The following is a 115,343-nucleotide window of genomic DNA, read 5'->3' as shown; positions in this document are numbered from 1 at the left end:
GGTAGTGGGTGCGGTCTTTGTCGGCGTGCTGCTTAACGGCCTGACGATGCTGAACGCGCCGTACTACATGCAGGACTTCATCAAGGGCGTGTTGCTGGTGCTGGCGCTCGCATTCACGTTCAGCGTTGGTGGACGACCGGATTCGCGCGTCTGAGCCGAACCCGTCATGGCTATGCGGCGCGGCCCTGTTTTCATCAGGTTCGCACTGCCGTGCTTATCGTTGAATGGAAAATTGATCCGCTGGGAAGTCGTTTGCCATCCGAAGGAATATAGATTGCCGAATCGTTCAGTTTGCCCATGGGGTACCCGCTGATAGATTGTGCGAACAGAAATTTGAGCGGAGGCTTCCATGCCAGAGTTTGACGAAGCGACTTCATTGCAGACAACCGCGACGGATCGCGAAGCGGTTCGCGTCATCACCAACGACGCAGAGGCCGTTGCAGTCGCGCGCGAGCTTGCGAACCGTCTCGCGCAAGAGGCGGCCCAGCGCGACCGTGAGCGCCGTCTGCCACATGAGGAGATCGAGTGGTTTTCGCAATCCGGCCTGTGGGCGATTACGGTACCGAAGACCTATGGCGGGGCAGGTGTTTCGTTCGTGACATTGACGGAAGTCATCAAGATTATTGCTGCAGCGGATCCTTCTCTTGGGCAGCTCCCGCAGAATCACTTCGGTCTCGTCGACGTGATTTCGCTGACAGGCACCGAAGCGCAGAAGCAGCACTTTTTTGCCGAGGTATTGAATGGCAAGCGCTTCGGCAACGGTTTTTCAGAAAAGGGCACCAAACATGTGCTCGATCTGAAGACGCGTGTGCGGCCGGACGGCGACCAGTATGTGATCGACGGCACCAAGTTCTATTCGACCGGCGCCTTGTTTGCGCATTTCGTGCCGGTGCTCGGTCTCGATGAAGACCGCAAGGGCTGGCTCGCCTACATTCCGAAGGGGACGGCTGGACTCACCGTGATCGACGACTGGTCAGGTTTCGGTCAGCGCACGACGGCGAGCGGCACCGTCGTACTGGAGAACGTGCGCGTGCCGGCTTCGCACGTGTTCCCGGCGCATCGTGTATCCGATTTTCCGACGCTCAACGGGCCGATCTCGCAGATCATTCAGGCTGCGATCGACGCCGGAATTGGCAGGGCGGCGCTCGACGACACCCTTACCTTCGTGCGCGCACGCTCGCGGCCATGGATCGATAGCGGCGTCGAGCGCGCGAGCGACGATCCGCTGACTGTGCGGGAGATCGGTCACCTGCACATTCAGTTGCATGCCGCGGAAGCCTTGCTCGAACGCGCCGCGCGCGTACTCGACGAAATCGCGGCACAAGGCGATCCCACTGAAGATGACGTCGCGCGTGCCTCGGTCGCAGTCGGCGAAGCAAAGGTGCTGACGACTGAAATTGCCTTGCTCGCCAGCGAAAAGCTGTTCGAACTCGCCGGCACCCAGGCGACACTCGCCGAACACGGCTTCGACCGCCACTGGCGCAACGCGCGCACGCATACGCTCCATGATCCCGTGCGCTGGAAGTACCACCTCGTCGGCAACTACTATCTGAACGGCGTCAAACCGGCCCGTCATCCCTGGAACTGATCATGGCCAGACAGATTCGCCTCAACGCCTTCGACATGAACTGCGTGGGGCACCAGTCGCCAGGGTTGTGGGCGCACCCGCGCGACCGATCGTGGCGCTACAAGCATCTCGATTACTGGACCGACCTCGCGAAGCTGCTGGAGCGCGGCAAGTTCGACGGTCTCTTCATCGCCGATGTGCTCGGTCTCTATGACGTCTTCAACGGTAACGGCGATGCGGCGATCCGGCAGGCGGCCCAGGTGCCTGTCAATGACCCGATCCTGCTCGTGTCGGCAATGGCGAACGTCACCGAGCATCTCGGTTTCGGCGTGACCTGCTCGCTGTCATACGAACACCCTTATCCGTTCGCGCGGCGCATGTCGACGCTCGATCATCTGACGAACGGCCGTGTCGGCTGGAACATCGTCACCTCGTATCTCGACAGTGCGGCGCGTAACGTCGGTTTGCCGGCGCAGGCGAACCATGATGAACGGTATGCGCTTGCCGAAGAATATCTGGACGTCTGCTACAAGCTGTGGGAATCGTCGTGGGAAGACGATGCCGTGGTGCGTGACGCCGCGCGAGGGGTGTTCACCGAACCTTCGAAGGTGCATCCGATCGATCACCACGGCCGCTATTTCGACGTGCCTGGCATTCATCTATGCGAGCCGTCGCCGCAGCGCACGCCAGTGCTGTATCAGGCGGGCGCGTCGAAACGCGGGAAAGATTTCGCCGCGCAGCACGCCGAGTGCATCTTCATCGCGGCGCCCTCGCGCACGATCCTCAAGAACTTTGTCGCCGATATCCGCGCGCGCGTGAAGTCGTTCGGCCGCGATCCGTACGACGTGCTCATTTTCAATCTGCACACGGTGATAACGGGCAAGACGTCGGCCGAGGCGCACGCGAAGCACGCGGACTATCGCCGCTATGCCAGCGACGAGGGCGCGCTCGCACTGATGTCGGGCTGGACCGGTATCGACCTGTCGAAGTACGACCTCGACGAGCCGCTGCGCCACGTCGAAAGCAATGCGGTGCAGTCAGCGGTGGAGGCGCTCTCGAGCGCGGACCCGACGCGCGTGTGGACGGTGCGCGAGATCGCGAAGTGGGGCGGGATTGGCGGGCTCGGGCCGCTCTCGGTCGGCAGCCCGCAGGAAATCGCCGACGAGTTGCAGTCGTGGGTTGAAGAGACGGATGTCGATGGATTCAACCTCGCGTACGCGTTGACGCACGAAACCTTTGCCGATTTTGTCGACCTCGTCGTGCCGGAACTTCAACGGCGCGGCGTGTACAAGACCGATTACGCCGACGGCGCACTGCGCGAAAAGCTGCATGGCCATGGCGCGCGGCTGGCCGGGAATCACCCTGGGGCGCGTTATCGGGCGCGCCATGCGGTGCATGCCGAATAAATCTTCCTTGCTGCACTCATCACCACATCATTCATCGGCTGGGGCTTACACATGAGATCGCTTCTTCGTCACACGTCTGCCGCGACCCGCATCGTCGGTGCGCTGGCATTGCTGTCCGCCACGGTACTGGCGGCCTTAAGTGCATACGCCGCGCCGCTCAAAGGGGCGCCTGCGCCGTTCGATAAGGGGGGCGTAAAGGTTGCGCTCGTCAACTATCTGTCGACGGGCGATTTCTTCCAGGCCTATGAAGCCGGTGCGCAGAAACAGGCAAAAGCGCTCGGCATCGATCTGCGGATTTACGAAGGGCGTCAGGATGCAGCCGAGCAGCGCGAGCAGATCCAACAGGCCATCAGCCTGGGCGTGTCCGCGATCATCGTCAATCACGGCTTGCCGGAGTCGTTGAAGGACGTCGTGCAGCGCGCGCTGGACAAAGGCATCAAGGTTGTCGCATTCGATGTCGATCTGGGTAATCCGAAGATTCCGCAGATCGAACAGAGCGACCACGATCTGGCCGCCTTGCTCCTCGATCAGGCGGTGAAGGATAACGGCGATGCGTTTTCGGCGGGCTATGTGTACGTGGCGGGCTTCGCGCCGCTCGACCGGCGCGACGCGGTATGGCGGGACTTCAAGAACGCCCATCCGAAAGTCCAGGAGAAGGCGCGCTGGGGCACGGTGGACAATCCGATTGCGCAATCGGTGGCGAACCAGGCAGCGGCCGCGTATCGCGCGCACCCCGACATTCGCGTGGTATTCGCGCCGTATGACGAGTTCGCGCGCGGCGCAAAACTTGCAGCGGACGAGGCGAAGCTGTCGTCGAAGATCCGCATTTATAGCGCCGACATCTCGACGGCCGATATCGAAGCGATCCGCGCCCCGAACAGCCCATGGGTGGCGACGGCGGCGACCAACCCCGCGGTTGTCGGCGCGGTGTCCGTGCGCTCCGCGGCTTTCCTGGTGGCCGGGCAGGATCCGGGGCACCGGATCGTCGTCAAGCCCACCCTGATCACGCGCGACGATCTCGTGAACAACAACATCAGGACAATTGCCGAACTCGGCGCGAAGTTCCCCGCTTTCCGGGCGAGCGACGCAGCCACGGCGAGCTGGATTCCGACGCTCGATTGATTCGACGCTCGCGGCGCACGCCGCGTCGTCAGGACACAGCTTTCTCACTTTAGGGAGAACCGGCCATGGCGGACAACTTTGGGAAAAACGGGCGACCTCCCGTGACGGCGGCGGACGGCGGGGTGCGGCACGATGCCGACGTGCTCGTGATCGGCGGCGGTCCGGCCGGCACGTGGGCGGCGATCAGCGCCGCCGCCAGCGGCGCCCGAGTGATCCTGGCAGACAAAGGCTTTTGCGGGACCTCCGGCGCGACTGCGCCTGCCGGCACTGGAGTGTGGCACGTGCCGCGCGATGAGGAAGCACGAGGCCGCGCGAAAGCGAGCCGTTTCAAGTTGGGCGGCGAGCTTGCCGAACAGACCTGGATGGATCGCGTACTCGAACAGACCTGGATCAATGCGCAGCAACTGGCCGAGTGGGGCTACCCATTTCCGGTCGATGAGTCCGGCGAAGAGCGGCGCACTTCGTTGCAAGGTCCCGACTATATGAGGCTGATGCGCAAACGCTTCAAGGAAGCCCATGTGCGCATACTCGACCACAGTCCGGCGCTCGAATTGCTCGTGGATGAGCAGGGCGCGGTGGCCGGAGCGGCGGGCGTCGATCGTCAGGCGGATGACACATGGATCGTGCGCGCGGGCGCGGTGGTCATCGCGACCGGCGGTTGCGCGTTTCTCAGCAACGCGCTCGGTTGCAATGTCCTGACCGGTGACGGCCAGTTGATGGCCGCCGAAGCGGGGGCTGCGCTTTCAGGTATGGAGTTCTCGAACGCCTATGGCCTGGGTCCAGCGTTTTCCTCGGTGACGAAATCGCTGTTCTATACATGGGCGACGTTCTACTACCAGGACGGATCGGTGATTCCCGGCGCAGGGTCGGCGCACGGCCGTGGTGTGATCGCGCAAACCTTGCAGACGCAGCCCGTATTTGCCTGCCTCGATCGCGCCGACGAACAGATTCGCGCATGGATGCGCACTGCGCAGCCGAATTTCTTTTTGCCGTTCGACCGGCTCGGGATCGATCCTTTCAGACAGCATTTCCCGGTCACCCTGCGCCTCGAGGGAACGGTGCGGGGAACCGGCGGCCTGCATCTGGTCGACCAGACCTGCGCCACCTCAGTCGAGGGACTGTATGCGGCAGGCGATGCGGCGACGCGTGAACTGATCTGCGGCGGCTTTACCGGAGGCGGCAGCCACAACGCGGCGTGGGCGATGTCGTCGGGATTCTGGGCCGGTGCGGGTGCCTCGGATTACGCGCGATCACGAGGCCTCGCGGCCCGTCAGGGCAGGGCGGTGCGTACCGGAGGAGCAGGGCTTCGCGACGGCGGCGGCACGGCGCCTTACGACAGCGCCGAAGTGATTCGTGGCGTACAGCAGGAGGTGTTCCCCACGCAGCGTAATTGGACGCGCCAGGGTGCGTTACTCGACGACTCGCTGTCGCGACTCGACACGCTGTGGCAGCGTGTTCGCCGTGCGGCTCCGGCGCGCAGCGCGTTGGACGCCGTGCGCGCGCGTGAAGCGGCGGCCATGCTTGCCACTTCGCGTTGGATGTATCGCAGCGCGCAGCAACGCACCGAGACGCGCGGTATGCATCGGCGGCTCGAGCATGCCGCACTGGATCCGTCGCAGGGACATCGCCTGTTGAGTGGGGGGCTGGACGAAGTGTGGATCGAGAGGTTGGCGGTGCCTCAGGTTGCCGCGCATACGAAAGGAGTGACGGCATGATCGAGATCGTCGACGCCGCGCGCTGCACGGGCTGTAACATCTGCGTGCGTGCTTGCCCGACCAACGTGTTCGACATGGTGCGCGACGCTCCACCACGCATCGCGCGTCAAGGCGACTGTCAGACCTGCTTCATGTGCGAACTGTATTGCCCCGAAGATGCGCTCTTCGTCGCACCGCAAGTCGAACCGACGTCGCTCGCCAGCGTCGATGGACCCGTCCTGGGAAACTATCGGCGCGCGATCGGCTGGGGGCGCGAAAGACAATCGGCCGCGAGTCAGGATGCGAGCTACGAGTTGCTGATTCGCGCGCATTGAAAAACTTGAGCGCCAGGGGCCGAGCGCAATTCTGTGTGACCCGCCTGTGCTCCGTTAGTGCCCGCCGGCATGCTGTGAAAAGCATGCCGGCGGGCATGACCTGCTATGTGCTATGGCGCTGACGCTCAGAAATCCAGTCCCGGCCCACCTGCGCTCGGACCGCCCGGCTGACCCGCTGCCGGTGCATCCTTCGGTGCCTCGTGCACGGTGGCATCGGTGGTCAACAGCAGACCCGCAACCGACGCTGCATTTTGCAGTGCCGTACGCGTGACCTTGGTCGGATCGAGCACGCCCGATTCGACGAGATCGCCGTATTCGCCGGTCTGTGCGTTGTAGCCGAAGTTGCCCGTACCCTCGGCCACTTTCGCGACCACCACGCTGGCTTCTTCACCGGCGTTCGTTACGATCTGACGCAGCGGCTCTTCGAGCGCGCGCAGCACGATCTTGATGCCCGCGTCCTGATCGGCGTTCAGGCCTTTGAGCCCGCTGATCGCCTGCTTCACGCGAATCAGCGCGACGCCACCGCCCGGCACAATGCCTTCTTCGACAGCGGCACGCGTGGCATGCAGCGCGTCGTCGACACGGTCTTTCTTTTCCTTGACTTCGATCTCGGTCGCGCCGCCAACCTTGATGACAGCGACACCACCCGCCAGCTTCGCCACACGTTCCTGCAGTTTTTCGCGGTCGTAGTCGGAGGTCGCTTCCTCGATCTGGGTGCGGATCTGCTTCACACGCGCTTCGATGTTCTTGCTGTCGCCGGCGCCGTCGATGACCGTGGTGTTCTCCTTGCCCACCTCGATGCGCTTGGCCTGGCCGAGTTCCGCGAGCGTCGCTTTTTCGAGCGACAGTCCGGTTTCTTCAGCGATCACCTGGCCGCCGGTCAGAATCGCGATATCTTCGAGCAGTGCCTTGCGGCGGTCGCCGAAACCCGGCGCCTTGACCGCGACCGTCTTCAGAATGCCGCGAATGTTGTTCACCACCAGCGTAGCCAGCGCTTCGCCTTCGACGTCCTCCGCGATGATCAGAAGCGGGCGGCCGGCTTTGGCGACCTGTTCCAGGATCGGCAGCAGATCACGGATGTTCGACACCTTCTTGTCGTGCAGCAGCACGAACGGGTTGTCGAGCACGGCAACCTGTTTGTCCTGATCGTTGATGAAATACGGCGACAGGTAGCCACGGTCGAATTGCAGACCTTCGACTACATCGAGTTCATCATCGAGCGACTTGCCGTCTTCGACGGTAATGACGCCTTCCTTACCGACCCGGTCGATCGCTTCGGCAATGCGTTGGCCGATCGACTCTTCGCCGTTGGCCGAAATCGTAGCGACCTGGGCGATCTCCTTGCTGGTCGTGGTCGGCTTGCTGATCTTCTTCAGCTCGTCGATGGCTGCAATCACGGCTTTATCGATGCCGCGTTTCAGGTCCAGCGGATTGAGGCCAGCCGCGACGTATTTCTGACCTTCACGCACAATGGCTTGGGCGAGCACGGTCGCGGTGGTGGTGCCGTCACCGGCGGCGTCGCTGGTGCGCGAGGCGACTTCCTTCACGAGTTGCGCACCGATGTTCTGTACGCGGTCCGACAATTCGATTTCCTTGGCCACCGAGACGCCGTCTTTCGTCACGATCGGCGAGCCGAAGCTGCGCTCCAGAACGACATTGCGTCCCTTCGGACCGAGCGTGACCTTGACCGCGTTGGCGAGGATGTTGACGCCTTCGACCAGTTTCGAGCGGGCGACGTCGCTAAAAATAATTTCTTTTGCTGCCATGTTGTAACGCTCCGTTCGTTATTGAGTGACGACTGCGACGACGTCTTCTTCGCGCAGTACGAGCAATTCGTTGCCGTCTACTTTGACCGACTGACCGGCGTACTTACCAAACAAAACACGCTCACCGACTTTCAGGTCGGGCTCGATGCGTTTGCCGTCGCTATCGCGCTTGCCCGGTCCAATGGCGATCACTTCGCCCTGGTCGGGTTTTTCCGCGGCGCTCTCAGGAATGACGATGCCTGAAGCAGTTTTGGTTTCCTGGTCGAGACGCTTGACGATCAAGCGGTCATGCAAGGGACGTAGGCTCATGGTTCGACTTCCGCGGTTGAAATTTGGCACTCGTCGTTGGTGAGTGCTGACCGGAATCGAGTATAGAAATATGTTGCGCGACGCTCCAATAACGGATTCATCGATCCTTATCGGCGATTGGTATTTCAGAAACGCGCATATTCATAGCTTGAATCGCTGGTTTTGCGCGGCGTGCCGCGTCCCTATACTGATCCGTCGCATCGGCGCGTCCCCTATGGATTCCGATGCACGCTCCTAGGGCAAACAGCCGGATCAAGCCAGATCCGTGCGCATTTACAAGGAATGAAGGCATGCAGGTCTCTCAGGACACCGCAGCGGGTGCGCGGCTTCAGACGGCACTCGCCGCGTTGCCGGCACTGGCTAAAGCGATCGGCGAAGATGCCGCTCAACGTGAAGTGCGACGCGAGTTGCCGTTCGACCGCTTCGCGTTGTTTCGCGAATCCGGTCTTGGCGTGCTCCGTTTTCCGGTCGAGTGGGGCGGCCTCGGTGGTTCGCTGGAAGATCTCTTTCACGTGATTGCCACGCTGGCTGCGGAAGAGTCGAATGTCGCGCACGCATTACGGATTCATTTCGATCTGACCGAGCAGTTGCTGTTGTCGCCGCGCTCCGCCTTCAACGATACGCAGATCGAGCGTGTACGGGCGGGGGCGATCTTCGGTGGTGCGTCGACGGAACTCGGCACCTCGAGGCCAGGGGAAATCGTCACTAAGCTGGTGCGCGACGGTGAGCACTTTCGCGTCACAGGCAAGAAATACTATTCGACTGGCACGGCGTTCTCCGACTATGCGCGTATCAATGTGCAAGATGAGAACGACGAGAAGGTGTCGATCGTTATCCCGGTCTCCCGTGAAGGCCTCAAGGTACTCGATGACTGGGACGGAATGGGGCAACGCATGACGGCGAGCGGCAGCCTCGTGCTCGACAATGTGCAGGTATTTGCCCATGAAATCGCAACCCGCGGTTATACGAGTCTCGCAGGCCGACATGGCAGCGCGGTGCGGCAGTTGCATCTGGTAACGGTCGCGGCAGGTATCGTGCGCAACATTCTTGCGGACGCGCGACGCTACGTGACGCAATACGGGCGTCCGGTGCTGCATAGCCCGGCACCCTCGGCACGCGAGGACGGTTTTGTGCAGCAGGTGGTAGGCGATCTCGCGGCGCACAGTCTGTCGATCGACGCGCTGGTGCAGCAAAACGCGCGCACGCTGGACCGCTCGGCGAACGCGATCCGCAGCGGCGCAGCCAATGCGGAAGAGCGGGTGCTGGAAGGGGCGCTGGCCACGGCCAAAACGCAGCTGGTTGTCAGCAAACTGGCGCTGTATGCCGGCGAGCGGCTGTTCGAGGTCGGCGGGGCCTCGGCCACTGGGCGAGGGCACAATTTCGACCGTCACTGGCGCAATTTGCGCACCATCTTCAGCCACAACCCACTCCTGCATAAGGCGCGGGTGATCGGCGACTACGAGTTGAACGGCGTGACCACGCACCTGACCGAAGGGCGCGTCTTCTGATGAAGACGTCATTGTTAATCACACATCATTCATTCAATCACTGAACGCTATGAGCCGAGATTTGCTATTGCTGTTGGAGCCGGGCTTTACCGATCCGAACCACCCCGGTGAGCGTTTTATCTGCCCGGATGGCGCGCCTATCGAAGGTTTGCTGGCGAGCGACCCGGCGCTCAACTCACGCCTGGATATTCGCCGCTTGCCGTTCCCGCGTCCGCGCGCCGCGGTCGTCGAGGTGCTCGACGCTGAGCACCAGAGTCTGCCCGTGCTGATTCTCGGCGACGAACAGCCCGCACCTGCCGATGCACAGACGCTGGGCGAGAAGCGCTTTGTGACGGATACGCGCCGCATACTCGACCTGCTCGCAGCGCGGCACGGTTTCCCGAAGGTGCATTGACGAAGTCGCCGTAAGCAAGGTGCACACCGTTTCCTTATTGCGTCGTGATGCGGCGCAGATTCGAAGGGAGTGCGCATGAGCCATCGCAGGGGATTTAACTCCGAACGCCAAGTGACGCTCTACAACAGGCGTGTGCATAACCATACGGCGACCGCGGACGGTTTGGGAGGCAATCTGGCCGATGTGTTTATTGCGTGAGGTGACGACCCGGAACAGTGCATCGCCTTTCCGCAGCGTGCTTTGCATATGCATAACGATTGGTTCGTTTGCTGCCGCAGCGGCTTTATCGTGAGCGCTGCGGCAGCAGCATTGCTGAAAGAATCATGACGACATCTCACTCGGCCGCGACAGGCCGAAGTATCGGCAAAAGGATCGGGATCATATGGCAGGGCTGAATCGACGCGGTTTTCTGATTTCATCGGGCGCAGCACTCGCGGCGGCTGGCATGCCCGCGCTGGCGTTCGCACAAGGTGACACGGCGGTGCCGAAGCGGGGCGGCACGCTCAACATGCTGATCAATCCGGAACCGCCGGTGCTCGTGTCGATCTTTCAGACCACAGGCCCGGCGCTCGTGGCGAGTTCCAAGGTACTCGAAGGCTTGCTCGCTTACGACTTCGACCTGCGCCCCAAGCCGCAATTGGCAACCGCGTGGGCGGTCAGCCCGGACGGCTTGAAGTACACGTTCACGCTGCGCCAGAACGTCAAATGGCACGACGGGCAGCCGTTCACTTCAGCCGATGTCGCGTTCTCGATCGATTTGCTCAAGGCGGTGCATCCGCGCGGCCGCAGCACGTTCGCCAATGTGACGGGTGTCGCCACACCGGACGCCCGCACCGCGGTGATCGAATTGTCGAAGCCGGCGCCGTATCTGCTGAAGGCGTTGTCCGCCGGCGAATCGCCGATCGTTCCCAAACACCTGTACGCATCCGGCGACCCGCTGTCCAATCCGCACAATAATGCGCCGATCGGCACGGGGCCGTTCCGCTTCAAATCGTGGACACGTGGCGCGAATATCGTCTACGAACGCAATCCGGACTATTGGGACGCGGGCAAACCGTATATCGACGGCCTGGTGTTCAAGGTCATTCCCGACGCTGCCGCCCGTTCCGCGGCATTCGAAACCGGCGCGCTCGATCTGGGCGGCGAGAATCCGGTGCCGCTCACCGATCTGCCGCGGCTCACGCAATTGCCGCAACTGGCCGTCGAAACGCGCGGCTATCGCTTTCTGGAGCCGCTCGCTGAGATTGACTTCAATCTCGAGCACCCGATTCTCAAAGACCTGCGCGTGCGCCAGGCGATCGCGCACGCCATCAATCCACAGGTCGTACAGCGCACGGTGGCGTATGGCTATGCCGATCTGTCACCCACGCCGATCACGCCGGGGTCTCCCTATCACGACGCCAAGCTCACGCCGTATGCTTTCGATATCGGCAACGCGGAGAAACTGCTCGATGCAGCGGGTTTTCCGCGTAAGGACGGCGGCGTGCGCTTCGGTCTGACGCACGATTTTCTGCCATATGGCGACATGTACCGCCGCCAGGCGGACTACGTGAAGTCGGCGCTGGGGAAGGTGGGGATCGACGTCACGGTGCGCTCGCAGGATTTGCCGGCGTTCCTGAAGCGTGTGTACGCGGATCGTCAGTTCGATTTCACCAGTATCGGTGTCAACACGCTGTTCGATCCGAGCGTGGGGGTTCAGCGCCTCTACTGGTCGAAGAATATCCGTCCAGGTGTGCCGTTTTCGAACGCGCCGCACTACAGCAACCCTGAAGTCGACAGGCTGCTGGAAAGTGCGTCGGTCGAAACCGACGAAAGCAAACGCGTCGAGCTGTACCAGCAGTTCCAGCAGATCGTCTATCGCGACCTGCCGATTCTCAATCTGGTCGCGCCACGAATGGTCACGCTCGCGAACCGTCGCGTTCACAACCATACGGTTTCCGCACAGGGCCTCGAAGGCAATCTCGCGGATGTCTATCTGAGCGCATGACAGGAGAGACACGATGAGTCGACGTTTGCATTTCGGTGCGATTCTCCGGCGTACCGCGTGGCAGGCGCTGCCGACGGTGATCGGCATTGTGATCCTGAATTTCTTCCTGCTGAAGCTGATGCCGGGCGACGCAGCCGACGTGCTCGCCGGCGAATCCGGCTCCGCCACGGCAGAGACGATGCAGGTGCTGCGCGCGAAGTTCGGGCTCGACCAGCCGGTGCTGCATCAGTTGTGGTCGTACCTCGCGCATCTGTCGCATTTCAGCCTGGGTTATTCACCGCGTTACGACATGCCGGTGATGCAGCTGATCCTGTCGCGCCTGCCCAATACGCTATTGCTGATGGGTGTTGCGTTGTCGTTCGCGATCGTCGCGGGCGTGGTGCTCGGCGCGGTGATGGCGCATTGGGCCGGCAAGTGGCCGGACCGTGTGCTGTCCGTGCTGGCCTTGCTGTTCTATTCGACGCCCGGTTTCTGGATCGGCCTGCTGGCGATCGTATTGTTCTCGGTGCATCTGGGCTGGCTGCCGAGCGGCGGCAATATCACGCTCGGCGTGCAGCTCCACGGGTTCGCCTATTTTGCCGATGCAGCTAAACACGTGCTGCTGCCAGCGGCGACGCTGGCGACATTCTTCGTCGCGATCTATGCGCGGCTTACGCGGGCCGCGATGCTGGAGGTGCAACGCCAGGACTTCGTGCGGACCGCGCAGGCCAAGGGCCTGCATCCGTGGCGCGTGACCGTGCGGCATGTATTGCGCAACGCCCTGATGCCGCTCACGACCATCATCGGCATTCACTTCGGCACCTTGCTGGGTGGGGCTGCTGTGACCGAGACGGTGTTCAGCTGGCCAGGCCTTGGGCGTCTCGCGCTCGACGCCGTGATGGCGCGCGATTTCAGCGTCCTGCTCGGCGTTCTGCTGCTGTCGTCGCTGCTCGTGATCATCGCCAATGTTCTGGTCGATCTGTTGCAGGCATGGCTCGACCCCCGCGTGGCGCGATAGCACGCTTACGCTGACCTGTTTTTCCGCAGAGGGATGAAATGGCTTCCGACTCTTCCAACCTGATTGCTACGCCGCCTGAGCCCCCGACGTCGCCGTGGCGGCGCCAATTGGCCGGCACGCTGTTCGGTCAGCGGCGGGCCAACACCGCGGACGCATCCGGTTCCCGAGGAGCGGGGCGAGGCGTTTGGCGTGCACTGCTGCGCAATCCGTCGGCGCTCGCCGGGCTCCTGTTGCTCGCGGCCTTTATCGTGCTAGCGCTCAGCGCGGGGCATCTGTTTCCGGGCGATCCGCTCGATATGGTGGCGGCACCCTTCGAATGGCCGGGCGCCGACCCGCAATACTGGCTCGGCACCGATTCGCTTGGACGCGATGTGGCCGCGGGCATCGCACACGGCACGCGCGTGTCGCTGCTGATCGGCGCGGCGTCGGCGGGGATCGGTCTCGTCATCGGGACCCTGGTCGGTGCGACAGGCGGCTTCTTCGGCGGCGTGGTCGACGATCTGCTGGTGCGCGTGACTGAACTGTTCCAAACCGTACCGTCGTTTCTGCTGGTGATCGTGATTGTGGCGATCGGCCGGCCGAGCGTGACGATTATTGCGCTGGCGATCGGCATCGCCTCGTGGCCGACCGTCGCGCGGATCGTGCGCGCTGAATTCCGCACGCTGCGCCAGTCTGACTTCGTGCTTGCTGCGCGCAGCCAGGGGTTCAGCAACGCACGCATTATCTTTGGCGAGATCTTGCCGAACGCGTTGCCGCCGGTGATCGTGACCGCGTCGGTGATGGTGGCGAGCGCGATTCTGATTGAGTCGTCGCTGTCGTTTCTCGGCATGGGCGATCCGAACGTGGTCAGTTGGGGCGGCATGATCGGCGCCGGTCGCGATTCGCTGCGCACCGCATGGTATCTGACCGCCATTCCCGGGGCGGCGATCGTGCTGGCGGTACTCGCGTTGAACCTGCTCGGCGACGGCTTGAACGACGCGCTCAATCCGCGCCTGCGCGAACGGGTTTGACAACACTTCGCTTTACTACCCGACCGACAACGCGGCTGACAAAGTATCCGAGGATGCACAGTGGCAAACCTGCTTGAAGTACGCGACTTGCGCGTCAATTTCGGCGCGCACGAAGCCGTGCGCGGCCTGAGTTTCGATATCGCGCAAGGTGAGACGCTGGCGCTGGTCGGCGAATCGGGTTGCGGCAAATCGGCGACGGCGCTTTCGTTGATGCGCCTCGTGCCCACGCCGGGACGCGTAACGGGAAGCCTGCGCTTCGACGGCCGTGAACTGCTCGATCTGCCGGCGCGCGAGATTCGGGAGATTCGCGGCCGGCAGATTTCGATGATTTTTCAGGAGCCGATGACGTCGCTCAATCCTGTGCTATCGATCGGCGCGCAGATCGTCGAGACGTTGCGGCAGCATGAGCGTCTGTCCAAAGCGGCGGCATGGACGCGTGTGGTCGAACTGCTCGAACTGGTGCAGATTCCCGAACCGCAGCGGCGCGTGTTCGATTTTCCGCATGAGCTTTCCGGCGGCCAGCGGCAGCGCGTGATGATCGCGATGGCCGTGGCCTGCCGACCGCGTCTGCTGATCGCGGATGAGCCGACCACGGCGCTCGACGTCACGATTCAGGCGCGCATTCTCGAACTGCTCGACGGTTTGCGCCGCGAGTTGTCGATGTCCTTGCTGCTGATCACGCACGACCTTGGCATCGTCGCCAAGCACGCGGATCGTGTCGCGGTCATGCTCGCGGGCGAGAAAGTGGAGGAGGCGCCGGTTGCGCGACTCTTCACGCAACCACAACATCCGTACACACGTGGCCTGCTCGGCGCATCGCTCAATCTTGCGGACGATTTGCACTATCGCGGCTGGAAACTGCCGGAAATTCGCCACGGTATTGGCGAGGATGGGAAACCGAGCTTCGCCGTGGTGCCGCGTTCGGTGCGCACCGGGCAATACGTTGCGGATGCGGATCCCGCACAGCGTGTCGCGGCGGCCAGCGAAGCGCCGTTGCTCGAACTGCGGGACGTGCGGATCGACTATGCGCAACGCCATGGCAAAACCACGCTGCATGCCGTCGATGGCGTGTCGCTGCAGATTGCCCGCGGCGAGACGGTCGGTCTCGTCGGCGAATCCGGTTGCGGGAAATCGACGCTCTCCAAAGCGATCCTGCGGCTCGTGCCGACAGCTAGTGGAGCCATCCGTTTGCGTGGCACCGATCTCGTGCCGCTGGGCGAGCGCGAACTGCGGCCGTTACGCCGACACGTGCAGATGGTGTTCCAGGACCCGTATGCGTCGCTCAATCCGCGCCGCACGGTGGCGGAGATTCTCGATACGGTGCTGGTAGTAAACGGTATTGGCAACGCGCAGCAGCGCCGCTCACGTATCGCCAGCATGCTCGATCGGGTCGGTCTGCCGAGCTCGGCGCTCGACCGCTTTCCACACGAGTTCTCGGGCGGCCAACGGCAACGCATTGGCATTGCGCGGGCGCTGGTGCTCGAACCCGACCTGCTGATCTGCGATGAACCGGTTTCCGCACTCGACGTGTCGATTCAGGCGCAGATCCTGAATCTGCTGGTCGATCTGAAGCGCGATCTGGGGCTCGCGTATCTGTTCATCTCGCACGACCTCTCGGTGGTGCGCTATATCGCCGATCGCGTGCATGTGATGCAGGCCGGGCGCATTGTCGAGAGCGGACACCATCGGGATATCTGGCGCGCGCCGCAGCATCCGTACACGCGTACGTTGCTCGACGCAATTCCCGGCAAAACCTTCGACGCGCAGGCCGCGTAGTCCACTCAGGCGGTATCGAGCTGGGCGGCGCGAAAGCGGGGTTGCCTATGCTGGTGACAAGTCCCGCCACATCGAGCAGCCAGTGTGCCAGCGGAGAGAAAGGCCAGTGAGGTCTGCAGGAAGTTGCGCCGGTCGAATGTCATGGCTATCCCTGCTGAACGGCCGCGAGCGCATCATTGGATGCCCCATGCCGTGCAATCCGCCCAAAGAACGGATGACCCGGATCGTTGAAACCCGGTGTCGACGGATGGCCGCTCGTGACAAGCGAATCGACGAAGGCTTCGTCTTCAGACGTCAACTGATAACGCAGCGCCGGCAGATAGTCCTGCCATTCGCTTCAGTACGTGGGCCGCCGATCGTCGAACTGATGTAGCGGCTATTGAGCACCCAGGCGAGCGCGAATTGCCCAGCAGAAAGCCCCCGCGCCTCAGCATGCTCGCGTACGCGGCGCGCCAGCTCGAGCGATTCCGGACGCCATTCGGTCTGCTGCAGGCGCCGGTCGCTGCGGCCCGCGCGCGTGTCGGAAGTGGGCGTCGCGCCCGGCTCGTACTTGCCGGTCAGCACACCGCGCGCGAGCGGACTATACGAAATCACGCCGAGCCCGTAGCGGTGCGCAGCCGTCAGTTGCTCGGCTTCGGCCTGGCGATTGGCAATGTTGTAGAGCGGCTGGCTCGCCACTGGCGCATCGAGTCCGAGCGCCTGCGCGGTATGGCTGAACTCGGCAATCTTCCACGCCCTATGGTTCGACAGTCCGTAGTAGCGTAGTTTGCCGGCCTGGATCAAATCGTTGAGTGCCCGCACCGTTTCTTCGACCGGCGTCTCGTGGTCTTCGCGGTGAATGTAGAGCAGGTCGATGTAATCGGTATTCAGGCGCTTGAGACTCGCGTCGACGGCGCGCACGATGTGCTTGCGCGATGCGCCGCGAGCGTTGACATCGCTGCTGTCGAGCGGATTGGCGAACTTGGTGGCGAGCACCCAGCGCTCGCGTTGCGCGGCGATGCTGCGGCCGACCACGCGCTCGGATTCACCTTTGCCGTAGACGTCCGCGGTATCGATCGAATTGACGCCTTGCTCGTGGGCCTGGTCGATGATGCGCGCCGAGGTCGCTTCGTCGGTCGGACCGCCGAACATCATCGTGCCGAGCGTCAGTGTCGAGACCTTGATACCGCTGCGGCCGAGTTGTCTGTATTCCATGTGAGTCGGGTTCCGTGAGATTGTGAATCGAAAGCGGATTAGCGTTGCAGCGACACGTCGGCGAAACTGGCCGAGACGCCGTCAGGCGAGGTCGCGTGGTTGTGCACCGCGCGCGAATAGACGGTCAGGTTGATGAGCGTGACGGCCCATCCAGGCGTTCCGCTGAAGAAGCGCTTGCCGCGGCGGCGCTTGCGATGTGACATATGTTTTGAATGCCATCAGTACCGCAAACCGGCTTCGCGCAATAACGGCAGGACGCGCTCACCGAAGAAATCCAGGTCGGGCTGGAAATCGTAGAAACTCAATTGCACGCCGTCGACGCCGGCCTGATGCAAACGCACGATGTAATCGGCGATCTGCTGCGGTGAGCCGACGATCGAGATGTTGCCGCCCACCGCGCGGGAGGCGGCCTGACTGCGCTGTTCAGCATTGCCGCGCCATGCATGCGCGTCGCTATCGAAGCGATGAAAACTGCCTTCGTCGCCGTGCGCCACGATCGCGTCGTGATACGCGCGTGCTTCAGCGGCTGTCTCGCGGCAGATCACCATCGGATTGATCAGCGTGCGGATCTTGCGCCCGTGTTTCGCTGCCGCGGCCTTCACGCGCGCCGTGTGAGCAGGCAAGGCGGCCAGTGCGCCCTCGATCTCGGAGCCGGCAGGGCTCGTGATGAACACGATGTCCGAGTAACGGGCCGCGAAGTCGATGCCGGCATCGGAGCCGGTTGCGTTCACGAGCAGCGGCCGCCCATAGCGCGGCTTTGGCGTCACGAACGCCTTGTCCAGTTTCCACGACGACAGCTCAGGTGCGAAGCTGAAGTTTTCCGGCTGCACCCATAGCTGCTGAACCGCGTCGAGAAACTCGGCGGCAAGTTCGTAGCGCCGGTCATGTTCGATACGGCGCCAGCCAAACATCTCATGCTCGATGGCGCGATGACCCGTTACGACGTTGATGCCCCAGCGGCCCTTCGAGATGTGGTCGAGCGTGGCGGTGAATTTGGCGAAATGCAGCGGATGCCACGGACCGTAAAGCACATGGCTGGTCGCTACCAGAATGATGCGTTCAGTGCGGGCGGTCATCGCGGCGAGTGACATGAACGAGTCGAGTGCTTCGCCATTGAATACACCGCCGTAGCCGCCTTTCGGCAGCCATTGCGACAGTGCGAAGACGAGGTCGAAACCGAATGCCTCGGCCTTTTGCACCAGCGCCAGGTTGTAATCGAATGACCAGTCGGTGCTGCGTGGGAGCGTCGACGCGCTCCAGCCCCCCGCCTGAATCGGCAGGAACAGTCCGAGCAGCAGGGGCTGCTCCAAGGCGCGCGATACCGGGCTATCCGCGAATGCGGCAGGCGAGCGAACTGGAACGAAGGGCGAGGTGTCACGCGTGGCTTCGGCGGAAGCCGTCGACACGGGCGAGGGCGCAGCGAGCGTTGAGTGAGTCACAGTGAATATCAGCGAGTATCAGTGAATAGCAGTGAATATCAGTTCAACGCGACTGCCGCGGCGGCGCTCACTGGCGAGCCTTCGATCGCCACCGACTGCGCACCGTCCGGGCCAACGGGCACGTCACCGACAAGCGTGGTGCGATACAGTTGCCGGTCGAAGTCGAGATCGAAAATATCGGTGGGCGCGAGGTGAGCCGTCGCGCGGTTGTCCCAGAAGGCGACGCTGCCGGCCTCCCATTTGAATCGCACGGTGAATTCCGGCCGCGTCACATGTTCCCAGAGCAGTTCGAGCAGCGCCTGGCTTTCGCGTGGCGTCACGCCGACGATCGACTTCAGGAAGCTCGGGCTGACATAGAGTGCGCGCTCGCCCGTTTCTGGATGCACTCTGACAAGCGGATGTTCGGTGACGAGAATGCGTTGTTCGACGGCCTTGGCAAACGCTTCGGTGCCACTCGCGCCGGCAGGCGGCGTAAAGCGATGCAGTCCGCGCAGGCCGTCGACGAATGCGCGCAGCGGCTCGGAGAGCTTCTGATAAGCAGCCACCAGGCTGGTCCACTGCGTATCGCCGCCGTAAGGCGGAATCGTCACGCCGCGTAGGATCGACGCCCAGGGCGGATTGACCGCGGCTGTCACATCCGTGTGCCAGCCGGTCCAGGGCCGCTGCAGCGCCTGTCCTTCGAAGCGCGTGGCCTTGCGATACTTGGAGATCGAATAGACCTCCGGGTGACCGTCGACATGGCCGAACACCGGATGACCCAAAGTGAGTTCGCCGAACTGTGCCGAGAAAGCGACGTGCTGCTCGTGCGTCAGAAACTGTTCGCGAAAGAATACGACGCGCCACTTCAGAAGCGCCGCGCGAATCTCCGCGATCTGGCGCGCGTCCAGCTTCTGTGTGAGATCGACACCATGAATTTCAGCGCCGATATGCGCGGAAAGCGGGGTGACCTGAATCGACTGTACTTCCTGCAATGCGGCTGCGCTCATGGGAGCTCCTTAGGTAGAGAACGTTTCGCGTCAATAACCCGCAACTGCGGGTACCTGTTTTGTCGCAGCGGCGTAACGGTTTTCGGGGCGCGGCAGGCCGAGATTCTCGCGCAGCGTGCGCCCTTCGTATTCGGTACGAAAAAGTCCACGCCGTTGCAACTCCGGCACCACCAGTTCGGCGAATTCCGTCAACCCTCCAGGCAACCACGGCGACATGATGTTGAAGCCGTCGGCGCCTTCTTCTTCGAACCACTGCTGTAGTTGGTCCGCGATGCTTTGCGGCGTGCCGACCACCTGCTGATGGCCGCGAGCGCCGGCAATGCGCAGGTACAGATCGCGAATCGTCAGGTTTTCGCGCCGCGCCAGATCGAATAGCAAGCGTTGGCGACTCTTGCCGCCGTTGGTTTCCGGCAACTCGGGCAGCGGCCCGTCGACGGGGTACTGTGACAGGTCCACGCCGCCCGACATGTTCGACAGCAGCGACAGACCGACAGTCGGATGAATCAGGTCCTGCAGCGCGGCGAACTTCGCGTCAGCCTCTTCCTGAGTGCGGCCGATAATCGGGAAAATGCCCGGCATGATCTTCAGATGGTCCGGCGCGCGTCCGTATTTCGCGAGGCGCCCTTTGACGTCGCGATAGAACGACTGCGCTTCATCGAGCGTCTGATGCGCGACGAAGATCACCTCCGCGGTTTGCGCTGCTAGTTCACGCCCCGCCTCCGACGCGCCGGCCTGCACGACGACCGGCCAGCCCTGCGGCGAGCGCGCGACGTTCAGCGGTCCGCGCACCTTGAAGTGCTTGCCTGTGTGACCGAGCACGTGCAGCTTGTCCGGGTCGAAATAGACGCCGCTTTCCTTGTCGCGGATAAACGCATCGTCTTCCCAGCTATCCCAAAGCCCGGCCACCACATCGTAGAACTCGCGCGCGCGTTCATAGCGGACCGCGTGATCCGGATGGCGTTCGAAATTGAAATTGAGTGCCTCGGATTCCGTGCTGGACGTGACGAGATTCCAGCCCGAGCGGCCGCCGCTCAAGTGATCGAGCGAGGCGAATTTACGAGCGAGGTTGTACGGTTCGTTGAAGGTGGTGGAGACCGTCGCGATCAGGCCAACGTGTTTCGTCACAACCGAAAGCGCCGACAGCAGCGTCAATGGTTCGAAATGATCGGCGCGTGCAGTGCGAGATAGCGAGGGCAGATTCGTGTCGCGCACGCTTACGCTGTCGGCGAAAAACACTGCGTCGAATTTGGCGCGCTCGGCGATTTGCGCCAGTTCCGCGTAGTGCGCGAAGTCGAGCCCGCCAGTTGCGTGCGCATCCGGATGCCGCCACGCGGCGATATGGTGACCCGTCTCCATCAGGAAAGCGCCCAATCTGATCTGCCGCTTCTGCCGATTTTCACCGCTCATCGTCCGCTCCGTGAATGATTTGTGTGCTTGAGAAATGCCGTGCGCGTCACCATGCGAGCCGCCATTCGGTAATCGGCGGGCTTGCTACCGGCGCAGCTTGAATGCGTGTGCCGCCGTGTGGCGTATCGTCCCCGGGAGGGGCGCGGTGCTCGCCGTCGTGCTCGGCGAAATCGGCCAGCACTTCGTCGCGCAAACGAATGAAGCGGGGATCGTTACGCTCGCGTGGACGCGGCAACGCGACATCGACAATTCGTTTGACGCGGCCCGGCCGTGGCGCCATCGTGACGACGCGATCGCCGAGGTAAAGCGCTTCATCGACGTCATGCGTGACGAGAATCATCGTGATGCGTTCGTGCTCCCAGATGCGTTGCAACTCGTTTTGCAGGCGGCCGCGCGTGAGCGCATCGAGCGCGCCGAACGGCTCATCAAGCAGCAGCACGCGCGGACGATTGACGAGGCCGCGCGCAATTGCCACGCGCTGCGCCATGCCGCCCGACAATTGATGTGGATACGCATGTTCAAAGCCGTTCAGTCCGACGAGCGCGATGTGCTGCGCGACCGCATCGCGCTTTTCGCGCGCCGATAGCGGGGCGTTACGCAGCGCGGCAAGAATGTTTTGCGACGCCGTGAGCCACGGAAACAGACGGTGGTCCTGAAACACGATCCCACGTTCGAGCGACGTATCGCGTACCTTTTCTCCCGCGACGACGATGTCGCCCGTGTAGTCCGTATCCAGTCCCGCGATCAGCCGCAGCAACGTTGACTTACCGCAGCCGCTGGAGCCGAGCACGCTGACAAACTCGCCGGGACGCACGCGCAGGCTGATGTCGTCGAGCACCGCGAGTGGCGTGCCATCTTGCTGTGCATAGCGCTTGCTGACATGGAGAATGTCGATGCTCTCGGAAAGCGTGGAAGACGTCATGTGCGGTCCTGTCCTTTTCGTCCGTATTCAGTGCGGATTCGGCGCATATTCGGCGCGTATTCAGTGTGTGTTTATCGTGCGGCTGCGGGAGAGCGGCGTGCAAAAATCGCACGCTCCACGGCGCGCGCCAGCGCGTTCAACGCCCAGCCGGTCAGACCGACCACGATCACGCCGAACAGCACCAGATCCATGCGGAACTGCTCGCTGCCGTCGATCAGCGTGTTACCAATGCCGCTGCCGGCTACCAGCAGATATTCGGCACCGAGCGTGGCGAGCCACGAATAGATCAGCGCGAGGTAGATGCCTGTGAAGATCGACGGCAACGCGGCCGGCAGAATGACGGCGCTGATGAGTTGCCATCGCGTGTAGCGGAAAGCGCGCGCGACTTCGATATAGGCGCGCGGCACCGCATGGATACCGTCGCACGTGTGAGCGGCGACCGGCAGCAACGCGGCCAGCGACAGGAACACGACTTTTGCTGCATCGCCGAGACCGAACCACACGGAGATCAAAGGGATCCATGCGAACAGCGAGATCTGTTTGAACGTGTCGAAGCTCGGGCCGATCATGCGTGTGGCAAGCCGCGAGAAGCCGAGCACGCTGCCGAGCAGCAAGCCGCCCAGCGTGCCGATCACGAAGCCGCTCGCTTCGCGCGCAAGCGACGCGGACAGGGCCTTGAGAAGCGCACCGCTGACGATCTGTTGCCACGCCGTGGCGAGGACCTGTGCGGGGCTGACCAGCAAGCCGCTTTTGACCACGTGCGCTTCTGAGACTGCCCACCAGATCGCAATGGCGACGATGGGCAAGACGGCGCCGCGCCAGTCGACGCGCGCGAGCAGCCGCCGGCGCGGTTGCGCGGCACGGCGGAAGGCGGCAGGCACGTTGCAGTCGCAGGACGTGTCGGTGGAGGGCTTCGATCGGTTGAAGGAGAAGAGACTCATCGTAGATTCCTCAAGGGCGACGCGTGGGAGCCGTCGGCGTTTACCCGCGAAACGCCGACGGCTGCCCGCGCCGCAAACGCGCTTCGAGTGCGTCCAGCGACCGGTTCACCACGTAGCCAATGGCACCCACCACGACCACCGACGCCATCACCAGATCGAGCTGAAACAGTTGCCGGCCGTAGACAATCAAATAGCCGAGCCCTTCGGACGACGCCACCAGTTCGACGACCACCAGCGCGAGCCAGGCTTTGGTGAACGCGAGCCGCACGCCGGTGGCGAGCGTCGGCACGGCAGCGGGCAGGACAAGATAGAAGATCCGTTGCCAGCCGTTATATTCGAACACGCGCGCGACTTCATTGAGCGAGGCGGGTGTCTGGCGGAATCCTTGCAGCGTGCTCAACGTGACTGGAACGAGCGCCGCATGCGCGATCAGGATGTATTTGAGCGGCTCGCCCACGCCGACGAGCAGAAGCAGAAACGGTAGCCAGCCGAGTACCGGAATCTGCACCAACGCGTTAAAGCTCGGCAGCACATAGGCTTCGAAGGTGCGCGACAGGCCGAGCGCCGCGCCGAGCACGAAGCCGAGCAGGGTGCCCGCGCCGAAGCCGAATAGAACGCGTTGCAGACTGATCAGCGTGTTGCTTGCGAGATCGCCGCTTTTCGCCAGCTCGACGAAGGTGTCGAACACGCGCTCGGGCGGCGGCAGAATCTGCGGCGCGATCCAGCCGCGCTCGCAACCCACTGTCCAAAAGAACAGCAGCACGGCCGGCAATACCCACGGCGCGAGCCGCCAGCCAAGTGCGCGCAGGCGCGGATTGCGATGCAGCGGGGCCTCAGGCACCTCAGGCGCCACGGCGGCGGGGCCGAGCCGGTCGCGCTCGACCGGGAATGTGGTTTCGCTCATCGTGATCGCTCCCGTTTTAGCTGAGCGGCTTGCCGGCGGCGTCGTAGGGCGTCCAGTAGTGGTCTAGCTTTTGTGCGCGTAGTGCGTTGTCGAGATATTTCGTCTCGAACCAGCTATCGACCTCGACCGGCTGACGGATCAGTTTGAGTTTCAGCGCATCCGCCGCGACGGCCTTATAGCGCGCGACGATGAACGGGTCGATCAACGGCGAATTGCGATCTTTCAGGCTTTGATTCGCGAACTCGGCCTGCCACGAGGAATAGGTCACGCCGCTCTTTGCCCACAGTTTGAAGAGCGCGTCGCGGTTCGCTTCATCGGAGGACCATTGCGCGCCTTTGACGAATACGTTGACGACGCGTTGCACGATATCCGGATGCGCGTGATCGAAGTCGTCGAGCACCAGCAGATGCGATTGACGCGTGAATTGCGGTCCATCGTTCTGCGATTCGTAGACGATTTTCACCAGACCCTGGTCGCGCAGCTTATACAAATGGTAATCGTTGACCGACGCATCGATGCCCTTGGACGCCAGCGCGGCGAGCGAGCTGGCGGTATCGAGATTGATCACGTGCAGATCCCGTTCGTCGAGATGGTTGGCGGCGAGCGCGTTGTCGGCGACCAGTTGCAGATTGGTGCCGCGAAAGATCGATACGCGTCGGCCTTTGAGGTCTTTGATCGAGCGCACGTCCGAATCCACGGGCACCGCGATCTTGATGCCGGTGCGCACGCCCGAGGCGAGCAGAAGGTGAGTTTTCAGGCCATTGGCGCGGGCCAGCACCGCGGGCAGGTCGCCCTGAAAGGCGAAGTCGAGCGATTTGTCGGCGATCGCTTCGTTGACTGCGGGGCCGGCGCCTTTGAAGAACAGCCATTCGACCTTAATGCCGTCGGCAGCGAATTCCTTTTCGAGCGACTGCTGCAATTGCACCGTAGCCGCAGGCGAGCCACCGAAAGAAGGCGGATCGCCGGTGCCCTGTTGAGCGACGCCGATGCGAATCACCGCGGGCTTGTCGGCATACGCGTGAACCGCGGCGAGCGACAGGGTCGCCACGGCGACGAAAGATTTCAGCAGACGAAAATAGCGCATGCGGCAATACCAGTCGAGGGAAGGGAACGAGATGAAAGCGCTCAGGTGGGTCGATCTCCGGCACTACACGTTAGGTTCGCGTGCCCTCGAATCCAACCAATCATTGCTGATAAGAAAATCTGCAGTAGTTCGAACCACACTACCTGCATCGCGTCGCGCGGCACTAGTCTGGTGCAAGTGCGCAATTCCCGATTTGCATAGATAAATTCGTCGTTTTGCCGACATGAATCGCATGGCTACCATGCAACGCTTCAGCCATTCATGCGAACGCGAGATCATGTCCACCGTTGCTTTTCCATCTACCGTCGCCGACCCGAAAGCGCCTACTAGTGACGCAGCGCGTCCCACCGTCATCCGTAGCGCGCAGGACGTCTCGCGCATCGTCAACGCAGGCGCTGCAAAGGGCAGTAATGCACGCGTCGTGATCGCGATTGCGCTGGGTGGAGTCTTTCTCGATGCTTACGACCTGACGTCGCTCGCTTATGGGATCAAGGACATCGCGCGCCAGTTTTCGCTATCGCCGGTTCAGGTGGGATTCGTCTCGTCGGCGATCACATTCGGTGCGATTCTCGGCGCATTGTTCGGCGGGTATCTGACCGATCGCATCGGCCGCTATCGTGTGTTCATGGCCGATATGCTGTTCTTCGTGGTCGCGGCGATCGCCGTCGGCCTCGCGCCGAACGCATGGGTGCTCGGCGGCGCACGGTTTCTGATGGGCTTCGGCGTCGGTCTCGATCTGCCGGTGGCGATGGCGTTTCTTGCGGAGTTCTCGCGGGTGGCGGGCAAGGGCAACAAGGCGGCCAGTGTCGCGGCGTGGTGCCCCGCCTGGTACGCGGCGACGAGCACCTGCTATCTGCTGATTCTCGGGCTGTACGCGATTCTGCCCGAGCATCAGCTTGGCTGGCTATGGCGTCTGACGCTCGCGTTCGGCGCGGTGCCGGCCATCGCGATCATTCTCGTACGCAGCCGCTATATTAGCGAATCGCCTGTTTGGGCAGCGAATCAAGGCGATCTCGACGAGGCCGCACGCATTCTGAAGCGCTCATACGGCGTCGACGCGGTGGTTGAACGAAGCACGACGCCCGTCAAGGCACCGCGCGCGGCATCGTGGCGCAACTATGGGGTGCTGTTCAACGCGACTTACCGGCGCCGCACGATTCTTGCCGCGGTGATCGGCAGTGCCTCTTCGTTCGGCTACAACGCGATCATCTTCGGCTTGCCGGTGATCATCACCAGCTTCTTCCACCAAGGGCCGCTCACGACGATCATCGCGGCGCTCGCGCTGAATCTGGCATTTGCGTTCGTGGGTGGGCTGATCGGCGTGCGCACCGCACCGACCGTCGGCGCATGGAAGATGACGGTGCTCGGGCACGCGCTGCAGTTCGCCTCGCTGATCGGGCTCGCGCTGATCGGCAAACCGGGCAGCGGCGCACTCGTCGTGGTCGCGATTCTGTTGCTCGGCGGCTATCTGTTCGGACAAGGCTTCGGACCCGGCTCCCATTCGATGACGTATGCGTCGCTCAGCTACCCGACCTCGTTGCGCGGAATCGGCGTGGGCTTCAATCAGACCTTGGTGCGTTCCGCGTCGACAGTTTCGCTATTTCTGTTTCCTGTTCTGTCCGCCGCATTCGGCACGAAGGTTTTCTGGCTGATCGCGATCGCGCCGCTGACTTCACTGCTCGTGCTGCTGGCGATCCGTTGGGAGCCGTCGGGTTATGACATCGACGCCGAGGACTACGAGGAGCCGCCGGTGACGGGAAAGTCGGTACGAGCGTGATGCCTGTGACGCGCCCCAAAACAAATAAGCAAAGCGAAATTTGCTGGTTTGGGTAAGCCTCTGGCGCCGCGATACTTGATCGTCCGATGGTTGCGCCATCCGATTTCGACGCATCTGTCAGCTGTTCAACTCCCTGGCCGAACCCGACACCATGACGCAATTCACTCAACCCGATCAGCATGCGCTCGACACGTTGCGGCTGATTGGCCCGGCGCCCGAAAACTGGGTCCCGCCACGCGATGGCATCGACCATAACGTGGTGATTGTCGGCGGCGGCCAGACCGGCGCGGCGTTCGCCTTCGCGCTGCGGCGCGCCGGCATCGGTCAGGTCAGCGTGATCGACGCCGCTGCCGATGAGGGCCAAGCGGGCGTCTGGTTGAATCGCGCCCGTATGAACAAATTGCGCACGCCGAAGTCATTGGCCGGTCCAGAGGCGGGCTTGCCAGGGCTAAACTTTCAGGCATGGTATGAAGCGCGCTTCGGCGCCGAATCGTACGCGGAGATCGACCGGATTCCTCGCACGCGTTGGGCCGAGTATCTCGCGTGGTACCGGCATTTCCTCGAGATTCCGATTCGCTACGGCACTCGGCTCACGCGGATTGAACCCGCAGGTGAGCATTTCCGTTTGCATCTGGAAGTACGCGACGGCACCGCGGTTCGGACCGTCGTGGAGACGGCACGCAAGATCGTCCTCGGCAACGGGGTTGCGGGCAATGGCGGACCGAACATTCCCGCTGTGCTGAAAAGCCTTCCGCCGGCACTGCTTGCGCACACCTCCGAGGCGATCGATTTCGCGGCACTGCGCGGCAAATCCGTGGCGGTGATCGGCGGCGCGGCATCCGCATTCGATGCGGCAGGAACGGCGCTCGAAGCCGGAGCAGGGCAGGTCCATCTGTTCGCACGACGTGAGCGGATTGCGTCGGTGCCGGTGACCCGCACGCGCGCCTATCCGGGTGCGTACGACAACTATTTCCATTTGCCCGACGCAATTCGCTGGTCGCAGGCGCGGCGTTTCCGCCATGCCGGTTCGACGCCGCCGGTCGACGCCGTGGAACGCGTCACACGTTTTCCGAACTTTCATCTGCATCTCGGTGCACCGTGGACCCACGCCAGCGTGAGAGATGCGCAGCAGGTCGAGACTCATGTGGCGGGTGAGTCGTTTGCATTCGATTTCGTCATTGCCGGCACGGGCTATGTCGTGGATCTCGCGCTTCGGCCGGAACTGGCGCAGATCGCCGGACATATCCGCCTGTGGCGCGATCAATATGTGCCCGCCGCAAGCGATAGCGACGACGCGCTTGGCGCGCATCCGTATCTCGGCGCCGCGCTCGAATACCTCGAGAAGGTCGAGGGCGACGCGCCCTATCTGAAGAATATCCACGTCTACAACCCGGCGGCCTTCGTCAGTTTCGGATTGCCGGTCGGCGACGTGCCGAGCATGAAGCGCGACATTGCCGCCGTGGTGCAGCGAATCAGCCGCGATCTGTTTCTCGCCGATCTGGACGCGCATGAAGCCCGTATTCATGGCGACATCGCTGCCGATTTCGACGAATCGGTCTACGCACAGAGCGTCTGGCAGCGCGACAGGGCCGACGTCGCATGAAGTTGTCCCCATGCACGCGGTCACGTTAGCTCAACAAGGCAGGAGGCTGGAACCGTTATGTCCACTCAGTTCGAATCGATCGCGACACGCGCTCCGGCCATCGGCGCGGACCCAGGCGACGTCAACCGCGCCGTAGCGCGGCGTGGGCTCTCACGCGGCGTCCTGATTGCGGCCCTCGCTGCGATAGCGTGGTTCGGCAGCGCCGCGCTGACCGAATGGTGGCCGAGTGCGGACGACTGGCCGTACACGAAAGAATTCATCGCGCTCAAGCTGCTGCTTGCGGCATTCGCTGTCGCGACGGGCGTCGCGGGATGGCGCAGTCAAGCCTCGAAGGCGCAGACGCCGACGCGTACCGATGCATGGCTTCACGCGATGCCGTGGCTGCTCGCGCTGGCACTCGGCGTGAGCGTATGGGAAGCCGTCACGGCGCAACTCGAGTGGCTGCCGCGGCCCTTCTTTGCTCCACCGCAAGCGCTGATCGGAGTCTATGCCGAAGACTACCCGCGGCTTGGGTCGAGCGTCGTGCATTCGTTTGGACTCCTCGCCTATGGCTACGTGTTGGGCGCAGCGGCGGGTTTCGTGATGGGGGTGAGTATCGGCTGGTCGCAGGCCGTGAGCTACTGGGTCCATCCAGTCCTGCGATTGATCGGACCGTTACCGGCGACCGCCTGGTTGCCGCTGGCGTTCTTCTTCTTTCCGTCGAGCTTTAGCGCGAGTGTGTTCCTGATCGCGCTGGCGACCGCCTTTCCGGTTGCCGTGCTGACCTGGTCGGGTGTGGCCGGTGTCAACTCGGCCTACTACGACATCGCGCGCACGCTCGGCGCGAGACCCGGTTTTCTGATCCTGCGCGTCGCGATTCCGGCGGCGCTGCCGTCGGTGTTCGTTGGCCTGTTCATGGGGCTTGGCGCGTCGTTTTCGGTGCTGATCGTCGCGGAAATGATGGGCGTGAAAGCGGGACTCGGCTGGTATCTGCAATGGGCACAGGGCTGGGCGGCCTATTCGAATATGTATGCCGCGCTGCTCGTGATGGCGCTGATGTGCTCCGGTCTGATCACGTTGCTGTTCCGCCTGCGTGACCGCTTGCTGGCGTGGCAAAAAGGATTGCTCAAATGGTAGCCGTACCTGAAGTGCTGAATCAGGCCGCCGCTGCGGTGCCGGTTCGTGATGGCGCGCGCATCGACGTGCGCCATGTCAGCCATCAATTCGCGCTCCACGGCGCTGCGTTGCCGGTGCTGGATGACGTCAGCTTCGCCGTCGAGCCGGGGGAGTTCGTCGCGCTGCTTGGCCCGAGCGGTTGTGGCAAGTCCACCTTGCTGCGTCTCGTGGCGGGGCTCGATACGCCGACGCAGGGCAGTGTGCAGGCCGACGGCGCCGCGATCACCGGTCCCGATCCGTCGCGCGTGGTGGTGTTCCAGGATCCGACCTTGTACCCATGGCGTACGGTGCGCGGCAACGTCGGGATCGGTCCGCAGGCGCAGCGCAAACGCTTCGCCCGGCGCAGCGGTCCACAGGAAGAACGGGTGCAGCAACGGATCGACGCCGCGCTGGAACTGGTCGGTCTCAGTGACTTCGCCGAAGCGTTTCCGCATCAATTGTCGGGCGGCATGGCGCAGCGGGTCGCGCTGGCCCGCGCGCTCGTCAACGATCCGGCGCTGCTGGTGCTGGACGAGCCGTTCGGCAAGCTCGACTCCCTCACACGTATCCGCATGCAGGGCGAACTGGCGCGGCTCTGGCAGGACGCCCGTTTTTCCGTGCTGCTGGTGACGCACGACGTCGAAGAGGCGCTGTTGCTCGCCGACCGCGTGATCGTTTTCAGCGAGCGGCCGGCGCGCGTGGTCGCCGAAGTGCGCAACGACGCGCCGTATCCGCGCCATCGCGACGATCCGAAACTGGTGGCGCTGCGCCGCGAGGTGCTCGCCCAGCTCGGACTCGACACCTGAACCCGAACGAATAAAACAATCGATTACGACCTGAGGAACAGTCAACCATGAATCCCTACGATGAATCTCCGCTGAGCCCCGGCCGCCGCGCGTGGTTGCGCAAGACGGCCTGGACTGCGGGAGCCGCGGCGCTCGGTGGTGCGTCTCTGGGTATGTCGGGCTCGCTCGCTTTTGCGCAAACGCCGCAGGCTCCGCTCAAGCCGCTCAAGCTTTCCTGGAACGCGGGCGCGATCTGCACCGCGCCTGTGGCCGTTGCAGTGAAGCAGGGCTTTTTCGAGCGGCACGGGTTGCAGGTGGAACTCGTGAATTTTTCCGGTTCGACGGACCAGTTGCTCGAGGCGATCGCGACGGGCAAGTCCGACGCAGGCGTCGGCATGGCGCTGCGCTGGCTCAAACCGCTGGAGCAGGGCTTCGATGTGAAACTGACTGCCGGGATTCACGGCGGTTGCATGCGTTTGCTGGCCACGCGTGCGTCGGGCATCGTCGATGTGGCGGGACTGAAGGGCCGCACGATCGGCGTCAGCGACATGGCAAGTCCCACCAAGAATTTCTTCGCCATCGTGTTCAAGAAGATCGGTATCGATCCGGAACGCGACGTGAACTGGCGTCAGTACCCGGCGAATCTATTGGGCGAGGCGCTGAAAAAAGGCGAAGTGCAGGCGATCGCGGATGGTGACCCGAACATCTGGACGATCCGCGAATCCGATTACCTGTATGAAGTGTCGAACAATCTGTGCGGCGAATATCAGGCGCGTTCGTGCTGCGTGCTGGGCGTGCGCGGTTCGCTGGTGCGAAAGGATCGCGCTACCGCGCAGGCATTAACGCAGGCGCTGCTCGACGCGACCGAGTGGACCGCCAATCATCCGGCCGATGCGGCGGCGATTTTCTCGGTCTACACGCCGTCCGCAGAGGTCAGCCAACTGACTGCGATGCTCAAGAGCCATACCGATCACCATCATCCGGTCGGCGACGCGTTCAAGAAGGAGATTTCGCTTTATGCCGACGACCTGAAGGCGGTTGGCGTGCTCAACAGCGGGACTGATTCGAACCGTCTGGCGGATCGGGTGTTCTCGAACGTGCTGGCGTAGCGGCGAGCAATATCCGGCTGTTATGCGGTCTACGGCGATCGATATACGAAATCATCGTTTGGCCATGACAGGAGGCATCGTTACGCTAATCGGCTCGCCTAAGATGCGCCGACGCCATGATGAATCCGCACAACTCTCCGCCGTCGCGCGGCCGCCGTCGACTGCTTGGTCGTCTGGCGGCCGGTGGCCTCGTTGTTTCCCACGCCGCGGCAGCAAGCGAATTGCTCAAGCCGATCACGGTGGCGCAATCGAGCCGCGTGCCCGGCGCGCCGATCCTCGAGCATCCGTACGGCGTGCCGTCACTGCACGAAGCGGATGTCGTGCGGCGGAGTGCGCGCGCGTGGCCGCTGCCCGGCGCGGCTTCGTCGATGACACCGCTCGCCGATCTGCACGGCACGCTTACCCCCAACGGGCTGGTCTACGAACGTCATCACGGCGGCGTGCCTGACATCGATCCCGATCAGCATCGGCTGGCGATTCACGGCCTCGTGCGTACCCCGAAACTCTTCACGATGGACGACCTGCTGCGCCTGCCGTCCGAATCGCGTATCCATTTTCTCGAATGTTCCGGTAATACCGGCAACGAATGGAATGGCCCGAGCGGCATGCCGGTGCAACTTACGCACGGTCTGCTGTCGTGCTGCGAATGGACCGGCGTGCGTTTGTCGACTTTGCTGGAGGAGGTGGGTGGCCTGTCGAACCCGATCGATCCGGCGGGTGGCTGGTTGCTGGCGGAAGGCGCGGATGCCGCAGCGATGACGCGCAGCTTGCCGCTCGAACGGATACTCGACCGCGCGCTCGTGGTCTACGCGCAAAACGGCGAACGCTTGCGTCCTGAGAACGGCTATCCGTTGCGTCTGATCGTTCCCGGCTTCGAGGGCAATACGAACGTCAAGTGGCTGCGCCGGCTGAAGGTGGTCGATGCGCCGTTGCAAACGCGAGAGGAAACCTCGAAGTACACCAGCCTGCTCGCGAACGGCACCGCGCGTCAGTTTGCGTTCGAGATGGACGCGAAGTCGGTGATTACGCGGCCGTCGCCGGGGCATCGCCTCACCACGCACGGCTATTACCCGATCACCGGTCTGGCCTGGTCCGGACGCGGCACGATCCGCAAGGTGGAAGTGTCGACCGATGGCGGTGCGACGTGGCGTCTCGCGCGTCTGGACGGTCCTATCCACGATCGCGCGCTCACGCGCTTTCAGGCGGACTGGCGCTGGGACGGCGGCGCTGCCGCGATTCTCTCGCGCGCCACCGATTCGACCGGCTACGTGCAACCCACGCGTGCCGAACTCGTCGCGGCGCGGGGCCTGAATTCGCAGTACCACTACAACGCGATCCAGCAATGGCGGGTGGATGCAAGCGGCGAGGTGCGCAATGCGTAATGGCCGTTCGATACGCACGCCGGCGCGAGTGATACTCGCCGTGCTGCTGCCGCTCGTGGCGCTGGCATCGTGTTCTTCGATCGCGCCGGGCGTACAGAACACGGAGGCGGCCTACGGTATCGGCACACCGCTCACCGATCTGGACCTCGCTGCCTGGAACATTGACGTCGCGCCGGATGGCCGTGGCCTGCCTCCGGGCAGCGGCGACGTCGCCACCGGCGCGCACGTATTTGCCGCGAAATGCGCAGCGTGCCATGGGGCGCAAGGCGAGGGCGGCCTCGGCGATCCGCTGGTAGGCGGTCAGGGCACGCTCGCGAGCGCGAAGCCGAAGCGCACCGTGGGCAGCTATTGGCCCTATGCGACGACCCTTTTCGATTACATTCGCCGCGCGATGCCTTACAACGCGCCCGAATCGCTCTCCGCTGACGAGGTGTATGCGCTCAGCGCATTCCTGCTCAACCAGAACGGCATCGTGCCGGCGAATACGCGGCTCGATGCGGCCTCGCTGCCGCGCGTGGTGATGCCCAACCGTAACGGTTTCGTGGCCGATCCGCGGCCGGGCCAACTATGAGGCGCTCGCGCTTCGGCCCCGGGGTCGAGGGGCGAAGCGAAGCAAATCGCCGGTATCTGCCGGCTCAGGTAGCCGGGGCAACTGGCGCATTCGGCGTGTACTTCCGTAATCGTTGGGGATATTGAACAGCCGCATTCGCCTGCGCGAGAGGCGGGTGGCAGCCATTCTTTGCGGCCCTGGAACTGGTATTGGCGCGGATAGATTGATGCTGGCACAATCCAAAACCAGGCTCGGCCGAAACGGGGCCTGCCCGCACCACAGGTTGCGCCAGCCAGGAATGGCGATACTCACGATTCGAGGCTTAACGATCCAATGAATCCATCGGAAAGCATTGACCAGCTGATCGCAGGCATCACGGACTGGCGCGGCAAAACGTTCGCCGGCATCCGCAAGACCATTCTTGAGGCCGACCCGGAGATCATCGAGGAATGGAAGTGGATGGGAAGCCCGGTGTGGTCTCGCGACGGAATGATCGCGGTCGCCAACGCCCACAAAGGGAAGGTGAAGCTGACCTTTGCCCACGGAGCGGGCCTCCCGGATCCTGACAAGCTCTTCAACGCGGGCCTCGAAGGCAACGCGAGACGGGCGATCGATTTCTTCGAGGGCGATAAGGTCAACGGACCGGCTTTAAAAAAACTCGTCCGTGCCGCTATCGAATACAACCAGACCAAATTGAAGAAAAATGCGCCTGCGGGTGCTCGAGCGAAAGTACACAAGAGTAAAGAGACGTGAAGCTATAGGCATTGCCTGGACGTATCCAGCGCTCGAGGGTTTTTCAGCGCGACAGCAACGAAACAGTTGCGATGCCCAGGATAGTCATCACGAGCGAAGCCGCCACGTGAATGACGATCTCGCCGGCCGCCCAGCCGAGCCGGCCGTCCTGCAAGCGCTGCACGACTTCCGCCGAGAACGTCGAGAAAGTCGACAGGCCGCCCATCAAGCCCGTGATAACGAAGAGCCGCCATTCGGGCGCGATCTGTGGCGCCCGTGCGAACCCCGCGACCGCGACGCCGATGACGTAGCCCGCGATCACGTTAGCGGCGAAGGTGCCGAGCGGCAAACCTGTGAACAGGCCGTTCAGACGGATACCGAGAAACCAGCGGAACAGCGAACCGAGCGCGCCGCCAATGCCGACCGCGAGAATGGACAAATACATGCAAAAGTACTCTGGCGAAGCCAAAAGGTCGAGAAACCGGACTGAGCGGGAGGCGTGATGCCGCGTCGCAGTCGTCCGGGCGAGGCAGGCATCATCAGCCATCAAGGGCGGCTAGTGAATAACCGGGAGAATGCCATCTGCAGCGCGCAAGTCTAGCATCGGCCAGGCATGGGGGACAGGTGAGCGCAGTCGCTGGTTTGCGGCCAGCCCATCAGCCGACGCTTTCGCGTTCCGGCGTCGCCGAAATCTTGTGGATCGACAGGTCCGCACCGTTGTATTCGTCTTCCTGGTCGAGCCGCAAGCCCACCGTCAGGCGAATGGCCCCGTACACGAGCGTGCCGCCGAGGGACGCCACCACGATGCCGCCCAGCGTGCCGACCAGTTGCGCGCCGAACGATACGCCGCCCAGGCCACCGAGCGCATGCAGACCGAAGATGCCGGCCGCGAGGCCGCCCCACGCGCCGCACAGACCATGCAGCGGCCACACGCCGAGCACGTCGTCGATGCGCCAGCGGTTCTGCACGCAGGTGAACATAGTGACGAACAGCACGCCCGCAATGCCGCCCGTCACCAGCGCGCCGAGTGGATGCATCACGTCGGAGCCCGCGCATACCGCGACCAGCCCGGCGAGCGGGCCGTTGTACGTGAAGCCGGGATCGTTGCGGCCCGCGAGCCACGCGGTCAGCGTGCCGCCGACCATCGCCATCAACGAATTGACGGCCACGAGGCCGCTGATCTTGTCGATCGTCTGCGCGCTCATCACGTTAAAGCCAAACCAGCCGACCGCCAGCACCCATGCGCCGAGCGCGAGGAACGGAATATTCGACGGCGGATGCGCGGCGATGCCACCGTCGCGGTGATAGCGGCCATGGCGCGCGCCGAGCAACAGCACGGCCGGCAACGCGACCCAGCCGCCGAAGGCATGCACCACCACTGAGCCTGCGAAGTCGTGAAACGGTACCCCGAATACCTGGGTGAGCCAGTTCTGGATGCCGAAGCGGCCGTTCCACACGATCCCTTCGAAGAACGGATAGATGAAGCCGACCAGCACAAAGGTGGCGAACAGCTGCGGATTGAATTTCGAGCGCTCGGCGATACCGCCCGACACGATCGCCGGAATCGCCGCCGCAAAGGTCAGCAGGAAGAAGAAGCGCACCAGCGCATAGCCGTTGTGCGCGGCCAGCGACTCGGCGCTGCCGAAGAACTGCACGCCATAGGCGATCGTGTAGCCGATGAAGAAATACGCGATTGTCGAGACTGAGAAGTCCACCAGAATCTTGACCAGCGCATTGACCTGATTCTTTTTGCGGACCGTGCCGAGTTCGAGAAACGCGAATCCCGCATGCATGGCCAGCACCATCGCGGCACCCAGCAAAAGGAAGAGGGTATCGGTGCCGGTTTTCAGATTTTCCATCGATGTGTCCCGCTTATGCCAAAAAAGCGGGCATTGAATGCAAGAAGCGGGCCAAATTTGTGCTGGTAAGCATCGATCAGGTGCAAATCCGCACCGGGATGGGTTTCATATCACGCGTTGCCGCTCGAGCGATGCACTATGCTTTGCACCTTGAATAACGACAAAAGCACAATATAAGTGCATTACGGTTTCATAACGGCCCCTATGATCCAAATGCGGGCAAAATATTCGATTTGATTTACGTTTAATTCAAAAGCCTGACGTTTTATACGCAATCGTTGCGTGCGGGGACGAATCTGGCGTCAGAAGCCTGTTCGGTGGCGCATCATCTTTGTCTTCCTGCTTAAACGCCGACATAATGTGCCGTCCCGTGCACGATCTGCCGGCCATCGACCTCCAATGCGTACGCATGAGACTGACCACTAAAGGCCTGTTGCTGATCGCAATTCCGGCCATCTTCGAACTGGCGCTGCTGTCCGGCCTGGTCAAGGCACAGTCCGACGCGGCGCAAGCCGAGCAGTGGGCCATCCATAGCGAAGACGTGCTGCGCCAGACCACCGCGATTCTCGATCCGGTGCTGGGTGAGTCCGTGGCGCTGCGTGGCGCGGTGCTCGCCGACGGTACCCACTTTACGACGCCGGTCACCTTGTGGATGGACGTCGACCATCGCATCGATCAATTAGCCGAACTGGTTGCCGATAACCCGGCGCAAGTCGAGCGCGTGGTGCAGGTGCGTCAGGCAGTGCAGGGGTATCGTCAATGGTCGGACCGCGTGCAGGACATGCTGCATTCGGGGCGGCGGCGCGATCTGCTCGAACGCTTTCGCGACCTGGCCCCGGCCGACGTGCTCGATCGCTTCCGTCAGCAGGTGGTGGCCTTCCAGACCGAAGAGCGGCGTCTCGACACGTTGCGCTCGAATGCCGCCGACGCCGCGCGTGAACGGCAACAGACGCTGGTCGTCGCGGCCGTCTTCGGCTCCTTGCTGTTCGTCGCGCTGGCCGTCTGGTTGTTCACGCGCGGCGTGCGCGGCCGGCTCGCGTTGCTGTCCGATAACGCCGGGCGGCTCGCGGGCAACGAGCCGCTGGCGCCGATCGGCCCGGGCCGCGACGAAATCGCCCGGCTCGATCTGACCTTGCATGAAACCAGCCGGCGCCTGCTCGAAGCTGAGCGCATCCAGGCGCGTTTCCAGTCCGATCTCGCGCGCCGCGCCGGTGAACTGGCGCGCATCAACGAGACCTTGCGGCAACAGACCCAGGAAAACGAAATGTTCATCTACAGCGTGTCGCACGACCTGCGTGCGCCGCTGGTGAATCTGCAAGGCTTCTCGAAAGAACTGACGCGCGCCTGCGACGAATTGCGCGCGGTGCTGCGCCAGTCGTCGCTCGCGGCAGAACCGCGGCAGCGCATCGAACGGGTGGTGGACGAAGATATCGGCGAGGCGCTGCACTTCCTGCAGACGGCCGTGTTGCGGGCATCTCATATCATCGACGCGCTGTTGCGACTGTCGCGTGTCGGCCGTGTCGAGTACCGGCAGCAAAAGGTCGAAGTGCGGGATATCGTGCCGCGCGTGGTCGATGCCATGCAAGGGTCGATCCGGGCGCGCCGGGCGCATGTGATCGTCGACGAATTGCCGCCGGTGTGGGGCGACCCGACGGCGCTCGAACAGGTATTCGCGAACCTGATCGGCAATGCGGTCAATTATCTGGACCCGGCGCGCGAAGGCCAGATCGAAATTGGTACGACGCCGGCGCCGCCGGGCGTGCATTCGCTACGGATTTTCTACGTGCGGGACAATGGCCTGGGCATTCCGGCGGTCGCGCTGCCGCGGCTTTTCAACGCGTTTCAAAGGCTGCACGGCAATGTGGCGGCGGGTGAGGGCATCGGGCTTGCGCTCGTGCGTCGCGTGGTGGAGCGGCACGGCGGGCGCGTGTGGGCGGAGTCGAAAGAGGGGGTGGGCACGACGTTTTATCTGTCGCTGCCCGAAGCCGGGGTGCGGACGGCGCAACAGGCTGTCGAAACGCATGCCACGTTGGTGGAGGGTGCTCACGCGGTTCGTGATGTGCGCGAAGTGCGCGCGAGCCCCGGTGATCGTGACGGCCTCGGCTTGAGCGGCGGTGCGGCAGCGCAGGCCGCCAATGCCGCGCCGGGCGTCAGTACGCGGTAAACAGCCGGCGCGGTTTGAGCAGTTTGCTGCCGCGAATCGACCAATAGCAGCCGCAGGCGATCAGGATCGCAACGCCGCTCAGCGCCTGGAGCGGCGCCGGGTGCAGGCCGGGCAGGCCGTCCAGGGCGAACAGGCCGCGCGCGACAATCAATAGCGCCGCCCACAACGAGCACGCCGCTTGCACCAGCATGCGCGTGCCCGCCAGACGTCGCGCGCGGTTTTCTCGCGACCAGTTAGCCGGCGTGCGCGCGCAGAAAAAAGCAATCGCCATCAACGTGACGGCGAGAATGACGATCCAATCAGTCAGTTCCATCGAAAAAGGCTCCCAGGTCAACCGGCGACTATAGGAAAACCTTTCGCTGCGAACTATCGGACTAGTCTCAAATGCGGGTGCGTTCAGGCGAGCGCATTGCCGCGAGGGCAAGGCGCTCGCCCTAGGATCAGAGTTCGATCCGGGTGCCGAGCAGCACGAGGAATTGACGCAGCCACTCAGGATGAGCCGGCCATGCGGGAGCGGTGACGAAATTGGCGTCGGTAATCGCCGCGTCGACCGGAATGTCGGCGTACTCGCCGCCGGCCAGCTTCACTTCGGGCGCGCAGGCCGGGTAGGCGGAAATGCGCTTGCCGCGAATCACGTCGGCGGCGGCCAACAGTTGCGCGGCGTGGCAGATCGCGGCGATCGGCTTGCCCGCTTCGGCGAACTGCCGCACGAGTTCGATCACCTTGTGATTGAGCCGCAGATATTCCGGCGCACGGCCGCCTGCGATCGCCAGCGCGTCGTATTGACGGGAATCGGCGTCGTCGAACGTTGCATTGAGCGTGAATTGATGGCCAGGCTTTTCGGTGTAGGTCTGGTCGCCTTCGAAATCATGGATCGCGGTCTTGATCTTCTCGCCCGCTTTCTTGTTCGGACAGACAGCATCGACCACGTGGCCGACCGCCTGCAATGCCTGAAACGGCACCATCGTTTCGTAATCCTCGGCGAAGTCGCCGGTCAGGAACAGAATCTTCTTTGCTGCCATTGCATGCCTCCAATTGATCAACGGAACACATCGAATGCTCAGGGAGTCTACTCCAACACGTTTGACAGAACCGCGACGGAGCACGCAATGACGCATTTCGAATGGCGCGCGCTGCAAGTGGATGACACGGCGGCGCTGGCGCAGCTGTTTCGAGCCGCGGTTGGACAGCTTGCCGCCGCTGACTACGACGCCTCGGCGCGCGCCGCATGGGTGTCGGCCGCCGACGACGAACAAGCCTTCGCGACGCGGCTCGCGCGCGGTCTTACGCTGGTGGCGTTGTGCGAGGGCCAGCCGGCAGGCTTCGCGCAACTCTATCCGGCCGATCACGTCGAGATGCTGTACGTGGCCCCTGGCTATGCCCGGCAAGGTCTGGCGGCCGGACTGCTGGCGCGTCTTGAAGCGGTGGCGCGGCTGGGCGGAGCTACTGCGCTAAGCGCCGATGTCAGCCTCAGCGCGCGCCGCAGCTTCGAGTCTGCGGGCTTCCAGATGCTCGCCGCGGAGACCGTGCGGCGCAACGGCGTATCATTGGCGCGTTTTCGCATGCGGAAGCCGCTCGATGCGGCTCACACTCAGCCATGACTTTATTTACTCGTTCACCGTTGTTGCGCCGCGTCGCTGTTGTCGCCCTCGTGTTCGGCGGCCTCGCGGCTTGTCAGAAGAATGATGCGTCGGCACAGGTCGGCGGCAAGCTCAACGATGCGGCACAAGCCGCTGGTCAGAAGCTTGATCAGGCAGCCAGCTACGTCGGCCAGCAGGTCGATGCGACCAAAGCCACCGCGGAGCAGAACCTCGAATCGGCCTCCGCGCCGTCGATCACGATCGATCCAGCCGCGCTGGCGTCGACCGCGCAAGCCAACCTGCAAGGCGCGGCGAGCGCGACGAATGCGCAACTCGGCAAGGCGGCGGCACTGACCGGCCAGGGCCTCGAGACGGCGGGGCGCAAGCTGCAGGAGTGGTCGGCGCAAAGCTCGGCCTCGTCGGCGAGCGGTTCGGCTTCCTCGTCGGCATCGGGCGATTCCAGCGATGCGCAAAAGCAGATGGACAAGTGAGATGGCGGCCCGTGCGTCCATCCGTTTGACAGTCGGATTAAATGTAATTACTATGGTTACACATTGTCGCCGTAGGGCGGGTTTGCTGTGAATACGAGTAGCCGGTTTGCGTTCGCGGTGCATGTGCTGGCGCTGTTGTCGTTGCAGGAGGGCACACCGCTCTCGTCGGAGATGATCGCGGGCAGCGTCAATACGAATCCTGCGTTGATCCGGCGTCTGTTGACCATGCTGGCCGATGCGGGCCTCACTACCTCGCAACTCGGCGCGGGCGGCGGCGCGCTGTTGGCCCGTGCGCCTGACGACATCACCTTGCTCGAGGTCTATCACGCGGTAGACGACGCGCAATTGTTCGCCATGCATCGCGAGGAGCCGAATCCGGCGTGCATGGTGGGGCGCAATATCCAGGTCGTGCTGCGCGGTATCATCGACGAAGCGCAGCAGGCCATGGAAGCATCGCTCGGCGCACGCACGCTGGCCGATGCCACTTCCGACCTGGTGCGAGCCGAGCGGGCGCGTGAACGCAAGCGGCGTCCACAGGCGACCTAGTAAAGAAGCAGTACCGAAGGGCGTGTGTTCCGCAGTCGAGACACGCGCGCCTTGGAACGGACGGGGGCCCAGGCCCCTCTTTTTTCGGCGTTATATGTAATCAATGTAGTTACATATAAGCCAATAACAGGAGTATCGAAATGAGCAAACAGTTGAAGATCGCGTTGTTCGGCGCCACTGGCACGATCGGTTCGCGGATCGCCGCGGAAGCGGCCCGCCGCGGGCATCAGGTGACGGCGCTGGCGCGCAATCCGGCGCGCGTGCCGACGGATGTGGCGAATCTGAAGGCCGCGCAGGCCGATGTGCTCGACGCCGCGAGCGTCGGCGCGGCAGTACGCGGTCACGACGTGGTGGCGAGCGCCTATGCGCCGCCGCAAGACGATCTCGCGGCGCTGACCAAGGCGACCCACGCGCTCGTCGAGGGCGTGCGCGCAGCGGGCTTGAAGCGCCTCGTGGTGGTGGGCGGCGCGGGTTCGCTCGAAGTGGTGCCGGGTAAGCAACTGGTCGACACGGACGGTTTCCCGGACGCCTACAAAGCAATCGCCCTGGCCCATCGCGATGCGTTCGATTACTACCGCGGCGTCACCGACCTCGACTGGACTTTCTTCGCGCCGGCCGCGCTGATTGCTCCGGGCGAGCGCACCGGCAAGTTCCGCACGGGCGCGAACACGCTTCTGGCCGATGCTGAGGGCAACAGCCGCATTTCGGCGGAAGACTATGCGATCGCCTTCGTCGACGAATTGGAGCAGGGCCGTTTCGTCCGTCAGATCGCGACGGTGGCTTATTGAGCCTGAACGGACCGCGCGCGGCTCGTGTCGCGCCGGCCCGTTGCGTGTGTCCCGGCGGTCGCTCGAGGGGCGAGGGCAGCCCGCCAATCCTCGAATTGGCGCAAGCGTCCTAACAATCGGTTACGCATGTTCGGTCGCTGGCGGTAAAACTGCGGCTACACTGGCGTCTCCCGTTTTCTTACGGATCGCCATGCAGTCATGCCCATTGCGGCGTGAGTCCGGGGCCGCGCCGTCTAACGGCGGGCCACTGGCGACTTACGCCGCCTTTCATTTTTCTTCCAGTCATCTCGGATGCAGCGCGCGGCGCGGCATCCGCGCTCACGTCGCGACGTGGTTCGGCGCGTGGGTGGCCGCGGTCTGCCTCGCGCTGATCCTCGGTATCGGATGGATGCCGGCTACTGCCCAGGCCGCCGGCACCGCTGGCACCGGTACGCCGGTCATTCCGGCGTTGCAGAGCCTGATTAATAGCGCGACGGTGACGCCGACGCCTGCCTCCGCCGCCTCGGGCGCCTCGGCCGCGGAAGCGGCCTCCGCGCCGTCGCCCGCGAGCCAGGCGGAACTGGCGCGCTCGCTCGACAGCGTGATCGCCACGCTCGACAACGACCGGCAGCGCACCGCGCTCGTCGCCCAGCTCAAAAAGCTGCGCGAAGTCTCACAAAACGTCACGCCACCCGCGCCCGCGCAACCGAGTCCCGGCTTGCTTGGCGCGATCGCGTCGGGCATCGCGTCGTTCGAATCCGATGTGCATCAGGGCCGCACGCCGGTGCGCTATTGGGGCGGCCGCTTCAACGCGGCCGGCAACGAGCTCTACACGATCATTTCGGGCCAGGGGCAGGAGAGCTTCGGGCGCATCGTCTTTTCGATGATTGCGATGCTGGCCGGCTGGGGCGCGTGCGCCGGCGCGCTGATCTACGTGCAACACCGGCTATACCGGCGCTTCGGCATCCTGATGGGGCTCAACCCGAATCCCACCACGCGCGAACTGCTGATCTTCGCGCTGCGCCGCGTCGGCCCGTGGATCGTCGCCTTTCTCGCGGCGTTGCTGTTCGTGCGCGCGATGCCCGATGCGCTCGGGCGCACGCTCGGCATGGTGGTCGCCTATGCGATCGTCGCGGGTGCGGTGTTTTCGGCGATCTGTCTGATCATGTTTTCGCTGTTCGGCTCGGGGCATCGGCGGGTGGCGGTGCGTCTCCTGATCGATCACGCGCGGCGCGTGCTGTTCGTGGTCGGCGTATGCGCCGCGCTCGGCGACGCGGCGGTCAACTACGACGTCGCGCATCAACTCGGATCGAATCTCGCCGCGCTGATTTCGACGGCCGCCAACATGACGGCCGCCGTGCTCACCGGCTATTTCGCGTTGGCGTTCCGCCGGCCGGTCGCGCATCTGATTCGCAACCGGCCTTACGAGCAGCGCCACGATCATAAGGCCGCGACCGACGCGTTCGACGTGCTCGCCTCGCTCTGGCACGTGCCGGTACTGGTGCTCGCCACCGCGTCGGTGGTCGCCACGCTCGGCGGCTCGGGCTCCAGCGAAAACGTGCTGCAGATTTCGGTGGTGACCGCACTCTTGCTGGTGTTCGCATTCTTCCTGTCGGCCATCGTGCTGCGCATGACGCGTCCGCGCAGCCCGCGCGCGCGGCGCCGCTCGCCTTATCTGTCGCGCTTGCTGCGTTTTTGCGGCACGCTGCTGACGCTGTTCATCTGGCTGTTCTTCTTCGAACTGGCGGCGCGTTTGTGGGGGGTGTCGCTCGCGGAAGTCGTGGAGGAAAACGTTGCGGCGCGCGGGATCGCGCATGCGGTCACCGCGATCATCGCGACGGTGTTCATTTCATGGCTGCTGTGGATTCTGGTCGACACGGCGATTACCGAAGCCCTCAATCCGGGTGGTCCGCGCAACAAGTCGCGCAATCCGAGCATGCGGGCGCGCACGATGCTGCCGCTGCTGCGCAACGTGCTGCTGGTGTCGATCATGACGATTGCCGGCATCGTCACCGCGGCGAACCTGGGCATCAATGTGACGCCGCTGCTGGCCGGCGCCGGTGTGATTGGTCTCGCGATCGGTTTCGGCGCGCAGTCGCTCGTGACCGACCTGATCACGGGCCTGTTCATCATCATCGAAGATACGATTTCGGTCGGCGACTGGATCGACGTGGACGGGGGGCATGCAGGCACCGTCGAGCATCTGTCGATCCGCACCGTCCGTTTGCGCGATGGGCAAGGTGCGATTCACGCGATTCCGTTCTCGCAGATCAAGATCGTCAAGAACCTGTCGCGTGACTTCGCCTATGCGGTGTTCGAGGTGCGGATGTCGTTCTCGACCGACGTCGACCAGATCACGCAACTGATTCGGGAAGTCGGCGCCGATCTGATGGCCGACTTCCGCTACCGGCGCGAAATGCTTGGGCCGATCGAGGTGTGGGGGCTCGACCGTTTTGATCCGAACTGGATGGTCGTGAAAGGGCAGATCAAGACGCGGCCGTTGCAGCAATGGAGCGTGGCGCGCGCCTTCAATTTGAGGCTCAAACGCAAGATGGACGAAGCCGGTATCGAGATTCCGGTGCCGCAGATGCGGGTGTACACGTCGTCGAAAGATAGCGAAGGGCAGCCTTTGCAGGACGATGAACTGCCCCAAGTCGGTCCGCGTGGGCACGCGCATGCAGAGACGCCGGCTTCGACGCGGGCCGCGCATGCTGCCGTGGCGGTGGCGCGCGATGTATCACACGAGCCGCGTCCGGCGCCGCCGCCGACCGGGCAGACCGCGCCGATTCCGCCGCAGATTCCGACGGCCGGTGAAGCGGGCGGCAAAAGCTGATTGCGCCAGATGCGGGGTGAGAGGTCCCTGGCGGTCTGTGTCTTTACGCAGGAGGTACCGGTTTCAGACGAGTGCCGGTGCGTCGGCTGCGTGCACGATGTCGTTGACATGCGTGGCGATCTGCCCAGCCGCGACACCGTAAATATGCAGCGAGACGGCTGGCGCGTCGCTGCAATTTCCCAAGCGGTGAATGCCGCCCCTGCCGCCGCGCACAAACGACACGGCTCCGGTATTGCGTGCTTGTGTACGCGTGGCGCTTGCGCAGTGCTGTGCGCCATTCCATTCGAAGACCGTTTCGCTCAGCGTGCCGTCGATCACTGCGTAGCCGCACCACGTGTGGTGCGCATGCACTGGGCTTGCCTGGCGCGGCTGCCACACCAGCGCAGCGATCGCATAGCGACCGTGCGGATCGGCGGCCAGCAGATGACGCCGGTAATTTTCAGCGGAGCCTTCGCGTTGCGCCGGTGTGAGCAACGCGGGATTCGCCGCGGCTTCGGCCAGCGCGATGCGCATGCTGCGCGCGAAGAAGGTCGAATCCGACGGTTCGGGGAATTTCGCGCAGGCTTCGAACATCGCGTCGAGCACGTCGCACAGGTGCGCGAGCGGCGCGCCGCGGTGCGTGTGCGAGGGCGTTTCACTCGCCCCGGCAAACTGCGCGGCGTGGACGGGGGAACGGGCGACGGGTGTTGAACGGAGGTCTTGGCTCATGATCGCGGCGCAGCTGCATGGCTGCTTATCGGCTATTTTTGGATAGACATATTTATACCGGTTTGCCCGGAGAAAGAGTTTCCATATAATTCCACGCGGAGTCTTAAAAGTAGAATAATTTCCTATGAGGGTGTGACGATGGGAATGGATATCATCGATCGGAAGCTCCTTGAGCTGCTGCAGGAAGACGCAACCATGCCGATCGCCGAGCTGGCGCAGCGCGTGAATCTGTCGCAAACGCCGTGCTGGAAGCGGCTGCAGCGTCTGAAAGAAACGGGCGTGATTCGCGCCCAGGTGGCGCTGTGCGACGCGCGCAAACTCGGCGTCGGCACGACCGTGTTCGTCGCGGTGCGGACGAATCAGCACACTGAGGCTTGGGCGCAGACCTTTACGCGTGCGGTGCAGGAGATTCCGGAGGTGGTGGAGGTGTACCGGATGAGCGGTGAAACCGATTACCTGCTGCGCGTGGTGGTGTCCGACATCGACGACTACGATCGCGTCTATAAACTGTTGATCGCCGCCGTGCCGCTGTATGACGTGAGTTCGAGTTTTGCGATGGAACAGATTAAATATTCGACGGCGCTGCCGGTGCGGCCTTCGGCGGTGGTGGAGGGGCGTTGACTGCAAGCCGTGTGCAAGCTCAGTGGGCGTAGAATGCCGCCTTCCCAGACACTATCCGCGACTGCCTCGCGAACCGAGCCCGCCTCATGAACAAACCGCCGCGCAAGAAGAACCCGACCTTTGGCATTGCTGTTTTCATCGTGGTCGCGGTACTGCTGGTGATCGCCACGCTCTTCTATAACGCCATCACGGAAAAGCGCGATTTCGATCGCCAGAACGAGCCGGCGGCGATTTCATCGGACGCGGCGGCTGCGGCCGCTGCGGCTACCGCAGCGAAGCCCGCAAGCGGCGCCGCGCAATAAGGCAACGTGTAATAAGGCAACGTGTAATAAGGCAACGTGCAATAAGGCAACGCGCAATAAGGCAACGCGCAATACGGCGACGCGATCGATCGTCGGTCGGCCGTCGCGCCTGATTCGGCGGCGACGCCCGGCGCAAGGCTGATAGCTGGCGTGCCGGGGAAGGCCCGCTGCGAGCGCGCCGCACAGGACGCGCCGGGCGCTTATTGCAGCCCTCGTCGTTTCACTCTTCCGGCAGGCGAATCATGCTCGCATCCTTGCGAATCTGCGCCGACGCCGTCAGCATCTGCTTGCACTGATGGGCGAGCAATTTCATGTCGTGCACGGCGTCCGCCGAGTAGTCTGGCGATTTCTCCTTCTCGACCACCATCGCATCCAACTCACGCATCAGTTGTTTGACCTGCTCGCCCTGATCGGCGGGCGACGCGCTACCCGCTTCGGCCTCGGTCAGATTGTCGCGGACCACACTCAGCGCGCGTTGCAACGGCTGTAGGGAGACGCCGTCAGCCTGCTGCGCGGAGGTGCGCAGCAACGGCGCGGCCGCCGTGATCTGCGAGGCGAGCACGTGGCTGCGCACCAGCAGGTCGTTCAATTCCGGCACGAACTTCTGCGCGGACTTCGGCTCGAGCATCATGCGCTGGAATGCCTGGCCCAGATTGGCAAACGCGACGTGGACGTTCTTGCGCGCGAGCCGGTAGCGATAATCGCGATCGAGCGCTGTTGCAGCAGCTACGGCGGCAGGGGATGCGCCGCCGACCGGCTTGGCGGTCGGGTTGCTGATCGTGGTGGTGCCGGCGCTGCTTGAGCTAGCGTTTGCACCTGCGCTGGCACCGGCTTTGGGAGCGGCGTTGCCGCTCGCATTTGTTCCGGCGTTTGCCATCGCCAGCGCCGATGTGCCGAATTCGATCGCCGGATCAGCCATTGCTGCCGCGGGCGCAAACGCACCGGCCTCGGTCACCGTGGCGACCACCGCGGCGGCCGGCTTGCCGCTCCACCACCAGCTCGCTTCCAGATACTGCCGCGTCGCGTTGATCATGTTATTGACGAGCTTGCCCATCAAGCGGTATTCCCAGTAGGGGAACAGGTGGCTTGCCGCAATTGCGATCGCGCAGCCCACCACCGTATCGATTGCGCGTTCGCCGATGATGCGCATGCTGCCCGGCGCGAGCAGATGGAACATGAGCAGCACATACGAGGACGTGAACACCACGCTCGCCGTGTAATTGAACAGCAACAGGCTGTAGCTCATCACCATCGACGCGAACATCACCACCATCAGGATGTGCGGCTCCTTGACGAAGATCATCAACGCGATGCTCGCCGCACAGCCGATCAGCGTGCCGATGATCCGCTGCCCGTTGCGCTGCTTGGTCAGCGAATAGCCGGGCTTCAGAATGATGACGGTGGTCATCACGATCCAGTATGCGTTGGTGAGCGGCAGCAAACGGCCGAGCCAGAAACCCACGGCGACCGCAATCGTTACGCGCAGCGCATGGCGAAAGCTCGGCGAGGCCATGGTCAGATTCGAGAAGATCTGCCCGAACGGCACGCGACGGCTTGATACGAAGCGGGAGAGTGCCTGGTCGAGGCGCAGTTCGGTCTCGGTCCCGCTCGCGCCCGGATCGCTCGACAGGCTTTGGTGCATCTTGTTGATCAGGCGCGTGGCGCTCCAGATACGCCGGAAGGTGGACGATATCGCCGAATAAGCCTCAGGATTTTTGGCGGGCAGGCCCTGCTTGCGCATCAGTTCGATCTCGAACTCGATGGCGCGCAATTCGGCTTTTACATTCACGCGCGTGCGCGGCGGCTGGTTTTGCAGCACCGCGAGTCCGATTTCTTCGAGATCGGCTGCGGATTTGCGAATCAGGTCGCGGTAGAACACCAGCAGGTCGGAGCCGCCAAACGTGTTGCGTACCAGCGAGTAATCGACATGCGTGCCGACAAACAGTTCGTGCAGATCGACCGTATTGATGAACAGGTTGAACAGCATCGCCCGGCGCGGCTCGAGCCGGCCGGTTTTCAGCTTCGGCAGATTGCGCAGCACGATGTCGCGCGCGGCATCCTGACGATCGACCGCAGCGATCTGTTTGTCGACCAGATTGCGATAGCACTCGTCGAGATCGTTATTGATATCGTAAAAGGCGGCGCGCGCGAGCAGATAGTCCGCACACGCGAACACGCTTTCGGCGAGCGCCTGCTGTTCGATGCGATGCATCATCCAGCGGCTCACAAAGGTCGACCAGTACGTGTACCAGAGACCGCCCACCAGAATCCACGACGCATTGACGAGCGCCTGCATCGGCGTGAAATGCTCTTCCAGCGTCATGATCATCATGAACAGCGTGGCGAAGCTGATCTGCGGCCAGCGGTTGCCATACACGACAATCAATGAGAGCACGAACGTGAGCGGCACGACCGTGCACCATAACGCCACCGGGTTGACCGTGGCGAGGCCGGTGGCGAGCGCGGACAGGAAGCCGATCACCGTGCACGCCAGCATCTCGTTGTGCTTGTACTTGAGCGGGCCCGGCATATCGACTACGCATGCGCCAAGTGCGCCGGTCGCGATCGTGAAGCCGAGGTCGCGATCGTGAAATACGATCAAACACAATATGGCCGGTAACGACACGCCGACTGCGATGCGCAGGCCGCCATAAAAGTACTGGCTGTAAAGGAATTTTCTTATTTCAACCGAGTAGCGCATTGACTGCCTGGATTCCATTCACTGAGAAAACGCGGTTGAAAAGGTCGGCCCCGGGTCGACCCAAGGCCGACCTGGGGCCGACCCGGGGCAGACCCAAACTGCCGTCGAGTCTAACTGATTTTGTGCCTGATCTGACCTCGTCCATTCAGCCAGGTTCTGCCCTGGGAGCGCGTTTGTTATGCTGTCGCTTCAATGTCTGTTGCGGCCCGGGCGTTCCGCTCGCGTCGCATGTTTCTCCGGGATCCATGCTCCAACTCTTCTACTCGAACCGCTACGAAACCCTTGTCGGCGCGCTGCTCGACGACCTGGCAGAAGCGCCGTCCGATCCCTGGACCGCGCAGCCCGTGATCGTCCCGAGCGCGGCGGTGCGGCGCCGCCTCCAGCTCGATATCGCGGCGCGTCAGGGCATCTGCGCGAATGTCAATTTTGGTTACCTCGCGCAATGGCTGTGGGCGCAAATCGGCGGCGTGATCGAAGTGCCCAGGCATTCGCCGTTCGCGCCGGACCGGCTTGTCTGGCGCTGCTACCGGCTGCTGGGAGAGGCGGATGAAGCGTTGCCCTGGAATGCCTCGCCGCGTCTGCGTACTTATCTCGATGCGGCGGATGCGTCGATGCGCTACGAACTGGCGCGCCGCGTGGCCACCGTGCTCGACCACTATCTGACCTATCGCCCGGAATGGCTGCTGCAATGGCAAAAGGGCGGGTCGATCTTCGCGAGCGGCGCAGCGGACGACAACGGTCCACGTCTCGTCGGCGCGAGCGTTGCGGCGCGTGAGGACGAGCGTTGGCAAGCGGCGTTGTGGCGCGCCGTGCTTGCCGAAGTGGCGGGCAACGCGCAAACGCCCGCGGCGGCTTTGCCGCCTGCTTATCGCTTTCTCGAAGAGATCGGCACGCTCGATCTGGAAGCCATCTCGAATGCGCAGTGGCCCGAAGCAGTCAGCGTGTTCGCACTGCCGACCATGCCGCCGCTGCACGTCGCGTTGCTGCGCGCGCTTTCGCGCTGGGTCGACGTGCGTCTGTATGTGATGAACCCGTGCCGCGAGTTCTGGTTCGACGTGGTCAGCGCGGGCCGCGTCGAAGCGCTCGACGCCGCGGGCCAGCTCGACTATCAGGAAGTGGGTCATCCGCTGCTGGCCGAGTGGGGCCGCCAGACTCAGGCGCAACTGCACATGCTGCATGAGCTGACCGAGAGCGCAGCATCCGGCGAGACCGGCGATTTCACCGAGAATCCGGAGCCGAGCTGGCTTGCGGCCGTGCAAAACGGCATCCTTGATCTGCGGGCGGAAACGGACACTGACGAATTGCCGGTCGAAAACGGCATTGAGGTCCACGTGTGCCACAGTCTGTCGCGGCAACTCGAAGTGCTGCATGACCGCCTGCTCGGGTGGTTCGACGAGTTCGACGATCTGCAGCCGTCCGACGTGCTGGTTGCCGTGTCCGATCTCGCGGCCGCCGGGCCACTGATCGATGCGGTGTTCGGCACCGCGCCGCCTGGCGACACTCGCCGCATTCCGTATCGGATCACCGGCTTGCCGCCCTCGCAGGCCAATCCGGTCGCGCGTTTGCTGCTGGACTGGCTGGCGTTGCCTGAGCGTAGCGTGGGTGCGCCGGATCTGATCGAATGGCTGCGGGTCGATGCGATCGCCGCGCGTTACGGGATCGATGCCAGCGCACTCGAAGCCGCGCAGGAATGGCTCGCCGCGGCCGGTGCGCGTCGCGGGCTTGTGCCCAGCGAGCCGGCGGGCGAGCACGTGCCTGTCGCGCGTCATACGTTCGCCGATGCGCTAACCCGGCTATACCTCGGCTACGCGATGCCGGATGGCGGCGAGCCGGTCGATGCCTGGTTGCCCGTTGAAGGCGCCGATGGATCGGACGCTGAGCTTCTCGGCCGCCTGTCGCGTTTCGTCGACGATATCGAGACTTTCGCGGAGCGCTGCTCGATTGAGCAGACACCTGCCGAATGGACGCAACTGCTGCTCGAAACGCTCGCGCAGTGTTTCGACGGCGGCGTGGAGTTTGCCGACTCGCTGGCGGCAGTGCGCGACGCCATCGACAAGATGGGCGACGCGATGCAAGCGGGCGCGCAAGACGTCGTGCTGCCCGCCGCCGTGGTCCGCGGTGCGCTCACCGAGGCGCTCGACGACCCGGCACGCGGCGGCGTGCCCTGGGGTACCGTGACGTTTTCGTCGCTGACCAGCTTGCGCGGGTTGCCGTATCGCGTCGTCTGCCTGCTCGGCATGGACGACGGCGTGTTGCCGAGTCTCGCCCGCGCCGACGAATTCGACCTGATGGCCGCGTTCGGTAAAGCAGGCGACCGGCAGCGCCGCGACGACGAGCGCAATCTGTTCCTCGATCTGCTGCTGGCCGCACGCGACCGGCTGTTTATCTCCTATACGGGCCGCAGCATTCGCGACAATGCGCCGCTGCCGCCGGCCGCGCTGGTCGACGAATTGCTCGATCACCTCGCGCAAGTGTCGGCGGGGGAAGGGGCGAGTCCTACGGAAATCGAAGCCGCACGGCATGCGTTCATCGTCGATCACCCGCTGCAGGCGTTCGCATCGGACTATTTCGCGTCGCAGCGAGGCCTCTTCACGTACGACATTGATCGCGCGGAACTGGCCAGTTTGCTGGCCGCGCCGCAGCATCCGGCTGCCGCGCCGTTCTTCGATCAGCCGTTACCTGCCGAAGACACGGCTTCCGTTGCTTTCGACGAATTCGTGCGCTTCTGGCGTCACCCGGCGCGTGCGTTGTTGCGCGACCGTCTGGGTATCGTGTTGTCGGATGCGCAGGGCGAATTGCTCGACACCGAGCCGTTCGAACTCGATTGGGGCGGTCGGGATGCTTTGGCGGAGCGGCTGCTGCCGGTACTGTTGAATGGTGATACCGAAGACGACGACAGCATGTTCGACCGCGTGCGCCGCGTCGCCGCGGCCAGTCCCGAGCTGCCAGGTGGTGCGACCGGCGCGGTATGGCGCTCGCGCGAACTCGGCGCGCTGCGCCAACTCGCCGACTGCGTGCGGCGCGAAGTCGCGTCGGGTGTCGAGCGTTTGCCATTCGTGCTCGATATCGTGCCGCGCTGGCCCGATCGTGCGGACATCGCCGATGCCCTCTTCGGGCCTCATGACGCGGCGCTCCGCAAAGCGGCCGAAGCACCGCTGCAACTGCATGGCACCTTGAATTTGCTGACCGAAACAGGACAGGTGATTTTCCGCTACGCCAAACCTACTGCACGCGACTATCTGTCGGCGTGGCTTGCGCATCTGGTCTATTGCGCAGCGCAGCCGAAGGGCCCGCGCCGCACGGTTTGGCATGGCAGTGGCGAGAGCTTTGAGCTTACGCCGGTCGCCGCGCCGCTCGATGAACTGGCGCCGCTTGCCGCATTGTTCAGAGCAGGACGCATGCTGCCGCTGCGCTTTTTCCCGAAGAGCGCGTGGGTGAAGGTCAGTGAGAGCGATTCCGCGGCGCAGGGCGTGTGGATCAATGATCGTGTGCGTGGCGAATCCGACGACCCCGCCTTGCGTATCGCGCTGCGCGGTACGCCGCTGACGCTCGACGAACCGTTCGGCAGTCTTGCCTCGATCGTCTTCAAGCCGCTCGTTCAGCATCTGCGGAGCGCATCATGAGCGGCGCCATTCACCACTCCGCGCTGGTGGCGGAAGAACTCGACGTCTTCGCCTGTTCGCTCGACGGCGTCAATCAGATCGAGGCATCGGCGGGAACCGGCAAGACCTGGAACATCTGCGCGTTGTACGTGCGGCTGCTGCTCGAGAAGAATCTGAATGCCGATCAGATTCTTGTCGTGACCTTTACGAAGGCGGCGACCGCGGAGTTGCACGAGCGCATTCGCGGGCGGCTCGCGGAACTGGATCGGGCTATCGATACGGACGACGACGGCGGCGATCCGTTTATCCGGCGTCTCTTTGAAACGACGCTCGCACCGGAGCGCGGCATCGATCGCGAGACTGCGTTGAAAGTCGTCCGCCGCGCGCTGCGCACGTTCGACCAGGCCGCGATTCACACCATTCACGCGTTCTGCCAGCGTGCCTTGCAGGAGGCGCCGTTCGCCGCGGCCATGCCGTTCGCCTTCGAAATGGAAGCCGACGACGCTGCTTTGCGTTTCGAAATGGCCGCCGATTTCTGGCGCGAGCAAGTGGAACCGGTGGCCTATGCGCATCCTGCTTTCGCTGCATGGCTGGTGGCCAAACGCGCCGGTCCCGCATCGTTCGATGAGCAACTCTCGCGGCGCTTGAAGAAGCCGTTGGCGCAGCTACGCTGGGGCAAGGTCGATGCAGGTGGAAACCATGCCGATCCGCAGGCGGATTTCGATGCGGCCTGCGCAGTCTGGCAGGCGGAGCGCGCCGCGATCGTGAGTCTGCTTGGAGAAGCGCAGGACCGTCTGAGCAAGACCTCGCATAAACCTGACCTCGTGAGCGCCGCGATCGCCGCTTGGACCGAATACTTCGCCCAGGGCGATTGCCATGCGCCGCCGCCAAAGGCAGCCTTGAAGCTGACGGCGTCGGCATTGAAAAAGGCCACCAAGGTCAAGTTCGAACCGCCCGAGCATCCGTTCTTCGAGCACGCCGAAGCGCTGGCTGCAGCCGTGGTCGCGGCCGAAGCCGCGCAACGCGCGCGCTGGCTCTCGCTCGTAGAAACCTGGCTCGACTACGCGCCTGCCGAACTGGTGGCGCGCAAACGCACGCGCAGGGTGGTGTCGTTCGACGATCTGCTGTCCAATCTGTATCGCGCGCTCGCTGCCAACCCCTGGCTTGCCGATGCGTTGCGCACGCGTTATCCGGCCGCGCTGATCGACGAGTTTCAGGATACCGATCCGTTGCAGTTCGCGATCTTCAGCCGCATCTTCGCGCCGGCCGGCCCGCTGTTTCTGGTTGGCGATCCGAAACAGGCGATCTACAGTTTCCGCGCGGCGGATCTGCATACCTATCTGGCGGCACGCGCGGCGGCTTCGGCGTGCTACACGCTCGCAGTCAACCAGCGGTCGACCGCGCCGATCGTCGAGGCCTGCAACCGGCTGTTCGAAGCCAACCCCCAGGCGTTCGTGCTCGACGGTCTCGACTATCAGCCGGTGCGGGCCGGCGAGCGGCGTCGTCCGCCTTTCTTGGAGCCCGATGCGGGCGCGGGCGATTTCCGCATCTGGACGCTGCCGCAAGGCGACGCCGCGTTGACCAAACGCGAAGCGCAGCGCGCGGCAAGCGAGGCCTGCGCTGCCGAGATCGTGCGGCTCCTGCGCGGCGCACGCGAAGGGTCGGTGACGATCGGCGACGCGCCGCTCGCGCCGGGCAATATCGCGGTGCTTGTGCAAACGCATAAGCAGGGCAGTCTGATCAAGCGTGTGCTGGCATCGTGGGGTGTGGGCAGCGTGGAACTGGCGCAAGCCTCGGTGTTCGCGACGCTCGACGCCGAGCAGATCGAACGCGTGCTGGCCGCGGTCGATACGCCGGGCGATCTGCGCCGTTTGCGCGCCGCGCTCGCCACCGATTGGCTCGGCCTCGATGCCGCCGCGCTGTGGCGCCTCGAGCAGGTCGCCGACGCGCCGGCACCGGCCGCCGATCCCGCGCATGCCGCGGACGCAATGGGTTGGGTCGAACGTTTCTCACGCTATCGCACGCTATGGCACGAGCGTGGCTTCGCCTTGATGTGGCGCACGCTGATGCGCGAGCTGCGAGTCGCACAACGGTTGGTGGCCGGGCCGGACGGCGAGCGTCGACTGACGAACGTGAATCATCTGGCCGAACTCGTGCAGGCGCGTGCCGCTACGCAACCCGGCATCGCGCCGACTTTGCGCTGGCTCGCCGCGCAACGCACGCAAGGTGGCGGCGAAGACGCGCAGTTGCGGCTCGAGTCGGATCGCAACCTCGTGCAGATCGTCACCGTCCACAAATCGAAAGGGCTGGAATATGCGGTTGTGTTCTGTCCGTTTCTGAACGACGGTTCGCTGCGCGAGCCGCCATCCTCCGGCTTGCCCGATGCGCGCGAGTATCACGACGAAACGGGCGGCGCCGTGTTGCACTACGGTTGCGATGACGAAGAGGCCGAACGCGCATCACGTTATGCGGCGCGCGAACAGGCGGCGGAACGGGCGCGGCTCGTCTATGTGGCGCTGACGCGTGCGGTGTATCGCTGCTATCTGGTCGCCGGTACTTATCTTTCGTCGCGCTCGACCAGGGAATCGCGCCGCAGCGTGCTGAACTGGCTGGTGGGTGGCAGCGGTCACAGTTTCGACGACTGGCTCACCGATCCGCCCGACGAAGCCGCCTTGTCCGAGCGATGGCGCGCGCTGGCGGACGGCCCGATCACGTTGCAGGCGTTGCCGAAAGTGGAGCGCCGTGTGCCGTTGGAAAGCCTCCAGGATAGCGGCGCGCGGATGCAGGCACGCGCCAATCGGCGACCCTTGCGCGATCAGTGGCGCATGGCGAGCTTTAGCGGCTTGATCGCTGCCGGCAGCAAAGCCGAGGAGGCGCATACGCCGGTGGAAGAGGTGCGTCCCGATCACGATGAGATCGCCGATGCACTGGCGCCTGCGCCGTTACCGGTGCCGCAAGCGCCGTCCTACGCTGAGGACGACATTCTTGCGTTTCCACGTGGTGCGGCGGCGGGCGACTGTCTGCACCGCATGTTCGAACTCGCGGATTTCACCGATCCGCAAACATGGCCGGATGCTATCCGGGGTGCGTTGCGCGAGCGCCCGGCGCCGGCTGTGCCCGAACTCGCGGCACGTTTGCCGGCCATGATGCATAAGCTGATCGCGGACGTCGTGACCACCGAGCTCGTGCCCGGCATGGCGCTCGCCAGGCTGAATTCGCGGCGGCGCCTGAACGAACTTGAATTCCTGTTTGCCGCGCCTTCGCTCGATTTTCCGGCCTTGCGCGAGCTGCTGATCGAACACGGCTATCCCGACGTTGCACTGGAACCCGGCGTGTTGCGCGGTTTCGTCAAAGGATTTATCGACATGATCGTCGAGCACGATGGACGCTTCTGGATTGTCGACTGGAAGTCGAACCATTTGGGCGACACCGCCGCCGACTACGCCGCAGCGCCGCTCGAGGCGGCCATGGCGAGCCACGCGTATCACCTGCAGGCGCTGCTCTATACGGTGGCGCTGCATCGCTATCTGAAAACGCGGGTGCGCGACTATGCATATGACACGCACATCGGTGGCTATCTCTATCTGTTCGTGCGCGGCGTTCGTCCGCAGTGGCGCGATGCCGACGGGGCGGCGGGCGTGCATAGGCGGCGGCCCGCATTCGAACTGGTGGCGCTGCTGGACGCGGCGATGATCGGAGGTGTCGCATGAGCACGTTCGAGCGGATATCTTCTGCGCCGCCGGAGCTCGATGACATCGGGGTGAATTTGCCCGCGCCGGCCGATTTCAGCACCGCGCTTGCCGAAGGGTTCGCGCGTCGCATTGCCACGCTGGCGCGGCGCGTCGGCGCGTCGGGTGAAGCGGTGAAGTGGGCGGCGCGGGCCGCCTTCGCCGCGAGCCGCGCGACTGCCGAAGGGCACGTGTGCCTGCCGCTTGCGGTGCTGGCGCGACGCTTCGATGCATCGAGTGCGGAAGTGCGTGCGGCGCTGTTCGCAAGCGGCATGGCTAGCGACGGCTCGCAAAGCGCGGCGGCGTTGCGGCCGCTGGTGATCGATGGGCAAGGGCGGCTGTATCTGGCGCGCTACTACGACTACGAGCGGCGTCTCGCTCGCTCGCTGGTTACGCATGCGGGCGGGGGGCAGGTGGAGGGTGTAAGGTCTCGTGAGTATGCGCGGGCTGCGGCGGATGCCGATGCTCGTGGGAGTGCGAGCGAAGCTCCAAATACACCGACAGGTGCCGGCGAAGGTGGCAATGCCAACGCCAGTGCGGCTTCACGCGCGGGTGCAAATGCAGGTGCCAGTGCGGGTGCAGGAGCAGGAGCAGGAGCAGGAGCAGGTGCAGGTGCAAACGCAGATGCAAACGCAGATGCAAACTCAGGCGCAAACGCGGACCCTGCCACCCAGACGCTGCACGAACGCCTGCTGCGCTACTTCGGCCCGCCGCAGGACGACGAGGTCGACTGGCAACGTGTCGCGGCAGTCACGGCGCTGTCCGGGCGCTTGACCATCGTCAGCGGCGGCCCGGGCACCGGCAAGACGACTACGGTGGTCGGCGTGCTGGCCTGTTTGCTGGATGCGCGGGCCGATCTGCGAATTGCATTGGCGGCGCCCACCGGCAAAGCGGCGCAACGGATGCAGGAAGCCTTGCTCGCGCGGGCCGGCGATTTGCCGCCCGAACTCGCTGCGCGCTTGCCGCAGACGTCGTACACCTTGCATCGGCTGCTCGGTTCCGGGCCGGGCGGGCGCTTCCGGCATCATCGCGACAACCCGCTGCCTTACGACGTCGTCGTGATCGACGAGGCGTCGATGATCGACGTCGCGATGGCGGCGCATCTGCTCGATGCCATTGCACCGCAGACACGTCTCGTGATGCTGGGCGACAAGGACCAACTCGCCGCCGTCGAGGCTGGTGCGGTGTTCGCCGAGCTCAGCGCGCGGCCCGCTTTTACGCAAAACGGACTCCAGCGGATTGCCGAGGCGCTTGGCATTGAAGCGGCGCGATTATCGCAAGCGCTGCCGGGCGCATCGAGCGGCGTTGACGAAGGACCTGACGATTTTTTTGCACATGCAAGTGCGCCGGATGATTTCGATACGCAAAACCCACTCGCCGACTGCGTCGTCTGGCTCGAGCGCAACTATCGATTCGGCCTCGAATCGCCGATCGGCCGTCTGTCGCTCGCGATTCGCAACGGCGCGGCCGGCGCGGCGCTCGAAGTCCTGCGCATCGACCCTGCCGAACCGTGCGCGGCGGCGCTGTACGAAGACACGCATGCGACGCTTGCCGATCGCACTGTCGCGCGGCTTGCCGCAGGTTTTGCGGCGTACGCGGAGGCGCTTGCTGAAACGCTAGCCGCCGATACACCGGACCCATTGCCGCTCTTCGATGCGCTGAACCGTTTTCGAATTCTGTGCGCCACGCGTTCGGGGCCGCGCGGCGTCGATCAGGTGAACGCCGCGATGGCCGCGCAGGTGAGGCGCTCGGCGGGCGTGACGCTGGCTGTGGGCGCACAGTGGTTCGCCGGACGCCCTGTCATGGTCACGCGCAACGATTACGCGCTCGGACTGTTCAACGGCGACATCGGCATCGCGCTGCCGGGTGCGGGCGGTGCGTTGCGTGTGTATTTCCGTACGGGTGACGGCGGTCTGCGAGCTGTATCGCCTGCGGCGCTGCCGCCGCACGATACGGCATTCGCGCTCACGGTTCATAAGTCGCAAGGCTCGGAGTTCCAGCATGCGGTGTTGATGCTGCCGTCGGTGTTTAGCCGCGTGTTGTCGCGCGAACTCGTCTACACGGCAATTACGCGCGCGCGTGAACGGGTGGACGTGATCGGCGCGCGCGCCGTGCTGGCGCAGGCCATTGCGACGCCGACGCAGCGTGACTCGGGCTTAGCTGCGCGAATCGCGGAGGCGTGGCGTGTCGCTTAGTGTAGAAGGGCGTGGGGCGCCGGCCGTGCTCAGCTCGCGATCCCGTCCGGCTGCACGCGCGCCTCGACCCGGCTGCGCATGGTCTTGCGGTACCAGAGGGTCCATAGCGTCAAGGCGCCGTAAATGCCATAGCCGATGAACGGCGAGACCACCAGAAAGCGCTCGATCGGCCAGGTGAGCGCCATCCATGCGCGCAGCGCCGTTTCGCCAGTCAGGCCGACGCCCCATACCAGCGTCATGAACCGCATTGCACTGACGAGAGCCGGCCGCTCGCTCCACAACGTTTCGAAGCGCGCTGCGCCGCCTTCCATCTCGCGGGCGACGGTGGCGCGCGCGAGATAGAAGATCAGCGGGCGGCGCATCGGCAACGACAGCAGAAACACCACGCCCACCGCGCCGGACACTAGCGACTCTCGCAGCAACAGCATGCGTGGGCTACCGCCCAGCGCCATTGCCGCGACCGACAGCACGATGCCCGCCACGACCATCACGCTGAGCGCGTCCACGCGTCGAAAGCGCACCAGTTCGATCAGGCTCCAGACGATCGGCGGCACGGCGGAGGCGATCAGTGCACCGGTCTCGCCCAGGTGCGGCAGCGCGAGGCGGTAAGCAAGCCACGGCAGCAGAAAGTTGACGGCCAGTTCCAGCACAAAACCCGGACGGAGCTTCATATGAATTTACGCTGTAAGCGAAAACGGCAGTATCGGTGAACTGGCCATACCGATGCAAATAGTTTTTCGCATCGGCGGCCGCGCCCGATAGTCCGTAGTCGGTAATCGGCTGCGCCCTGTGTACACTTGCGTCTCTAGCTCAATCCAGTCATGACATCCCGTTATCCGATCCCGCCGAACGAAATCGAATTGACCGCAGTGCGCGCGCAAGGAGCGGGCGGTCAGAACGTCAACAAGGTGTCGAGCGCCATTCACCTGCGTTTCGACGTGCAGGCTTCGTCGTTGCCGGAAGTGCTGAAGATGCGCCTGCTAGCCCTGTCCGATCACAGGCTTACGCGGGACGGTGTGGTGATCATCAAAGCGCAGCAGCATCGCACTCAGGAGATGAACCGCGCGGCGGCGCTGGCGCGGCTCGACGAACTGATCGAAAGCGTCAGCGTGACGCGCAAGCCGCGCGTCGCGACCCGGCCGACGCGCGCCTCGAATCGGCGTCGCCTCGACAGCAAGGCCAAACGCAGTGAGATCAAATCCGGCCGCGGGCGGGTAGAGGATTAAAGGCGGAGCCGAGGCATTCAAGCTCGGGAGAGCCATCAAAATTGCGCTCAGGGATGCCGCTGGTATGTCTCGGAGGGGCCTCAAGAGGTCTTGCCGTGGCGCTCTCAGGCTGAGCGTTTGCCCCCGCGTCCGCCAGAACGCGTATCGGCCGGCGACGTCGCCGGCACAAAGTCGACGCAAAGCACATGCGTGCCGTCACGGTCGAATGCAATTGCCGCGGTATAGCAGTCCTGGCCGTCAGCGAGCGAATAGTGCGGCCCCATCATGGCGACGCGCCCCGGCGCGGCGAGCGCATGCTTGAAATACGCCCGCCTCGACCAGTTGCTGCGCGTATCGGTGTAGAGCGGCGCGAGTCGCAGCGGAGGGGGCGGCACCGAGGCGGCCGTGACCGACGCTTGCGTCTGTTCGCCTTGGCCGTCGGTGATGAACACCCGGCGCGCTTCGCGCAGATGCCACACCTTTTGGGCTGCCTGCCGCAGGTCGCCGGTGGCTTTGAAGGCGTCGGCGGCGGCGAGCACGGCTTCGGCGAACCCTTCGAAGCCGAGCCGCTGGTGGCCGGCATGGGCGAGTTCATAAGCCGCGAACTTGGTCCATATGGACTCGATCAGCGCCGGCACCCTGGCGCACGCAGCCTGCACCGAACTCTGCGGCTGGCCGAGCCAGAAACCCTGCACAAAATCGACGTCGGCCTGCATCAGAATCATCAACTCTTCGTCGGTTTCGACGCCTTCGGCCAGCACCAGCGTCCCGGACTGATGCAGCATCGCGATCAGGTGGCTGATCATCGAATCGTCGCCCTCGCGCTTGCCGGCACGGGCGACCAGCGAGCGGTCGAGTTTCACAATGTCGGGGCGAAAGCGCCAGACACGGTCGAAGTTTGAAAAACCGGTGCCGAAGTCGTCGATCGCAATCAGGAAGTCGCGTGGCTGCGACGCCGCGAGCATGCTGGCGACGGCGGATTCATCGTCGGCGGGTTGTTCGAGGACTTCGATTACGATGCGCTCCTGCGGCAGGCCGAAGTGCGCCGAGAGCTCGTCGATGAAGGTGCGCTGCGGCCAGCCGGTTTCGAACACCTGTGGACGCGTGTTCAGAAACAGCCATCCGGTGCTGATGCCTTGTTCCATGAAATTCGCCACATGCAGGCAGCGTGCGATGCGGTCGAGTTCGCGTGCGTCGGCGGCCGAGCGTGTGCCGGAGAAAAGCACTTCCGGCGACACCGGCAAGCCAACCGGATCGAACGCGCGCAGCAGGCCCTCATACCCGACGATACGCTGATGCGTGACGGACAGCACAGGCTGGAACACGCTGTGCAGGGTCAGTGCGCGCCATGTCGCGGTCCAGCCGGACTCGTCCCGGACCAGATGCGGGAGCAGGCCGCTCAGGGTCAATTCGCTGACAGTTGGCATAAGGGCGGGCATGAGAGCGGGCATAGTGACATCGCGGCAAGCGGGTGACAGGGCGCGCGAACAGATTCAGCGCGCAATGGATGCACAGCCCAGGCGTCGGCGGGGTTTGGTGGGCACAGCCTAGGAACGCGGAGAGCAATGCCAGCCATGCTGGACTCCGGCGGAATTAGTCAAAACCAGTCTAGCAGTTCGCACTTCGCATGAATGTGCGGGTTATCACAGACGCGGAACGTGGCCGAGTGCCCGGCAAACCGGCTGTAGCGCGGTAGCCGGCCCTGGCCTCGCAGCCGTTTCGCGTGAGCTTCGCACCCGTTTGCCTCGCGCAAGATCAATCGTTTCCAACGCAATTAAGCGCGCGTATGAAGCCGAGGGTAGCAGGGCGGTGAGTGGCCGCCCGCCAAACTCCAGTCAAGGACGGTGCTCAGACGTTTTGCGCACGCGGAAGGCCTTGCATCAGGGTAATTCAGCCGTCGCCGCATGCGCTTGCCCGCTACGCGTGGCCGCCTGCAGGTTTGGCCGGTGACGGGTATGCTGCAGCTTTTCGTGAAAAAACGGAGGACAGGTATGGCGGAAATCGCGGTGGTCGCAATCTCGGTGGCAAAGCCGGGCTATGAAGAGCAACTGCGCGAAGCGCTCGAAGGCATCGTCGGACCAACGCGCAAAGAGCAGGGCGCGCTTCAATACGATCTGCATCGCGACGTGCAGCAGCCGCGCCGGTTCGTGTTTGTCGAGCGTTGGGAAAGCCAGGAAGCGCTGGCGGCGCATGCCAGATCCGCACACATTGCGGCTTATAAGAAAGCCGTGGCGGATTGGGTCGAACACTCGGAAATTCGGGTCGTGTCGAAGATCGCTTGAGCGCTCATGGGGCAAACAGCGGAGTCGAGCAACGAGGGTTGAACAACGGCGAGTGAACTGCCAGGCCGGATCCGGCCTGTGCTGCGCTCGCCGTTTATCTTTAGTGCGTGGCTTGCGGGACGTCGAGGATCAGGATGATGGTCCAGTCGGCGTCGCCGTCGTGGTGATACTGGCGCTCCGCAACGATGAACGGTTGCTGTTTGCCGTCCGGACCGAGAAACAGCACGTCGCCTTCCATCGGCAGGCATTCGACGGGCGGCAGCGCCAAGAACGCTTCCTGACCGCCGCGCGGCATCAGTTTTTCGATTTTGCGAGATGCTGCTTCAGTCCATTCGATATCTAGCTGAATGTTGCTCATGCTGTCCTCCGCACCAAGGTGCGCACAGGTTAGGGGGATTCCGGCCGGGCGACGGTCGCTGGGCGCCGGTCGGTGCGCGACTTTAGCATAACGTCAGCCGGGCGCAGCGGGCCTGCAGCAAGTTCATTAGACAACAAAAAAGCCGAAACCGGCGGTGCCGGCTTCGGCTTTTCACCTTCGCGACGAGGCCGCGGGTGATCCTGTCGATCGCGCTTACGAACTGGCGGCGTCGGCCTTGGCGGCCTTCTTATGATGGTGCGGGGCCATCTTGTGATGCTTTTCCGGCATAGGTGCGCTTTCCATTGCTTGCTGGCGGTTTTGCAAATCTTGCGCACGCTGTTCGACGTCGGCGGCCTTGGCCGGATCGGTACTCATCGTGACGCCGTTGTCCTGCGCATAGGCCGCGCCCGTTACGGCACTGAGGGAAACCAGGATCGCCAGGGACACTTTCTTCATTGTTACCTCCGCAGAGTGGTGATGGACCCGAGTATTTGCCTGTCCAATCGGAAAGACAATCCATTCTAGCCAGCAATATCCGCTCCAGCGGACGTTTTGTAACGGCAATGACAATTCGTTACATCTTGTTACGTCCAGCCCACAGTCATGCTCGATGACGATCCTCGCGTCAAGCTCGCTAACGTATCGCCGACATGAAGAATATTCGCATCTCTAAATAAATTGCCGCGTCACCGCGCGTGAGATTCAGAACCATCCGATTGCACGATAGACATGAAATTGTGCAATTCCAATCAGTTCATGTAGCGCAATCTCCGCACTCACCAAATTGTCATAGCGGGGCAGTACACCCAGGCGTGCGCGCCGCGCGCTCGAGATCAAGGGCTGCGGCGTCAGGCCGAAACGATGGAAGTCGAGCAAGGCGCGCGGCATCTGATACGCGGAGGTGACGAGTATCAGGGAGTCGTAACGTGATCGATCGAGAATAGCCGAGACGTTGCGCGCGTTTTCGTATGTTGTGCGGCTGCTGTTTTCCAGCACGATATCCGTACGCGGTACCTGTTTGCGCAGCAGGTAAGGCAGGTAGGTGTCCGCTTCGGTTGCGGCATGCCGTTGCGGATTGCCACCGCTCACGATCACCTGACATGTGGCCGCCGTACGCTTGCAGGCTGCGTAGTTGTTGGCGCTCACCACGATGCGCGCGAGCACGTCGGGCGGCGGGACGAGCACATCGTCGTCGCCATAGATGGTGCCGCCGCCGAGCAGGATGATCGCGGTGCGCGGCGCGAAACTCGCAGGCGTGTCGGTCTGCCGATGCGGCTGCGCCAATTCCAATAATGGCGCAGTGAGCCAGCCGGCGGCGAGCAGCCAGAACAGGGCGATCGTGACCATGGCAAGAGGCCGGCGGGCCCGTTTCCATAGCACGATTGCTGCAAAAAAAAGCGCTAATAAAGTGAATAGAATCAATTTAAATGGGGTAACGTATGACTTTCGGGTTAAATCTATGGGCTTGCTATCGCGCCGCAGCGGTTGCATCGTCGGCCCGTAGAGAGAACGCTAACATGCCGTTCAGACGGGGGCTTCCGAAAACGAGACCAGGCAGCACCTGGCGGAATTCGGCTGTACATCAGACAGCCAGCTTCCAGCCAAGGGCGGGTGCTACGCGCGTCACTGGTGGCGCGGTGACGTGTTGGGCATAAATGTGTCATAGCTGCACTTTAAGAAAGAAGTGAGATGACCACGTATTCCAACGAAGCGGTACTTGAAGCGCTGCGGCGGGCGCAATATCGCCAGGTCCCATGGGCCAGACGGCCGGGTGTATTTCAATATCTTCGCGCGTTAGGCCTGATGGACACTGTTCGGCAGCGTACTGTCGCTCCGGCTCCGGGTTTTCACGCGCCTGTCGATATCGCCGTGCTCACCGAGCGTGGCAGGGCCGAGTTCGCGAGACTCGCGCACGACGAACGCCTGTTGAGCTGGACCGTCCAGCGAATGAACGACTACGTCGTCGCTACAGCCGAAGCGCGGCCCACTGCCGCTCTCGAAGCCCGTCCTTAAGACGGCGGGCAGGTTGGCGCTGTTTTCCGGCCGCTTTACGCGGCTGGCGGTGATTTTATTGCTCCGCTTTAGCGCTCAGCTTATGCGCTGGGTGCAGCGCGCAGTGCCAGCCCGTTGACGCAAAAAAAAAGCCCGTATCGCAAGGATACGGGCGTACCGGAATTACTACTGCCACGCTGTGCTAATGGCGTTAAATCAGACTGGCGCAGCGCCAGGTGGTTCCCCACTTGTTCAGTTCGCCATGCAGCGCGTTGTTTCGCGGTTACGGTGAACGCCAGCAATAGCGGACACAGCAGCGGACAACAGCAGCGTAAACCGCAGCGGTCCCAATACCCACGATCTGAAGCGCCCCCAGCCACGCCCTCGCGCGTCGGCGTGCGACTAGCGCCGGTGTGTGGGATCTTCGCGCGGGGGCTCCTGCCGCGTGCGCGCATTGCTCGCGATATCGCCGCGCAAGTCGCCACGCGGCACCGGCGGCGTGAAGTCGCGGTTGCGTGGTTCGCTTTGCTGCCAGGCTTCAGCCGTGGCCGTATGATCCGGCCGCCAGTTCCAGCCTTGTGGGCGCTGCTGTGCGAGCGCCGGTGCGGCCATTGATGAAACGACAATGCCGCACAGAAGCAGTGACATTGGTTTCATGCTGGGCTCCCGTCAAGCCGATCACTCAAGGCCTGTTTGCATACACATAAGGTATGCCGAATGGCGAAAGCACGCTGTAAGCAATGGTAAATGGATGTTTCACCGGCAACCATCGGGCCGCTTCAGGCGTCTGAAGCGGCCCGATGGTGAAGTCGACGAAGCGGGAAGGGACGACTGTGCTGGGCGCGCCGACGTGCGGTGCCCATTGCAGGCCGGGCGGGCGTCGACATACGGCGCACGACGGCCCAGATACCCGCCGGGCGCCCGCAGGCGCCCGGCGGCAAAACGATTCGCGTCAGGCCATCTTGACCGGCGCGCGCCACGATTCCGGATTAGTCCAGAACGCGCCACGCAAGCGGTCGCGGCTCGGCGGTGCCGGCGGCTTCGCCGCAGTCGCGCCAATGCGTCCGCGCAGCGAAATTTCACGGCCGCTGGTGCCGAGTCGCTTAACTATTTCGGCGAGCGTACCATCGGCTTGCCATTCGTCGAAGCGACGGCGGCAAGTCGGCGGCGACGGATAGCGGCCTGGCAGTTTGGACCAGCCTTCGCCCGTCGACAGCACCCAAAGCACAGCGTTGACAACCGCGCGCGCTTCCACGCGTGGCCGACCGCGCCGTTCGCTCCGTGCGGGCTCCGCACAGAACAACGCCTCAACCAGCGCCCACTCGTTGTCTCTCAAATCGTCGAACAGCATCATGTTTCACCTCAGCGAAGCTAACTCCGGTGCGCTGCCCCGCGCCGCGCACTCTCCATGCACTCGATAGGCGAGTGCCAAGGGGGGTCGGGCTTGCCACAATCTGCTATTCAGTCAGTAGTCATGGCGCCGACCCTGTGTGCATGTAAATGCAGGAAGTGTGCCAAGTTGAGTCCAACTACCTGAAAGCCCTGTGACAGCGGGCCAGCGCGGGCGCTAGCTAGGGGCGTATAAGAATCCAAAAAACCCATCTCGCAAATCGGGACAATCACCAATCTTGTGCAATCAGGCCCGGCCAGCGTGCGTTTGCGCCTTATTGCTGCATCGCAGCGAGACCACTAAATGCAAATGTGGTGCGGCATTTCGCCATACAATGCGCATCAAATGAGGTTATTGATGAGGTCGGTAAATGAATGTAACGCTGCGTCAGCTAAGGGTTTTCATTGAGGTCGCCCGTTTGCAAAGCTTCAGCCGGGCCGGCGATGAAATCGGTCTGACGCAATCGGCGGTCAGTCGCTGCGTACGTGAACTGGAGGGGGAGATCGGTCTGAAATTGATCGACCGCACGACTCGCGAGGTGCAGCTCACGGATGTCGGCGGCAACCTGGTATCGAGCGTGTCACGCCTGCTGACGGATCTCGACGACGCGTTGCGCGAGATCCGCGAAATCGGCGAACAGCGCCGCGGACGCGTCGTGGTGGCCGCGAGCCCGACGGTCGCCTGCCGGTTGATGCCCGGCGTGGTGGCGTCGTGCGGGCGTCAGTTCCCCTACATCACGCTGGGTCTGCGCGACGACGTGCAAAGCGACGTGGTGCGTAAGGTGAAGTCGGGCGAAGTCGATTTCGGCGTGATCATCGGCCCGTTTTCCGCCGACGACCTCCTCAGCGAATCGCTCATGACGGATTCGTTTTGCGTCGTTTCGCGCGACGACCACCCCTTGGCGGCGCAGGAGCGGGTGGCATGGACGGACCTCGAAGGCCAGCAACTCGTCATGCTCGATTACGCGTCAGGCAGCCGGCCAATCATCGACGCTGTCATGCAGGAGTACGGCGTGAGCGCCACTGTGGTGCAGGAGCTGGGGCATTCGGCGACCGTTTTTGGGCTGGTCGAAGCGGGTGTCGGCGTGAGCGTGCTGCCGTGGCTGGCGCTGCCGCTGCCGGCGGGTGCCTCGCTGGTGGCGCGGCCACTCGTGCCGCGCGCCGAGCGCACGGTCGAACTGGTGCGGCGGCGCGACCGCTCGCTGTCGCCGGCGGCGGAGGCGGTCTGGGGCCTGATTCGTCAATTGCCGGCGCGTGCGGAGGACTTGAACTGATGACTCGGGCATGTGCCGTTGCTTCGGCGAGATCGGGTTTGTTGTGATCTGCGGAGCGGTCACCGCCTTGAGCCTCGCCCGTTAATCGGATTCACTGGTGCGGCCGACGTTTGATCGCGCCTCGCGTGTCAGTGACTTCGCCATCCCAAAAAGAGGCGCCGCGCTAAACTGTCGCCTCTCCCAAGCGTCAGCCTTGAGCAATTACCTCCCATTACCCGTCCATTACCGTCTGGAAGTCTCGATGAGCGAATCGGATCTGCCTGTGCCCTCCGTCCCCAACGCGCGCGATGCCGTGCGCGCACTGCGTCCTTCGCAGATCCGTGAAGTCGCGAATGCCGGTTTCGGTGTCGCAGACGTGTTGCCGTTCTGGTTCGGCGAGTCCGACCGGGTAACCCCGGCCTTCATCCGCGACGCCGCCAGCGCCGCGTTGACCGCCGGCGCTACCTTCTATACGCATAACCTGGGCATTGCACCGCTGCGTGCGGCGCTCGCCGGCTACGTCAGCGGGTTGCACGGGACGACATCGCCCGATCACATTGCGGTGACGAGCGCCGGTGTCAACGCGTTGATGCTGGCCGCGCAGTTGGTAGTGGGCGCGGGTGACCGAGTCGTCGCGGTAACGCCGCTGTGGCCGAATCTGGTCGAGATTCCCAAGATTCTGGGCGCGCATGTGGAAACCGTCGCACTGGGCTACGGTGAACGAGGCTGGCAACTCGATGTCGAGCAGCTGCTGGCGGCGTTGACGCCGGATACGAAGATGCTCCTGATCAACTCGCCGAACAATCCGACCGGCTGGGTGATGAGCCGCGACGAGCAGCGCGCCGTGCTGGCGCATTGCCGTCGCCACGGCATCTGGATCGTCGCCGACGAAGTCTACGAGCGTCTTTATTACGCGGACGCCGATTCCGGCACGCGCGGTGCCCATTCGCGCACGGCGCCGTCGTTTCTCGATCTGGCCTCGCGCGACGAGCGCGTGATCTGCGTGAACTCGTTTTCCAAGGCGTGGCTGATGACCGGCTGGCGGCTTGGCTGGATCGTCGCGCCGGCCTCGCTGATGGACGATCTGGGCAAGCTGGTCGAATACAACACGTCGTGCGCACCGGCTTTCGTCCAGCAGGCGGGCATCGCAGCCGTCCAGCAGGGCGAGCGCTTCACGCAGGAGCTGGTGCTCGACCTGAAGGCGTCGCGTGACCATCTGGTGCGGGCGCTATCCGCCGTGCCGGGTGTTGACGTGAAGACGCCGCCCGGGGCGATGTATCTGTTTTTCTCGATGCCGGGTGCGTCGCGCAGCCTCGAGCTCTGCAAGGCCATGGTGCGCGAAGTGGGCTTGGGCGTGGCGCCCGGCAGCGCATTCGGCCCCGAAGGCGAGGGCTTCGTGCGCTGGTGCTACGCCTGCGATACGGTCCGGCTCGACGCGGGTGTTGAGCGTCTGAAGCGGTTCCTGGCGCAACATGGCGCGCATTGAGCCGCGGCGGAGTGGGCAGGCGGGCCGGCGGCTTATGGGTCTTCCGGGTCGATTGCGGGCCGATTGCAGGCCTCTTGCGGTCCGATTCCTGTTCATTTCCGCCAGCTTTTCCTGTTTCGCGGGCAAGTTGAGGCATGGCTGAAAAATGCGCCGGGGATTTCGTCTTTACGCACTGATTGTTTTTGCGTAATATGGCGCTCAGTCACGCGATTCCTTTCAGGAATATCGCTGCTCCGTCCGGCTGGGTTTGGCTCGATTGCCTGTTTCGCCTCCCCCCGGTGCGTGCTCCCATCAATATGACCGATCAGAATCGGGCGAGCGCGTCTTCAGTTCCACATCGTCTGTTTGATCCGGTTCTTTGACCACAGGGTCTGACCTAGCTGCATGAATACCCAAGAGGCGAAGATCGTCCTCGAGACTGCCTTGATCTGCGCACAGGAGCCGTTAAAGCTCGGCGATCTGCGCAAGCTCTTTGCCGACGGCGTGTCGGCAGACACTGTCCGGAATTTGCTCGAAGACCTCAAGCAGGATTGGTCTGGGCGCGGTGTGGAGCTGGTCGGGCTGGCGTCGGGCTGGCGATTTCAAAGCAAGCCCGCGATGCGTTCGTACCTGGATCGTTTGCATCCTGAGAAGCCGCCGAAATATTCGCGCGCGGTGCTCGAGACGCTCGCGATCATTGCGTACAGGCAACCGGTCACGCGCGGCGATATCGAAGAGATTCGCGGCGTCACCGTGAATACGCAGGTCGTCAAGCAACTCGAGGATCGCGGCTGGATCGAAGTGATCGGCCATCGTGATGTGCCAGGCCGTCCGGCGCTGTACGCGACCACGCGGCAGTTTCTCGACGACCTCGGCCTGAAGGCGCTCGACGAATTGCCGCCGCTCGCCGATCCGTCGGCGCAGCTGAACGCGGATCTGCTCGGTCAGCATGCGATCGAATTTTCCGAGATCGAGGCCGCACAGGCATTGGCATCTGGAGAAGAGGGCGTGCTCGCCGAGCAGGTGGACTCCGCCACAGGCGAGACAGCGGCTGAAGTGGGCGGATCGCCCGGCGAGGGTGCCGATAGCGGTCACGTCGAAGAAGCAGGCGAGGCAGCGGGAACGGAAATCGCTGGCGAAAACGCTGGAGAGCATCAAGCGCCAGTCGATGAGACGCAGCACGCGGAGTTGACTGAGGCAAGCGGGGTGGACGAAGCAAACGAGGCAGTTGAACCTGTCGAAGCAACGCATGGCGAGGCGAATGTCGCGCCGGCACCCGAGTCGCATCAGGATGCTGCCGCCGCCCCGGCCGAGCAAGAACATGCCGAAGCGGCAAGCGTTGAGCTACAGGTTGAACCGCAGGCCGGCGCTGCCGAGCCCGCACTGAATCACGATCCGGTCTCCCTGGCCGATCCGGCAATACCCGCGCACGACTCGGGCGTACTCCGCGATACGGAGCACGCCGCCGAGCCGAACCCGACCACGGCGGCGCACGGCGATCCTGAGGGTCGTCGCGATGCGGCGCAGGACGCAGGCATTCTGACCGACGACGAACCCGAGTCGCGCAGCGCCTGACGTAACCGAACTTTTTTTTGCCGCGCCCGCAACGGGCGTGCGCGACCTGACATTTTGAGGTTGTTTTGACACATACCCACGACACCGATTCGTCCGAATCCGAGCGCGCCGTGCCGTCGGCACGCGCCGACGAAGCGCGCACCACGCAAGCGTCGGCAGGCGAGGGCGAGCGCCCGGCGCAGACCACGGAAGCAGACGGCGAAGACCGTCCGCGCCGCGGCCTGCGTCGCGGACCGCGCAGCCTGATCGCGCGGCGCCGCGCCGGAGCGAAGACGAAGGGCGCCGAAGGCGCGCCCGCGCAAGACGCGCCGGTCGTCACCGAAGCGCCGCCGGACGGCGAGGTGGTCGCGCAGGTGCGCATGCCGCGCAAGGATGCAGGCGCCAAGGGCCAGGGCCCGCGCCGCAATGCGGGCGGCGCGAAGCGCGAGGGTGGTCAACGTGAAGGTGCGCCCCGCGAGGGCGGACCTCGCGAAGGTCAACGTGAAGGGCAGCGTGAAGGTGGACCGCGTGAGCGTCAGCCGCGCGAAGGCGGTCAGCGTCAGAATCGCCGTGCCGGCGAAGCACCGGTGGCAGTCGCAACCGAAGCGAGCCCGGACGACCTGTTCTCGTACGTCACGTCGCCCGCATTCGATGCGGACAACAGCACCACCGGCGGCGTGCGCGCCCCGATGCTGCGCCGTGGCAAGCCGGCCGCGCCCAAGCGTGTTCTGGCAGCGGACGACGACGCGCCGAAGCTGCACAAAGTGCTGGCCGAAGCCGGCATGGGTTCGCGCCGCGATATGGAAGAACTGATCGTCGCCGGCCGTGTGTCGGTGAACGGTGAGCCGGCCCACATCGGCCAACGCATCATGCCGACCGACCAGGTCCGCATCAACGGCAAGCCGGTCAAGCGCAAGCTGGCCAACAAGCCGCCGCGCGTGCTGCTGTATCACAAACCGACTGGCGAAATCGTCAGCCACGCCGATCCGGAAGGCCGCCCGTCGGTGTTCGACAAGCTGCCGCCGATGAAGACCGCCAAGTGGCTCGCGGTCGGCCGCCTCGACTTCAACACCGAAGGCCTGCTGATGCTGACCACCTCGGGCGATCTGGCCAACCGTTTCATGCATCCGCGTTACAGCGTCGAGCGTGAATATGCGGTGCGCGTGGTCGGCGAGCTGGCTGAGGGCATGCGTCAGAAGCTGTTGCACGGCGTCGAGCTCGAAGACGGCCCGGCGAATTTCCTGCGCATCCGCGACGGCGGCGGCGAGGGCACCAATCATTGGTATCACGTCGCGCTCGCCGAAGGGCGTAATCGCGAAGTGCGTCGTATGTTCGAAGCGGCCGGCCTGATGGTCAGCCGCCTGATCCGCACGCGTCATGGCCCGATTTCGCTGCCGAAAGGCTTGAAGCGCGGTCGCTGGGAAGAGCTGGAAGACAATCAGGTGCGCGCGCTGATGGCGTCAGTCGGCCTGAAGGCGCCGTCGGAAGAAAAGGGCAGCCGCAGAGAGGCGCCGGAGCGTAAGCAGCCGGATCCGATGCAAACGTCGATGGGCTTCATCAGCCGCGAACCGGTGCTGATGTCGCATGGCCGTTTCGACCAACAGCAGCCGCGCGGTCAAGGCCGTCGCGGTGCGGCGGGTGGTGGCTTCGGTGGCGGTACGGGCGGCGCGGGTGGTGGTTTTGGCGGCGGTGGCGGCTACGGCAACCGCGGCGCTGGGCGCAGTGCTGGCGGTTTTAGCGGCCCGATGAGCGGCGGTGGCGGCAGTACGGGTGGCCCGCGTGGCGGCCGTGGTGACGTCGACGGCAATCGCGCGCCGTCAGGTAATGGCAATCGTGCGACGGGCGGTGGTAAGCGCGCTGGCGGCCCCGGTGGCAATCCGGGCAGCGGCGGCGTTAGCCGCGGGCCGGGCGGCAGCCGTGGCGGTAACGCCAACCGCGCTGGTGGCGGCAACGCCAGCGCGGGCGGCGCCAATCGCGGTGGCGGCGCGCCGCGCGGTCGTACGCGAGGCCGTTAAGCTGCAAGTGATGTAGGCATGACGATTGGCCGCTGATCGTTCATCAACGATTTACGCTTTGCCACCGTCAGAATCGATCGACGAGCGCCGCGGGTTTCAGGTAACGCATAAAACCACGGCGTGCGCAAAAGTGGGGGCAGAGTTTCTTGCCCCTGCTTGTCCGGCGCGGGCCTGAGGCGGCGCAAGCCGCCTTGCAAAAGGCCCGCAGCGCCGCCATATCGTTGAAAGATTCCCATGAAATCAAGCGGAAATGCGCTTCGCGCGGCGTTCTGCGGTTTGCGTTTGTCCCGAAAAATGGCTACAATCGCGGAGTCGCTGGGCGTGCGGCTTTTCATGTGCGGCTCAGGTGCGACCACCGGTAATAAGATGATGGGCGTTTAGCCCATTTTTTTTTGCCGCTCAGTTCTAAGTGGTTCGGCATCTCGGGTAGCACGAACGTGCGCCGGCTTGGCGCGCGGCCCGCATTGGTGTTTGCAGACAAACCCGGCAGGTCTCGCCGCGCGAACATCTTAGAGGGCACTGTGCAACTGACGGAACTGATTGAAACCACGGTCGTGGGACTCGGCTACGAGCTCGTCGATCTCGAGCGCACCGGGCGCGGCATGTTGTGTATTTATATCGACCAGCCGGCCGGCATCGCGATCGAAGACTGCGAGAAAGTCACGCGTCAGCTCCAGCACGTTCTGACGGTCGAAAATATCGAATACGAGCGGCTTGAAGTGTCGTCGCCGGGTCTCGACCGCCCGCTGAAAAAACTGGCGGATTTCGAACGCTTCGCAGGCAGCGAAGTGGTAATCACATTGAAAAAGCCATTGGACGGACGGAAATCGTACCGGGGCATCCTGCATGCTCCGCAAGGCGAGACGATCGGTCTGGAATTTGAAGGGAAGGAAGGCGCCGCGATGCTCGATTTCACCGTCGCGGATATCGATAAGGCACGCCTCGTTCCGAAAGTTGACTTTAGGAGCCGCAAACAATGAGTCGCGAAGTGTTGATGCTGGTGGATGCGCTGGCACGCGAGAAGAACGTCGATAAAGACGTGGTATTTGCCGCGCTCGAGGCGGCCCTCGCTTCGGCCTCCAAGAAACTCTTCGAAGAAGACGCGGACATCCGCGTCCAGATCGACCGTGAAAGCGGCGAACACGAAACGTTTCGCCGCTGGAAAGTGGTGCCGGACGAAGCCGGTTTGCAGGAGCCGGATCAGGAAATTCTGCTGTTCGAAGCACGCGAGCAGAAGCCCGAGATTCAACTCGATGAGTTCATCGAAGAACCGGTGCCGTCGATCGAATTCGGCCGGATCGGCGCGCAGGCTGCCAAGCAGGTGATCCTGCAGAAGGTGCGCGACGCTGAACGCGAGCAGATCCTGAACGACTTCCTGGAGCGCGGCGAGCACATCATGACCGGCTCGGTGAAGCGCCTGGATAAGGGCAATTTCATCGTCGAAACCGGCCGTGTCGAAGCGCTGCTGCGCCGCGACCAGCTGATTCCGAAGGAAAATCTGCGCGTGGGCGACCGCGTGCGCGCCTACATCGCGAAGGTCGATCGCACCGCTCGCGGTCCGCAGATCGAGCTGTCGCGTACGGCGCCCGAATTCCTGATGAAGCTGTTCGAAATGGAAGTGCCGGAAATCGAACAGGGCCTGCTGGAAATCAAGGCGGCGGCCCGCGATCCGGGCGTGCGCGCCAAGATCGGCGTGGTCGCTTACGACAAGCGCATCGATCCGATCGGCACCTGCGTTGGTATCCGCGGTTCGCGTGTACAGGCAGTGCGTAACGAGCTTGGTGGCGAAAACGTCGACATCGTGCTATGGTCGGAAGATCCCGCACAGTTTGTGATCGGCGCGCTCGCGCCGGCAGCCGTCCAGTCGATCGTCGTCGATGAAGAAAAGCATTCGATGGACGTCGTCGTAGACGAAAACGAACTGGCGGTCGCGATCGGCCGCAGCGGCCAGAACGTGCGTCTTGCCAGCGAACTCACCGGCTGGCAGATCAACATCATGACGCCGGACGAATCTGCGCAAAAGCAGAATCAGGAGCGCGGCGTACTGCGTGACCTGTTCATGGCGCGTCTCGATGTCGACGAAGAAGTTGCCGACATCCTGATCGACGAAGGCTTCACGAGCCTCGAAGAGATCGCTTATGTGCCGCTCAACGAGATGCTCGAAATCGAAGCATTCGACGAAGACACCGTTCACGAACTGCGTAATCGCTCGCGCGATGCGTTGTTGACGTTGGCGATCGCGAATGAAGAAAAGGTGGAGAATGTTGCACTCGACCTGAAGAGCCTGGACGGCATGGATGCCGACCTGCTCGCCAAGCTTGCCGAACATCAGATCCAGACGCGCGACGAACTCGCCGAGCTGGCTGTGGATGAACTGGTCGAGATGACCGGAATGGAAGAGGATGCCGCTAAGGCGTTGATCATGAAAGCACGTGAACATTGGTTCCAGTGAGAAATGACCATGGCGCACTAAATTGAAGCGGCCGTCAGGCTGCATGACAAGATGCTAACCGCAAGGAATCGGTCCTTGCATTAAGAGGAATGAATGGCGAGTAACAACGTAGCCCAATTTGCCGCGGAACTGAAAATGCCAGCAGGCGTGCTCCTTGAGCAACTGCAGGCAGCAGGCGTCACCAAAGCGAGCGAAGACGACAGCTTGTCCGAAACGGACAAGGCGCGTCTGCTCGACCACTTGCGCAAGTCTCACGGCTCGACTGATGCGGACAAGCGCAAGATCACGCTGACCAAGCGGCATACGTCGGAGATCAAGCAATCCGACGCGACGGGTAAAGCTCGCACCATTCAGGTCGAGGTGCGTAAGAAGCGCACTTTCGTCCGCCGCGACGAATCCGCCGCTGAAGGCGGCGATGCATCGAATCATGTGGCCGAGGCCGACGTCGACGATCTGGAACTCCAGCGCCGTGAAGAGGAAGCTCGTCACGAAGCCGAGCTGCTCGAAAAGCAGGCTCAGGAGTTGAAGGCGCGTCAGGAGCAGCTCGAACGCGAAGAAGCCGAACGTCAGGCGCGCGAGCAGGCTGCCGAAGCCGAGCGCCGTCGTGCGGAAGAAGAAGCGGCGAAGAAGCGCGCGGCGGCTGCGGCCGAAGCGGCTGCTCGCGAGCAGGCCCAGGCGGCGAAGCCGGCGCAGGCTGTCCAGCCGGCGGCGGCGAAAGCTGAACAGGTTGCAGCCAAGGCTGCGGAACCGGCGGTTGCCAAGGAAAGCGAGCAGGACGACGAGCGTGCTGCGGCAGAACGCGCGGCACAACGCGAAGCGGCGAAGAAAGCGGAAGACGCAGCGCGTCAGGCCGCCGAGAAAACGCGCGCCGAGCAGGAAGAAATCAGCAAGCGCCGTGCGGCGGCAGAAGCCGAAGCGCGTGCGATTCGCGAAATGATGAACACGCCGCGTAAGGCGCAGGTCAAGGCGCCGGAACCGGCACCGAAGCCCGCTGAGCCGGTCAAAGCTGCGGAAGCCAAGGGCACGCTGCACAAGCCGGCGCGTCCCGAAGGCGCAGCACCGGCACGTCCGGCAGCCAAGAAGCCGGCTGCTGCGGCTCCGGCTGCAACGACCACGCCGTCGGCTGGCGACAAGAAGAAGCCGGGCGGTGGCAAGGGCGGCTGGCAGGACGACGCAGCGAAGCGCCGCGGTATCAAGACGCGTGGCGATTCGAGCGGCGGTGTCGATCGCGGCTGGCGCGGTGGCCCGAAGGGTCGCGGCAAGCATCAGGATCAGAACACCACGTTCCAGGCACCGACCGAACCGATCGTGCGTGAAGTGCACGTGCCGGAAACCATCACGGTCGCCGATCTGGCGCACAAGATGGCGGTGAAGGCCTCGGAAGTCATCAAGTCGATGATGAAACTCGGCCAGATGGTCACGATCAACCAGATGCTGGACCAGGAAACGGCGATGATCATCGTCGAGGAACTGGGCCACCACGCGGTTGCGGCCAAGCTGGACGATCCGGAAGCAATGCTGGTCGAAGGCGAAATCACGGACGCAGAAGCACTGCCGCGTCCGCCGGTCGTCACGGTCATGGGCCACGTCGACCACGGTAAGACTTCGCTGCTCGACTACATCCGCCGCGCCAAGGTTGCAGCGGGTGAAGCGGGCGGGATTACGCAGCACATCGGCGCCTATCACGTCGAAACGCCGCGCGGCGTCATCACGTTCCTCGATACGCCGGGCCACGAAGCATTTACGGCCATGCGTGCTCGCGGTGCGAAGGCAACCGACATCGTGATTCTGGTGGTTGCAGCCGACGACGGCGTGATGCCGCAAACGAAGGAAGCAATTGCCCACGCGAAGGCTGGCGGCGTGCCGCTCGTCGTCGCGATCAACAAGATCGACAAGCCGGATGCGAATCCGGATCGCGTCAAGCAGGAACTCGTCGCGGAAGGTGTCGTGCCGGAAGAATACGGTGGCGATTCGCCGTTCGTGTCGGTGTCGGCGAAAACCGGCGCGGGTATCGACGAGTTGCTGGAAAACGTGCTGCTGCAAGCCGAAGTGCTGGAACTGAAGGCACCGGTCGAAGCGCCGGCTAAGGGTCTGGTCATCGAAGCGAAGCTCGATAAGGGTAAGGGTCCGGTTGCAACGATCCTGGTCCAGTCGGGTACGCTGAACCGCGGCGACGTGGTGCTGGCAGGTAGCGCTTACGGTCGCGTGCGAGCCATGCTGGACGAAACCGGCAAGCCGACCAAGTCGGCAGGCCCGTCGATCCCGGTTGAGATTCAAGGTCTGTCGGAAGTGCCGCAAGCAGGCGAAGAAGTCATCGTCATGCCGGACGACCGCAAGGCGCGTGAAGTCGCGCTGTTCCGTCAAGGCAAGTTCCGCGACGTCAAGCTGGCCAAGCAACAGGCCGCGAAGCTCGAGAACATGCTGGAACAGATGGGCGAAGGCGAAGTGGCGTACATGCCGCTTATCGTCAAGGCCGACGTGCAAGGTTCGCAGGAAGCTTTGGTGCAGTCGCTGCTCAAGCTGTCGACCGACGAAGTTCGCGTGCAGATCGTGCACGGCGCCGTGGGTGGCATCAGCGAGTCGGACGTCAACCTGGCTACGGCTTCGAAGGCGGTCATCATCGGCTTCAACACCCGTGCGGATGCACAGGCGCGCAAGCTTGCGGAATCCAACGGCGTCGATATTCGCTACTACAACATCATCTATGACGCAGTAGATGAAGTGAAGGCTGCGATGTCGGGCATGCTGGCACCGGAGAAGCGCGAAGTCGTGACGGGTACGGTCGAAGTGCGTCAGGTCTTCAAGGTACCGAAGATTGGCGCGGTGGCCGGCTGTATGGTCACGGACGGTTTCGTCAAGCGCTCGTCGTCGGTGCGCGTGCTGCGCAACAACGTTGTCATCTTCACGGGCGAACTCGATTCGCTCAAGCGCTTCAAGGACGACGTGAAGGAAGTCCGTCAGGGCTTCGAGTGCGGTATGTCGATCAAGAACTTCAACGATATCGTCGAAGGCGATCAGTTCGAAGTCTTCGAGGTTACCGAAGTCGCGCGTACGCTGTAATTCACGCGGCATTGGCTCAACGGGGCGGAGCGGGCTTAAGCGCCCGCTCCGCCCCGTTGTTTTTGGGCCAGCGCATTTATGCGTATTGCGCTCCGCGGTGAATTGCAGTCGCTATCAAGCCGCTTCATAGCCGTCCGGGCAACAACCGCCACGGCGCGCGCGAACAACTTTTTTGCATCCGTCAGAACGGATCACACAAACATCATGCCTAAAAAACGTTCTTCTCCCAATCGCAACGTCCAGATCGCCGATCAGATCCAGCGCGACCTGTCCGAGCTGCTGCGCGAGGTCAAGGATCCGCGCATTGGCCTCGTCACGATTCAAAGCGTCGAGCTGACGCCAGACTACGCGCACGCGAAGGTTTACTTCACGACGCTGACCGGCGATCCGCAACAGACGCTCGAAGCGCTCCAGCACGCGGCCGGCCATCTGCACAATCAGCTGTTCAAGCGCCTGCATATCCATACCGTGCCGACGCTGCATTTCCATTACGATCAGACGATCGAACGGGCCGTTGAAATGTCCCGTCTGATCGACGAGGCGAACGCCAATCGCGCGAAAGAAGACTGAGCGCGCCGTTTCCGCGCTCCTGGCTGCAATGCCTCCGTTGCAGTTCCTTTAGCGCTGTTTCCGACCACTTCGAAGACCCTGTCTTTCTGACATGACCGCACCTCAACGCCCCCGCGTGCCGCGTCGCGCGCTCGACGGCGTGTTGCTGCTCGACAAGCCGCTCGGCCTGTCGAGCAACGACGCGCTGATTCGTGCGAAGCGTCTCTACCTGGCCAAGAAGGCGGGCCACACCGGCACGCTCGATCCACTTGCCACGGGCCTCTTGCCGCTGTGCTTCGGCGAAGCGACCAAGTTTTCGCAAGATCTGCTTGAAGCCGACAAGACCTATGAGGCGACCATGCGCCTCGGTATCCGAACGACCACGGGCGACGCCGAAGGCGAGCCGATCGACACGCGCGACGTGACCTGCGATCAGGCCGCGGTCCAGGCGGCGATGCAGAAATTTCTCGGCGACATCATCCAGGTCCCGCCGATGTACTCGGCGCTCAAGCGCGACGGCAAGCCGCTCTACGAATACGCGCGCGCCGGCCAGACGGTCGAGCGGGAAGGGCGTCAGGTGACGATTCACTCGCTCGACATGCTGGCCTGCGCGTTGCCCGACGTGACGTTTCGCGTGACGTGCAGCAAAGGCACGTACGTGCGCACGCTTGCTGAGGATATCGGCGAAGCGCTCGATTGCGGTGCGCATCTGGTCGCGCTGCGGCGTACGGGCGTCGGCGCGCTGACGCTGGAGAATTCGGTAACGCTCGACGCGTTGTCCGATGCGATGGAGAGCGAGCGTGATACGTGGCTGCAGCCGGTCGATGCATTGCTCTCCACATTTCCGCTCGTCACACTGGACGAAGACGCGACTCGTCGCTTCCTGCACGGTCAACGGTTGAAGCTCTCCGAATTGACCATCGCTGGCGAGTCGGTGAATGCGCCGCGCGTGCGCGTTTATGCAGCGGACGGGCGTTTGCTTGGCGTCGCGAAGCAAGGCGAGGGTGTGCTGGCGCCGGAGCGGCTCGTGGTCACGGCCGCGAGCTAACGAGGAAGTTCGGCATCGTCGCGGCGCGCTTGAGTGTGGAAGTTCAGCATCGTCACGGCAGAGAGCCTCGGCGAAGGATCGGCATCGTGGCTCGCCACGCGCGATATCTGAATCGAGTTAGTCGCAAGCTGGGCGAGTGTCGAAGCTGACACAAGTAGTAAGCCAACCCGAACCGTCAGTAGCTGCAACAAAAAAGGCGGGACCGCCCGACACAGCGGTCCCGCCTTTTTCTACATCTAAATACAGCCCGCGTCGCGGACTCAAGCTAAACCCTCAATGCGCTGCCGCAGCCGCCGCACCGGCGTCACCACCGGCGCGTTCCGGCCTTGCCATCCAGATCAGCGCAATCAACGCGACAAAGATCCCCGCCGAGACGAAGAACAGATCGTTCACGCCCAACTGCGCGGCTTGCTGCGTGGCCATCGTGTTGAAGAGGCCATAAGCCTGCGGCTGACTGAAGCCCGCTGCGCCCATCTGCCGGATCGACTGATCGAACACCGGGTTGTATGCATTCGCCTGCTCCGCCAGTTGCGCGTGATGCATGATGGTGCGGTGATCCCACGCGGTCTGGAAAATCGACGTGCCAATACCGCCGCACATGATCCGCACGAAATTCGACAAGCCCGACGCAGCCGGAATCCGGTTGCCCGGCAAGCCCGACAGCGTGATCGACACCAGCGGGATAAAGAACCCGGCCATGCCGATTCCCTGAATCAACGTGGGTACCAGCAGCGAATAAGTGTCGACGCCGGTCGTATAACGTGAGCGCATCCAGAAACACAGAGCGAACACGAGGAACGACAAGGTCGCGATATAGCGTGGATCGGTACGCGGCAACACCTTGCCGGTGATCGGCGACAGCAGCACGGCGAACAGGCCGACCGGCGCCATCACGAGACCCGCTTCGGTGGCGGTGTAGCCGATATCGGTTTGCAGCCACAACGGCAACAACACGAGGTTGCCGAAGTAGAGCCCGTAGCCGATCGACAACGCAATCGTGCCGCTCGTGAAATTGCGCCGACTGAAGAGCGACAGATCGACCACCGGATGCTCGGCCGTCAATTCCCACACAATGAAGAAGGCGAGCGAAATCACCGCGACCAGCGCCAGCACGACAATGGTGGTCGACGAGAACCAGTCGAGGTCCTTGCCCTTATCGAGCATCACCTGCAACGAGCCCACCCAGAGGATCAGCAGGCCGAGGCCGACGCCATCGATCGGCGCTTTTCTGATGACCGAATCGCGGTTGCGGAAGATCGTCCACGTTGCTACGGCAGCGATCGCCCCAACCGGAATGTTGACGTAGAAAATCCACGGCCACGAGATGTTGTCCGAGATCCAGCCGCCGAGAATCGGGCCGGCCACCGGCGCGATCAGCGTGGTCATCGCCCACATCGACAAAGCCATCGGCGCCTTGGCGCGTGGATAGCTGGCGAGCAGCAGCGTTTGCGACAGCGGAATCATCGGGCCGGCCACGGCGCCTTGCAGCACGCGCGAGGCAAGCAGGAACGGCAGGGTGGGCGCGAGGCCGCACAGCCACGACGAGATCACGAACAGAATGATCGACGCCATGAACAGGCGCACCTGGCCGATACGGTCGGTGAGCCAGCCGGTCAGCGGCACGGAAATCGCGTTCGCCACCGCGAACGAGGTGATCACCCATGTGCCTTGGTCGGACGACACACCGAGGTCGCCCGAAATGGACGGGATCGACACGTTCGCAATCGACGTGTCGAGCACGTTCATGAACACGGCGAGCGACACCGCGATGGTGCCGATCACCAGTTGCGCGCCCTCGAGCGGCGGATGAGGGACTTGCGCCTGAGCCTGAGCCATTAAAAAAGCCTTCTATGAATCGTCGCGCCGCTTACATCAATTTCGCGGCGGGCTTGGCAGCGCCGGCTTGGGCCGACTTCTGCGAGCCGCCGTTCGGGCCTGCGTTTTCTGAAATGATGCGAGCGATTTCAGCGTCGGCTTCGTCGCCGTACTTTTCGAACACGTTGGTTTGATAGACCGTGTTCGGCGCGTTGCCGAGCTGGCCGCCTTCGTCGTTCTTGATGGTCACGTCGGCTTGCATCGACAGGCCGATGCGCAACGGATGCTGTTCAAGTTCCTTCGGGTCGAGCGCGATCCGCACCGGCAGGCGTTGCACCACCTTGATCCAGTTGCCGGTCGCGTTCTGCGCGGGCAGCAGCGAGAACGCCGAACCCGTGCCCGCCGAGAAGCCGACCACCTTGCCATGGAACACCACCGACGAGCCGTACACGTCGGCCGTCAGTTCGACCGGCTGGCCGATGCGCATGTGCTTCAGTTGCACTTCCTTGAAGTTCGCATCGACCCACACGCCGCCCAGCGGCACGATGGCCATCAGCGGGGTGCCCGGCGAGACGCGCTGGCCGACCTGCACCGAGCGCTTCGCCACGTAGCCTGTGACCGGCGCCGGCAGGTTGTTACGCGCGTTGTTCAGGTAGGCGTCGCGGACCTTCGCGGCGGCGGCCTGCACGTTCGGGTGATTCGCGATCGTGGTGTTGGCGGTCAGCGCACGGTTCGACGCCAGTTGTTGCTGGGCGGCGTCGACCGACGCTTGCGCGCTCTTCACGGCGTCGCGGGCGTGCGAGATTTCTTCCAGCGACACGGCGCCGGTTTGCGCGACCGTCAGCCGGCGCTTCAGGTCGTCCTGCGCGCGCGACAGATCGGACTGACGCATGGCAACTTGCGCCTGGTACTGGTTGTCGTCGGCGAACAGGCCGCGCACCTGGCGCACCGTCTGCGCGAGATTCGCTTCGGCTTGTTCGAGCGCGACGCGCGCGTCGGCCGGATCGAGTACGACGAGCGGGTCGCCGGCCTTCACGGTTTGGGTGTCGTCCGCGTTCACGGCGACCACCGTGCCGGTGACTTGCGGCGTGATCTGCACGACGTTGCCGTTCACGTACGCGTCGTCGGTGTCTTCATGGAAGCGTGCGTCGAGGAAGTAGTAAAGGCCGTAGGCGACCGCGGCGATCAGGATCACGATGACGAGCAGCGTCATCATGCGCTTGCGTTTGCCGTTGTTCGCCGGCGGTTGGGCCGGTTGCGTCGGCTGCGTCGGCTGCGGGGCCTGCTGAGTCGGCTGTGTAGTAGCCGCGGGCTGTTGGGTGGTGCTCATTGATGTGCTCCGGGTTCTCTCAAGCGTCGTCGTTTATTCGGATGTTTGTGCGAGTTTGGGCTGCGTCGATGTAGCTTCAGTTTGCAGCGGCGGTCGCGGCGGTGGCCGATGCCGCGGCGGCCGCTGCCGGGGCATCGGTCGGCACCACGAGGCCGGTCTGCGTTGCGTCGAAACCGCCACCGAGCGCCTTGATGAGGCCGATCTGCAAATCGCGGCGGCGCATCTTCAGGCTCGTTACCGTCTGTTCGGCGGCAAGGCGGTTCTGGTCGGCGGTCAGCACCTGCAGCTGCGGCGACAAACCGGCCTTGTAGCGGATCACCGCCAGCTGATAGGCCTTGGTCGACGCGTCGAGCGCGCGCTGGGCGTCGCCCGATTGCTGGTCGAGCGAGCGGATCGACGACACCTGCGTCGCGACGTCCGAGAGGGCATTGATCAGCGTCTGGTTGTAATTCGCCACATCGAGGTCGAAGTCTGCGTAGCGACCCTTCAACTGCGAGCGCAGCGCGCCGGCGTCGAAGATCGGCAGGTGAATCGCCGGGCCGAATTGCACCTGGCGGCTGCCCGACTTAAAGAAGCGGCCCCAGCCGAACGCATCGAAACCGAAGCCGGCGGCGAGGTTGACGTCCGGGAAGAATTCGGCCTTTGCTTCCTTCACGTCGTGCATCGCGGCTTCGACCTGCCAGCGTGCGGCGACGATGTCCGCGCGGCGTGCCACGAGGTCCGCCGGCAGGTTGCCCGGCAGCGCGACCGTGTCGCCGGTGGTCAGAGCCGGCCTGGCGATCTGCAGACCACGATCCGGACCCTTGCCGAGCAGCGCGCCCAACTGATAGCGCACCACGGTGATCTGGCCGTCGAGATCGGTCAGGTTCGACTGGCTGGTCGCGATGTTGCCGTTCGCGGTTTGCCGTTCGACGTTGGTGTCGAGCCCGGCGGTGACGCGGCCGTTGGTGATGCGGCCGATGTCCTGGCGGTTGGCGATTTCGCGCGCAGCGATGTCGCGGAATGCGTACAACTGGGCGAGCTGGTTATAGGTGCTCGCCACGGAGGCGGCGAGCGTCACGCGCGCCTGCTGCATATCGGCCTCCGCGGCCTTTTCCTGCGACACGGCCTGGCCTAGGCGCTGGCGGTTCTTGCCCCACAGGTCCAGATCCCACGAAGCGCTCGCCAGCACGTTGTTCTCGCTATACCAGGTGCCGCCATACGGGGGCGGGTAGAGCGCGTTTGCCGAGAATAGCTCGCGGTTCCATGAGTAGCTGCCGTTGACCTTCGGGTACAGCGCCGAGCGTGAGCTTTCAATGTATGACGAAGCCTTGGCCAGACGTGCCTGCGCCTGCGCGATCGAAGGGCTGCCTTCCAGTGCTTCCGCGATCAGCTTCGGCAGTTGGGGGTCGCCGAACTGGTTGGCCCAGTCGAGCGACGGCCATTGGCCGCCTTGACCAGGCAGACTCTGGGCGGACTCGTACTGAGCCGGCGACGAGATCTGCTTGTCGCTCTTCATGCCGAAGTAGTTCGCGCACCCCGTGAGGGCGAGCGCCGTCACCGCGGCGGCGACAGCGGCCCGGCTCGAAAGCGCGGGCGCGGACAGGGAAAGGGATTTCATCGCTCGACTCTTTGAGTGGAATGTAATGATGGACGCTGCAAGCAATTTATTACGATTTGCTGTCAAAATTGCTTGCTGCATCACGGGTTAGTCCCGGTGGTTGTTCGCCAGAATTGACGAGTACGCGGCGCAGCATGCTCTTCAGGAAGCCCACCTCTTCTGGGGTGAAGCCGCCCAGCAGACTGTCCAGCACACCGTTGAAAATGCTTGGCATTTTGGCCGCGATCGTGTGCCCTTCCGGTGTCAGCGCGAGGCGTACGACCCTTCGATCTTCATTGCTGCGCACTCTTGTCAGCAGGCCGCGCTTCTCCAGCCTGTCGACCAGACGCGTGACGGCGCTTGCGTCAATGCCGTATTCGCGGGCCAACTCGGCCGCCAGCAGGCATTTGCCGCTCGCCACCATGAACAGGATGCTGCCTTGCTGGCTGGTGATGCCCAGTTCAGCCATGCTGCGCTGGGTAATCAGGTTCGACATGGTCGATTTCACTCGCGAGAGCAGATAGCCGACGCTTTCGCCTAACTGATACTCGCTGAGATCTGAGGCGGGTGTTGAGGACGGATCTGTCATGATTCTCGTGCGAATGCAATGGTTGACTAGGCAGGATTATAGACAGTCGTTGATTGACGCGGCAAGCGTTATTACAGCTTAGGCAAGGAACTTTTCCCGCTCAAGGCAGAATGCACGCGGTTTTGCGTAGGGTGCTGCCGACGCGTAGCGAGCTTGTTTCCTACGTGCCATTGCATGGAAAGCGATGAGGCTATCAGGGAATACCAGAAAGCTTCATTTGGGCGTGCTATAATGTTGGGTTCCCAAAAGTGCGCTTTGGGCTTTGTTGGCTTCGTACACAATGCTGCTGCTGGCGCACTCAACTGTCTCCAGGTTCCTATGACTCGCGCCCTACGCAATATCGCCATCATCGCCCACGTCGACCACGGCAAGACCACGCTCGTCGACCAGCTCCTCCGCCAAACCGCCACCTTCCGCGACAACCAGGCGGTTGTCGAACGCGTGATGGACTCGAACGACATCGAAAAGGAACGTGGCATCACGATTCTTTCGAAGAACTGCGCGGTCGAGTACGAAGGCACGCACATCAACATCGTCGACACCCCGGGCCACGCCGACTTCGGCGGTGAAGTGGAGCGCGTGCTGTCGATGGTCGACTCGGTTCTGTTGCTGGTCGACGCAGTCGAAGGCCCGATGCCGCAAACGCGCTTCGTGACCAAGAAGGCGCTGGCGCTCGGCCTCAAGCCGATCGTCGTGGTCAACAAGGTTGACCGGCCTGGCGCGCGGATCGACTGGGTGATCAACCAGACGTTCGACCTGTTCGACAAGCTAGGTGCAACTGACGAACAACTCGACTTCCCGATCGTCTACGCATCGGGCCTCAATGGCTATGCCGGTTTGACCCCGGATGTGCGTGAAGGCGACATGCGTCCGCTGTTCGACGCCGTGCTGGAACACGTTCCGGTCCGCCCGGCCGATCCGGAAGGTCCGCTGCAGCTGCAGATCACGTCGCTCGACTACTCTTCGTACGTCGGTCGTATCGGCGTGGGCCGTATCACGCGTGGCCGTATCAAGCCCGGCATGGCTGTGGCCGTGCGTTCGGGTCCGGACGGCGCGATTTTGAACCGCAAGATCAATCAGGTACTGTCGTTCAAGGGCCTTGAGCGCGTGCAGGTTGAGTCGGCTGAAGCTGGCGACATCGTGCTGATCAACGGTATCGAAGAAATCGGTATCGGCGTGACGATTTGTGCTCCGGAACAACCGGAAGCGCTGCCCATGATCACGGTTGACGAGCCGACCCTCACGATGAACTTCCTCGTGAACTCGTCTCCGCTGGCTGGCCGTGAAGGCAAATTTGTGACGAGCCGTCAGATCCGCGACCGCCTGATGAAGGAACTGAACCACAACGTCGCGCTGCGCGTGAAAGAAACGGGCGACGAAACCACGTTCGAAGTGGCAGGCCGCGGCGAGCTGCACCTGACCATTCTGGTCGAAAACATGCGCCGTGAAGGCTACGAGCTGGCCGTGTCGCGTCCGCGCGTGGTGATGACGGAAGTCGACGGCGTGAAGCACGAGCCGTATGAAAACCTGACGGTCGACATGGAAGACGCCCACCAGGGTGGCGTGATGGAAGAGTTGGGTCGCCGCAAGGGCGAAATGCTCGACATGGCGTCGGACGGCCGTGGCCGCACGCGTCTCGAGTACCGTATTTCGGCGCGTGGCCTGATCGGTTTCCAGGGCGAATTCTTGACCCTGACGCGCGGCACGGGCTTGATGAGCCACACGTTCGACTCGTATCAGCCGGTCAGGGAAGGCGGTGTGGGCGAGCGTCGCAATGGCGTGCTGATTTCGCAGGACGACGGTGCGGCAGTGGCGTACGCACTGTGGAAGCTGCAGGATCGCGGCCGTATGTTCGTGTCGCCGGGTGAGCCGCTGTACGAAGGCATGATCATCGGCATTCACAGCCGTGACAACGACCTGGTCGTGAACCCGATCAAGGGTAAGCAGCTGACCAACGTGCGTTCGTCGGGTACCGACGAAGCGGTGCGCCTTGTGCCGCCGATCCAGATGTCGCTGGAATACGCGGTCGAATTCATCGACGACGACGAGCTGGTCGAAGTCACGCCGCAATCCATCCGTCTGCGTAAGCGTTACCTGAAGGAACACGAGCGCCGCAGCGCCAGCCGTAAGGGCGCGGTGGACTAAGCATCCACCCGGCATCCGGGTTGATGACAAGGCAAAAGCCACCTTCGGGTGGCTTTTGCCGTTTCTGGGCCCCTGGTCGTGTGAATCGTGCGAATTGCATTGTGCGGCGTTGTTCGCGGTTGGCGCGCCGATTGCAGGTGTTTGTCCCCGTTTCCCGCAGGAGACTGTTGCGAGGGCTGGTAATGCCCCTGAAAGCCCGTCGCCATGGGCTTGAGCGGCAATCCGTCTGCTATCTGCACTATCCGTTCTGTGATATGCTCCCCGGGTGCAAAGTTTTAGGTCCTTCCAAGCAAGACTTGATTCGCGCAATCCGCTAAACGGTCAGGCCGTGTCGCGGAAGGTTCTGTAACCCGCTATTTCTCGAGAAACTCGAAGAAAGGTGAGCGTAAAAATGATGAAGCAATTCCAGTCGAACTCTTATCTGTTCGGCGGCAATGCTCCGTACGTAGAAGAAATGTACGAAGCGTATCTCGATAATCCGGCGTCAGTGCCCGAGAACTGGCGCAGCTATTTCGACGCGTTGCAGAACGTCCCTGCATCGGATGGCAGCAATGCCAACGACGTGGCCCATGGCCCGATCGTCGAATCGTTTGCGCAACGGGCCAAGGCGAATGCCTTCATCCCGCGCACGGCGGCTGGCGGCGAAGACCTCGCTACCTCCCGCAAGCAAGTCTATGTGCAGTCCCTCATCGGCGCATATCGCTTCCTCGGCTCGCAATGGGCCAATCTCGATCCCCTGAAGCGCCGCGAACGTCCCGCTATCCCCGAACTTGAACCTGCGTTCTACGACTTCACCGAAGCCGATATGGACCAGGAGTTCAGCGCAACGAATCTGTATTTCGGGTTCGAGCGTGCTTCGCTGCGCGAAATCGTCCAGGCCCTGCGTGACACGTACTGCGGCACGATCGGCGCCGAGTACATGTACATCAGCGATCCGGAACAGAAGCGCTGGTGGAAAGAGAAGCTCGAGTCGATCCGTTCGACGCCGAACTTCTCCAATGAAAAGAAAAAGCACATCCTGAATCGCCTGACGGCCTCTGAAGGCCTCGAGCGCTTCCTGCACACCAAGTACGTTGGCCAGAAACGCTTCTCGCTCGAAGGCGGCGAAAGCTTCATCGCGTCGATGGACGAAGTCGTGCGTCATGGCGGCGCCAACGGCGTGCAGGAAATCGTCATCGGCATGGCCCACCGCGGCCGTCTGAACGTGCTGGTCAATACGCTCGGCAAGATGCCGGCTGACCTGTTTGCCGAATTCGAAGGCAAGCACGTCGACGACCTGCCGGCCGGCGACGTGAAGTACCACAAGGGTTTCTCGTCGGACGTCTCGACCGAAGGCGGCCCGGTTCACCTGTCGCTCGCATTCAACCCGTCGCACCTTGAAATCGTCAACCCGGTGGTTGAAGGTTCGGCGAAGGCGCGTATGGACCGTCGCGGCGACGACAGCGGCCTGCAAGTGCTGCCGGTGCAGATCCACGGCGACGCGGCCTTCGCAGGCCAGGGCGTCGTGATGGAAACGCTGAACCTCGCGCAAACGCGCGGTTACGGCACGCACGGCACGCTGCACATCGTCATTAACAACCAGATCGGTTTCACGACGTCGGACCCGCGCGACTCGCGCTCCACGTTGTACTGCTCGGACGTCGTCAAGATGATCGAGGCGCCGGTGCTGCACGTGAATGGTGACGATCCTGAAGCGGTTGTGCTGGCTACGCAGCTGGCTATCGACTTCCGGATGCAGTTCCATAAGGACGTCGTCGTCGACATCGTCTGCTTCCGCAAGCTGGGTCACAACGAGCAGGACACGCCGGCGGTCACGCAGCCGCTGATGTACAAGACGATTGCGAAGCACCCGGGCACGCGCGCGCTGTACGCTGAAAAGCTGGTGCAACAAGGCGTGATCACGGCTGCTGAGGCAGACGAATACGTCAAGGCGTACCGCAAGGCGATGGACGAAGGCCACCACACGGTCGACCCGGTGCTCTCGAACTACAAGAGCAAATACGCGGTCGATTGGGTTCCGTTCCTGAACCGCAAGTGGACCGACGCAGCCGACACGGCAGTGCCGTTGGCTGAACTGAAGCGCCTCGCTGAGCGCATCACCACCGTCCCGGAAAACTTCAAGGTTCACCCGCTGGTCGAGCGCGTCCTCAACGACCGTCGCGCGATGGGTAAAGGTGAAGCGAAGCTTGACTGGGGCATGGGCGAACACCTGGCATTCGCGTCGCTGGTGGCATCGGGCTACGCAGTGCGCCTGACTGGTCAGGACTCGGGCCGCGGCACGTTCACGCACCGTCACGCAGTGCTGCACGATCAGAACCGCGAGCGCTGGAACGACGGCACCTACGTGCCGCTGCAGAACATCGCCGAAGGCCAGGCGAAGTTCACGGTGATCGACTCGGTGCTGTCGGAAGAAGCCGTGCTGGGCTTCGAATACGGTTACTCGACCGCTGAGCCGAATACGTTCGTCGCGTGGGAAGCGCAGTTCGGCGACTTCGTGAATGGCGCGCAAGTCGTGATCGACCAGTTCATCTCGTCTGGCGAAGTGAAGTGGGGCCGCGTGTCGGGTCTCACGATGCTGCTGCCGCACGGCTACGAAGGTCAAGGTCCGGAGCACTCCTCGGCACGTATCGAGCGTTTCCTGCAACTGTGCGCAGACCACAACATGCAGGTCGTTCAACCGACCACGCCGGCGCAGATTTTCCACCTGTTGCGCCGTCAGATGATCCGCCTGTTCCGCAAGCCGCTGATCGTCGCTACGCCGAAGTCGCTGCTGCGCCACAAGGAAGCTGTGTCGGATCTGTCCGAACTGGCGAAGGGCGCGTTCCAGCCGATTCTCGGCGAAATCGACGAAGCGATCGAAGCGAAGAAGGTCAAGCGTGTTGTCGCCTGCTCGGGCCGCGTGTACTACGACCTGCTCGCACATCGTCGCGAAGTGAAGGCAAACGACGTCGCGATCATCCGTATCGAACAGCTCTATCCGTTCGCGCATAAGCAGTTCGAAGCGGAAATGAAGAAGTACGACAATGCGACGGAAGTGGTCTGGGTGCAGGACGAGCCGCAGAATCAAGGCCCGTGGTTCTACATCGAGCACCACCTGAAGGACGGCATGAAGGAAGGGCAGAAGCTGGCATACAGCGGACGTCCGGCTTCGGCCTCGCCGGCAGTCGGCTACTACGCGAAGCACTATGAGCAGCAAAAGGCGCTGATCGAAGGCGCTTTCGGCCGCCTCAAGAGCGCGTCGATCGCTAAATAAAGACTAGAACCGAACCGGGAAAGCGCAGGGCGCTTTCCCGTGCCGCGTCTGAAAGATCAGTCACGGCATTCGAAGTTCGCAGGCGGTCGTCGCGGGTCTATGGATCGCGCGCCGTCACCCGATACGTATTCAGGATATTCATAATGGCTATTGTTGAAGTCAAGGTTCCCCAGCTCTCCGAGTCGGTCTCGGAAGCCACGATGCTGCAGTGGAAGAAGAAGCCCGGCGAGGCTGTTGCACAAGACGAAATTCTCATCGAAATCGAGACCGACAAGGTCGTGCTCGAAGTGCCGGCGCCCTCCGCCGGCGTGCTCGCACAAGTGATCTCGAACGACGGCGACATCGTCGTCGCGGATCAGGTGATCGCCAAGATCGACACCGAAGGCACGGCAGGCGCCGCTGCTGTCGAAGCCGAAGTGAAGCCGGCGCCGGTCGCCGCACCCGCACCGGCTGCTGCGCCGGCCGCTCAGGCTGCATCCGCAACGGGTGCGAACACCGCTGCTTCGCCGGCTGCCGGCAAGCTGATGGCTGAGCAGGGTCTGGGCGCGGGCGATGTCGCCGGCACGGGCCGCGACGGCCGCATCACCAAGGGCGACGTGCTGACCGCGGGTCAAGCCGCACCGGCTGCGAAGGCTGCACCGGCACCGGCCGCCGCACCGAAGGCTGCGAAGCCGTCGCTGCCTGACGTCAAGGCCCCGGCATCGGCCGACCAATGGCTGAAGAACCGTCCGGAACAACGCGTGCCGATGTCGCGTCTGCGCGCGCGTATCGCCGAGCGTCTGCTCGAGTCGCAGCAAACCAACGCCATTCTCACCACGTTCAACGAAGTGAACATGGCGCCGGTGATGGACCTGCGCAACAAGTACAAAGACAAGTTCGAAAAGGAACATGGCGTGAAGCTGGGCTTCATGTCGTTCTTCGTGAAGGCGGCCGTCCACGCGCTGAAGAAATTCCCGCTCGTGAACGCGTCGATCGACGGTAACGACATCGTCTATCACGGCTACTTCGACATCGGTATCGCGGTCGGTTCGCCGCGCGGCCTGGTGGTGCCGATCCTGCGTAACGCAGATCAACTGAGCCTCGCCGAAATCGAAAAGAAGATTGCTGAATTCGGCCAGAAAGCCAAGGACGGCAAGCTGTCGATCGAAGAAATGACGGGTGGTACGTTCTCGATCTCGAACGGCGGTGTGTTCGGTTCGATGCTGTCGACCCCGATTATCAACCCGCCGCAATCCGCAATTCTGGGCGTGCACGCCACGAAGGAACGTGCTGTGGTCGAGAACGGCCAGATCGTGATCCGTCCGATGAACTATCTGGCGCTATCGTACGACCACCGGATCATCGACGGTCGCGAAGCGGTGCTGTCGCTGGTCGCGATGAAGGATGCGCTGGAAGACCCGGCGCGCCTGCTGCTCGACCTGTAAGCGTCGGTTTGGCCGGCGTCGGCTTGTGATCGTGCAAGCCGACGCCATATAAGCAGCACGTCTTTAGCATTCCGCAGTACTGGAACGACGCGCGCCACGAAGCGTGGCCGCGCGTTGCTCCGTCATCAAAAGGATTGTCATGTCCAAAGAATTTGACGTCGTCGTGATCGGCGCCGGCCCCGGCGGCTACATCGCCGCAATCCGCGCAGCGCAACTCGGCAAGACCGTCGCATGTATCGAAAAATGGAAGAACCCGGCCGGCGCGCTGAAGCTCGGCGGCACGTGCCTGAACGTGGGGTGCATTCCGTCGAAGGCGCTGCTGGCGTCGTCGGAAGAATTTGAAAACGCATCGCACCACCTCGCTGACCACGGCATCTCCGTGTCGGACGTGAAGGTCGATATCGCGAAGATGCTGGCCCGCAAGGAAGGCATCGTCGAGAAGATGACCAAGGGTATCGAATTCCTGTTCCGCAAGAACAAGATCACGTGGCTCAAGGGCCATGGCAAGTTCACCGGCAAGACGGACGCCGGCGTGCAGATCGAAGTCAGCGGCGAAGGCGAAACCGAAGTCGTGACGGCGAAGAACGTCATCATCGCAACGGGTTCGAAGGCGCGCCATCTGCCGAACGTTCCGGTCGACAACAAGATCGTTGCCGACAACGAAGGCGCACTGACGTTCGACTCCGTGCCGAAGAAGCTCGCCGTGATCGGCGCAGGCGTGATCGGTCTGGAACTCGGTTCGGTGTGGCGCCGTCTGGGCGCGGAAGTGACCGTGCTCGAAGCGCTGCCGGAATTCCTCGGCGCGGCTGACCAGGCGCTGGCTAAGGAAGCCGCCAAGCAATTCAAGAAGCAAGGTCTGGACATCCACGTCGGCGTGAAGGTCGGCGAAGTGAAGACGACCGACACCAGCGTCACGATCAATTACGCGGACAAGGACGGCAACGCGCAAACGCTCGAAGCCGACCGCCTGATCGTGTCGATCGGCCGCGTGCCGAACACCGACAACCTCGGTCTGGAAGCGATCGGCCTGAAGTCCAACGAGCGCGGCTTCATCGACGTCGACGACCACTGCGCAACGGCTGTCCCGAACGTATATGCGATCGGCGACGTGGTGCGTGGCCCGATGCTTGCGCACAAGGCTGAAGACGAAGGCGTGATGGTTGCTGAAATCATCGACGGTCAGAAGCCGCATATCGACTACAACTGCATTCCGTGGGTGATCTACACCGAACCGGAAATCGCGTGGGTCGGCAAGACGGAGCAGCAACTGAAGGCCGAAGGCCGTGAGATCAAGACGGGTCAGTTCCCGTTCATGGCAAACGGCCGCGCGCTGGGCATCAACAAGGCGGATGGTTTCGTCAAGATGATCGCGGACGCGAAGACCGATGAACTGCTGGGCGTGCACATCATCTCGGCAAACGCATCGGACCTGATCGCGGAAGCCGTGGTGGCGATGGAATTCAAGGCGGCGTCGGAAGATATCGGCCGCATTTGCCATCCGCACCCGTCGCTGTCGGAAGTCATGCGCGAAGCGGCTCTGGCCGTGGACAAGCGCGCGCTGAACATGTAAATCGCGCGCACGCCTGACTTAACGCAACTTTGGCATCACCACAAAGGCGGGCGGGTTCACTCCCTCCCGCCTTTCTTTTTGTAGCAACACAATGAACGTCACCGAATACTACGAAAAAGAACTGCAGACGCGGGGTTATCAATCGGACCCGGCGCAACGCGCGGCGGTCGACCGTCTGCAGCGGTGCTACGAAGAGTGGACCGAATACAAATCGCGCCGCTCGAATGCGTTCAAGAAACTGCTCATCCATCCGGATCTGCCGCGCGGCGTGTACATGTGGGGCGGCGTAGGGCGGGGCAAGAGCTTTCTGATGGACAGCTTCTATATGCTCGTGCCGCTGCACCGCAAAACGCGGCTGCATTTTCACGAGTTCATGCGCGAGGTGCATCGCGAACTGGAAGACCTGAAAGGCACGGCCGATCCGCTCGACGAACTTGCGCGCCGTATCGCCAAGCGCTACCGGCTGATCTGTTTCGACGAATTCCACGTGTCGGATATCGCCGACGCGATGATCCTGTATCGCCTGCTCGACAAGTTGTTCGAGAACGGCGTGCAGTTCGTGATGACGTCCAATTACGATCCGGACACGCTCTATCCGGACGGCCTCCATCGCGACCGTATGTTGCCGGCAATCGAACTCATCAAGTCGAAGCTCGACGTGATCAATGTCGACGCGGGCATCGACTACCGGCAGCGCACGCTGGCCCAGGTCGAGGTGTATCACACACCGCTCGGCGCGGCTTCGGACAAAGCGTTGCGCGACGCATTTTCGCGCCTTGCAGCGGTTCCCGATGAGAGCCCGATCCTGCGCATCGAAAAGCGGGAGCTGAAGGCGCTGCGGCGTGCTGACGGCGTCGTGTGGTTCGATTTCGCGACATTGTGCGGCGGTCCGCGCTCGCAGAACGACTACCTGGAACTGGCGAGCCGTTTTCACGCGGTGATCCTGTCCGGCGTGCCGCAGATGTCGGCGCGCATGGCCTCGGAGGCGCGCCGCTTCACCTGGCTGATCGACGTGTTCTACGACCATAAGGTCAAGCTGCTAATGTCGGCAGCGGTGCCGCCCGATCAGTTGTACGTCGACGGCCCGATGGCCAACGAATTCACGCGCACGGTGTCACGTATCGTTGAAATGCAATCGAAAGAGTATCTCGACACACCGCGCCGGATCGTCGATACGTCGCTGACCTAAGCGGCCGTTTGACGCGGGCCCGGATTCTTTTGCGATAGATCACGGTCCGCTCGCCGAAGAGGCGGAGTCCGGAGACGGATTTTCAAGATTCGGATTGGTCTTATATTCCGCCCGCGGACGACTGGATATCTTCTTTGTCATGGTTATGACAAAGGAGAAACCATGAATCCGTACCGTGATATCAATGATGAAGAATGGCAACGTGTTGCACCGTTGCTTCCTGAGCTGCGTCCGCGCTCCGAACTGCGTGGCCGCCCGCTTGCCAACACGCGCTCGGTGCTCAACGGCGTGCTGTGGGTGATGTATAGCGGCGCGACCTGGTCCGCCATGCCGCGCAAATATCCGTCGTATCAAACCTGCCATCGCCGCTTCAAGGCATGGTATGAATCCGGCGTGCTCAAGCGCGTCATGGACCAGCTGTTCGGCGCGGCGAGCGAAGAACTCTGTCACCTGATGGAAGCACGCATGCGTACACATGTGAGCGCGGAACAGAAGAGCGTCGACGCAGAAAAGGTTCCGGCCGCAGCACCCACGGCGCATAGCCCGGCAGCGGTCAAGCCGTTACCGTCTTCGCCGTTCGCGTCTTCACCATTCGCATATACGTCGCCCTTCAAGCACGCTGCATGACGACACCAACCAGCCAGACTCAACCAAAAAAACGGCCGAACGATGGTGATCGTCGGCCGTTTTTTCTGGTTCCATCGGGGCAGCGGTAGCGGCCCTGATGGAACACCACCTTCGCGCCTCAGGCATCGGCGCCTGAGCGACTCGCTCACTATTGCTGGCGAATCCAGGTTTGCGAGCGACCCAGTAGCGAAACGCCAATGTAACCCCGCACCACCAGCTTGTTCCCACTATCTTCCAGGTGCATCTTGCACTTGTAGAGCTTGCCGTTTTCCGGGTCGAGAATTTGCCCGTGATCCCAGGCGTCGCCGTCCTTTTTCATATCGCTGATGATCGTCATACCGAGAATCAGCTGGTCCTTGCGCGCGTCCGTACATTCCGTGCAGCGGCGATCCGGTTGATCGTTCGCACCGAGTCCCTTGATCACCTTGCCATTCAGCGAGCCGCTGCTGTCCTGTGCAATTTGCACGAGCGCCTTGGGCTGGCCGGTGCTGTCGTCGATGGTTTGCCACGTGCCGATCGGGGAATCGGTCTGCGCCATCGCCGTGACGGCGCTGGCGAGCAGCACGCCGGCGAGGGCGGCATGTTTGGCTGTGCGAAGCGCGATTGCGCGTGCGCGTTGGGTGAATTGCATCATTGTCTTCCTCCTTGATTAAAGACAGCGCGATCGTGGTCGCGCGGCGTTATTGGCATCTCGGGCGGTCTTCAACTGCCGGCCGCCGTGATGCCTGGTATTGCCCCTCAGGTTCAACTTCGGCTACCTCGGCGTGCGACTCGTGGCTTGAGTGCCGCGGTTCGCACATCGTCAGCGCAGAATACGTGAAAGTGCGCGCGCCGTTTGATAGTGGACCCTCTAATCAGGACGCGGCACTTTGGAACATCAGTTCAGCTGATACGAGTACGTCGCGTTGATGCGTGGGCTGCGCGACGCGCTCTCCACCGGCGCGTCGCCGATCGGTTTGGCCACCGACAAGTCCAGGCTGTAGTACTTCGCGTCCGAGATCCGGAAGCCGAATGCAATCGACGATAGCTTTGACGGCGAAGGCGTCCCCGCATGCAGATATACGCGCGCCATATCGAACGAGACATACGGTGTCACGGTGCGCAGATAGGTGAAGCCCGGCGTGAACGCCCGGTTGACTTCGAACATCGCCCCCCAGCCCGAATCGCCCGACGCCTCACCCGGTTCATAACCCTGCGCAAAACGTTGCGCGCCGAACGAGATCTGTTCCGACGTCGGCAGCGAGACAGCGCTGTATTGGCCGGTCAACGAAATCGCGGTGCCGATCTTCAGCGGCCACTCGTTGGTTTGCGAAAAGCTTGCACCCGTCCGCACGAAATTGATCGACGCCGGATTCGTGACGGTCGTGCCGGGAACATTCGAGTCGCCGGATTTCGACGCGCCCAGGATATCGAATGCCTTCGCCACAGTGATACTTGCGCGGCGCACCTCGCCGGTTTGCACGGTGCTGTAATCGGCCTGCAATTGCATCACGCGCACTTGCGAGCGCAAGCCGATCTGCGCGCCGGTCTGCTGGTTGTTGTAGCGGTCCTCGTCGTGTGACGCGTAGACCGAGGCCGTGCCGATCAGGACGTGCGTGTCGTTCATCAGAAGCGGATAGGCGAGCGAGCCGCCGACCTTGTCGTTGATGACCGTACGTTGGACATAGGAGGGCAGGCCGGGATTGTCGACCGGATTGCCGCGGTAGTGCGACGCATCGATCTTCCCGATCAGTCCATCACTGCCGATCGGTACCGCGGCGTGCGCGGCAAGATAGGTGACGTTGTCGCGCCCCTTCGGCAGCAAGGCCGACACGCTCAGTTGTTCGCCGAGCGCGGTCAGCCCGTTCTCGGTAGCAGTGAGCAGGCCTTGCACGCCGGGGTGATTGAAGTCGATCCCGGTGCTGACGTCGAACGGCTTGCGCTCCACGTTCAGTTCGAGTGTGGTGGCGCCGTCGGTATTCTGCGGCGGCGGCACGTTGGCCGCGACTTTCACGCCGGGCAGCAGGCCCAGCACGTGGATGTAGCGCTCGAAGGTGGCGCGTTTGAGCGGCCGATCGGCGACGATGTGGTCGGCGATCGCGCGGATCTTGTCTTCGACCACGCCCGGCTTGCCGGTCACCTTGACCACGGACACGTAACCTTCCACCACGGTTACGCGCACCACGCCGCCCTCGAACGTCTGCGCGGGAATGAACGCGAACGAGAGCGCATAGCCGCGCTCCTGATACAGCTTCGTGACGCCGTCGGCGACTTGCATCAGATCGGCGATGGTGATGTCTTTGCCGACGAGGGGCGTGAAGCGTTGCGCGACTTCGTCGAACGGAATGGACTTCACGCCCTCGACCTGAATCTTGGAAGGCATCAGATGGCGGGCGAGCAGTTCCTGAAGTTGGGGGGCTTGCGGCGCGACCTGCAGGGTCACGTTCGGGCCTTTGTCGGGCGCCTTGATCTGCGGCAGCGAATCGAGTGGGTTGCCGCCGACTGTCGGGCTGGCCGGGCGTGACTGCGCTTGTGCTTCTACCTGCATCGCGCTTGCCGCAAGCGCAGCGAGCAGAAGGGTCCATTTACTACCGTACCCGAGTTTCATCGGATTTTCCTCGTATGCCGTTTTTGTCTTGCGGACGCGCCGCCTGGCCGGGCTGGTCGCGATCGCTTATGTGTGGCTCGACGCATACTGCCATGCTTGCATGTATTACGTCACGTGCTCCGTCGCGCTTGAGCATCATCTGCAAAAGCGCGGAGCACGTGATGAGGCGGACTGCTGATGCCCGCTGCGCAACGGGACGTCTGACGGGACGCCTTATGCGCGCGGCATCGATGAACAACTTATGCGGACTACTTATGGCTCACCGGCACCAGGCCGCCGAGCAGTGACGTCAAGCCGCCGGTCGGACTGCTCGAGCTGCCGGTCGAGCCGGCCGCCGAGCTGAGCGTGCCGGTCAGCTGGCCGACGAGGGCGGTGACGGGAGCGAGCGGGCCGCTGCCGCCCGATGCGCTGCTGGTGACGCCCGAGAGCGCACCGGTCAGCGTCGACAGCGGACTCGATGCGCTACCCGTGCCGCCCAATGCGGAGGTCAGCGAACTCAAGGGCGTGCCGCCTAGCACCGAAGTCAGCGAGCCCAGCGGCGAGCCGCCCGTCGCCGAACTCAGCGAGCTCAGCGGCGTGCCGCCCAGCACCGAAGTCAGCGAACCTAGCGGCGAGCCCCCGGTCGCCGAAGTCAGCGAGCTCAAGGGCGTGCCGTTCAGCGCCGAGGTCAGGCCTGACAGCGGTGTGCCGCCGAGCAGCGTCGACAGCGAGCCGAGCGGGTTATTGCCGAGCCCGAGACTCGCGAGCGAATTGAGCAGCGGGCCGAACGGGTTGCCGTTGGCAGGCGGTCCATTGACGACGGCCACGTTCGTGCTGCCGACAAGGCTCGTAATCAAGCCGGGAATCGGATTCGCGCCATTCGGGCCGTTCGGATTGACGAGGCCGCCGGCGTTCGTCACCGTGTTGCCGAGCGAGCCGACCAGCGTACCGAGATCGGCGCCGAGCGGATTCTTCGTTGTCGCGCCGACTTGCGAGCCGGCCGAGTTCAATGCGCCGCCGATTTGCGCGAGCACGCCGCCGACCGGTGCGCCGAGGCCCGTCTGCGTACCGACTGTTTGCGTCACGAGTCCGGCGGTCTGCACGATCGGCGTGATCGCAGTGCTGATCGGCTGGGTGATCTGTTGCACCGGCACGGAAGCCAGCGAATTGCCGAGCGTCGCGCCGCCGGCGTTCAGTGCGCCGGCGGTCGTGGAAAGTACGGTTGCAAGCGGCGTGGTGAGCGGCGACAGCGGCGCGAGATTGCCGGTGCCGAGGCCGCCGACCGTGGTGCTCAGACCTTGCACGACGCCGCTCGTCGAGCTGACCACCGAGCCGAGTCCGGCGACCGTGGTGCCGACCGGATTGGAGGTCGTGCCGATTTGCCCGACGCCGCCGCTCACCGCATTGGCGAGTGAGTTCAGTGTGCTGCTTGTACTCGAGACCGTATTGCCGAGACCTTGCGTGACTTGCGGGCTGAGGCCCGGGATGGTCTGCGAGGCGATCGTGTTGCCGAGATCGCTGGTGGTCTGCGCGGCGGCGGTGGCGATGCCGGTGGTGCCCGACGACGTGGCGGTGGGCGGGCCGCCGCTGGTCGACCCCCCGCCGCCGGCGCTACCGCTGCCGGATGCGCTCGGTGTCGCAGTGACGCCATTGCCGCCACACGCGGCGAGCAGGCCGGCGGCCGCAACGGCGATCAACGGTGCGCGCAACGACGACACGGTCGCGCACGCCGCATGGAGAGTAAAAAAACGTTGGGTAGACATGTTTGCTCCTCAGTGTCTTCTAGGTGTCGTGTGCGTTGTTTCCGTGCGCCGGTGCAACGGGTGTCTGAGCGGCGCGGCTCAATTCAGCCAGGTTCCGGCAGAGCCGGGGCGCGGCTGGCGGGCCGCACTCCGGGTTCCGGACGCCGGGTTTTCGGACGCCGGGTCTCCGGACGCCGGGTCTCCGGTTACTGCACTTCTTTCGATTGCTGCGACGGTATTGCTTACTTCTTCGGCACACCACCGAGCAGGCCGCCGAGGAGCGACGTCACCGGGGCGAGCGGGCTGCTGCCCGATCCCTTGCCGCTGGTGCTCGACAGCGACAGGCCGGGGCTCGAGCTGGTCGAGGTGGTGGTCGTCGTCGTGGTCGGCGTGGCGGCCGCCGTGGTCGTGACGCCGCCGAGTGCGCCGGTGACGCTCGACAGCAAGCCGGTAACCGGGGCGAGCGGGCTGCTGCTGCCGCCGGTCGCGCTGCTCAGGCCATTCGTTACGCTCGAGAGGAGACCAGTGACAGGCGCCAACGGGCTGCTGCTGCTCGAGGCGCCGCCCAGGCCGCCCGTTACGCTGCTGAGCGCGCCGGTGAGCGGAGCGAGCGGGCCGCTGCTGGTGCCGCCGGTCAAGCCGCCGAGTGCGCTGGTGAGCGGAGCGAGCGGGCCGCTGCTGGTGCCGCCGGTCAAGCCGCCGAGTGCGCTGGTGAGCGGAGCGAGCGGGCCGCTGCTGGTGCCGCCGGTCAAGCCGCCGAGTGCACTGGTGAGCGGAGCGAGCGGATTGCCGCCGGTGCCGCCGGTGAGCAGACCGCCCACCGATGCGACCGTGGTGCCCGTATCCGTGACCGTATGGCCGAGAGCGGCCGTGATCGGATTACCGCCGGTTGCGCTGATCAGTGTGCCGGCCTTGCCCAGACCGCCGCCGAGGGTCGAGAGCAGGCCGTTCAGCGGTGCGCCGAGGCCCGTGGTGTTGCCGACCGTCTGCGTGGTCGCTGCGACCATCGACGTAATCGGCGTGATCGCGGTGCTGAGCGTTTGCGTGACTTGCTGAACCGGACCCGTCGAGAGCGCGGTGGTGAGGGTGCTGCCGCCGTTGGTCACTGCGCCGCCGAGCGTATTGACGACGCCGCCGAGTGGTGTGGTGATGGCCGCCAACGGCGCGAGCGGGCCGCTGCCGAGACTCGTCACAAGGTTGCCTGCATCCGTCACTGCGCCGCCGACATGACCGACCACGCCACCGAGGCTCGAGACCGTCGTGCCGACCGCGTTGCCGCCGGTGCCCAGTTGGCCGAGTCCTTGCGATACACCGTTGCCGAGCGTCGAGACCGCCGAGCCGACTTGCTGCACGATGCCGCCGGCAGCCTGGGTGGTTTGCGAGCTGACGCCGGGCAGCGTTTGCGAGCCGATCACGGTGCCGATGCTCGAGACCGTCGAGCCGGCATCGCTAACCACACCGCCGGTGTTGCCGACTACTGTGCCGAGCGCATTTGCGACTGCGGTCGTGCCTGTTCCCGTTCCCGTTCCCGTTCCTGTGCCTGTGCCTGTGCCTGTGCCCGTACCGGATCCGCTTCCCGAACCGTTGCTGCTGGTGCTGCTGCCGGAACCGCCCGAGCCCATGGAACCGCTGCCGCTGCCGGTGGTGGAAAGTGCGCCGCCGGCGGAGCCGCTACCGCTACTGCCGGTGCCGGTACTCAGGGATCCGGAGCCTCCGCAAGCGCCAAGAGAAAGCATCGCTGCCACGCTGGCCGCAATCAGGGTTGTTCGTACTGTGGTGTTGGCCGTTTGAATGTTCATGTCGCCCTCGCATCGCATGTGTTTTTGGGTGTTGCTGCGTGCCTGTCTCTGCATGAGCCGTGCCATTTCGACTGATTAATGCTGAATATTTTTTTAGTGAGAGGCGTGAAGCCATATGCGATATGGCTTTGCGAGGAATTGATGGGGTGTGCGCTAACTCAGATATACCGGACGAAAATGAATCCGCTAAACGTTTGCGAGGGCTGCGTAACGTAACGAGCCGTGCGCGCCGTTACGAAACACGGCGTAACGCAAGCGCAACGGGAGGGCCCCGCGCGCTTGAAACGTTCTGTTCAAACAGATAATTAGTGGAGCGAATCTAACTTATGGTTATTCCTATGTGCTGCGACGCACGAACTGCCGTTAACCTGAGTACAACGCAAAAACGCCTATGGCGTCGAGCTAAGGGCAGCGGACAATTGCTTAAAAATGATTGTTCGGCTATAAAACCCGAAAGCAGCAAGGATTGACGAGGGAGGTGCGTAATCGAACAGACAGCTCATAGATATCTGTTTTATTGAAGCCGGCTGCCAGGCGGTGCTTCTGCAGCGCAACACGCAGGACCAGGAATGAGAGACCAATGGTCCGCAGCGCTTAAGACTCCGCCATCCGAAGCAGTACGCATACAAACGAAATAAATGAAAGTCCGAGGGTAAAAATGAAAAAGTTCACACAACGCTTCCTGAGAGATAACAAGGGCGTTACGGCCATTGAGTATGGTCTTATTGCGGGGTTAGTCGTGCTCGTCATTGCTGGCGCGGTATCGTCACTCGGCACGAACATTTCGACCGTGTTGACCAACGTCGCGGACAAGGTCGCCTCCGCTGCAGCGTAAAGGGCAACCTGCAAACGTCCCGTGAAGCAGCCGGCGTTATTACGTTCGCTCGCTTAGCAGGCGTTTTCTAACGCATCGCCAAATTGGCTAATGCGAATTGCATTGCAATTCGCATGGCGTTGCTTTGCCTGTCGAGTTCAAAATGAAAGTCTCCGTCGGTATTTTTTTATTTATGGCCTGGGCTGCCGTCGTCGCTATACGCGATTGCCGCGCCCGGCGTATTTCCAATTCAGTTGTCGTCGCTGGTTTGGCGGCGGCTTTCGGCTGTTCGCTTCTCCAATGCGGGCCTTTCGGCGTTTCGTTGACCCAGGCGGGCATGGGAACGCTGATCGGTCTGGTCGCGCTGTTACCGTTTTTTGCGCTCGGTGTCATGGGTGCTGCGGACGTCAAAGTGTTCGCCGCCCTGGGTGCGTGGTGCGGTATGCATGCGTTGATTGGGTTGTGGATGGCGGCCAGTCTCGCCGCGGGCATGCATGCGATCTGGCTGTTGATTACGACCCGCACGCGGCTCGCCGGTTTGCTCCGGCATCATGGCGCGACTTTCGAACTGGCCGGCAAGACCTCCACGCCGTACGCCGCGTGTCTCACGGTGGCAGCCAGTGCATGGCTTGTGCTTCAAGGACTGGCCGGGGGCCTGCGATGAAGCCGATGGCGACCCAGTCCGCGCGCGCGCCGCTCAAGCGCATCGATGTGCGCCGCGTCCACGCGCAGCGGGGCGCCACGGCCATCGAGTTCGCGTTGCTGTTCCCGCTGTTCTTCGCGATCCTGTACGCGATCATCACCTTCAGTTTGATCTTCGTGGCGCAACAGAACCTGACGCTCGCCGCGGAAGAGGGGGCGCGCGCCGCGTTGAACTGGCAGAGCAGCACGTCGCTGCAAAACGCGCTCGTCAATCGCGGCAACGCGGCCTGTGCCGCTGCAAAGCTGATGATTGCGACACTGGTGCAATCCGCGCAATGCACGCCGTCTTCCGCGCCTTGCGGACCCGGTAACGCAATGCAGTGCGTGAATGTCTCGCTGACCTACAACTACCAGGCCAATCCGCTGGTGCCGAACTTGCTGCTGATAAATGTCACGTTACCTAACACCCTGTCGAGCAGCGCCACGGTACAACTCAACCCGGAGAATATTCAGTGACGTACGCGCCGGCTCCCAGCCTTTATGTCCGTCGAGGCGGCTCCGAACGCTCGTACGGCACGGCATTGTTTAACCGAAGCAGTGAGTCGTCATGCCGAATCTGACCAAAATTCTTGCCGGCGTACTGATCGCCGCCGCGTTGCTACTCGGCCTGTTCGCGTGGACGCTGTCGCGCCGTCCGGCGCCGGTGGCTGTGACGTCTGCGACGCATGCGAGCTTCCCGGTGGTGGTGGCTACCCAGACGTTGCCGGCAGGCAAGCCGATCACCGTTGATCAACTGCGCGTGCAGTCGCTGCCGATCAATCCGAATGGCGCCTTCACTGATCCGGCGCAACTGGCCGGGCGCGTGCCGAGCGCGGAGATCGGCGCGGACTCGCCGGTGCTCGAAACCCAGTTATCGTCAGGGCTTGCTGAGCGCATCGAGCCGGGCGAGCGCGCGCTGGCCGTGCGGGTCGACGAGGGCAATGCGGTCGGCAACCGGCTGCGGCCGGGTAATTTCGTCGACGTGTTTTTCACGCTCAAGCGCGACGGCGTCATCGGTAGCGGTGGCGAAATCGATCGTACCCAGGCGCGCCTCCTGATGTCGAAAGTGCGCGTGCTCGCGTTCGGCAACGCAACCGCCAGCGGCGACAGTGCCGGCGATCCGAACGGTATGGTGCGCACTGCGGTGCTGGCGGTGCCGGTCGCCGATGTGGACCGCCTTACGCTCGCCGAAAGCGCCGGTCGTCTGATCTTCGCGCTGCGCAATCCAAAGGATGCCGAAGTAGTCGATCAAAGCGTTTTGCCAGCTTATCCGGGCGTGTTGAAAACTGCTGCCCGTGCCGGCACGACTGAGCCGCTGCAGGATTCGACTCGCGCCGCGGCCGGCGTGTCACTCGACGCCTTGTCGGGAAGTACCAATTCGGCAGGCGCCAGCGTACGGCCGGCATTGCCGCATATGCCGCTGCCGCCTACGCGTGTCGCGGGCAACACCAACAGTACAAAGAGCGGTATCGAAGTGATACGGGGTGGGCGCACCGAGACGGTCGCCTGGTAAGCAGTTTCAGGGAGCGGGCGGCCACACGCGTCCATAACTACATGACACAACGGATTTTTGTTTTCGGGAAGGCGGCGTGGCTCGGGTTGGCCTTGGTCGCCGTATCGGCTGCGACTGACGCGGCAGGTCCGGTGCAGCGGGGGCAATCCTCACAAGCGCCCGAGGCGGCTCAGGCTGTGCCCTCGCAGACCATCGACCTGAAGGTCGGCGCGCAGCAACCGCTCGCGACGGGCCATACGCTGAAGCGTGTCGCAATCGGTGACCCTGCAGTGGCCGATGTATTGATCATCAAGGGCGACAAGCGCGGTGGCGTGCTGCTGGTCGGCAAGGCGGCGGGCACGACCAACCTGATGCTATGGGCAAGCGATCGCGAGGCGCCGCTGATCTATACAGTCAACGTCATCACGCCGGCCGCGGCTTCGCTGCTCGGTCCCGACACGCCGGCGGTCAAGGTGCTCGGCGGCACGGCGGTGGTCTCCGGCTCGTCGGCGACGATGGAGGCGCACCAGCGCGCCGTGGTCGCGGCGGAAGGTTCGCTCGGCAAGGACGGTGCGGTGTTCGACACCTCGACAGTGGCGAGCCGCGCGGTGGTGCAAGTCGATGTGCGGGTGGTCGAGTTCAGCCGCTCGGTGCTTAAGGAGGTGGGCTTCAACTTCTTCAAGCAGAGCAACGGCTTTACATTCGGCTCGTTTGCACCCGCAGCGCTGGGCTCGGTTTCCGCGACCGCGGGCCAGGCGCCACAAATGACGAGTTCGACGCCGATATCGTCGGCGTTCAACCTGATTTTTAACTCCGCCACGCATGGACTGTTCGCGAACCTGAGCCTGTTGGAGAGCAATAACCTTGCGCGAGTGCTGGCCGAGCCGACGCTAGTGGCTCTATCCGGACAGAGCGCGAGCTTTCTCGCCGGCGGCGAGGTGCCGATTCCAGTGCCACAGGGGCTCGGTTCGACTGGCATCGAATTCAAACCGTACGGCGTTGGACTCACACTAACGCCGACCGTACTCAGCCCGCAACGCATTGCGTTGAAGGTGGCACCGGAAGCGAGCCAGCTGGATTTCGCCAATGCAGTGACGATCAGCGGCGTGTCGGTACCCGCGTTCACCACGCGGCGTGCGGACACCACGGTCGAGCTCGGCGACGGCGAGAGTTTCGTGATCGGCGGCCTGATCGACCGCGAGACCGCATCGAACGTATCGAAGGTACCTTTGCTCGGCGATATACCGGTGATTGGCACGTTTTTCAAGCAGTTGAATTATCAGCAGAACGAGAAAGAGCTGGTGATCATCGTGACGCCGCATCTGGTGTCGCCGCTCGCGAAGGGCGCGACCTTGCCGTCGACGCCGGGCGAGCAGTCCGAGCAGCGTGACGGGCCAGTGTGGCGTTCGCTGATCGGCGGCGTGGCGGCGCGCGATGCAGCGCCGGGATTTTCGAAGTGAAGCCGGCGTGCGCACAGACAACGCGCCGGATCGGTGGAGCAGTGAGCCCGCATGCACGCGAACCGCGCGGGCCCGCTGGCAAGCAGTACGACGCGGTGGCTTCGCAGCCGATGCCGCAAAAGGATGTCCAACATGAACGCGAGAACGCATTCATTGACTGAACGGGCGGTCACCGATTATTTCGTGTTCGCGTCGCTGGCCGACGAACACGTGCATTGGCTCGCCGATACGCTGGTGGGCGCAGGTGTGGTCGAAGCGGCCACACTCGATCCCACGATGTTGATGCAGCGCATTGCAGCGTTGAATCCGTCGTTGGTGTTCGTCGATTTTTCTGGCGGCCGGGCCGCTGCCGCGAGCGCTGCGGCGAGCGCGGTGCGTGCGGCCTACCCAGGCATGCAGATCGTTGCGCTCGGAACGCTCGCCGAGCCCGAAAGCGCATTGGCTGCGCTGCGTGCTGGCGTGCGCGATTTCATCGATGTGTCCGCGTCCGCCGAAGACGCGTTGCGCATCACGCGCCAGGTGCTGGACAACCTCGTCGAACCGGTCAGCCGCCATGGTCATGTCACCGCGCTGCTGGGCGCACGCATCGGCATGGGCGTGAGCACGCTGGCCGCGAACCTCGCGGTGATGTTGCAGCGGCGCGACGTCGCGCAAGGACGGCAAGCCGCCTTGCTCGATCTCGGCTTGCCGGCCGGTGACGGCTCGCTGCTCCTGAACACGCGCAGCGAATTCAATTTCGTCGAAGCCGTGCGCAATCTGCGCCGCTTCGATCAGACTTTCGTGCATACCGCGCTGTCGCATCATTCGAGTGGTCTCGCGCTCACCACGTTGCCGCCCAATCTTGCCGACATGCGCGAGGTCTCGTACTCGTCGTCGATCGGTTTGCTGAACCGGCTGCGCGCGTTCTTCGACCAGCAGATCGTCGATCTCGGCGGCTTCACCAATAGCGAGTTCATCGCCCACGTCGTGCAGGCTTCCGACGAAACGTGGCTGTTGTGCGATCAGGGCGTGGCCTCGATCGTGTCGGCGGTTGGCGTGCTCGACGCGTTGCGTGAGGAGGGCGTGGACACGGCGAATGTGCGGCTGATCGTCAACAAGTTCGACGCTGACCTCGGGCTCGCTGCTGCGCAGATCGCACAACGTCTGGACATTCCGTTGCTGGCCACCTTGCCGGAGCGGCGCATCACGCTCGGTCAGGCGGTCAACCAGGGACATCTGCTGGCCGATGTCGCGGCGCGCGATCCGTACGTGCGCGCACTCGAGCCCTTGATCGAACGGCTCGGCGGCGCCGCGCGCGCGGCCGCGCAAGTACGCAGCAAATCGGCGCTCGGCGCGCTCAAGCGCTTCATTCCAACTACTTACAAGCGGTCATAGACGATGGCAAAAGAAATCGAATTTGCCGACGACGCGCCTTCGTTCGCGCATAGCCAGCAGTTCCAGGACATCAAGAACGCGGCGCACGAACATCTGCTCACGCGTATCGAGGAACTCGGCTCCGAGTTCGGCCGCTGGTCGCGTAACGCGATCAACCAGTTCGTCGATCTGGAGATGGACAGTTTTGTACGGCTGCGCCGGATACCGATCAACGAGAGTGAAGTGCGGTCGATCGCCGAGGCGCTGACCAAGGAGCTGGCGGGCTTCGGCCCGATCGAGGATCTGCTTGCCGATCCGGCCGTCGAAGATATTCTGATCAACGGCTACAACGACGTCTACGTGTCGCGCCACGGCATTCTGACCAAGATTCAGGTGCGGTTTGCCGACAACGCGCATCTGCTGCGGATCGTGCGGCGGATTCTCGCGCCGATCGGGCGGCGTCTGGACGAATCGAATCCGATGGTCGATGCGCGCCTGCCGAACGGTGGGCGTGTGAACGTCGTGATCGAGCCGCTGTCGATCGACGGGCCGATCGTCTCGATCCGTAAATTCCGCAAAGATCCGATGCGGCCCGAGGATCTGCTTGCCAACGGCACCTACAACCCGGAAATCGGCGCGCTGCTCGAAGCGGCGGTCGCCGCGCGCTGCAACATACTGGTGTCCGGCGGCACGAGCTCGGGCAAGACCTCGCTGCTCAATGCGTTGGCATTTCACATTCCCGAGCCGGAGCGGGTCGTGACGATCGAGGACACGGCCGAACTGTCGCTGAACCACCCGCACGTGGTGCGGCTCGAAAGCCGGCCGGGCGGTTTCGACGGTGCGGGCGTCGTGACGATTCGTGATCTGCTGCGCAATACCTTGCGGATGCGGCCGGACCGCATCATCGTCGGCGAAGTGCGCGGCGGTGAGGTGCTCGAAATGCTGCAGGCGATGAACACCGGCCACGATGGCTCGATGGGCACCGTGCATGCCAGTTCGCCGCGTGAATGTCTGTACCGCCTTGAAATGCTGGCCGGCTTCGCGGGCTTCCAGGGCACCGAATCGAGCTTGCGCCGGCAGATCGCGAATGCGATCGACTTCATCGTGCAGATAGGCCGGCTCTCGAACGGGCGTCGACGGATTCTGTCGGTCACCGAAGTAACGGGTCTGTCGGACAACATCATCGCGACTCAGGAACTCTATCGCTACGAGCCGGTCGCGACCGCAGAGGGCGATGAACTCGATAACTGGGTGTCGCTTGGCATTCATCCGCACTCGCCGAAACTGGCGCGTTTCCGTCAGGCGTTGGGCAGTCGTGAGCCGCAGAACGGGTTCGGCAACGCGGGCTTCGGCGGTGGCGGCGGTTTCAGCGGCGGTGGCTTCGGAGGCGGTGGTGGCGGCTTCGGCGGAGGCTTCAATGTCTAGCGTGGTTCTGGTCTTCGCGGCGCTCGCGCTGCTATGCGCGGCGCTTGCGTTGCTGCTATGGCAACGCGGCGCGCACCGCAAAGACCAGGTGAGCACTGAGCGCTATATCGATAGCCGGATGGCGGGGGCCATGCCGGCCGGCGCGGGTGCGGGCGGTTTGGCGGGCGGTGCGGCGGGCAATCCGCGTGTCGCGCCCGCGCGCGCCGCCATGGCGTCTGTCGCGATCTCACCGCAAGCGCCGGCGGCCGACGCGGGCTGGCTCGAGCATGGGCGCTATCTGCAAGCGCGCGTACGGTTCATGGTGCGACACGCGATGGCTCGCGCGGGCATTGCCAATGCGAAGGGTCCTGCCGCGATTGTCGGCGCGATCACGCTGCTGCTGTGTGCCTGGGCCGCGCTGGTTGGCGGTGCGCTCGCCGCCGGCGCGACGCTGATTGCGTGCGTGATGTTCGTCTATTTTCTGCTGGCGATGCGCGCGAACAAGCGCCGTCAACTGGTCGTGCGGCAATTGCCGCTGTTCCTCGACGGCATCGTGCGTCTGATTACGCTCGGTAATAGCGTGCCCGCCGCGTTCCAGGCAGCGTTGCAAAGCACCGAGGCGCCGCTGCGCGAATGTTTGGACTATGTGTCGCGGATGCTGCGCACCGGTGTCGAAATCGATCGCGCGTTGTCCCAGGTCGCGGCGATCTATGGGGTGCGCGAGCTCGAACTGGTCGGCGCCGTGTTGCGTCTGTCGGTCAAGTACGGCGGCCGTGCCGACGTGATGCTCGACCGCATGGCGTCATTCATGCGTGATCTCGAACAGGCCGAGCGCGAACTCGTCGCAATGTCGGCGGAAACGCGGCTGTCTTCGTGGGTGCTGGCGATGCTGCCGATCGGTATCGGCGGATTTCTGATCCTTTCCAATCCTCGTTATTTCGCGTCGATGTGGTTCGATCCGAGCGGGCGGCAGCTTGTCTACCTGGCGTTCGGATTGCAGGTAGTCGGCGCCTATCTGCTGTATCGCCTCGCGAGTCTTAGGAGTTGACGATGCAATCTCATCAACTCGTCGCTCTCGCGCTGGCTCTGGCCGCGCTCGCTCTGCTGCTGCTTGCCGGGTTGGTGCTGGCGCGCGTGGCCGCCGTGCGGCGCAGCGAACGCACGCTCAGACACGCGCTCGACGAACGCGCGCTGCAGACCGCGGCGCTCGCGGCCGCGGCGACTGCGCGTGGCGCGGACGGCGCTCATGGCGCCTCGAAAGCGGCTTTGCGAAACGTCCAGCCCAAGGGTTTCAAAGGGTTGCTGGAGCGCTTTGCGCACACCGGGATTCGCTGGCTCGACACACCTTTCGGCCGCCAGATCGTGGCTGAGGAAGACCGCCAGTTGCTTGAGCAGTGCGGCTTCGTGGATACGCGCACGCGCGGCCTGTTTCTGGTGGCGCGGCTGGTGGGCGCGCTGGTGCTGCCGGTGTTGATTGGCGCCTTGGCGCACGACCATCTGGACGGCCCGCGTTACGTCATGCTGGTGCTCAGCTCGATCGTGGTCGGCTTCATGGTGCCGAAGATCGTGCTGAGGCGGCGTGCAAGCAAGCGCCGGCTCGGTGTGGTCGACGAATTGCCGTTGCTGGTTGATCTGCTGCGCTTGCTGCAGGGTGTGGGTTTGTCGCTCGATCAAAGCTTGCAGGTGATGGTCAACGATTTCCGCACGATGCTGCCTGTGCTTTCGAGCGAGCTGGAAATCGCGCAGCGTCAGTTCGCGACGGGTCGCACCCGCGAGCAGTCGCTGAATCGGCTCGCGTCCAGTTACGACAATGAAGATTTGCGCGCGGTCGTGCGCCTGCTGGTGCAGGTCGACCGGCATGGCGGCGCCGTGCAGGAACCGCTCAAGCAGTTCGGCGACCGCCTGCGCGAATCGCGCCGGGCGATGTTGCGCGAACGCATTGGCCGTCTCGCCGTGAAGATGACCGGTGTGATGATCGTCACGTTGTTGCCCGCGCTGATGATCGTTACCGCCGGCCCGGGCGTGTTGGCTGTCGAGCATTCGTTGCGCGCGATGCATCAGTAAGGAATTTGCAATGGCTCACTGTTTGTCGTTCGACTATTTGACGCGCTGCACCCGGACCGCCCGCTGCGCCGTGGCGCTGGCCGCGTTCTCCTTGCTCGGCGCGTGCGCGTCCAAAGATGTCGTGGGTTACGGCGTGGGGGCGCAGGCCGAGCGTGCGGCGATGGCCCAGCAGGCGGCCAATCGCGATCCCGCGCCAGACACGCCCGGCATGTACCTTGGACTGATCGACCAGATGCAGTCGCAGGGGCTTTACTTCGCCTCGCTTGCGCATATCGACGCATACGAAAAACAGTACGGCGTGAGCCCCGATACGATTTTGCTGCGCGCCGACGCGTTGCGTATGACCGATCAACCCGACGCCGCCGCGACTGCGTACGGACAACTGCTGAAGACACCACTCGCCACGCGCGGCTATCGTGGGCTCGGTCTGATCGCTGGCGCGGCCGGTGACTTTGCGCATGCCGCGCAGGAACTGCAGCAGGCCGTGCAACTTGCGCCGACCGATGCGGTGACCCTGTCGGACCTCGGCTATGCGCGGCTGCGCGACGGCGATGTGAACGGCGCGCGGGTGCCGCTCATGAAGGCGGCCGAGCTCGATCAGAACAATCCGAAGATCGTCAGCAACATGGTGCTTTATCTGCTCGCCAACGGCGATCAGGCGCAGGCGCTGGCGGTGATGAATCAGCAGAAGTTCACGCCGGACGTGCGGGCGGCAATTCGCAGCGATGCAGCGAACGTAGCCGCGGCGGGACGCGCGCAAGCACGTGGGTCGCTGGCGCAACCACAACAACAGTTCGGGCAGGCGGGCGCAGGCACTGGCACGGTCGCGAGCGCGCAGGGCATCGAACCGGCGCCGCGTTTGTTGCAACGTTTCGCACAGTGACCGCGCCGTGACCGATCAGGCAAACAGGGGAGTCGAGATGAATAACAGAACAACGAAGCGGGGCAGGAAGGCACCCGTGCTGTGGGTGCTGTGCTTCGGTGTGGCGATGGGCGTGGCTGCTTCAGCGGTAGCGCAGACGGGCGAAACCGCTCAGCCGGTAGAGGCCACGCAGCGCCCGGTCCGGGCCAGCGAAATTGGTCACTCGACCCGCGCATGGCTCGACCTGCAAAGCAGCAACGCGCAAGCCGCGCCTGCGCTGCCGACGCTCGGCGCCGAAGCTGGGCTTGCGTACCGTCGTTATATGGAATCGTTCAAGAGCAAGATTCCCGACCTGTACGGGTCGGCGCTGAATACCGGCAGCGGCGGGGGGGGCAGCGGGGGCGGTGGCGCGATGGGCGTAGCCGGCGCGACTGGCCTTGGCGGCGGTTCGAACTGACATGCGCAAACCCTCGACCTTTGCCGTGGCCGCTCACTATCCGCGCTCGCTTCGCGCGCGGCGTGGCGGCGCATCGATGCCCGGCGCGCGCCGCCAGCATGGCGCGGTCGCGGTTCTGGCGGTGATCTGGCTGAGCATTGCGATCGCGGCGCTCGGCGCGATCGACGTTGGCAACCTGTACTTCGTGCGCAGGCAATTGCAGCGCACGGCGGATCTGGCGGCGATGGCGGCGGTTCAGGTCCTTAGCACGCCGGGCGCCTGCACGACGGCGACCACGGCCGCGCAGCAGAATGCGGCGTCCAACGGTTTCACCGCCGACGGCACCAGCACCGTCCTCAGCACGACCTGCGGCCGCTGGGATACGAGCACCAGTACTTACTTCGCCACGACCGGCAACCCGTTCAATGCGGTGCAGGTGCAGACGACCCAGGCGGTACCTTATTTCTTCCTCGGGCCATCGCGCACCGTGACGGCGACGGCCACCGCGCTGGCGTCCAACATCGACGCGTTCTCGCTCAGTACCGGCATCGCGACGATCAACACGCAACAATCGGCGCTGTTGAACGCGATCCTTGGTGGGTTGCTGAAGACGAGCGTGTCGCTCAGCGTGGGAGACATGCAGAGCCTCGCCACCGCGAATATCTCGCTTCAGAATCTGATGGTCGCGCTGGGCGCGGCAAACATGCAAGGCCTGCTTGCCACGACGGTGAGTTACCAGACGTTGACGCTCGCCATGGTCAAGGCGTTGCAGGCCGGCGGCGATACCGTGAATGCGGCGATTCTGCAGACACTGGCCGTCGCGATTCCTGGCGGTCAGAACATCACCGTGGGAGATGGCGGGCAGTCCGCGCCCGGGTTGCTCGCGCTTGGGCTCGCCAATCCCAATGCCGCGACGACCGCGACAATCGACGCCTTCGACGCGTTGCTGGTCGCCGCGCAGATCGCGCAGCGCAGTCCGGACGGCACCCCGGCTAACGCGCCGGTGATCAACGTGGCGGCTGGCCTCGCCGGTGTGGCCGGTATATCGCTGCAGATCCTCAATCCACCGGCGCTGGCGATGGGCGAGGGCGGCACGGTGGGCACCGGCGCCAATGCCGTGCCCCGCACACAGGCTCGCACGGCGGTGATCACTGCGACCATTAATCTGATACCGGTGCCGTTGCCGACATTAACGGTGGGTCTGCCACCGCTGGTATCAGCATCGATCTCCGTGCTGAGTACGCCGCTCGTGATCACCTTGGGCGTCGGGACTGGCACGGCGACGTTGAGTCCGGTCGATTGCGAAAGCACCAAGGCGGCTACCAACGCGACGATTCAGGTTCAGCCCGGCATTCTTAACGCCTGTATTGCTGGAGACGCATCGTGTAGTGCACCAGTCAATCTGGCGACGGTCACGGCAACTTTGGCCGGTTTCACCGCGCAGGTTGCAAATGTCATAGTGAAAGCTGTGCCGCTGAAAATTAATCCCGGCACGACTACGCCGCTGGTCTTCAATGGGTCGTCCGGTAGCTTCGATTACAGCCAGAGTGCGAACTCCAATGCGCTGGGCAGCGATGGTTCGGTATTGACCACGCTATTGCTCGGGGAGTTGCCCAAAATACTGAAGGTGTCGCTTTTAAACGATCTGATCGATATCTCTTCGCTCTTCAGGCAGATTACTACAGCCCTGGCGAACGCCTTGACACCTTTGCTGCAACCCGTGTTCGGCCTGCTCGACACCATCTTCATCCCAACGCTTGCGCTGTTGGGCGTACAGGTCGGCACCGCCACGGTCCACAATATGTCGCTGACATGCGGCGTCTCGCAACTGGTCAACTAGCGTAACCACGACAAGATGAGAACCAACCCCAAAATCGAGGAACTCGATATCTACGTCTGGGAGGGCAAGGCCGACATCGTCGACCGGGTCGCGCGCTGCATGGCAAGCTTCGACGTCGAAGTGATCCGCGCGGACGATATCGCGATCTCGCCTGAACGGACCGCGCTGCGGCCGTCGCTCGCGATCATCAGCGTGTCGGTGATCGACAGCGGCGCGCTGCTCATGCGCGACTGGCAGGCCGCGCACGGCATTCCCGTCGTGTGGGTCGGCGCAGCGCCGCGCGACCATGACCCGGCGACTTACCCGTCCGACTATTCGCACATCCTGCCGCTCGACTTCACCTGTGCCGAATTGCGCGGCATGGTCATGAAGCTGGTGCTGCAACTGCGCGCGCACAGCGCCAAGACGCACGAGTCGGATGCGATGATCGCCAACTCGGAGTGCATGCAGGCGCTGCTGCACGAAGTCGACACGTTTGCCGACTGCGACACGAGCGTGCTGGTGCACGGCGAAACCGGCGTCGGCAAGGAGCGCATCGCGCAACTGTTGCACGAAAAACATACCCGCTATGGCCAGGGGCCTTTCGTCGCAGTGAACTGCGGCGCGATTCCGGACGGTCTGTTCGAATCGCTGTTCTTCGGCCACTCGAAAGGCTCGTTCACGGGCGCGGTGGTCGCGCACAAGGGCTACTTCGAGCAGTCCGACGGCGGCACGCTGTTCCTCGACGAAATCGGCGATCTGCCGCTTTACCAGCAGGTCAAGCTACTGCGCGTGCTCGAAGACAGCGCGGTCACGCGAATCGGTTCAGCTACGCCGGTAAAGCTCGATTTCCGGCTGGTGGCGGCGACCAACAAACATCTGCCGCAACTGGTCAAGGACGGCACCTTCCGCGCCGATCTTTACTATCGGCTTGCTGTGATCGAATTGAAGATTCCGTCCCTCGAAGAGCGGGGCGCGGTCGACAAGATTGCGATCTTCAAGGCGTTCATCGCGCAGATCGTCGGCAGCGAGCGTCTCTCCGCCTTACCGGACCTGCCGTACTGGCTCGCCGACGCCGTGGCCGACACTTATTTCCCCGGCAATGTGCGTGAACTGCGCAACCTGGCCGAGCGGATAGGCGTGACGGTGCGCCAGATCGGCGCGTGGGACGCGGTGCGCCTGCAGCGGCTGCTTGCGCTTGCGCGCACCAGCCAGCCGGTGCCCGCCGAGAGTGCCGCCGAGGTGCTGGTGGATCGCAGCAAATGGGACATGGCCGAGCGCAATCGCGTGCTGGCCGCGCTCGATGCAAACGGTTGGCGCCGGCAGGACACGGCCCTTTATTTGGGCATCAGCCGCAAGGTTTTGTGGGAGAAGATGCGCAAATACCAAATTTTTGATGAAGAGCCCGAAACACGCGAAAGTGAGTAATAATGAGACGGTTGTACTAAAACAAAAACTGTTCAAGCAGGATTTACATGGACCGAAAGTCGAAACTACGGCAGATTGCCCTGGCAGCATTCATCGCGATGGGGGCCGTGCAGGGAGTGAATGCGCAGGCGCTGCCGGATAGCGGGTCGAGCGCTGGCGTCGTTTCCCAGCCGGGCACGACAACAGCGTTGCCGTCCACGCAGGCGCAGACGAGCGCGTTGACGCCGGACGAAGCCAAGCAGTCTGCCGCGGGCAATGTAGCGGAATTGCAGCAGATGATCCGCGGCTCGGATCTGAGTGAATTGCGGACGACGTATAACGGCAGCTACGGAGCGAGCTTGCTGTTTTACGGCAAGGAAATGACGTACTACGTCGCGTTGTTCCAACAGAAGAACTTCTGGCGCGTCATCAAGACGCAGGACGCCACGCGTGCCGACATGATCTACAAGGATTTTGTGCGTCAGACGCTGCAACTGTCGGACGTCGAGATTCGCCGCACGCAGCTGGAAGCGCAGAAGGCCTTCACGGAGCGCATGATTGCGTTGTCGCAGGACCGTGCAAACCGCTTGCAGGCTGACCTCGACGTTGCGCATCAGCAGCAGACCATTGTCGCGAATCAGCAGCAGCAGACCCGCGCCGAAGCAACGGCGCTTGCGCAGCAGAAGGCTGCTGCGCAAGACCAACTGCGCGCCGCGCAACGTCAGGTTCAAGAACTGCAGCGTCAACTGGAAACCGGCCTGCCGTCGCACTGAGCGCGATAGGCAGAAGACCGGAAGCTGGGAGGGCGGAGCGGCGCCGAACGCGCCGCCCGACCCACCAGACGTAGAAGCTGTTCAGCAACGCAAGTCACCCATCCGCAGCAGAAAACCGTTTCCGAAGCACCAGCCACCGAGCGGCCATCCCCACGCCCCCCCATGGTTTCCCGTGCATACCCATCCGCGACGCACGGAGTGCGGAGTGGGAGCTGACGACACCCTAGTCACTCAGGCGAGAACGTGCGAGGGCCCGGATTCCACGGAGCCACTACCCCTTCGCGGCAAAGGCGCCCGCTTAGCATGAGCGGTTTGAGCCGCTTTCTTTGCTTACTTTCTTTGCGGCGGTGTGTGTCAAGGTAGTTGTCGCGTGAACCGTTACGCTGCGTGCTTATACATTCCGGCCGAGGCGTGGGTTCGCTCCGGGTTCAGATAGACCGCGTCTGTCAGGTGCCAGTTGCGGATGGCACCTGACCAGCGTGCGGGGTTCTGCAGGCGCGCGTCTTCGTACAGCGCACGCCGTCGGGCCAGAAGCTCGTCGGCTTCGCCGCGGTGCCGCTGCCCCGGACTCACATACTTCAGGCCGCTGTGGCAGTGCTCTTCGTTGTACC

94 protein-coding genes and 3 pseudogenes (1 of these 97 running past the window's edge) are annotated in these 115,343 nt (G+C 63.3%); 63 read left to right on the top strand and 34 right to left on the bottom strand.

Annotation, left to right across the window (positions count from 1 at the left end):
* The 6 genes from HHL24_RS24560 to HHL24_RS24535 form a co-directional block, all read left to right on the top strand.
* On the top strand, positions 1-154 hold the end of the coding sequence (locus HHL24_RS24560; RefSeq protein ID WP_169487952.1) for an ABC transporter permease. It extends 902 nt beyond the left edge of the window; the window shows 154 of its 1,056 coding nt (coding positions 903-1,056); its start codon lies off the left edge, out of view; its stop codon occupies positions 152-154.
* Between the two features lie 195 nt (positions 155-349).
* Positions 350-1,588, top strand: coding sequence for an SfnB family sulfur acquisition oxidoreductase (locus tag HHL24_RS24555; RefSeq protein ID WP_169487951.1), 1,239 nt, complete (start codon positions 350-352; stop codon positions 1,586-1,588).
* Positions 1,589-1,590: 2 nt separating this feature from the next.
* Complete coding sequence (locus HHL24_RS24550; RefSeq protein ID WP_169487950.1) at positions 1,591-2,973, top strand: LLM class flavin-dependent oxidoreductase; 1,383 nt, start codon at positions 1,591-1,593, stop codon at positions 2,971-2,973.
* A gap of 51 nt (positions 2,974-3,024) precedes the next feature.
* Positions 3,025-4,095 carry a substrate-binding domain-containing protein gene (locus HHL24_RS24545; protein WP_169487949.1) on the top strand — a complete coding sequence of 357 codons (1,071 nt, stop codon included), beginning with the start codon at positions 3,025-3,027 and terminating at the stop codon, positions 4,093-4,095.
* A 65-nt stretch (positions 4,096-4,160) separates the two neighbouring features.
* The gene (locus HHL24_RS24540; RefSeq protein ID WP_169487948.1) at positions 4,161-5,810 is read left to right on the top strand and encodes an FAD-dependent oxidoreductase; all 1,650 of its coding nucleotides are present in this window, start codon (positions 4,161-4,163) and stop codon (positions 5,808-5,810) included.
* Positions 5,807-6,124 carry a 4Fe-4S binding protein gene (locus tag HHL24_RS24535; protein WP_169487947.1) on the top strand — a complete coding sequence of 106 codons (318 nt, stop codon included), beginning with the start codon at positions 5,807-5,809 and terminating at the stop codon, positions 6,122-6,124. Before HHL24_RS24540 ends, HHL24_RS24535 begins: the two co-directional genes overlap by 4 nt.
* 125 nt (positions 6,125-6,249) lie before the next feature.
* Here the strand turns inward: HHL24_RS24535 and groL are convergent, their stop codons facing one another.
* Both groL and HHL24_RS24525 read right to left on the bottom strand, forming a co-directional pair.
* Positions 6,250-7,890 carry a chaperonin GroEL gene (groL, locus tag HHL24_RS24530; RefSeq protein ID WP_169487946.1) on the bottom strand — a complete coding sequence of 547 codons (1,641 nt, stop codon included), beginning with the start codon at positions 7,888-7,890 and terminating at the stop codon, positions 6,250-6,252.
* An 18-nt stretch (positions 7,891-7,908) separates the two neighbouring features.
* Positions 7,909-8,199 carry a co-chaperone GroES gene (locus tag HHL24_RS24525; RefSeq protein ID WP_007177123.1) on the bottom strand — a complete coding sequence of 97 codons (291 nt, stop codon included), beginning with the start codon at positions 8,197-8,199 and terminating at the stop codon, positions 7,909-7,911.
* Between the two features lie 290 nt (positions 8,200-8,489).
* Here HHL24_RS24525 and HHL24_RS24520 point away from each other — a divergent pair, with 290 nt between their 5' ends.
* From HHL24_RS24520 to HHL24_RS24495, 6 genes are all read left to right on the top strand, one after another.
* Positions 8,490-9,707 (top strand): acyl-CoA dehydrogenase family protein, encoded by a 1,218-nt coding sequence (locus HHL24_RS24520; protein ID WP_169487945.1) that lies wholly within the window; start codon positions 8,490-8,492, stop codon positions 9,705-9,707.
* Between the two features lie 49 nt (positions 9,708-9,756).
* Positions 9,757-10,101 carry a DUF3088 domain-containing protein gene (locus HHL24_RS24515; RefSeq protein WP_169487944.1) on the top strand — a complete coding sequence of 115 codons (345 nt, stop codon included), beginning with the start codon at positions 9,757-9,759 and terminating at the stop codon, positions 10,099-10,101.
* A 382-nt stretch (positions 10,102-10,483) separates the two neighbouring features.
* Positions 10,484-12,088, top strand: coding sequence for an ABC transporter substrate-binding protein (locus tag HHL24_RS24510; protein ID WP_169487943.1), 1,605 nt, complete (start codon positions 10,484-10,486; stop codon positions 12,086-12,088).
* Positions 12,089-12,101: 13 nt separating this feature from the next.
* The gene (locus HHL24_RS24505; RefSeq protein ID WP_169487942.1) at positions 12,102-13,085 is read left to right on the top strand and encodes an ABC transporter permease; all 984 of its coding nucleotides are present in this window, start codon (positions 12,102-12,104) and stop codon (positions 13,083-13,085) included.
* A 38-nt stretch (positions 13,086-13,123) separates the two neighbouring features.
* Positions 13,124-14,095, top strand: a complete 972-nt coding sequence (locus HHL24_RS24500; RefSeq protein WP_169487941.1) for an ABC transporter permease — start codon at positions 13,124-13,126, stop codon at positions 14,093-14,095.
* 60 nt (positions 14,096-14,155) lie between these two features.
* The gene (locus HHL24_RS24495; RefSeq protein WP_169487940.1) at positions 14,156-15,871 is read left to right on the top strand and encodes an ABC transporter ATP-binding protein; all 1,716 of its coding nucleotides are present in this window, start codon (positions 14,156-14,158) and stop codon (positions 15,869-15,871) included.
* 145 nt (positions 15,872-16,016) lie between these two features.
* On the opposite strand, the pseudogene HHL24_RS24490 reads toward HHL24_RS24495, so the two are convergent.
* The 9 genes and pseudogenes from HHL24_RS24490 to HHL24_RS24450 all read right to left on the bottom strand — a co-directional run bounded on the left by HHL24_RS24490 (position 16,017) and on the right by HHL24_RS24450 (position 24,748).
* Positions 16,017-17,065 (bottom strand): annotated as a pseudogene (locus tag HHL24_RS24490) (aldo/keto reductase).
* A 38-nt stretch (positions 17,066-17,103) separates the two neighbouring features.
* On the bottom strand, positions 17,104-17,268 hold the full coding sequence (locus tag HHL24_RS24485) for a hypothetical protein (protein WP_169487872.1): 165 nt from the start codon (positions 17,266-17,268) through the stop codon (positions 17,104-17,106).
* Between the two features lie 15 nt (positions 17,269-17,283).
* Positions 17,284-18,471 carry an LLM class flavin-dependent oxidoreductase gene (locus HHL24_RS24480; RefSeq protein WP_169487978.1) on the bottom strand — a complete coding sequence of 396 codons (1,188 nt, stop codon included), beginning with the start codon at positions 18,469-18,471 and terminating at the stop codon, positions 17,284-17,286.
* A gap of 71 nt (positions 18,472-18,542) precedes the next feature.
* Entirely contained in the window at positions 18,543-19,490 is a 948-nt protein-coding gene (locus HHL24_RS24475; protein ID WP_169487939.1) for a TauD/TfdA dioxygenase family protein, read from the bottom strand.
* Positions 19,491-19,520: 30 nt separating this feature from the next.
* Complete coding sequence (locus HHL24_RS24470; protein WP_169487938.1) at positions 19,521-20,897, bottom strand: LLM class flavin-dependent oxidoreductase; 1,377 nt, start codon at positions 20,895-20,897, stop codon at positions 19,521-19,523.
* A 46-nt stretch (positions 20,898-20,943) separates the two neighbouring features.
* Positions 20,944-21,819, bottom strand: a complete 876-nt coding sequence (locus tag HHL24_RS24465) for an ABC transporter ATP-binding protein (RefSeq protein ID WP_169487937.1) — start codon at positions 21,817-21,819, stop codon at positions 20,944-20,946.
* A gap of 71 nt (positions 21,820-21,890) precedes the next feature.
* A complete protein-coding gene (locus HHL24_RS24460) occupies positions 21,891-22,760 on the bottom strand; it encodes an ABC transporter permease (RefSeq protein ID WP_169487936.1) in 870 nt (289 codons plus the stop codon).
* Between the two features lie 40 nt (positions 22,761-22,800).
* The gene (locus tag HHL24_RS24455; RefSeq protein ID WP_169487935.1) at positions 22,801-23,664 is read right to left on the bottom strand and encodes an ABC transporter permease; all 864 of its coding nucleotides are present in this window, start codon (positions 23,662-23,664) and stop codon (positions 22,801-22,803) included.
* A gap of 16 nt (positions 23,665-23,680) precedes the next feature.
* Positions 23,681-24,748, bottom strand: coding sequence for an ABC transporter substrate-binding protein (locus HHL24_RS24450; RefSeq protein WP_169487934.1), 1,068 nt, complete (start codon positions 24,746-24,748; stop codon positions 23,681-23,683).
* A gap of 277 nt (positions 24,749-25,025) precedes the next feature.
* On the opposite strand from HHL24_RS24450, the gene HHL24_RS24445 reads away from it, so the two are divergent.
* The 8 genes from HHL24_RS24445 (at position 25,026) to HHL24_RS24410 (ending at position 33,841) form a co-directional block, all read left to right on the top strand.
* The gene (locus HHL24_RS24445; RefSeq protein WP_169487933.1) at positions 25,026-26,525 is read left to right on the top strand and encodes an MFS transporter; all 1,500 of its coding nucleotides are present in this window, start codon (positions 25,026-25,028) and stop codon (positions 26,523-26,525) included.
* 151 nt (positions 26,526-26,676) lie between these two features.
* Positions 26,677-28,128 carry a SidA/IucD/PvdA family monooxygenase gene (locus HHL24_RS24440; RefSeq protein ID WP_169487932.1) on the top strand — a complete coding sequence of 484 codons (1,452 nt, stop codon included), beginning with the start codon at positions 26,677-26,679 and terminating at the stop codon, positions 28,126-28,128.
* A gap of 57 nt (positions 28,129-28,185) precedes the next feature.
* On the top strand, positions 28,186-29,244 hold the full coding sequence (locus tag HHL24_RS24435) for an ABC transporter permease (RefSeq protein WP_169487931.1): 1,059 nt from the start codon (positions 28,186-28,188) through the stop codon (positions 29,242-29,244).
* Entirely contained in the window at positions 29,238-30,068 is an 831-nt protein-coding gene (locus HHL24_RS24430; RefSeq protein WP_169487930.1) for an ABC transporter ATP-binding protein, read from the top strand. The genes HHL24_RS24435 and HHL24_RS24430 overlap by 7 nt, the downstream gene beginning before the upstream one ends.
* 47 nt (positions 30,069-30,115) lie before the next feature.
* A complete protein-coding gene (locus HHL24_RS24425) occupies positions 30,116-31,156 on the top strand; it encodes an ABC transporter substrate-binding protein (RefSeq protein WP_169487929.1) in 1,041 nt (346 codons plus the stop codon).
* A 116-nt stretch (positions 31,157-31,272) separates the two neighbouring features.
* Positions 31,273-32,538: a sulfite dehydrogenase gene (gene soxC / locus HHL24_RS24420; protein ID WP_169487928.1), complete on the top strand. Its 1,266-nt coding sequence runs from the start codon at positions 31,273-31,275 to the stop codon at positions 32,536-32,538.
* On the top strand, positions 32,531-33,109 hold the full coding sequence (locus HHL24_RS24415; RefSeq protein ID WP_169487927.1) for a c-type cytochrome: 579 nt from the start codon (positions 32,531-32,533) through the stop codon (positions 33,107-33,109). The genes soxC and HHL24_RS24415 overlap by 8 nt, the downstream gene beginning before the upstream one ends.
* Before the next feature lie 312 nt (positions 33,110-33,421).
* On the top strand, positions 33,422-33,841 hold the full coding sequence (locus HHL24_RS24410) for a DUF1801 domain-containing protein (protein ID WP_169487926.1): 420 nt from the start codon (positions 33,422-33,424) through the stop codon (positions 33,839-33,841).
* A gap of 43 nt (positions 33,842-33,884) precedes the next feature.
* On the opposite strand, the gene crcB is transcribed toward HHL24_RS24410, so the two are convergent.
* Together crcB and HHL24_RS24400 are read right to left on the bottom strand one after the other, a co-directional pair.
* Positions 33,885-34,265, bottom strand: a complete 381-nt coding sequence (gene crcB, locus HHL24_RS24405; protein ID WP_120293069.1) for a fluoride efflux transporter CrcB — start codon at positions 34,263-34,265, stop codon at positions 33,885-33,887.
* A 211-nt stretch (positions 34,266-34,476) separates the two neighbouring features.
* Positions 34,477-35,679: an ammonium transporter gene (locus HHL24_RS24400; protein ID WP_169487925.1), complete on the bottom strand. Its 1,203-nt coding sequence runs from the start codon at positions 35,677-35,679 to the stop codon at positions 34,477-34,479.
* A 409-nt stretch (positions 35,680-36,088) separates the two neighbouring features.
* Here HHL24_RS24400 and HHL24_RS24395 point away from each other — a divergent pair, with 409 nt between their 5' ends.
* A complete protein-coding gene (locus tag HHL24_RS24395) occupies positions 36,089-37,843 on the top strand; it encodes a sensor histidine kinase (RefSeq protein WP_169487924.1) in 1,755 nt (584 codons plus the stop codon).
* Here the strand turns inward: HHL24_RS24395 and HHL24_RS24390 are convergent.
* Both HHL24_RS24390 and HHL24_RS24385 read right to left on the bottom strand, forming a co-directional pair.
* Positions 37,830-38,156: a hypothetical protein gene (locus HHL24_RS24390; protein ID WP_169487923.1), complete on the bottom strand. Its 327-nt coding sequence runs from the start codon at positions 38,154-38,156 to the stop codon at positions 37,830-37,832. The genes HHL24_RS24395 and HHL24_RS24390 overlap by 14 nt on opposite strands.
* Before the next feature lie 127 nt (positions 38,157-38,283).
* Positions 38,284-38,865 (bottom strand): DJ-1/PfpI family protein, encoded by a 582-nt coding sequence (locus HHL24_RS24385; protein ID WP_030102684.1) that lies wholly within the window; start codon positions 38,863-38,865, stop codon positions 38,284-38,286.
* 87 nt (positions 38,866-38,952) lie between these two features.
* Between HHL24_RS24385 and HHL24_RS24380 the strand changes: the two genes are divergently transcribed.
* The 5 genes from HHL24_RS24380 (at position 38,953) to HHL24_RS24360 (ending at position 44,060) form a co-directional block, all read left to right on the top strand.
* Positions 38,953-39,444: a GNAT family N-acetyltransferase gene (locus HHL24_RS24380; RefSeq protein WP_169487922.1), complete on the top strand. Its 492-nt coding sequence runs from the start codon at positions 38,953-38,955 to the stop codon at positions 39,442-39,444.
* On the top strand, positions 39,441-39,914 hold the full coding sequence (locus tag HHL24_RS24375; RefSeq protein ID WP_206002998.1) for a hypothetical protein: 474 nt from the start codon (positions 39,441-39,443) through the stop codon (positions 39,912-39,914). Before HHL24_RS24380 ends, HHL24_RS24375 begins: the two co-directional genes overlap by 4 nt.
* 87 nt (positions 39,915-40,001) lie before the next feature.
* Positions 40,002-40,460, top strand: coding sequence for an Rrf2 family transcriptional regulator (locus tag HHL24_RS24370; protein WP_169487921.1), 459 nt, complete (start codon positions 40,002-40,004; stop codon positions 40,458-40,460).
* 140 nt (positions 40,461-40,600) lie between these two features.
* The gene (locus HHL24_RS24365) at positions 40,601-41,248 is read left to right on the top strand and encodes an NAD(P)-dependent oxidoreductase (protein WP_169487920.1); all 648 of its coding nucleotides are present in this window, start codon (positions 40,601-40,603) and stop codon (positions 41,246-41,248) included.
* 190 nt (positions 41,249-41,438) lie between these two features.
* Positions 41,439-44,060 (top strand): mechanosensitive ion channel family protein, encoded by a 2,622-nt coding sequence (locus HHL24_RS24360; protein ID WP_169487919.1) that lies wholly within the window; start codon positions 41,439-41,441, stop codon positions 44,058-44,060.
* A gap of 63 nt (positions 44,061-44,123) precedes the next feature.
* Here HHL24_RS24360 and HHL24_RS24355 read toward each other — a convergent pair whose 3' ends face one another.
* Positions 44,124-44,633, bottom strand: coding sequence for a cysteine dioxygenase family protein (locus tag HHL24_RS24355; protein ID WP_230417553.1), 510 nt, complete (start codon positions 44,631-44,633; stop codon positions 44,124-44,126).
* A gap of 273 nt (positions 44,634-44,906) precedes the next feature.
* Here HHL24_RS24355 and HHL24_RS24350 point away from each other — a divergent pair, with 273 nt between their 5' ends.
* Both HHL24_RS24350 and HHL24_RS24345 read left to right on the top strand, forming a co-directional pair.
* Complete coding sequence (locus HHL24_RS24350; RefSeq protein ID WP_120305114.1) at positions 44,907-45,389, top strand: Lrp/AsnC family transcriptional regulator; 483 nt, start codon at positions 44,907-44,909, stop codon at positions 45,387-45,389.
* 86 nt (positions 45,390-45,475) lie between these two features.
* Positions 45,476-45,691 carry a hypothetical protein gene (locus HHL24_RS24345; RefSeq protein WP_169487917.1) on the top strand — a complete coding sequence of 72 codons (216 nt, stop codon included), beginning with the start codon at positions 45,476-45,478 and terminating at the stop codon, positions 45,689-45,691.
* 220 nt (positions 45,692-45,911) lie between these two features.
* Here the strand turns inward: HHL24_RS24345 and HHL24_RS24340 are convergent, their stop codons facing one another.
* Entirely contained in the window at positions 45,912-48,392 is a 2,481-nt protein-coding gene (locus HHL24_RS24340) for an FUSC family protein (protein WP_169487916.1), read from the bottom strand.
* 245 nt (positions 48,393-48,637) lie between these two features.
* Between HHL24_RS24340 and recC the strand changes: the two genes are divergently transcribed.
* From recC to recD, 3 genes are read left to right on the top strand one after another with little or no spacing between them, the layout of a single operon-like run.
* On the top strand, positions 48,638-52,015 hold the full coding sequence (gene recC, locus HHL24_RS24335) for an exodeoxyribonuclease V subunit gamma (protein ID WP_169487915.1): 3,378 nt from the start codon (positions 48,638-48,640) through the stop codon (positions 52,013-52,015).
* Positions 52,012-55,704, top strand: a complete 3,693-nt coding sequence (gene recB / locus HHL24_RS24330) for an exodeoxyribonuclease V subunit beta (RefSeq protein ID WP_169487914.1) — start codon at positions 52,012-52,014, stop codon at positions 55,702-55,704. Before recC ends, recB begins: the two co-directional genes overlap by 4 nt.
* Positions 55,701-57,917, top strand: a complete 2,217-nt coding sequence (gene recD, locus HHL24_RS24325) for an exodeoxyribonuclease V subunit alpha (RefSeq protein WP_169487913.1) — start codon at positions 55,701-55,703, stop codon at positions 57,915-57,917. Before recB ends, recD begins: the two co-directional genes overlap by 4 nt.
* Positions 57,918-57,946: 29 nt before the next feature.
* Here the strand turns inward: recD and HHL24_RS24320 are convergent, their stop codons facing one another.
* Entirely contained in the window at positions 57,947-58,588 is a 642-nt protein-coding gene (locus HHL24_RS24320; RefSeq protein WP_169487912.1) for a VC0807 family protein, read from the bottom strand.
* Positions 58,589-58,738: 150 nt separating this feature from the next.
* On the opposite strand from HHL24_RS24320, the gene arfB reads away from it, so the two are divergent.
* A complete protein-coding gene (gene arfB, locus HHL24_RS24315) occupies positions 58,739-59,143 on the top strand; it encodes an alternative ribosome rescue aminoacyl-tRNA hydrolase ArfB (protein WP_169487911.1) in 405 nt (134 codons plus the stop codon).
* A gap of 104 nt (positions 59,144-59,247) precedes the next feature.
* Here arfB and HHL24_RS24310 read toward each other — a convergent pair whose 3' ends face one another.
* On the bottom strand, positions 59,248-60,549 hold the full coding sequence (locus HHL24_RS24310) for an EAL domain-containing protein (protein WP_169487910.1): 1,302 nt from the start codon (positions 60,547-60,549) through the stop codon (positions 59,248-59,250).
* Between the two features lie 564 nt (positions 60,550-61,113).
* Between HHL24_RS24310 and HHL24_RS24305 the strand changes: the two genes are divergently transcribed.
* Positions 61,114-61,404: a putative quinol monooxygenase gene (locus HHL24_RS24305; protein WP_169487909.1), complete on the top strand. Its 291-nt coding sequence runs from the start codon at positions 61,114-61,116 to the stop codon at positions 61,402-61,404.
* A gap of 100 nt (positions 61,405-61,504) precedes the next feature.
* Here HHL24_RS24305 and HHL24_RS24300 read toward each other — a convergent pair whose 3' ends face one another.
* From HHL24_RS24300 to HHL24_RS24290, 3 genes are all read right to left on the bottom strand, one after another.
* Positions 61,505-61,762 (bottom strand): hypothetical protein, encoded by a 258-nt coding sequence (locus HHL24_RS24300; RefSeq protein ID WP_007182306.1) that lies wholly within the window; start codon positions 61,760-61,762, stop codon positions 61,505-61,507.
* Between the two features lie 213 nt (positions 61,763-61,975).
* A complete protein-coding gene (locus HHL24_RS24295; RefSeq protein ID WP_169487908.1) occupies positions 61,976-62,218 on the bottom strand; it encodes a hypothetical protein in 243 nt (80 codons plus the stop codon).
* A gap of 246 nt (positions 62,219-62,464) precedes the next feature.
* On the bottom strand, positions 62,465-63,184 hold the full coding sequence (locus HHL24_RS24290) for a YdcF family protein (protein WP_407947522.1): 720 nt from the start codon (positions 63,182-63,184) through the stop codon (positions 62,465-62,467).
* A 267-nt stretch (positions 63,185-63,451) separates the two neighbouring features.
* Here HHL24_RS24290 and HHL24_RS24285 point away from each other — a divergent pair, with 267 nt between their 5' ends.
* The gene (locus HHL24_RS24285; protein WP_169487906.1) at positions 63,452-63,775 is read left to right on the top strand and encodes a hypothetical protein; all 324 of its coding nucleotides are present in this window, start codon (positions 63,452-63,454) and stop codon (positions 63,773-63,775) included.
* 381 nt (positions 63,776-64,156) lie between these two features.
* Here HHL24_RS24285 and HHL24_RS24280 read toward each other — a convergent pair whose 3' ends face one another.
* Positions 64,157-64,411 carry a hypothetical protein gene (locus HHL24_RS24280; RefSeq protein ID WP_169487905.1) on the bottom strand — a complete coding sequence of 85 codons (255 nt, stop codon included), beginning with the start codon at positions 64,409-64,411 and terminating at the stop codon, positions 64,157-64,159.
* A 298-nt stretch (positions 64,412-64,709) separates the two neighbouring features.
* Positions 64,710-65,105, bottom strand: a pseudogene (locus tag HHL24_RS24275) (transposase); the annotation flags it as partial.
* A gap of 409 nt (positions 65,106-65,514) precedes the next feature.
* Here HHL24_RS24275 and HHL24_RS24270 point away from each other — a divergent pair.
* From HHL24_RS24270 to rluB, 4 genes are all read left to right on the top strand, one after another.
* The gene (locus HHL24_RS24270) at positions 65,515-66,417 is read left to right on the top strand and encodes a LysR family transcriptional regulator (protein WP_169487904.1); all 903 of its coding nucleotides are present in this window, start codon (positions 65,515-65,517) and stop codon (positions 66,415-66,417) included.
* A gap of 241 nt (positions 66,418-66,658) precedes the next feature.
* Positions 66,659-67,882, top strand: coding sequence for a pyridoxal phosphate-dependent aminotransferase (locus HHL24_RS24265; RefSeq protein ID WP_169487976.1), 1,224 nt, complete (start codon positions 66,659-66,661; stop codon positions 67,880-67,882).
* A gap of 384 nt (positions 67,883-68,266) precedes the next feature.
* Complete coding sequence (scpB, locus tag HHL24_RS24260) at positions 68,267-69,436, top strand: SMC-Scp complex subunit ScpB (protein ID WP_169487903.1); 1,170 nt, start codon at positions 68,267-68,269, stop codon at positions 69,434-69,436.
* Between the two features lie 65 nt (positions 69,437-69,501).
* Positions 69,502-71,430: a 23S rRNA pseudouridine(2605) synthase RluB gene (rluB, locus tag HHL24_RS24255; RefSeq protein WP_169487902.1), complete on the top strand. Its 1,929-nt coding sequence runs from the start codon at positions 69,502-69,504 to the stop codon at positions 71,428-71,430.
* Here the strand turns inward: rluB and HHL24_RS24250 are convergent.
* Entirely contained in the window at positions 71,427-71,765 is a 339-nt protein-coding gene (locus HHL24_RS24250) for a hypothetical protein (protein ID WP_169487901.1), read from the bottom strand. The two genes, rluB and HHL24_RS24250, sit on opposite strands and share 4 nt — an antisense overlap.
* A gap of 186 nt (positions 71,766-71,951) precedes the next feature.
* On the opposite strand from HHL24_RS24250, the gene rimP reads away from it, so the two are divergent.
* From rimP to truB, 5 genes are all read left to right on the top strand, one after another.
* Positions 71,952-72,410: a ribosome maturation factor RimP gene (rimP, locus tag HHL24_RS24245; protein ID WP_120296367.1), complete on the top strand. Its 459-nt coding sequence runs from the start codon at positions 71,952-71,954 to the stop codon at positions 72,408-72,410.
* Positions 72,407-73,882: a transcription termination factor NusA gene (gene nusA, locus HHL24_RS24240; RefSeq protein WP_168793450.1), complete on the top strand. Its 1,476-nt coding sequence runs from the start codon at positions 72,407-72,409 to the stop codon at positions 73,880-73,882. The genes rimP and nusA overlap by 4 nt, the downstream gene beginning before the upstream one ends.
* A 93-nt stretch (positions 73,883-73,975) precedes the next feature.
* Complete coding sequence (infB, locus tag HHL24_RS24235) at positions 73,976-76,942, top strand: translation initiation factor IF-2 (protein WP_169487900.1); 2,967 nt, start codon at positions 73,976-73,978, stop codon at positions 76,940-76,942.
* Positions 76,943-77,146: 204 nt separating this feature from the next.
* Positions 77,147-77,512 (top strand): 30S ribosome-binding factor RbfA, encoded by a 366-nt coding sequence (gene rbfA, locus HHL24_RS24230; protein ID WP_028199735.1) that lies wholly within the window; start codon positions 77,147-77,149, stop codon positions 77,510-77,512.
* A 91-nt stretch (positions 77,513-77,603) separates the two neighbouring features.
* Complete coding sequence (gene truB / locus HHL24_RS24225) at positions 77,604-78,539, top strand: tRNA pseudouridine(55) synthase TruB (RefSeq protein WP_169487899.1); 936 nt, start codon at positions 77,604-77,606, stop codon at positions 78,537-78,539.
* A 273-nt stretch (positions 78,540-78,812) separates the two neighbouring features.
* On the opposite strand, the gene HHL24_RS24220 is transcribed toward truB, so the two are convergent.
* The 4 genes from HHL24_RS24220 to HHL24_RS24205 form a co-directional block, all read right to left on the bottom strand.
* The gene (locus tag HHL24_RS24220) at positions 78,813-80,375 is read right to left on the bottom strand and encodes a DHA2 family efflux MFS transporter permease subunit (protein WP_169487898.1); all 1,563 of its coding nucleotides are present in this window, start codon (positions 80,373-80,375) and stop codon (positions 78,813-78,815) included.
* A 31-nt stretch (positions 80,376-80,406) separates the two neighbouring features.
* On the bottom strand, positions 80,407-81,684 hold the full coding sequence (locus HHL24_RS24215; RefSeq protein WP_206002997.1) for an EmrA/EmrK family multidrug efflux transporter periplasmic adaptor subunit: 1,278 nt from the start codon (positions 81,682-81,684) through the stop codon (positions 80,407-80,409).
* Between the two features lie 76 nt (positions 81,685-81,760).
* The gene (locus tag HHL24_RS24210; protein WP_169487897.1) at positions 81,761-83,284 is read right to left on the bottom strand and encodes an efflux transporter outer membrane subunit; all 1,524 of its coding nucleotides are present in this window, start codon (positions 83,282-83,284) and stop codon (positions 81,761-81,763) included.
* Between the two features lie 49 nt (positions 83,285-83,333).
* Positions 83,334-83,852, bottom strand: coding sequence for a MarR family winged helix-turn-helix transcriptional regulator (locus HHL24_RS24205; RefSeq protein ID WP_169487896.1), 519 nt, complete (start codon positions 83,850-83,852; stop codon positions 83,334-83,336).
* 318 nt (positions 83,853-84,170) lie between these two features.
* Here HHL24_RS24205 and typA point away from each other — a divergent pair, with 318 nt between their 5' ends.
* The 6 genes from typA to HHL24_RS24175 all read left to right on the top strand — a co-directional run bounded on the left by typA (position 84,171) and on the right by HHL24_RS24175 (position 94,060).
* Positions 84,171-85,997 (top strand): translational GTPase TypA, encoded by a 1,827-nt coding sequence (typA, locus tag HHL24_RS24200; protein ID WP_169487895.1) that lies wholly within the window; start codon positions 84,171-84,173, stop codon positions 85,995-85,997.
* 391 nt (positions 85,998-86,388) lie between these two features.
* Positions 86,389-89,250, top strand: a complete 2,862-nt coding sequence (locus tag HHL24_RS24195) for a 2-oxoglutarate dehydrogenase E1 component (RefSeq protein ID WP_169487894.1) — start codon at positions 86,389-86,391, stop codon at positions 89,248-89,250.
* 143 nt (positions 89,251-89,393) lie between these two features.
* Positions 89,394-90,674 (top strand): 2-oxoglutarate dehydrogenase complex dihydrolipoyllysine-residue succinyltransferase, encoded by a 1,281-nt coding sequence (odhB, locus tag HHL24_RS24190; RefSeq protein ID WP_169487893.1) that lies wholly within the window; start codon positions 89,394-89,396, stop codon positions 90,672-90,674.
* A gap of 139 nt (positions 90,675-90,813) precedes the next feature.
* On the top strand, positions 90,814-92,244 hold the full coding sequence (gene lpdA, locus HHL24_RS24185) for a dihydrolipoyl dehydrogenase (protein WP_169487892.1): 1,431 nt from the start codon (positions 90,814-90,816) through the stop codon (positions 92,242-92,244).
* A gap of 91 nt (positions 92,245-92,335) precedes the next feature.
* The gene (zapE, locus tag HHL24_RS24180; RefSeq protein ID WP_169487891.1) at positions 92,336-93,433 is read left to right on the top strand and encodes a cell division protein ZapE; all 1,098 of its coding nucleotides are present in this window, start codon (positions 92,336-92,338) and stop codon (positions 93,431-93,433) included.
* Positions 93,434-93,595: 162 nt separating this feature from the next.
* Entirely contained in the window at positions 93,596-94,060 is a 465-nt protein-coding gene (locus HHL24_RS24175) for a transposase (protein ID WP_169487890.1), read from the top strand.
* 148 nt (positions 94,061-94,208) lie between these two features.
* Here HHL24_RS24175 and HHL24_RS24170 read toward each other — a convergent pair whose 3' ends face one another.
* The 4 genes from HHL24_RS24170 to HHL24_RS24155 all read right to left on the bottom strand — a co-directional run bounded on the left by HHL24_RS24170 (position 94,209) and on the right by HHL24_RS24155 (position 100,167).
* Positions 94,209-94,694: a DUF2147 domain-containing protein gene (locus tag HHL24_RS24170; RefSeq protein ID WP_169487889.1), complete on the bottom strand. Its 486-nt coding sequence runs from the start codon at positions 94,692-94,694 to the stop codon at positions 94,209-94,211.
* 243 nt (positions 94,695-94,937) lie between these two features.
* Positions 94,938-96,647, bottom strand: a complete 1,710-nt coding sequence (locus tag HHL24_RS24165) for a ShlB/FhaC/HecB family hemolysin secretion/activation protein (protein ID WP_169487888.1) — start codon at positions 96,645-96,647, stop codon at positions 94,938-94,940.
* Between the two features lie 248 nt (positions 96,648-96,895).
* Positions 96,896-98,389: a collagen-like triple helix repeat-containing protein gene (locus HHL24_RS24160; RefSeq protein ID WP_169487887.1), complete on the bottom strand. Its 1,494-nt coding sequence runs from the start codon at positions 98,387-98,389 to the stop codon at positions 96,896-96,898.
* 221 nt (positions 98,390-98,610) lie between these two features.
* Positions 98,611-100,167 (bottom strand): collagen-like triple helix repeat-containing protein, encoded by a 1,557-nt coding sequence (locus HHL24_RS24155; RefSeq protein WP_169487886.1) that lies wholly within the window; start codon positions 100,165-100,167, stop codon positions 98,611-98,613.
* Between the two features lie 658 nt (positions 100,168-100,825).
* Between HHL24_RS24155 and HHL24_RS24150 the strand changes: the two genes are divergently transcribed.
* The 14 genes from HHL24_RS24150 to HHL24_RS24085 all read left to right on the top strand — a co-directional run bounded on the left by HHL24_RS24150 (position 100,826) and on the right by HHL24_RS24085 (position 114,732).
* Positions 100,826-101,002 carry a Flp family type IVb pilin gene (locus HHL24_RS24150; RefSeq protein WP_169487885.1) on the top strand — a complete coding sequence of 59 codons (177 nt, stop codon included), beginning with the start codon at positions 100,826-100,828 and terminating at the stop codon, positions 101,000-101,002.
* A gap of 142 nt (positions 101,003-101,144) precedes the next feature.
* Entirely contained in the window at positions 101,145-101,645 is a 501-nt protein-coding gene (locus HHL24_RS24145; protein WP_169487884.1) for an A24 family peptidase, read from the top strand.
* The gene (locus HHL24_RS24140; RefSeq protein ID WP_169487883.1) at positions 101,642-102,139 is read left to right on the top strand and encodes a TadE/TadG family type IV pilus assembly protein; all 498 of its coding nucleotides are present in this window, start codon (positions 101,642-101,644) and stop codon (positions 102,137-102,139) included. Before HHL24_RS24145 ends, HHL24_RS24140 begins: the two co-directional genes overlap by 4 nt.
* 91 nt (positions 102,140-102,230) lie before the next feature.
* Complete coding sequence (cpaB, locus tag HHL24_RS24135) at positions 102,231-103,175, top strand: Flp pilus assembly protein CpaB (protein ID WP_169487882.1); 945 nt, start codon at positions 102,231-102,233, stop codon at positions 103,173-103,175.
* Positions 103,176-103,216: 41 nt separating this feature from the next.
* Positions 103,217-104,614 carry a type II and III secretion system protein family protein gene (locus HHL24_RS24130; RefSeq protein ID WP_206002996.1) on the top strand — a complete coding sequence of 466 codons (1,398 nt, stop codon included), beginning with the start codon at positions 103,217-103,219 and terminating at the stop codon, positions 104,612-104,614.
* 132 nt (positions 104,615-104,746) lie between these two features.
* The gene (locus HHL24_RS24125; RefSeq protein WP_169487881.1) at positions 104,747-105,988 is read left to right on the top strand and encodes a fimbrial protein; all 1,242 of its coding nucleotides are present in this window, start codon (positions 104,747-104,749) and stop codon (positions 105,986-105,988) included.
* Between the two features lie 3 nt (positions 105,989-105,991).
* On the top strand, positions 105,992-107,392 hold the full coding sequence (locus tag HHL24_RS24120) for a CpaF family protein (RefSeq protein ID WP_169487880.1): 1,401 nt from the start codon (positions 105,992-105,994) through the stop codon (positions 107,390-107,392).
* The gene (locus tag HHL24_RS24115; protein WP_169487879.1) at positions 107,385-108,419 is read left to right on the top strand and encodes a type II secretion system F family protein; all 1,035 of its coding nucleotides are present in this window, start codon (positions 107,385-107,387) and stop codon (positions 108,417-108,419) included. The genes HHL24_RS24120 and HHL24_RS24115 overlap by 8 nt, the downstream gene beginning before the upstream one ends.
* A gap of 2 nt (positions 108,420-108,421) precedes the next feature.
* Positions 108,422-109,435 carry a type II secretion system F family protein gene (locus tag HHL24_RS24110; RefSeq protein WP_169487878.1) on the top strand — a complete coding sequence of 338 codons (1,014 nt, stop codon included), beginning with the start codon at positions 108,422-108,424 and terminating at the stop codon, positions 109,433-109,435.
* A 10-nt stretch (positions 109,436-109,445) separates the two neighbouring features.
* Positions 109,446-110,318 (top strand): tetratricopeptide repeat protein, encoded by an 873-nt coding sequence (locus HHL24_RS24105; protein WP_169487877.1) that lies wholly within the window; start codon positions 109,446-109,448, stop codon positions 110,316-110,318.
* A 37-nt stretch (positions 110,319-110,355) separates the two neighbouring features.
* Complete coding sequence (locus tag HHL24_RS24100) at positions 110,356-110,754, top strand: DUF3613 domain-containing protein (RefSeq protein WP_169487876.1); 399 nt, start codon at positions 110,356-110,358, stop codon at positions 110,752-110,754.
* 1 nt (position 110,755) lies between these two features.
* A complete protein-coding gene (locus tag HHL24_RS24095; RefSeq protein ID WP_169487875.1) occupies positions 110,756-112,573 on the top strand; it encodes a TadG family pilus assembly protein in 1,818 nt (605 codons plus the stop codon).
* A gap of 15 nt (positions 112,574-112,588) precedes the next feature.
* Positions 112,589-113,980 carry a sigma 54-interacting transcriptional regulator gene (locus tag HHL24_RS24090; protein ID WP_169487874.1) on the top strand — a complete coding sequence of 464 codons (1,392 nt, stop codon included), beginning with the start codon at positions 112,589-112,591 and terminating at the stop codon, positions 113,978-113,980.
* A gap of 47 nt (positions 113,981-114,027) precedes the next feature.
* Positions 114,028-114,732: a DUF2968 domain-containing protein gene (locus HHL24_RS24085; protein ID WP_169487873.1), complete on the top strand. Its 705-nt coding sequence runs from the start codon at positions 114,028-114,030 to the stop codon at positions 114,730-114,732.
* A 378-nt stretch (positions 114,733-115,110) separates the two neighbouring features.
* Here the strand turns inward: HHL24_RS24085 and HHL24_RS24080 are convergent.
* Positions 115,111-115,343, bottom strand: a pseudogene (locus tag HHL24_RS24080) (IS3 family transposase); the annotation flags it as partial.

Origin of the sequence: Paraburkholderia polaris, from assembly GCF_012927345.1 — a bacterium.
GTDB classification, from domain to species: Bacteria; Pseudomonadota; Gammaproteobacteria; order Burkholderiales; family Burkholderiaceae; genus Paraburkholderia; species Paraburkholderia polaris.
This window is presented reverse-complemented; position numbering and strand designations above follow the sequence as displayed.

What these genes read in the sequence shown, in the direction of transcription:
- HHL24_RS24365 (WP_169487920.1), top strand. Translation starts at nt 40,601, where the DNA reads ATGAGCAAACAGTTGAAGATCGCGTTGTTCGGCGCCACTGGCACGATC.
- HHL24_RS24165 (WP_169487888.1), bottom strand. Translation starts at nt 96,647, where the DNA reads ATGAAACTCGGGTACGGTAGTAAATGGACCCTTCTGCTCGCTGCGCTT.
- crcB (WP_120293069.1), bottom strand. Translation starts at nt 34,265, where the DNA reads ATGTATTTGTCCATTCTCGCGGTCGGCATTGGCGGCGCGCTCGGTTCG.
- HHL24_RS24270 (WP_169487904.1), top strand. Translation starts at nt 65,515, where the DNA reads ATGAATGTAACGCTGCGTCAGCTAAGGGTTTTCATTGAGGTCGCCCGT.
- HHL24_RS24550 (WP_169487950.1), top strand. Translation starts at nt 1,591, where the DNA reads ATGGCCAGACAGATTCGCCTCAACGCCTTCGACATGAACTGCGTGGGG.
- truB (WP_169487899.1), top strand. Translation starts at nt 77,604, where the DNA reads ATGACCGCACCTCAACGCCCCCGCGTGCCGCGTCGCGCGCTCGACGGC.
- HHL24_RS24210 (WP_169487897.1), bottom strand. Translation starts at nt 83,284, where the DNA reads ATGAAATCCCTTTCCCTGTCCGCGCCCGCGCTTTCGAGCCGGGCCGCT.
- HHL24_RS24450 (WP_169487934.1), bottom strand. Translation starts at nt 24,748, where the DNA reads ATGCGCTATTTTCGTCTGCTGAAATCTTTCGTCGCCGTGGCGACCCTG.
- HHL24_RS24175 (WP_169487890.1), top strand. Translation starts at nt 93,596, where the DNA reads ATGAATCCGTACCGTGATATCAATGATGAAGAATGGCAACGTGTTGCA.
- HHL24_RS24310 (WP_169487910.1), bottom strand. Translation starts at nt 60,549, where the DNA reads ATGCCAACTGTCAGCGAATTGACCCTGAGCGGCCTGCTCCCGCATCTG.
- HHL24_RS24375 (WP_206002998.1), top strand. Translation starts at nt 39,441, where the DNA reads ATGACTTTATTTACTCGTTCACCGTTGTTGCGCCGCGTCGCTGTTGTC.
- HHL24_RS24085 (WP_169487873.1), top strand. Translation starts at nt 114,028, where the DNA reads ATGGACCGAAAGTCGAAACTACGGCAGATTGCCCTGGCAGCATTCATC.
- HHL24_RS24555 (WP_169487951.1), top strand. Translation starts at nt 350, where the DNA reads ATGCCAGAGTTTGACGAAGCGACTTCATTGCAGACAACCGCGACGGAT.
- HHL24_RS24340 (WP_169487916.1), bottom strand. Translation starts at nt 48,392, where the DNA reads ATGCGCTACTCGGTTGAAATAAGAAAATTCCTTTACAGCCAGTACTTT.
- HHL24_RS24130 (WP_206002996.1), top strand. Translation starts at nt 103,217, where the DNA reads ATGACACAACGGATTTTTGTTTTCGGGAAGGCGGCGTGGCTCGGGTTG.
- recB (WP_169487914.1), top strand. Translation starts at nt 52,012, where the DNA reads ATGAGCGGCGCCATTCACCACTCCGCGCTGGTGGCGGAAGAACTCGAC.
- HHL24_RS24520 (WP_169487945.1), top strand. Translation starts at nt 8,490, where the DNA reads ATGCAGGTCTCTCAGGACACCGCAGCGGGTGCGCGGCTTCAGACGGCA.
- HHL24_RS24205 (WP_169487896.1), bottom strand. Translation starts at nt 83,852, where the DNA reads ATGACAGATCCGTCCTCAACACCCGCCTCAGATCTCAGCGAGTATCAG.
- HHL24_RS24485 (WP_169487872.1), bottom strand. Translation starts at nt 17,268, where the DNA reads ATGTCACATCGCAAGCGCCGCCGCGGCAAGCGCTTCTTCAGCGGAACG.
- scpB (WP_169487903.1), top strand. Translation starts at nt 68,267, where the DNA reads ATGAATACCCAAGAGGCGAAGATCGTCCTCGAGACTGCCTTGATCTGC.
- HHL24_RS24090 (WP_169487874.1), top strand. Translation starts at nt 112,589, where the DNA reads ATGAGAACCAACCCCAAAATCGAGGAACTCGATATCTACGTCTGGGAG.
- HHL24_RS24415 (WP_169487927.1), top strand. Translation starts at nt 32,531, where the DNA reads ATGCGTAATGGCCGTTCGATACGCACGCCGGCGCGAGTGATACTCGCC.
- HHL24_RS24095 (WP_169487875.1), top strand. Translation starts at nt 110,756, where the DNA reads ATGCGCAAACCCTCGACCTTTGCCGTGGCCGCTCACTATCCGCGCTCG.
- HHL24_RS24535 (WP_169487947.1), top strand. Translation starts at nt 5,807, where the DNA reads ATGATCGAGATCGTCGACGCCGCGCGCTGCACGGGCTGTAACATCTGC.
- HHL24_RS24460 (WP_169487936.1), bottom strand. Translation starts at nt 22,760, where the DNA reads ATGAGTCTCTTCTCCTTCAACCGATCGAAGCCCTCCACCGACACGTCC.
- HHL24_RS24445 (WP_169487933.1), top strand. Translation starts at nt 25,026, where the DNA reads ATGTCCACCGTTGCTTTTCCATCTACCGTCGCCGACCCGAAAGCGCCT.
- HHL24_RS24300 (WP_007182306.1), bottom strand. Translation starts at nt 61,762, where the DNA reads ATGAGCAACATTCAGCTAGATATCGAATGGACTGAAGCAGCATCTCGC.
- zapE (WP_169487891.1), top strand. Translation starts at nt 92,336, where the DNA reads ATGAACGTCACCGAATACTACGAAAAAGAACTGCAGACGCGGGGTTAT.
- HHL24_RS24105 (WP_169487877.1), top strand. Translation starts at nt 109,446, where the DNA reads ATGGCTCACTGTTTGTCGTTCGACTATTTGACGCGCTGCACCCGGACC.
- HHL24_RS24465 (WP_169487937.1), bottom strand. Translation starts at nt 21,819, where the DNA reads ATGACGTCTTCCACGCTTTCCGAGAGCATCGACATTCTCCATGTCAGC.
- HHL24_RS24345 (WP_169487917.1), top strand. Translation starts at nt 45,476, where the DNA reads ATGAACAAACCGCCGCGCAAGAAGAACCCGACCTTTGGCATTGCTGTT.
- odhB (WP_169487893.1), top strand. Translation starts at nt 89,394, where the DNA reads ATGGCTATTGTTGAAGTCAAGGTTCCCCAGCTCTCCGAGTCGGTCTCG.
- HHL24_RS24305 (WP_169487909.1), top strand. Translation starts at nt 61,114, where the DNA reads ATGGCGGAAATCGCGGTGGTCGCAATCTCGGTGGCAAAGCCGGGCTAT.
- HHL24_RS24120 (WP_169487880.1), top strand. Translation starts at nt 105,992, where the DNA reads ATGGCAAAAGAAATCGAATTTGCCGACGACGCGCCTTCGTTCGCGCAT.
- recC (WP_169487915.1), top strand. Translation starts at nt 48,638, where the DNA reads ATGCTCCAACTCTTCTACTCGAACCGCTACGAAACCCTTGTCGGCGCG.
- soxC (WP_169487928.1), top strand. Translation starts at nt 31,273, where the DNA reads ATGATGAATCCGCACAACTCTCCGCCGTCGCGCGGCCGCCGTCGACTG.
- HHL24_RS24170 (WP_169487889.1), bottom strand. Translation starts at nt 94,694, where the DNA reads ATGATGCAATTCACCCAACGCGCACGCGCAATCGCGCTTCGCACAGCC.
- HHL24_RS24155 (WP_169487886.1), bottom strand. Translation starts at nt 100,167, where the DNA reads ATGAACATTCAAACGGCCAACACCACAGTACGAACAACCCTGATTGCG.
- HHL24_RS24470 (WP_169487938.1), bottom strand. Translation starts at nt 20,897, where the DNA reads ATGAGCGGTGAAAATCGGCAGAAGCGGCAGATCAGATTGGGCGCTTTC.
- HHL24_RS24295 (WP_169487908.1), bottom strand. Translation starts at nt 62,218, where the DNA reads ATGAAGAAAGTGTCCCTGGCGATCCTGGTTTCCCTCAGTGCCGTAACG.
- HHL24_RS24440 (WP_169487932.1), top strand. Translation starts at nt 26,677, where the DNA reads ATGACGCAATTCACTCAACCCGATCAGCATGCGCTCGACACGTTGCGG.
- HHL24_RS24430 (WP_169487930.1), top strand. Translation starts at nt 29,238, where the DNA reads ATGGTAGCCGTACCTGAAGTGCTGAATCAGGCCGCCGCTGCGGTGCCG.
- HHL24_RS24385 (WP_030102684.1), bottom strand. Translation starts at nt 38,865, where the DNA reads ATGGCAGCAAAGAAGATTCTGTTCCTGACCGGCGACTTCGCCGAGGAT.
- HHL24_RS24425 (WP_169487929.1), top strand. Translation starts at nt 30,116, where the DNA reads ATGAATCCCTACGATGAATCTCCGCTGAGCCCCGGCCGCCGCGCGTGG.
- HHL24_RS24145 (WP_169487884.1), top strand. Translation starts at nt 101,145, where the DNA reads ATGAAAGTCTCCGTCGGTATTTTTTTATTTATGGCCTGGGCTGCCGTC.
- HHL24_RS24100 (WP_169487876.1), top strand. Translation starts at nt 110,356, where the DNA reads ATGAATAACAGAACAACGAAGCGGGGCAGGAAGGCACCCGTGCTGTGG.
- arfB (WP_169487911.1), top strand. Translation starts at nt 58,739, where the DNA reads ATGACATCCCGTTATCCGATCCCGCCGAACGAAATCGAATTGACCGCA.
- groL (WP_169487946.1), bottom strand. Translation starts at nt 7,890, where the DNA reads ATGGCAGCAAAAGAAATTATTTTTAGCGACGTCGCCCGCTCGAAACTG.
- HHL24_RS24250 (WP_169487901.1), bottom strand. Translation starts at nt 71,765, where the DNA reads ATGAAAAGCCGCACGCCCAGCGACTCCGCGATTGTAGCCATTTTTCGG.
- HHL24_RS24435 (WP_169487931.1), top strand. Translation starts at nt 28,186, where the DNA reads ATGTCCACTCAGTTCGAATCGATCGCGACACGCGCTCCGGCCATCGGC.
- HHL24_RS24400 (WP_169487925.1), bottom strand. Translation starts at nt 35,679, where the DNA reads ATGGAAAATCTGAAAACCGGCACCGATACCCTCTTCCTTTTGCTGGGT.
- HHL24_RS24320 (WP_169487912.1), bottom strand. Translation starts at nt 58,588, where the DNA reads ATGAAGCTCCGTCCGGGTTTTGTGCTGGAACTGGCCGTCAACTTTCTG.
- HHL24_RS24215 (WP_206002997.1), bottom strand. Translation starts at nt 81,684, where the DNA reads ATGAGCACCACCCAACAGCCCGCGGCTACTACACAGCCGACTCAGCAG.
- HHL24_RS24525 (WP_007177123.1), bottom strand. Translation starts at nt 8,199, where the DNA reads ATGAGCCTACGTCCCTTGCATGACCGCTTGATCGTCAAGCGTCTCGAC.
- HHL24_RS24545 (WP_169487949.1), top strand. Translation starts at nt 3,025, where the DNA reads ATGAGATCGCTTCTTCGTCACACGTCTGCCGCGACCCGCATCGTCGGT.
- HHL24_RS24510 (WP_169487943.1), top strand. Translation starts at nt 10,484, where the DNA reads ATGGCAGGGCTGAATCGACGCGGTTTTCTGATTTCATCGGGCGCAGCA.
- HHL24_RS24220 (WP_169487898.1), bottom strand. Translation starts at nt 80,375, where the DNA reads ATGGCTCAGGCTCAGGCGCAAGTCCCTCATCCGCCGCTCGAGGGCGCG.
- HHL24_RS24355 (WP_230417553.1), bottom strand. Translation starts at nt 44,633, where the DNA reads ATGTTCGAAGCCTGCGCGAAATTCCCCGAACCGTCGGATTCGACCTTC.
- HHL24_RS24505 (WP_169487942.1), top strand. Translation starts at nt 12,102, where the DNA reads ATGAGTCGACGTTTGCATTTCGGTGCGATTCTCCGGCGTACCGCGTGG.
- HHL24_RS24500 (WP_169487941.1), top strand. Translation starts at nt 13,124, where the DNA reads ATGGCTTCCGACTCTTCCAACCTGATTGCTACGCCGCCTGAGCCCCCG.
- HHL24_RS24455 (WP_169487935.1), bottom strand. Translation starts at nt 23,664, where the DNA reads ATGAGCGAAACCACATTCCCGGTCGAGCGCGACCGGCTCGGCCCCGCC.
- nusA (WP_168793450.1), top strand. Translation starts at nt 72,407, where the DNA reads ATGAGTCGCGAAGTGTTGATGCTGGTGGATGCGCTGGCACGCGAGAAG.
- lpdA (WP_169487892.1), top strand. Translation starts at nt 90,814, where the DNA reads ATGTCCAAAGAATTTGACGTCGTCGTGATCGGCGCCGGCCCCGGCGGC.
- HHL24_RS24140 (WP_169487883.1), top strand. Translation starts at nt 101,642, where the DNA reads ATGAAGCCGATGGCGACCCAGTCCGCGCGCGCGCCGCTCAAGCGCATC.
- HHL24_RS24390 (WP_169487923.1), bottom strand. Translation starts at nt 38,156, where the DNA reads ATGGAACTGACTGATTGGATCGTCATTCTCGCCGTCACGTTGATGGCG.
- HHL24_RS24285 (WP_169487906.1), top strand. Translation starts at nt 63,452, where the DNA reads ATGACCACGTATTCCAACGAAGCGGTACTTGAAGCGCTGCGGCGGGCG.
- HHL24_RS24360 (WP_169487919.1), top strand. Translation starts at nt 41,439, where the DNA reads ATGCAGTCATGCCCATTGCGGCGTGAGTCCGGGGCCGCGCCGTCTAAC.
- HHL24_RS24265 (WP_169487976.1), top strand. Translation starts at nt 66,659, where the DNA reads ATGAGCGAATCGGATCTGCCTGTGCCCTCCGTCCCCAACGCGCGCGAT.
- HHL24_RS24110 (WP_169487878.1), top strand. Translation starts at nt 108,422, where the DNA reads ATGCAATCTCATCAACTCGTCGCTCTCGCGCTGGCTCTGGCCGCGCTC.
- infB (WP_169487900.1), top strand. Translation starts at nt 73,976, where the DNA reads ATGGCGAGTAACAACGTAGCCCAATTTGCCGCGGAACTGAAAATGCCA.
- HHL24_RS24410 (WP_169487926.1), top strand. Translation starts at nt 33,422, where the DNA reads ATGAATCCATCGGAAAGCATTGACCAGCTGATCGCAGGCATCACGGAC.
- HHL24_RS24540 (WP_169487948.1), top strand. Translation starts at nt 4,161, where the DNA reads ATGGCGGACAACTTTGGGAAAAACGGGCGACCTCCCGTGACGGCGGCG.
- HHL24_RS24395 (WP_169487924.1), top strand. Translation starts at nt 36,089, where the DNA reads ATGAGACTGACCACTAAAGGCCTGTTGCTGATCGCAATTCCGGCCATC.
- HHL24_RS24280 (WP_169487905.1), bottom strand. Translation starts at nt 64,411, where the DNA reads ATGAAACCAATGTCACTGCTTCTGTGCGGCATTGTCGTTTCATCAATG.
- HHL24_RS24115 (WP_169487879.1), top strand. Translation starts at nt 107,385, where the DNA reads ATGTCTAGCGTGGTTCTGGTCTTCGCGGCGCTCGCGCTGCTATGCGCG.
- HHL24_RS24195 (WP_169487894.1), top strand. Translation starts at nt 86,389, where the DNA reads ATGATGAAGCAATTCCAGTCGAACTCTTATCTGTTCGGCGGCAATGCT.
- HHL24_RS24350 (WP_120305114.1), top strand. Translation starts at nt 44,907, where the DNA reads ATGGGAATGGATATCATCGATCGGAAGCTCCTTGAGCTGCTGCAGGAA.
- typA (WP_169487895.1), top strand. Translation starts at nt 84,171, where the DNA reads ATGACTCGCGCCCTACGCAATATCGCCATCATCGCCCACGTCGACCAC.
- recD (WP_169487913.1), top strand. Translation starts at nt 55,701, where the DNA reads ATGAGCACGTTCGAGCGGATATCTTCTGCGCCGCCGGAGCTCGATGAC.
- HHL24_RS24380 (WP_169487922.1), top strand. Translation starts at nt 38,953, where the DNA reads ATGACGCATTTCGAATGGCGCGCGCTGCAAGTGGATGACACGGCGGCG.
- HHL24_RS24515 (WP_169487944.1), top strand. Translation starts at nt 9,757, where the DNA reads ATGAGCCGAGATTTGCTATTGCTGTTGGAGCCGGGCTTTACCGATCCG.
- HHL24_RS24160 (WP_169487887.1), bottom strand. Translation starts at nt 98,389, where the DNA reads ATGTCTACCCAACGTTTTTTTACTCTCCATGCGGCGTGCGCGACCGTG.
- rbfA (WP_028199735.1), top strand. Translation starts at nt 77,147, where the DNA reads ATGCCTAAAAAACGTTCTTCTCCCAATCGCAACGTCCAGATCGCCGAT.
- cpaB (WP_169487882.1), top strand. Translation starts at nt 102,231, where the DNA reads ATGCCGAATCTGACCAAAATTCTTGCCGGCGTACTGATCGCCGCCGCG.
- HHL24_RS24475 (WP_169487939.1), bottom strand. Translation starts at nt 19,490, where the DNA reads ATGAGCGCAGCCGCATTGCAGGAAGTACAGTCGATTCAGGTCACCCCG.
- HHL24_RS24150 (WP_169487885.1), top strand. Translation starts at nt 100,826, where the DNA reads ATGAAAAAGTTCACACAACGCTTCCTGAGAGATAACAAGGGCGTTACG.
- HHL24_RS24125 (WP_169487881.1), top strand. Translation starts at nt 104,747, where the DNA reads ATGAACGCGAGAACGCATTCATTGACTGAACGGGCGGTCACCGATTAT.